Origin of the sequence: Methylophaga sp. UBA3613 (assembly GCF_002375415.1) — a bacterium.
GTDB lineage: Bacteria > Pseudomonadota > Gammaproteobacteria > Nitrosococcales > Methylophagaceae > Methylophaga.
The window spans coordinates 57,672-170,762 of sequence record NZ_DFLS01000004.1; the positions used below are offsets into that span (position 1 = coordinate 57,672).

General features: G+C 45.0%; 114 protein-coding genes (1 of these 114 cut by a window edge). 78 read left to right on the top strand and 36 right to left on the bottom strand.

Annotation, left to right across the window (positions count from 1 at the left end):
- Positions 1-264 carry the 3' end of a lytic transglycosylase domain-containing protein gene (locus B3S93_RS02405; protein WP_292400388.1) on the top strand. 1,584 nt of this gene lie to the left of the window's left edge, so only the last 264 of its 1,848 coding nucleotides appear in the window; the start codon falls outside the window, past its left edge; the stop codon is at positions 262-264.
- Positions 265-408: 144 nt separating this feature from the next.
- On the opposite strand, the gene B3S93_RS02410 is transcribed toward B3S93_RS02405, so the two are convergent.
- Positions 409-696 carry a DUF3144 domain-containing protein gene (locus tag B3S93_RS02410; protein WP_292400385.1) on the bottom strand — a complete coding sequence of 96 codons (288 nt, stop codon included), beginning with the start codon at positions 694-696 and terminating at the stop codon, positions 409-411.
- Between the two features lie 236 nt (positions 697-932).
- On the opposite strand from B3S93_RS02410, the gene B3S93_RS02415 reads away from it, so the two are divergent.
- Both B3S93_RS02415 and B3S93_RS02420 read left to right on the top strand, forming a co-directional pair.
- Positions 933-1,274 carry a Fis family transcriptional regulator gene (locus B3S93_RS02415; RefSeq protein WP_292400382.1) on the top strand — a complete coding sequence of 114 codons (342 nt, stop codon included), beginning with the start codon at positions 933-935 and terminating at the stop codon, positions 1,272-1,274.
- Positions 1,275-1,411: 137 nt separating this feature from the next.
- Positions 1,412-2,263: a PA4780 family RIO1-like protein kinase gene (locus tag B3S93_RS02420; protein WP_292400379.1), complete on the top strand. Its 852-nt coding sequence runs from the start codon at positions 1,412-1,414 to the stop codon at positions 2,261-2,263.
- Between the two features lie 28 nt (positions 2,264-2,291).
- On the opposite strand, the gene B3S93_RS02425 is transcribed toward B3S93_RS02420, so the two are convergent.
- The gene (locus tag B3S93_RS02425) at positions 2,292-3,671 is read right to left on the bottom strand and encodes an alanine/glycine:cation symporter family protein (RefSeq protein WP_292400376.1); all 1,380 of its coding nucleotides are present in this window, start codon (positions 3,669-3,671) and stop codon (positions 2,292-2,294) included.
- A 421-nt stretch (positions 3,672-4,092) separates the two neighbouring features.
- Between B3S93_RS02425 and B3S93_RS02430 the strand changes: the two genes are divergently transcribed.
- The 4 genes from B3S93_RS02430 (at position 4,093) to B3S93_RS02445 (ending at position 8,060) form a co-directional block, all read left to right on the top strand.
- Positions 4,093-4,668, top strand: a complete 576-nt coding sequence (locus B3S93_RS02430; protein ID WP_292353505.1) for a CatB-related O-acetyltransferase — start codon at positions 4,093-4,095, stop codon at positions 4,666-4,668.
- A 289-nt stretch (positions 4,669-4,957) separates the two neighbouring features.
- The gene (locus B3S93_RS02435) at positions 4,958-5,635 is read left to right on the top strand and encodes a methyl-accepting chemotaxis protein (protein ID WP_292400374.1); all 678 of its coding nucleotides are present in this window, start codon (positions 4,958-4,960) and stop codon (positions 5,633-5,635) included.
- A 39-nt stretch (positions 5,636-5,674) separates the two neighbouring features.
- Positions 5,675-6,373: a class I SAM-dependent methyltransferase gene (locus tag B3S93_RS02440; RefSeq protein WP_292400372.1), complete on the top strand. Its 699-nt coding sequence runs from the start codon at positions 5,675-5,677 to the stop codon at positions 6,371-6,373.
- Between the two features lie 214 nt (positions 6,374-6,587).
- Positions 6,588-8,060 (top strand): hypothetical protein, encoded by a 1,473-nt coding sequence (locus tag B3S93_RS02445; protein WP_292400369.1) that lies wholly within the window; start codon positions 6,588-6,590, stop codon positions 8,058-8,060.
- A gap of 139 nt (positions 8,061-8,199) precedes the next feature.
- Here B3S93_RS02445 and B3S93_RS02450 read toward each other — a convergent pair whose 3' ends face one another.
- Positions 8,200-8,946 carry a glutaredoxin family protein gene (locus tag B3S93_RS02450; protein ID WP_292400367.1) on the bottom strand — a complete coding sequence of 249 codons (747 nt, stop codon included), beginning with the start codon at positions 8,944-8,946 and terminating at the stop codon, positions 8,200-8,202.
- A 285-nt stretch (positions 8,947-9,231) separates the two neighbouring features.
- On the opposite strand from B3S93_RS02450, the gene B3S93_RS02455 reads away from it, so the two are divergent.
- From B3S93_RS02455 to B3S93_RS02465, 3 genes are all read left to right on the top strand, one after another.
- On the top strand, positions 9,232-10,197 hold the full coding sequence (locus B3S93_RS02455; protein ID WP_292353510.1) for a zinc-binding metallopeptidase family protein: 966 nt from the start codon (positions 9,232-9,234) through the stop codon (positions 10,195-10,197).
- Between the two features lie 310 nt (positions 10,198-10,507).
- The gene (locus B3S93_RS02460) at positions 10,508-11,755 is read left to right on the top strand and encodes a carboxylate--amine ligase (RefSeq protein WP_349677822.1); all 1,248 of its coding nucleotides are present in this window, start codon (positions 10,508-10,510) and stop codon (positions 11,753-11,755) included.
- Between the two features lie 407 nt (positions 11,756-12,162).
- Entirely contained in the window at positions 12,163-12,519 is a 357-nt protein-coding gene (locus tag B3S93_RS02465) for a DUF2141 domain-containing protein (protein ID WP_292400361.1), read from the top strand.
- A gap of 185 nt (positions 12,520-12,704) precedes the next feature.
- Here the strand turns inward: B3S93_RS02465 and B3S93_RS02470 are convergent, their stop codons facing one another.
- Entirely contained in the window at positions 12,705-13,007 is a 303-nt protein-coding gene (locus tag B3S93_RS02470; RefSeq protein ID WP_292400359.1) for a hypothetical protein, read from the bottom strand.
- Between the two features lie 377 nt (positions 13,008-13,384).
- Here B3S93_RS02470 and B3S93_RS02475 point away from each other — a divergent pair, with 377 nt between their 5' ends.
- From B3S93_RS02475 to B3S93_RS02525, 11 genes are all read left to right on the top strand, one after another.
- Entirely contained in the window at positions 13,385-14,371 is a 987-nt protein-coding gene (locus B3S93_RS02475) for a GGDEF domain-containing protein (protein WP_292400356.1), read from the top strand.
- Between the two features lie 146 nt (positions 14,372-14,517).
- Complete coding sequence (locus tag B3S93_RS02480; RefSeq protein ID WP_292353515.1) at positions 14,518-15,660, top strand: endonuclease/exonuclease/phosphatase family protein; 1,143 nt, start codon at positions 14,518-14,520, stop codon at positions 15,658-15,660.
- A gap of 89 nt (positions 15,661-15,749) precedes the next feature.
- Positions 15,750-16,445, top strand: coding sequence for an NAD(P)H-binding protein (locus B3S93_RS02485; protein WP_292400353.1), 696 nt, complete (start codon positions 15,750-15,752; stop codon positions 16,443-16,445).
- 129 nt (positions 16,446-16,574) lie between these two features.
- Positions 16,575-16,781: a ParD-like family protein gene (locus tag B3S93_RS02490; RefSeq protein ID WP_292353517.1), complete on the top strand. Its 207-nt coding sequence runs from the start codon at positions 16,575-16,577 to the stop codon at positions 16,779-16,781.
- Positions 16,774-17,547 carry a type I methionyl aminopeptidase gene (gene map / locus B3S93_RS02495; RefSeq protein ID WP_292400350.1) on the top strand — a complete coding sequence of 258 codons (774 nt, stop codon included), beginning with the start codon at positions 16,774-16,776 and terminating at the stop codon, positions 17,545-17,547. Before B3S93_RS02490 ends, map begins: the two co-directional genes overlap by 8 nt.
- A 40-nt stretch (positions 17,548-17,587) precedes the next feature.
- Positions 17,588-18,517, top strand: a complete 930-nt coding sequence (locus B3S93_RS02500) for a DMT family transporter (RefSeq protein WP_292400348.1) — start codon at positions 17,588-17,590, stop codon at positions 18,515-18,517.
- 309 nt (positions 18,518-18,826) lie between these two features.
- Positions 18,827-19,402, top strand: coding sequence for a phosphatidylglycerophosphatase A family protein (locus B3S93_RS02505; protein WP_292400345.1), 576 nt, complete (start codon positions 18,827-18,829; stop codon positions 19,400-19,402).
- 118 nt (positions 19,403-19,520) lie between these two features.
- Positions 19,521-20,312, top strand: coding sequence for an outer membrane protein (locus B3S93_RS02510; RefSeq protein ID WP_292400340.1), 792 nt, complete (start codon positions 19,521-19,523; stop codon positions 20,310-20,312).
- A 230-nt stretch (positions 20,313-20,542) separates the two neighbouring features.
- Entirely contained in the window at positions 20,543-21,856 is a 1,314-nt protein-coding gene (locus B3S93_RS02515; RefSeq protein ID WP_292353523.1) for a diguanylate cyclase domain-containing protein, read from the top strand.
- Between the two features lie 68 nt (positions 21,857-21,924).
- A complete protein-coding gene (locus B3S93_RS02520) occupies positions 21,925-22,869 on the top strand; it encodes a CHAD domain-containing protein (protein WP_292353524.1) in 945 nt (314 codons plus the stop codon).
- 129 nt (positions 22,870-22,998) lie between these two features.
- Positions 22,999-23,421, top strand: a complete 423-nt coding sequence (locus tag B3S93_RS02525; RefSeq protein WP_292400338.1) for a GFA family protein — start codon at positions 22,999-23,001, stop codon at positions 23,419-23,421.
- 103 nt (positions 23,422-23,524) lie between these two features.
- Here B3S93_RS02525 and fabG read toward each other — a convergent pair whose 3' ends face one another.
- The gene (gene fabG / locus B3S93_RS02530) at positions 23,525-24,304 is read right to left on the bottom strand and encodes a 3-oxoacyl-ACP reductase FabG (protein WP_292353526.1); all 780 of its coding nucleotides are present in this window, start codon (positions 24,302-24,304) and stop codon (positions 23,525-23,527) included.
- A gap of 135 nt (positions 24,305-24,439) precedes the next feature.
- On the opposite strand from fabG, the gene B3S93_RS02535 reads away from it, so the two are divergent.
- Positions 24,440-26,755 (top strand): aminotransferase class III-fold pyridoxal phosphate-dependent enzyme, encoded by a 2,316-nt coding sequence (locus B3S93_RS02535; RefSeq protein WP_292400335.1) that lies wholly within the window; start codon positions 24,440-24,442, stop codon positions 26,753-26,755.
- Positions 26,756-26,774: 19 nt separating this feature from the next.
- On the opposite strand, the gene B3S93_RS02540 is transcribed toward B3S93_RS02535, so the two are convergent.
- Both B3S93_RS02540 and B3S93_RS02545 read right to left on the bottom strand, forming a co-directional pair.
- Complete coding sequence (locus B3S93_RS02540; RefSeq protein ID WP_292400332.1) at positions 26,775-27,545, bottom strand: DeoR/GlpR family DNA-binding transcription regulator; 771 nt, start codon at positions 27,543-27,545, stop codon at positions 26,775-26,777.
- 117 nt (positions 27,546-27,662) lie between these two features.
- Positions 27,663-28,892 carry an APC family permease gene (locus B3S93_RS02545; protein ID WP_292400330.1) on the bottom strand — a complete coding sequence of 410 codons (1,230 nt, stop codon included), beginning with the start codon at positions 28,890-28,892 and terminating at the stop codon, positions 27,663-27,665.
- Between the two features lie 246 nt (positions 28,893-29,138).
- Here B3S93_RS02545 and B3S93_RS02550 point away from each other — a divergent pair, with 246 nt between their 5' ends.
- The 5 genes from B3S93_RS02550 to B3S93_RS02570 all read left to right on the top strand — a co-directional run bounded on the left by B3S93_RS02550 (position 29,139) and on the right by B3S93_RS02570 (position 32,913).
- Positions 29,139-29,447: a DUF3144 domain-containing protein gene (locus tag B3S93_RS02550; protein ID WP_292353530.1), complete on the top strand. Its 309-nt coding sequence runs from the start codon at positions 29,139-29,141 to the stop codon at positions 29,445-29,447.
- Positions 29,448-29,755: 308 nt separating this feature from the next.
- Entirely contained in the window at positions 29,756-30,118 is a 363-nt protein-coding gene (locus B3S93_RS02555; protein ID WP_292400327.1) for a hypothetical protein, read from the top strand.
- 53 nt (positions 30,119-30,171) lie between these two features.
- A complete protein-coding gene (locus tag B3S93_RS02560; protein WP_292400324.1) occupies positions 30,172-31,035 on the top strand; it encodes a hypothetical protein in 864 nt (287 codons plus the stop codon).
- Positions 31,036-31,225: 190 nt separating this feature from the next.
- Positions 31,226-32,155 (top strand): ABC transporter ATP-binding protein, encoded by a 930-nt coding sequence (locus tag B3S93_RS02565; protein ID WP_292400321.1) that lies wholly within the window; start codon positions 31,226-31,228, stop codon positions 32,153-32,155.
- Entirely contained in the window at positions 32,152-32,913 is a 762-nt protein-coding gene (locus B3S93_RS02570; protein WP_292400318.1) for an ABC transporter permease, read from the top strand. Before B3S93_RS02565 ends, B3S93_RS02570 begins: the two co-directional genes overlap by 4 nt.
- A 59-nt stretch (positions 32,914-32,972) precedes the next feature.
- Here the strand turns inward: B3S93_RS02570 and B3S93_RS02575 are convergent, their stop codons facing one another.
- Positions 32,973-34,184 carry an HD-GYP domain-containing protein gene (locus B3S93_RS02575; RefSeq protein WP_292400315.1) on the bottom strand — a complete coding sequence of 404 codons (1,212 nt, stop codon included), beginning with the start codon at positions 34,182-34,184 and terminating at the stop codon, positions 32,973-32,975.
- A 422-nt stretch (positions 34,185-34,606) separates the two neighbouring features.
- Here B3S93_RS02575 and B3S93_RS02580 point away from each other — a divergent pair, with 422 nt between their 5' ends.
- Positions 34,607-35,452 (top strand): HDOD domain-containing protein, encoded by an 846-nt coding sequence (locus tag B3S93_RS02580; protein WP_292400313.1) that lies wholly within the window; start codon positions 34,607-34,609, stop codon positions 35,450-35,452.
- On the opposite strand, the gene B3S93_RS02585 is transcribed toward B3S93_RS02580, so the two are convergent.
- From B3S93_RS02585 to B3S93_RS02595, 3 genes are read right to left on the bottom strand one after another with little or no spacing between them, the layout of a single operon-like run.
- Entirely contained in the window at positions 35,449-35,985 is a 537-nt protein-coding gene (locus B3S93_RS02585; RefSeq protein ID WP_292400310.1) for a gamma carbonic anhydrase family protein, read from the bottom strand. The two genes, B3S93_RS02580 and B3S93_RS02585, sit on opposite strands and share 4 nt — an antisense overlap.
- A 4-nt stretch (positions 35,986-35,989) precedes the next feature.
- Positions 35,990-36,415 (bottom strand): MAPEG family protein, encoded by a 426-nt coding sequence (locus B3S93_RS02590; protein WP_292353538.1) that lies wholly within the window; start codon positions 36,413-36,415, stop codon positions 35,990-35,992.
- A gap of 47 nt (positions 36,416-36,462) precedes the next feature.
- Entirely contained in the window at positions 36,463-36,939 is a 477-nt protein-coding gene (locus B3S93_RS02595) for a DUF3617 domain-containing protein (RefSeq protein WP_292400306.1), read from the bottom strand.
- A 341-nt stretch (positions 36,940-37,280) separates the two neighbouring features.
- Between B3S93_RS02595 and B3S93_RS02600 the strand changes: the two genes are divergently transcribed.
- Positions 37,281-39,344 (top strand): protein-L-isoaspartate(D-aspartate) O-methyltransferase, encoded by a 2,064-nt coding sequence (locus tag B3S93_RS02600; RefSeq protein WP_292400303.1) that lies wholly within the window; start codon positions 37,281-37,283, stop codon positions 39,342-39,344.
- A gap of 154 nt (positions 39,345-39,498) precedes the next feature.
- Positions 39,499-39,858, top strand: coding sequence for a DUF1622 domain-containing protein (locus tag B3S93_RS02605; protein ID WP_292353541.1), 360 nt, complete (start codon positions 39,499-39,501; stop codon positions 39,856-39,858).
- Between the two features lie 10 nt (positions 39,859-39,868).
- Here the strand turns inward: B3S93_RS02605 and B3S93_RS02610 are convergent, their stop codons facing one another.
- A complete protein-coding gene (locus tag B3S93_RS02610) occupies positions 39,869-40,222 on the bottom strand; it encodes an NlpC/P60 family protein (protein WP_292353542.1) in 354 nt (117 codons plus the stop codon).
- 517 nt (positions 40,223-40,739) lie between these two features.
- Between B3S93_RS02610 and B3S93_RS02615 the strand changes: the two genes are divergently transcribed.
- From B3S93_RS02615 to B3S93_RS02640, 6 genes are all read left to right on the top strand, one after another.
- Positions 40,740-41,309 (top strand): methyltransferase, encoded by a 570-nt coding sequence (locus B3S93_RS02615; RefSeq protein WP_292400300.1) that lies wholly within the window; start codon positions 40,740-40,742, stop codon positions 41,307-41,309.
- A 75-nt stretch (positions 41,310-41,384) separates the two neighbouring features.
- Positions 41,385-42,047, top strand: coding sequence for a toluene tolerance protein (locus B3S93_RS02620; RefSeq protein WP_292400297.1), 663 nt, complete (start codon positions 41,385-41,387; stop codon positions 42,045-42,047).
- Between the two features lie 59 nt (positions 42,048-42,106).
- The gene (locus tag B3S93_RS02625; RefSeq protein ID WP_292400294.1) at positions 42,107-43,303 is read left to right on the top strand and encodes an NAD(P)/FAD-dependent oxidoreductase; all 1,197 of its coding nucleotides are present in this window, start codon (positions 42,107-42,109) and stop codon (positions 43,301-43,303) included.
- A 125-nt stretch (positions 43,304-43,428) separates the two neighbouring features.
- A complete protein-coding gene (locus B3S93_RS02630) occupies positions 43,429-43,899 on the top strand; it encodes an ion channel (RefSeq protein WP_292353546.1) in 471 nt (156 codons plus the stop codon).
- 475 nt (positions 43,900-44,374) lie between these two features.
- On the top strand, positions 44,375-45,121 hold the full coding sequence (locus tag B3S93_RS02635; protein WP_292400291.1) for a hypothetical protein: 747 nt from the start codon (positions 44,375-44,377) through the stop codon (positions 45,119-45,121).
- A gap of 39 nt (positions 45,122-45,160) precedes the next feature.
- Positions 45,161-45,481: a hypothetical protein gene (locus B3S93_RS02640; RefSeq protein ID WP_292400288.1), complete on the top strand. Its 321-nt coding sequence runs from the start codon at positions 45,161-45,163 to the stop codon at positions 45,479-45,481.
- 36 nt (positions 45,482-45,517) lie between these two features.
- Here the strand turns inward: B3S93_RS02640 and B3S93_RS02645 are convergent, their stop codons facing one another.
- The gene (locus B3S93_RS02645) at positions 45,518-46,708 is read right to left on the bottom strand and encodes a YbfB/YjiJ family MFS transporter (RefSeq protein ID WP_292400285.1); all 1,191 of its coding nucleotides are present in this window, start codon (positions 46,706-46,708) and stop codon (positions 45,518-45,520) included.
- 201 nt (positions 46,709-46,909) lie between these two features.
- On the opposite strand from B3S93_RS02645, the gene dsbG reads away from it, so the two are divergent.
- From dsbG to B3S93_RS02695, 10 genes are all read left to right on the top strand, one after another.
- Positions 46,910-47,671 (top strand): thiol:disulfide interchange protein DsbG, encoded by a 762-nt coding sequence (gene dsbG / locus B3S93_RS02650; RefSeq protein ID WP_292353550.1) that lies wholly within the window; start codon positions 46,910-46,912, stop codon positions 47,669-47,671.
- Positions 47,671-48,471 carry a TlpA family protein disulfide reductase gene (locus tag B3S93_RS02655; RefSeq protein WP_292400282.1) on the top strand — a complete coding sequence of 267 codons (801 nt, stop codon included), beginning with the start codon at positions 47,671-47,673 and terminating at the stop codon, positions 48,469-48,471. The genes dsbG and B3S93_RS02655 overlap by 1 nt, the downstream gene beginning before the upstream one ends.
- Before the next feature lie 50 nt (positions 48,472-48,521).
- Positions 48,522-49,313, top strand: a complete 792-nt coding sequence (locus B3S93_RS02660) for an SDR family NAD(P)-dependent oxidoreductase (RefSeq protein ID WP_292400279.1) — start codon at positions 48,522-48,524, stop codon at positions 49,311-49,313.
- 79 nt (positions 49,314-49,392) lie between these two features.
- A complete protein-coding gene (locus tag B3S93_RS02665) occupies positions 49,393-50,496 on the top strand; it encodes an NADH:flavin oxidoreductase/NADH oxidase (protein ID WP_292400276.1) in 1,104 nt (367 codons plus the stop codon).
- A gap of 25 nt (positions 50,497-50,521) precedes the next feature.
- On the top strand, positions 50,522-50,929 hold the full coding sequence (locus tag B3S93_RS02670) for a GFA family protein (protein ID WP_292400273.1): 408 nt from the start codon (positions 50,522-50,524) through the stop codon (positions 50,927-50,929).
- Positions 50,930-51,064: 135 nt separating this feature from the next.
- Positions 51,065-51,901 (top strand): 23S rRNA (adenine(2030)-N(6))-methyltransferase RlmJ, encoded by an 837-nt coding sequence (locus tag B3S93_RS02675; RefSeq protein WP_292400270.1) that lies wholly within the window; start codon positions 51,065-51,067, stop codon positions 51,899-51,901.
- Positions 51,902-52,003: 102 nt separating this feature from the next.
- Positions 52,004-52,990, top strand: a complete 987-nt coding sequence (locus tag B3S93_RS02680; RefSeq protein ID WP_292400267.1) for a DNA topoisomerase IB — start codon at positions 52,004-52,006, stop codon at positions 52,988-52,990.
- 164 nt (positions 52,991-53,154) lie between these two features.
- Positions 53,155-53,550 carry a DoxX family protein gene (locus tag B3S93_RS02685; protein ID WP_292400264.1) on the top strand — a complete coding sequence of 132 codons (396 nt, stop codon included), beginning with the start codon at positions 53,155-53,157 and terminating at the stop codon, positions 53,548-53,550.
- 85 nt (positions 53,551-53,635) lie between these two features.
- The gene (locus B3S93_RS02690; protein WP_292400261.1) at positions 53,636-53,938 is read left to right on the top strand and encodes an MGMT family protein; all 303 of its coding nucleotides are present in this window, start codon (positions 53,636-53,638) and stop codon (positions 53,936-53,938) included.
- Between the two features lie 23 nt (positions 53,939-53,961).
- On the top strand, positions 53,962-54,375 hold the full coding sequence (locus B3S93_RS02695; RefSeq protein WP_292353559.1) for a VOC family protein: 414 nt from the start codon (positions 53,962-53,964) through the stop codon (positions 54,373-54,375).
- A 50-nt stretch (positions 54,376-54,425) separates the two neighbouring features.
- On the opposite strand, the gene B3S93_RS02700 is transcribed toward B3S93_RS02695, so the two are convergent.
- Positions 54,426-55,268, bottom strand: a complete 843-nt coding sequence (locus B3S93_RS02700; protein WP_292353560.1) for an HDOD domain-containing protein — start codon at positions 55,266-55,268, stop codon at positions 54,426-54,428.
- A gap of 94 nt (positions 55,269-55,362) precedes the next feature.
- Here B3S93_RS02700 and alaC point away from each other — a divergent pair, with 94 nt between their 5' ends.
- The 4 genes from alaC to B3S93_RS02720 are packed head-to-tail and all read left to right on the top strand — an operon-like array spanning position 55,363 to position 59,543.
- Positions 55,363-56,541: an alanine transaminase gene (gene alaC / locus B3S93_RS02705; RefSeq protein ID WP_292353561.1), complete on the top strand. Its 1,179-nt coding sequence runs from the start codon at positions 55,363-55,365 to the stop codon at positions 56,539-56,541.
- A 9-nt stretch (positions 56,542-56,550) separates the two neighbouring features.
- Positions 56,551-57,861 (top strand): homoserine dehydrogenase, encoded by a 1,311-nt coding sequence (locus tag B3S93_RS02710; protein ID WP_292400258.1) that lies wholly within the window; start codon positions 56,551-56,553, stop codon positions 57,859-57,861.
- Between the two features lie 36 nt (positions 57,862-57,897).
- Positions 57,898-59,043, top strand: coding sequence for a threonine synthase (gene thrC, locus B3S93_RS02715; protein ID WP_292353563.1), 1,146 nt, complete (start codon positions 57,898-57,900; stop codon positions 59,041-59,043).
- A 2-nt stretch (positions 59,044-59,045) separates the two neighbouring features.
- Entirely contained in the window at positions 59,046-59,543 is a 498-nt protein-coding gene (locus B3S93_RS02720) for a hypothetical protein (protein WP_292353564.1), read from the top strand.
- A 12-nt stretch (positions 59,544-59,555) separates the two neighbouring features.
- Here B3S93_RS02720 and B3S93_RS02725 read toward each other — a convergent pair whose 3' ends face one another.
- From B3S93_RS02725 to rph, 4 genes are read right to left on the bottom strand one after another with little or no spacing between them, the layout of a single operon-like run.
- The gene (locus B3S93_RS02725; RefSeq protein ID WP_292400254.1) at positions 59,556-59,852 is read right to left on the bottom strand and encodes a hypothetical protein; all 297 of its coding nucleotides are present in this window, start codon (positions 59,850-59,852) and stop codon (positions 59,556-59,558) included.
- Positions 59,853-59,886: 34 nt separating this feature from the next.
- The gene (hemW, locus tag B3S93_RS02730; RefSeq protein ID WP_292400252.1) at positions 59,887-61,047 is read right to left on the bottom strand and encodes a radical SAM family heme chaperone HemW; all 1,161 of its coding nucleotides are present in this window, start codon (positions 61,045-61,047) and stop codon (positions 59,887-59,889) included.
- 39 nt (positions 61,048-61,086) lie between these two features.
- The gene (gene rdgB / locus B3S93_RS02735; protein ID WP_292400249.1) at positions 61,087-61,692 is read right to left on the bottom strand and encodes an RdgB/HAM1 family non-canonical purine NTP pyrophosphatase; all 606 of its coding nucleotides are present in this window, start codon (positions 61,690-61,692) and stop codon (positions 61,087-61,089) included.
- Complete coding sequence (rph, locus tag B3S93_RS02740) at positions 61,692-62,408, bottom strand: ribonuclease PH (protein WP_292353568.1); 717 nt, start codon at positions 62,406-62,408, stop codon at positions 61,692-61,694. The genes rdgB and rph overlap by 1 nt, the downstream gene beginning before the upstream one ends.
- 115 nt (positions 62,409-62,523) lie before the next feature.
- On the opposite strand from rph, the gene B3S93_RS02745 reads away from it, so the two are divergent.
- Positions 62,524-63,387 (top strand): YicC/YloC family endoribonuclease, encoded by an 864-nt coding sequence (locus B3S93_RS02745; RefSeq protein ID WP_339640137.1) that lies wholly within the window; start codon positions 62,524-62,526, stop codon positions 63,385-63,387.
- Positions 63,388-63,592: 205 nt separating this feature from the next.
- Positions 63,593-64,843: an OmpP1/FadL family transporter gene (locus tag B3S93_RS02750; RefSeq protein ID WP_292353569.1), complete on the top strand. Its 1,251-nt coding sequence runs from the start codon at positions 63,593-63,595 to the stop codon at positions 64,841-64,843.
- 76 nt (positions 64,844-64,919) lie between these two features.
- On the opposite strand, the gene B3S93_RS02755 is transcribed toward B3S93_RS02750, so the two are convergent.
- The 6 genes from B3S93_RS02755 to B3S93_RS02780 all read right to left on the bottom strand — a co-directional run bounded on the left by B3S93_RS02755 (position 64,920) and on the right by B3S93_RS02780 (position 76,180).
- Positions 64,920-66,539, bottom strand: a complete 1,620-nt coding sequence (locus B3S93_RS02755) for a GGDEF domain-containing protein (RefSeq protein ID WP_292400245.1) — start codon at positions 66,537-66,539, stop codon at positions 64,920-64,922.
- A gap of 307 nt (positions 66,540-66,846) precedes the next feature.
- Entirely contained in the window at positions 66,847-71,412 is a 4,566-nt protein-coding gene (locus tag B3S93_RS02760; protein WP_292400242.1) for an EAL domain-containing protein, read from the bottom strand.
- A gap of 286 nt (positions 71,413-71,698) precedes the next feature.
- Positions 71,699-72,244, bottom strand: a complete 546-nt coding sequence (locus B3S93_RS02765) for a VPLPA-CTERM sorting domain-containing protein (protein ID WP_292400239.1) — start codon at positions 72,242-72,244, stop codon at positions 71,699-71,701.
- Between the two features lie 118 nt (positions 72,245-72,362).
- Positions 72,363-73,433 carry an ABC transporter ATP-binding protein gene (locus tag B3S93_RS02770; protein ID WP_292400236.1) on the bottom strand — a complete coding sequence of 357 codons (1,071 nt, stop codon included), beginning with the start codon at positions 73,431-73,433 and terminating at the stop codon, positions 72,363-72,365.
- Positions 73,423-75,081, bottom strand: coding sequence for an ABC transporter permease (locus B3S93_RS02775; protein WP_414673321.1), 1,659 nt, complete (start codon positions 75,079-75,081; stop codon positions 73,423-73,425). The genes B3S93_RS02770 and B3S93_RS02775 overlap by 11 nt, the downstream gene beginning before the upstream one ends.
- Positions 75,082-75,139: 58 nt before the next feature.
- On the bottom strand, positions 75,140-76,180 hold the full coding sequence (locus B3S93_RS02780; RefSeq protein WP_292400233.1) for a Fe(3+) ABC transporter substrate-binding protein: 1,041 nt from the start codon (positions 76,178-76,180) through the stop codon (positions 75,140-75,142).
- A 242-nt stretch (positions 76,181-76,422) separates the two neighbouring features.
- Here B3S93_RS02780 and gmk point away from each other — a divergent pair, with 242 nt between their 5' ends.
- The 9 genes from gmk to B3S93_RS02825 are packed head-to-tail and all read left to right on the top strand — an operon-like array spanning position 76,423 to position 84,316.
- The gene (gene gmk / locus B3S93_RS02785; protein WP_292353576.1) at positions 76,423-77,034 is read left to right on the top strand and encodes a guanylate kinase; all 612 of its coding nucleotides are present in this window, start codon (positions 76,423-76,425) and stop codon (positions 77,032-77,034) included.
- Positions 77,035-77,084: 50 nt separating this feature from the next.
- Positions 77,085-77,345, top strand: coding sequence for a DNA-directed RNA polymerase subunit omega (gene rpoZ, locus B3S93_RS02790; protein ID WP_292353577.1), 261 nt, complete (start codon positions 77,085-77,087; stop codon positions 77,343-77,345).
- Positions 77,346-77,390: 45 nt separating this feature from the next.
- Positions 77,391-79,511, top strand: coding sequence for a RelA/SpoT family protein (locus B3S93_RS02795; RefSeq protein ID WP_339640310.1), 2,121 nt, complete (start codon positions 77,391-77,393; stop codon positions 79,509-79,511).
- A 44-nt stretch (positions 79,512-79,555) separates the two neighbouring features.
- Positions 79,556-79,942, top strand: a complete 387-nt coding sequence (locus tag B3S93_RS02800) for a RidA family protein (protein ID WP_292353579.1) — start codon at positions 79,556-79,558, stop codon at positions 79,940-79,942.
- 27 nt (positions 79,943-79,969) lie between these two features.
- Positions 79,970-82,051, top strand: a complete 2,082-nt coding sequence (recG, locus tag B3S93_RS02805; protein ID WP_292400230.1) for an ATP-dependent DNA helicase RecG — start codon at positions 79,970-79,972, stop codon at positions 82,049-82,051.
- Positions 82,052-82,064: 13 nt separating this feature from the next.
- Positions 82,065-82,616 (top strand): chorismate--pyruvate lyase family protein, encoded by a 552-nt coding sequence (locus B3S93_RS02810; protein WP_292400227.1) that lies wholly within the window; start codon positions 82,065-82,067, stop codon positions 82,614-82,616.
- A complete protein-coding gene (gene ubiA, locus B3S93_RS02815) occupies positions 82,616-83,482 on the top strand; it encodes a 4-hydroxybenzoate octaprenyltransferase (RefSeq protein ID WP_292400225.1) in 867 nt (288 codons plus the stop codon). Before B3S93_RS02810 ends, ubiA begins: the two co-directional genes overlap by 1 nt.
- A gap of 1 nt (position 83,483) precedes the next feature.
- Positions 83,484-83,798 (top strand): DUF4124 domain-containing protein, encoded by a 315-nt coding sequence (locus tag B3S93_RS02820; protein ID WP_292400222.1) that lies wholly within the window; start codon positions 83,484-83,486, stop codon positions 83,796-83,798.
- A 29-nt stretch (positions 83,799-83,827) separates the two neighbouring features.
- Complete coding sequence (locus B3S93_RS02825) at positions 83,828-84,316, top strand: thermonuclease family protein (protein ID WP_292400597.1); 489 nt, start codon at positions 83,828-83,830, stop codon at positions 84,314-84,316.
- 4 nt (positions 84,317-84,320) lie between these two features.
- On the opposite strand, the gene B3S93_RS02830 is transcribed toward B3S93_RS02825, so the two are convergent.
- From B3S93_RS02830 to B3S93_RS02850, 5 genes are read right to left on the bottom strand one after another with little or no spacing between them, the layout of a single operon-like run.
- The gene (locus B3S93_RS02830) at positions 84,321-84,710 is read right to left on the bottom strand and encodes a CBS domain-containing protein (RefSeq protein WP_292353584.1); all 390 of its coding nucleotides are present in this window, start codon (positions 84,708-84,710) and stop codon (positions 84,321-84,323) included.
- Between the two features lie 18 nt (positions 84,711-84,728).
- The gene (locus B3S93_RS02835) at positions 84,729-85,079 is read right to left on the bottom strand and encodes a P-II family nitrogen regulator (protein ID WP_292353585.1); all 351 of its coding nucleotides are present in this window, start codon (positions 85,077-85,079) and stop codon (positions 84,729-84,731) included.
- Positions 85,076-86,566 carry a DUF1538 domain-containing protein gene (locus tag B3S93_RS02840; RefSeq protein WP_292400219.1) on the bottom strand — a complete coding sequence of 497 codons (1,491 nt, stop codon included), beginning with the start codon at positions 86,564-86,566 and terminating at the stop codon, positions 85,076-85,078. Before B3S93_RS02840 ends, B3S93_RS02835 begins: the two co-directional genes overlap by 4 nt.
- A gap of 45 nt (positions 86,567-86,611) precedes the next feature.
- A complete protein-coding gene (locus tag B3S93_RS02845; protein WP_292400216.1) occupies positions 86,612-87,685 on the bottom strand; it encodes a DUF484 family protein in 1,074 nt (357 codons plus the stop codon).
- A 37-nt stretch (positions 87,686-87,722) separates the two neighbouring features.
- Positions 87,723-88,448 carry a ComF family protein gene (locus B3S93_RS02850; protein ID WP_292400213.1) on the bottom strand — a complete coding sequence of 242 codons (726 nt, stop codon included), beginning with the start codon at positions 88,446-88,448 and terminating at the stop codon, positions 87,723-87,725.
- Positions 88,449-88,481: 33 nt separating this feature from the next.
- Between B3S93_RS02850 and bioB the strand changes: the two genes are divergently transcribed.
- The 5 genes from bioB to bioD all read left to right on the top strand — a co-directional run bounded on the left by bioB (position 88,482) and on the right by bioD (position 93,073).
- Positions 88,482-89,495 carry a biotin synthase BioB gene (bioB, locus tag B3S93_RS02855; protein ID WP_292353589.1) on the top strand — a complete coding sequence of 338 codons (1,014 nt, stop codon included), beginning with the start codon at positions 88,482-88,484 and terminating at the stop codon, positions 89,493-89,495.
- A 109-nt stretch (positions 89,496-89,604) separates the two neighbouring features.
- Positions 89,605-90,777: an 8-amino-7-oxononanoate synthase gene (gene bioF / locus B3S93_RS02860; protein ID WP_292400210.1), complete on the top strand. Its 1,173-nt coding sequence runs from the start codon at positions 89,605-89,607 to the stop codon at positions 90,775-90,777.
- Entirely contained in the window at positions 90,767-91,525 is a 759-nt protein-coding gene (gene bioH / locus B3S93_RS02865) for a pimeloyl-ACP methyl ester esterase BioH (protein ID WP_292353591.1), read from the top strand. The genes bioF and bioH overlap by 11 nt, the downstream gene beginning before the upstream one ends.
- Entirely contained in the window at positions 91,518-92,417 is a 900-nt protein-coding gene (bioC, locus tag B3S93_RS02870; protein WP_292353592.1) for a malonyl-ACP O-methyltransferase BioC, read from the top strand. Before bioH ends, bioC begins: the two co-directional genes overlap by 8 nt.
- Positions 92,417-93,073 (top strand): dethiobiotin synthase, encoded by a 657-nt coding sequence (gene bioD, locus B3S93_RS02875; protein ID WP_292400206.1) that lies wholly within the window; start codon positions 92,417-92,419, stop codon positions 93,071-93,073. Before bioC ends, bioD begins: the two co-directional genes overlap by 1 nt.
- A 3-nt stretch (positions 93,074-93,076) precedes the next feature.
- Here the strand turns inward: bioD and B3S93_RS02880 are convergent, their stop codons facing one another.
- The 3 genes from B3S93_RS02880 to B3S93_RS02890 form a co-directional block, all read right to left on the bottom strand.
- Complete coding sequence (locus tag B3S93_RS02880) at positions 93,077-93,736, bottom strand: glutathione S-transferase (protein WP_292400203.1); 660 nt, start codon at positions 93,734-93,736, stop codon at positions 93,077-93,079.
- An 86-nt stretch (positions 93,737-93,822) separates the two neighbouring features.
- Positions 93,823-94,422 (bottom strand): PilZ domain-containing protein, encoded by a 600-nt coding sequence (locus B3S93_RS02885; protein ID WP_292400200.1) that lies wholly within the window; start codon positions 94,420-94,422, stop codon positions 93,823-93,825.
- Between the two features lie 127 nt (positions 94,423-94,549).
- Positions 94,550-95,959: a PhoH family protein gene (locus tag B3S93_RS02890; protein WP_292353596.1), complete on the bottom strand. Its 1,410-nt coding sequence runs from the start codon at positions 95,957-95,959 to the stop codon at positions 94,550-94,552.
- Positions 95,960-96,284: 325 nt separating this feature from the next.
- On the opposite strand from B3S93_RS02890, the gene B3S93_RS02895 reads away from it, so the two are divergent.
- A complete protein-coding gene (locus tag B3S93_RS02895) occupies positions 96,285-97,172 on the top strand; it encodes a mechanosensitive ion channel domain-containing protein (RefSeq protein WP_292748394.1) in 888 nt (295 codons plus the stop codon).
- A 34-nt stretch (positions 97,173-97,206) separates the two neighbouring features.
- Here the strand turns inward: B3S93_RS02895 and B3S93_RS02900 are convergent, their stop codons facing one another.
- The gene (locus B3S93_RS02900) at positions 97,207-97,464 is read right to left on the bottom strand and encodes a hypothetical protein (RefSeq protein WP_292400194.1); all 258 of its coding nucleotides are present in this window, start codon (positions 97,462-97,464) and stop codon (positions 97,207-97,209) included.
- Between the two features lie 131 nt (positions 97,465-97,595).
- Between B3S93_RS02900 and B3S93_RS02905 the strand changes: the two genes are divergently transcribed.
- The 3 genes from B3S93_RS02905 to B3S93_RS02915 all read left to right on the top strand — a co-directional run bounded on the left by B3S93_RS02905 (position 97,596) and on the right by B3S93_RS02915 (position 101,476).
- Positions 97,596-98,549: an arsenic resistance protein gene (locus B3S93_RS02905; protein WP_292400191.1), complete on the top strand. Its 954-nt coding sequence runs from the start codon at positions 97,596-97,598 to the stop codon at positions 98,547-98,549.
- Between the two features lie 14 nt (positions 98,550-98,563).
- Entirely contained in the window at positions 98,564-99,163 is a 600-nt protein-coding gene (locus tag B3S93_RS02910; protein WP_292353600.1) for an exopolysaccharide biosynthesis protein, read from the top strand.
- A 90-nt stretch (positions 99,164-99,253) separates the two neighbouring features.
- Positions 99,254-101,476 carry a glycosyltransferase gene (locus tag B3S93_RS02915; RefSeq protein ID WP_292400188.1) on the top strand — a complete coding sequence of 741 codons (2,223 nt, stop codon included), beginning with the start codon at positions 99,254-99,256 and terminating at the stop codon, positions 101,474-101,476.
- On the opposite strand, the gene B3S93_RS02920 is transcribed toward B3S93_RS02915, so the two are convergent.
- Entirely contained in the window at positions 101,473-102,156 is a 684-nt protein-coding gene (locus B3S93_RS02920) for a TVP38/TMEM64 family protein (RefSeq protein WP_292353602.1), read from the bottom strand. The genes B3S93_RS02915 and B3S93_RS02920 overlap by 4 nt on opposite strands.
- Before the next feature lie 85 nt (positions 102,157-102,241).
- Positions 102,242-103,306, bottom strand: coding sequence for a virginiamycin B lyase family protein (locus tag B3S93_RS02925; RefSeq protein ID WP_292400185.1), 1,065 nt, complete (start codon positions 103,304-103,306; stop codon positions 102,242-102,244).
- A 108-nt stretch (positions 103,307-103,414) separates the two neighbouring features.
- On the opposite strand from B3S93_RS02925, the gene B3S93_RS02930 reads away from it, so the two are divergent.
- The 5 genes from B3S93_RS02930 to B3S93_RS02950 all read left to right on the top strand — a co-directional run bounded on the left by B3S93_RS02930 (position 103,415) and on the right by B3S93_RS02950 (position 108,938).
- The gene (locus B3S93_RS02930) at positions 103,415-104,137 is read left to right on the top strand and encodes a ZIP family metal transporter (protein WP_292400184.1); all 723 of its coding nucleotides are present in this window, start codon (positions 103,415-103,417) and stop codon (positions 104,135-104,137) included.
- Between the two features lie 370 nt (positions 104,138-104,507).
- The gene (locus B3S93_RS02935; RefSeq protein WP_292353605.1) at positions 104,508-105,362 is read left to right on the top strand and encodes a hypothetical protein; all 855 of its coding nucleotides are present in this window, start codon (positions 104,508-104,510) and stop codon (positions 105,360-105,362) included.
- 298 nt (positions 105,363-105,660) lie between these two features.
- Positions 105,661-106,971 carry an ergothioneine biosynthesis protein EgtB gene (gene egtB, locus B3S93_RS02940; RefSeq protein ID WP_292400181.1) on the top strand — a complete coding sequence of 437 codons (1,311 nt, stop codon included), beginning with the start codon at positions 105,661-105,663 and terminating at the stop codon, positions 106,969-106,971.
- A complete protein-coding gene (gene egtD / locus B3S93_RS02945) occupies positions 106,971-107,984 on the top strand; it encodes an L-histidine N(alpha)-methyltransferase (RefSeq protein WP_292400178.1) in 1,014 nt (337 codons plus the stop codon). The genes egtB and egtD overlap by 1 nt, the downstream gene beginning before the upstream one ends.
- Positions 107,985-108,062: 78 nt before the next feature.
- Positions 108,063-108,938, top strand: coding sequence for an ADP-polyphosphate phosphotransferase (locus tag B3S93_RS02950; protein WP_292400176.1), 876 nt, complete (start codon positions 108,063-108,065; stop codon positions 108,936-108,938).
- 24 nt (positions 108,939-108,962) lie between these two features.
- Here B3S93_RS02950 and B3S93_RS02955 read toward each other — a convergent pair whose 3' ends face one another.
- Positions 108,963-109,433: an Lrp/AsnC family transcriptional regulator gene (locus B3S93_RS02955; RefSeq protein WP_292353609.1), complete on the bottom strand. Its 471-nt coding sequence runs from the start codon at positions 109,431-109,433 to the stop codon at positions 108,963-108,965.
- A gap of 332 nt (positions 109,434-109,765) precedes the next feature.
- Between B3S93_RS02955 and leuA the strand changes: the two genes are divergently transcribed.
- The 3 genes from leuA (at position 109,766) to B3S93_RS02970 (ending at position 112,655) form a co-directional block, all read left to right on the top strand.
- Positions 109,766-111,442, top strand: a complete 1,677-nt coding sequence (gene leuA, locus B3S93_RS02960) for a 2-isopropylmalate synthase (RefSeq protein WP_292400174.1) — start codon at positions 109,766-109,768, stop codon at positions 111,440-111,442.
- Positions 111,443-111,681: 239 nt separating this feature from the next.
- The gene (locus B3S93_RS02965; RefSeq protein ID WP_292353611.1) at positions 111,682-112,053 is read left to right on the top strand and encodes a hypothetical protein; all 372 of its coding nucleotides are present in this window, start codon (positions 111,682-111,684) and stop codon (positions 112,051-112,053) included.
- Between the two features lie 131 nt (positions 112,054-112,184).
- The gene (locus B3S93_RS02970; RefSeq protein WP_292353612.1) at positions 112,185-112,655 is read left to right on the top strand and encodes an LEA type 2 family protein; all 471 of its coding nucleotides are present in this window, start codon (positions 112,185-112,187) and stop codon (positions 112,653-112,655) included.
- Positions 112,656-113,091 lie beyond the last annotated feature (436 nt).

The following is a 113,091-nucleotide window of genomic DNA, read 5'->3' on the forward strand; positions in this document are numbered from 1 at the left end:
AACGCCGGTATCGATATTTTGACCCATTACATGCTTGATTATGCGATCCGTAAAGGCGAGCACGAACAGCCCGGCGGTGCTGACAATTTGGTAAAGGCAACCTACGCCGCTTATAACGGCGGTCCTGGGCAGTTGGCACGATACCGTCGCGAAGACACCTCCGCCCAATTGAAGGCCATCGACAATGCATTCTGGCAACATTACACAACCATCAAGGCCCATAAATGGCCGGACATCTCAAGCTGCTACTCGGTCGGTGGTTGACACCAGAGTTCAAGGTTTCAGTCAGATTGATTTTGCTTTTCTCAGAGCGGTGCCTTTACTGCAGTAAACTCTGAGCACCTTCAATCAATATAAAGCCCTGTTTACAGAGAACAGGGCTTTATGTCCTAGCATTTTATTGATTGATTATTTCTGTCTAAAGCTATCAAAACGTGCAATATGTTCTTCCAGATTTTGGTTGAGCATTTCTGCGTAGCGTTGAGTGAAGTATTCAATGGCGGCTTGTTTTTCGGCTTGTAGATTTTCTGCACTTTCAACCGAACGGGCGACGCTGAAGGCATTAAAGCGAGCGGCTGAAAACAGAATAGATGTATTGGCGTCGTCTACACTGCTGTCTGCTGCTTGTTGATTAGCAAGGGCAATGAATTCATCGACACGTTGTTGAAATGTTTTTGTTGGTGAATTTTCACTCATTCTTTCTCTCTCATTAATGTTATGGGTTTGAAATTTGATAGCAGTCCTGATGAGGTTGTTATTGGCTATGTAAGCCAATTGAACGCAACACATAATATCAGATAGAAAAACCTGAGCAGTTTTAGGTTCACTAAAGACAGTAAAACGCGAAAGAGTTTTTGGACTAGCACTCATCAATTAACTCGATCTTTACTCCTTAAGAGTCCTATATTAAATCATTAGACCGAATACGAACTATGCGTAAAACTGATAAAAAAATTGATAACGAACTTCGGCTAAAATTGACCGATGTATGTGAACAAGGATTAAAAGATATCGCTGGTTTCCAGTGGCTAACGCACTTGGTGAACTATGATGATTATCCAAATAGCTTAATGGTTGTTTGTGTATTTGATACCAACGAGAATTTGAAAAATTACCTCCAATCAGATGACAGCCAAGCATTGATATCTCTAATTGAAGCTGAATTTAAAACGATGGATATCAAGCTCAAACGCCTTGGTGATCATATCGCATACGATTCTGAAGAGAACTGTAATCAATACCACAATGGTAATTGGGCACTTAGGTTGGGTTAACCAATATCAATCAACTCTTACCTCTATTTATTAGACAAACAAGCAAGCATCAGTCACCAACTAATTTAAACAAGCGGCTGTAGTTTATACTGCACGGTATCTTTTACTGGATACGTTTGAGCGATAAAAACCGAATAATGAAAATACCAAAACAAATTCAGCCGCTTGTTGATGATGGCCTTGTGGATGAAGTGATTAGTCGCTTAATGAGCGGCAAAGAAGCCGATGTCTATGTCGTGAGATGTGGTGATGAAATACGCTGTGCCAAAGTCTATAAAGATGCGGTCAAGCGTAGCTTTAAAAAAGCCGTTCAATACCAGGAAGGACGAAAAGTACGCAATAGTCGCCGGGGCCGGGCGATGGAAAAAGGCTCTAAATTTGGTCGTCAGCAGCAGGAAGAAACCTGGCAGAATGCCGAAGTCGATGCCCTGTATTTGCTTGCCAGTGCCGGAGTGAGGGTACCTGAACCCTATGACTGCCTGAATGGCGTGTTATTGATGGAATTGATTACGGATGAGGAGGGTAATGTCGCGCCGCGCCTCAACGATGTCTCCATGTCTGCCGAGCAAGCCATCGAAGACCACATGATGGTCATGCATTCGGTGAAAAAAATGCTTTGTGCTGGCTTAGTCCATGGCGATTTGTCAGAGTTTAATGTTCTGGTCGATGCACATGGCCCGGTTATTATCGATCTGCCACAAGCGGTGAATGCGGTGGCCAATAATAATGCCCAAGCTATGTTAAGTCGTGATGTGCAAAATATGACCCGTTACTATGCTCAATTCGCACCCGAACTTCGTAAAACGCATTTCGACAAAGAAATATGGTCGCTCTTCGAAAATGGGGAATTACTACCTGATACAGAACTCACTGGTCTGTTTGAAGAAGATACTCAAGCCGCTGATGTGGATGGGGTGATGCTTGAAATCAAAGCGATCCTGGAAGAAGAACAAGAAAGGCAATTGTGGTTACGTGATAAGGATGATTAAGGTTTAACCGTATTATTTTTAGAAAAAATCAAGTTGGCTGATCCTCTGATTGCTTCCCATGCCGCTGAAAATAGTCCCGCGCAGCGCGGTTGACCTTAGGGGCGAGCAGCAGTGCGGAAATCATGGTCGGTATCGCCATGGTCGCATAGAGTCCGTCAATGAGGCCGATGATGGCCGGCAGACTGGTCACGCTGCCAAAAACCACCAGTGCGGCGTAAATCCAGACGTAATGGTGCTGATGTCGCGCCCCAATCAGAAAGCCCAGACACTTGCTGCCGTAATACCAGAAGGTAAAAATGGTGCTCAGCGACAGCAGCGCCACGACAACGGTAAGCAGATAGGCACCGATACCGGGGAAGGCGGTTTCAAATGCTTGTGATGTCAGGGTCACACCATCGATGTCGCCATCAACTTGCCAGCTACCGGTCACCAGAATGGCCAGAGCAGTACAGGTACATACCAACAGGGTATCGATAACTGGCCCCATCATAGCAACCAGACCCTCACGAATGGGTTCATTGGTACGTGCCGCACCATGGGCCATTGCCTCGGTACCAATTCCAGCTTCGTTGGAAAAAGCCCCGCGGCGCACGCCCATCAGAATGACGGTGCCAATAGCGCCCCCCGCGACGGCGTCACCGGAAAAGGCATCGCTAATAATCAGCTGAAAAGCGGCCGGAATTTCGCTGGCGAAACGCATCAACAGCAGGGCGGTCATCCCCAGATAAAGCAATACCATAACCGGTAGCATGCGTAACGTAACGCGGCCAACGCGTTGGATATGGCCTGTCGTCACCAACAATACCAGGGCGGCAATGAGTACCCCCATCACCAGATCAAATGTGAAATGGCTTTGTGACGTGGCCCAGCCGGCAGGTTCAGCCACCACTTCACGGACAATTTGCACCAACTGGTTAACCTGAAAGGCGGGCATGGTGCCCATCAGCCCGGCGACTGCAAACAGCACGGCCAGTGGCCACCAGCGTTTGCCCAGACCTTCGCGTACGACATACATGGGACCACCCTGAAGGTTGCCCTCACTGTCTTTGCCGCGAAACATTACACTCAGGGAGCAGGTATAAAACTTGGTGGCGACACCGATGATGGCTGTCACCCACATCCAGAAGATGGCGCCCGGGCCGCCCATGGTAATTGCCAGCGCTACACCGGCAATATTGCCCAGTCCCAGCGTCCCGGACAGGGCGGTGCTCAGCGCCTGAGTATGGGGTATATCACCTTCATCGCCTTCACGATCAAAACGTCCTGTCAGGATTTGTAAGGCATGTCTGAAATGGCGATAAGGCAGGCCACCCGAATACACCACAAAAAACAGCCCACCACCTACCAGCAATATAACCAGCGGCAGGCCCCACATAAAATTGGCGAAGGCGGTAAAAAGCGCTTCCATGTTGTTATCCTGATTGTGTTCAGGCTTTTACCCTAGCGCTTTGCCGGTACAGATTCAAAAGACATTCGACAAGAGTGGGGACGCTTCCCTTTAATTGGTTAATATTCTAGTCTATTGCTATGCTCGAAATAGCCGACATATATTTCAAAATTCCATACCTCATTACCCAGTTAGATAATTGACGTGATGATGTATTTTTTCTTGATGATGACAAGCAACGCTATTTAGAGTGCAACACTTACTCTTGTTAAAACATCAGGTAACGTTTTTTGGCATATTCCTTGATGGATAATAAAAGGGAATCTTCCCTTTTTCGACTGAGAATGAATATAAACAATGCTCTTAGATTATTCATTATGTATGCCTTAATTTCAGCGCATGTTATTTGAATGGCCAGAATATCTACAGGATAAAAATTATTATGGCGAGTTTGGATACTCAGCAGGGGATTATTGAAAACAGCAAGGTCACAATTGGACCATGTACCTATGGTTATGAGTACTTGCAAGTATTCGGCTCGGAAGGCGTTTCGTTGACAATAGGCAGTTTCTGTTCAATTGCAATGAAAACCACTATATTTCTTGGCTCAAACCATCGAACTGATTGGATCACTACCTTTCCATTTGGTCATCAAATGGCTGATGAGTTAGGAGGCCGGGAAATAAAAGGCCATCCGGCTAGTAATGGTGACGTCGTCATCGGCCATGATGTTTGGATTGGCTATGGCTCAACTATTGTATCTGGCGTAACAATTGGAAGCGGAGCTGTTATTGCTGCCAACGCTCACGTTGTTAAGGATGTTGCTCCCTATGAAATTGTCGGTGGAAACCCTGCAAAACACATTCGATATAGGTTCGATGAGGAAATAAGAGCGTTACTTTTGGAGTTAAGATGGTGGGATTTGCCTATCAGCGTAATTAAAGAGCTGAGCCAAACCTTATCTTCAGAGCCGACGGTTGATTTACTGAAGTCACTCGTTGCTTCGTTTAGAGCCTGATTATGTTTGATGTGCATTGCAATTTAAAACCTACTGTTCTGATATAAGGATGCTTTGGTTTGGCGAGAAATTAAGTGGCAGACATCTAACTTACTGGTTATGCGGGAGAAGTTTCTTTCTTTATCAACTTCATCTATTGTTTACTTTGCTTTATAAACGGGGTGAGGTCACTGGACGTCTAGTGGATTCCTTCATCCGAATAAATGCAACATAACGCATCAAAGGCGACGCTCATAACTCGCACGCTTTAATGCGAGTGTTATCAACCTCTATTAATGGAAGAGAGACCATGAGCATCATTGAAGCCTTTCCCAACGGAACGCCAATAGATAATCAAAACATCTTTGAAAGTATTTCCAGCCGCATGTCTGGTTTTTTGTATCGTTGCCGCATGGACAATGACTACACCATGCTGAACATGTTCGGCAATGTCCAGGAGCTGACCGGTTATAAACATCAGGAGTTAATTGGCAACAAACTTACTTCCTACGTGAATCTGATCCACGAGGAGGATGCACAGGCTGTCGATGATGCAGTGGCGGCAGCTATTGAAGAGCGTAAGAACTGGGATGTGGATTACCGCTTAAAATGCAAAACGGGTGACCCCATTTGGGTGAATGAAAAGGGCGGCCCGGTATTTGACGACAATAATCAAGTGGCGTTTCTTGAGGGGGTGGTGACCACGATACAAGCCAGGAAATTGCAGGAACTGGAGCGTCAATCCAGAATGGATGAAGTGGAAAGCCATAGCGCGGACATCATCAAGCAAACCCATACCATTTTGGATATGTTGAAAACCCTCCGCCTGCTTAGCTTGAATGCCAGTATTGAGGCCGCACGTGCTGGAGACGCGGGCCGAGGTTTTGCTGTAGTTGCATCCGAGGTAAAAAAACTGGCCGAGAACACGGGGCATGCCACTACCGAAATCACCCGATTAACCAAAGAGCTCGACGCACTGCTTAAGTAATTATTTATCCAGGCGACCAGATAAAGGCAAAGCCATAACATGCAACCCGAAGAAATTAAGGAAATTTTCGATCAGCAAGCTTCAGGCTACGATCAGCAATGGGCCAGAATGGCGTCCATCAATAATGGTTTATATTTTTTGCTGGAATCTGTTTTTGCGGGGTTAGCTGAAGATGCTCACATTCTTTGTGTGGGAGCTGGCACAGGCAAAGAGTTGATTCATCTTGCCAGGAAATTTCCCAGTTGGCAGTTTACGGCGGTAGAGCCTTCAGGTGCCATGCTTGCTGTCTGTCGTCAAAAGGTTGAAGAGGAAGGGATGACGAGTCGCTGTCATTTTCATGAAGGCTATCTTGACTCTTTACCTGACAAACAGCTTTATGACGCAGCAACCTGCTTTCTGGTTTCCCAGTTTATTCTGGATCAACAGCTGCGCACAAAGCTGTTTGGTGAAATTGCTCAAAGACTGAAACAGGGTGGAATATTGGCAAGTGCCGATTTAGCTTCACAATTAGGATCGGATGAGTATGAAGCCTTATTGCATACATGGATGACAATGATGGCGGGGGCTGGCATTACAGCTGAAAAACAAAACCAGATAAGAGATGCCTATGCCAAAGATGTAGCGGTTCTGCATCCCACCAAGGTCGCTGACATCATTAAATCAGCAGGTTTTTGTGTACCTGTGCAATTCTTTCAAGCAGGATTGATTCATGCATGGTTTGCCAAATTGCAAACGTAAAAACAACTAAAATAGCAGCGTCCTCTTATACAAAAGTCTGAGTAGAAACAGCTTCAGTCTGTAAGTAAATAAAATCAAGTTGCTAAACCATTCGGCTATCACATCTTCAGTTTTCATTTAGCGTCCTGGTTCACATTAATTGCAACATTCATAGAGTTGTCACAATAAATCACTATCTTCAGTCCCGATGTTCATTATCTGACTTGGAGGTAACGTGAAAAATACGCAAAAATTAGTACTCGCTTCAATACTGGCAGCTCTGTATAACGTGCCAGCAATGGCGGCAACCTGTATTCCTGGTGGCACGAGTGATTCACCGACGCTGATCTGCACCCCAACAGACAGCGGCAATATCAATGACAACAGAGACAACCTGTCAGTGACCGTTGAAAGCGGTGCACAGATTGTCCGTGCAACTGGACGTCCGGTGCAATTGGAAGGATCCAACCAGACGCTGAATAATCAGGGCCTGATTGAAAGTGGCGATGATGATGCGATTCGTGGCAAGGGTGTAAACCTGACAATCGACAATTCCGGCACTATACGTGGCGGTGACCGGGGTATCCGTCTTCAGGATGACGCCGATAATTTCACACTGATCAACCGTGAAACTGGAAAAATCTTCGCGGAAAACCAGGCCGTCAGATTGGACAATGATGCCGAACTGGAAAACGCACATATTACCAATTATGGCCTGATTCAAAGTACTGATGGTCGCGCCATTCAGAGCCGTGGACCAGGTGGCACTGTGATTAACTACGGTACGCTGCTTGGCGGTGAGGAAGTGATTGAAGCGAGAGAGAATTTCACGCTTGAAAATCACGGCACTATCGCGTTGAACGGGTTGTCATGGGATGCTGGCACGCAGACCTGGATGAATACAGGTGCCACTGACGATGAAGACGGTGTGCAATTTGCCAGCGGGGAAGCCAATAACTACGGCGTGATCCTCGGTAGCGATGATGGAATCGACATCGACGAGGGTAAGGTGCACAACCACGCCTCGGGCGTCATTGTCTCCACCGGATCGGCGAGTAATCCATTGGAAGGCGGTAATGGCATCGACGTAGATTCATTGTACGAGCCTACGCAAGGTGAGGTTCGCACTGCAGGTCCACTGACCATCGTAAACGAAGGCTATATCGAAGGCGTCCACGCGATTGGTACAGATGTGGCCAGCACCTCTGAGATCACCATTGAGAACAGCGGTACCTTGGTTGGCCGGTCAGGTACTGCAATCCAGTTTGCACCCAATCAGGGTAATAGTAGCTTGCAACTGAGTGGCAACAGCGAGATTATCGGTGATGTTATCTTTGGCGCTGGCGATGACATGCTGATTGTGGATGGGCTTACTTCAACTTCAGGTATGCTGAGTACCGGCATTTTTGATGGCGGCTTGGGAGAGAATAGTGTTTTCTTTAATGATTTTTCACTGTCTAATATTTTGTCATTTGATATCACCGACACGTTGATATACATGTCCTTCGGTATCGCGAGTGATGAACTGTTCTCAGGAAAATTCACTAACTTCTCATCATGGACATTTGGTGCTGATGGCTCTTTCTCGACAGAAGCGCTTGCAAGACAGTTTATGAATCCAAGTGCGGTGCCACTACCTGCGGCATTACCGCTTTTCGCTTTCGGCCTTTTCGGACTTTGGGCTGGCCGAGCACGTCTTTTGAAATAATCATCGACGTAGGGGCAACCCTCATTGCGTCGAGCCAATGTCTTTTGGATCAAAAGGGTCAGAGTCTGACACTGACCCTTTTGATTCAGCTGTTTTTACACCCGATTTAAGCTACGTTTTGCATTAGGATTTTATTGTCCTAGAAGTATCTGAACATCCACAGCCCCATCGCGATCATCATCAGGTTTTCGGTGAGCGATACAAATCCCAGTGGTACATTGCTGCCACCACCTACGCAGGCGCATTTGAGTTCGCGTTTGTCTATATACACTGCCTTGAGCACTGATACCGCGCCGACCGTGCCGATAAATAATGCGACAGGGATAGCCAACCACAGCATTGCTCCTGCCACCATGAGAACGCCTGCCAGCAATTCACCAAAAGGATACACATAGGAGTAGGGCACCACCCGACGTGCCAACAGGTCATAGTTGAGAAACATGGTTGAGAAGCTTTCAACATCCTGTAATTTGAGCAGCGCCAGAATGCTCATGCTAATGGCGATAAACAGCTCGGCAGTACGGATGCTCAGCAGACCTTCGCCCAACATCCAGCTTATCGCCAGAGCCAACAGGGCGGCAACGCCGAATACTGCCAATACAGGCTGATAACTGGTTTCGTCCTTGGCTTTTACCTTCTTGCCGAAGTGCTGCCGCAACGCGTCATATCCACCAATACGGGTTTCGTTGATAAATGTCTGGGGTGTCGTTTCCACATCATGCTGCTCTTTGAACGCATCGGTTTGTTCGCGTGAAGTCAGCCATTTATCTTCCACTTCATAACCTTCACGTTTAAGCAGATCCAGGGATTTCAGGCCAAACGGACAAACATGCTTGTCCATGACCATACGATAGAGCGTTGCTTGTTTTGTTGGATCAGATGACATCGAATTCTTCTCCTTGTTTTTATAAATGGCTTTATCTTTTGGGGGGCTTGCAGAGCGAAGAAGTTCCTTTCGCTACTTGCCCTTTACTATACGGTAAGACTTCTTTGATTGTTTTTTCAAATTAATACCATCCTGTCGGCTCTGATTTTATTAGCGATATTCACTGGAGGGATTAACGGATATCTGTTTCAGGATAGTTGGTTATTGTTTCAAAAGGGTATAGGTTAACTTTTACACAAGAATACTATTTGCGTATTTGGTCGTTAGCCAGGAGCTTTATTTTATATGTTGGCATTCTCAAATCCGGTTGGCTCAGGAACCCTTTGGTTCCACAATCTGACCACTGCCGAAGGTACACCCGTAGCCTATGATCCCCAGGCGCGGGCATTCCTGCCCATGCCGCCATTCTGTGCAAACCGTGAGATTATTGGTTGCAACTGGATAGCACCCGAAGAAGGTGCTTTTTGCCGGTCATGTGCGATGACTGCGTTGGCGCCGGATCCGGAAATTCCCAACGCTATCTCAAATTGGGCAGAAACCGAAGCAGCAAAACGCTGGGTACTCGATAACCTTGGCCGCTGGCACTGGTTCCGGCCGGAAGATCCCGGAACGCGGCCGGTTTTTCATATGCTTGCTGATGGACATACGCTTGCTGCTATGGGGCATGGCAATGGCGTCGTAACCATTAGCGTATCCGAGGCCGATCCAGTAGTGCGGGTTACCCGCAGAGAAGCCCTGGACGAGCCTTACCGAACGATGATCGGCCACATGCGCCATGAAATTGCACACATGCTTTGGTGGCGACTGAGCCTGCGTGAAGACTTTCTGCAGGCGTTTCGGGTGATGTTTGGTGATGAGCGAGAGGACTACACAGCGGCACTTCAGCGACATTACCAGCAAGGTGCACCACAAGACTGGGAGCTGTTTTACCTGACCAGCTACGCCTCGGCGCATCCTCACGAAGACTGGGCTGAAACGACGGCACATTTGTTACATCTGACAGATATTACCGACAGTTTTGTGGCAACTGGCCTAAGTTCTCCAGAACTGCCTCACCATAGCTGGGATCCCTATTCAGAGCCTGACTCTGTTTTGCTAATCAACGTTGCTACCGCCCTCGCGACACGCGTCAATCACATTAACCGCTCAATGGGGTTATCAGACGTCTATCCCTTTGTTCTATCGGAAACTGGCCGGCGCAAGCTTGCATTCGTACACGACTGGTTGCGACGCGGGGCTCAGGGGCGCTGATCTGCTGCTTTTTTGTCACGAATAGCAGGGATACCACCAAACCCTTTTGTCTTTTTGTGTTATGTTTGAACTGACAGTTAGTGGTCAGTTGTAATGAAGCCGACTAGCTCATTCTGAAATTAGGAAGCTGATAAAGCCTCCCTATCAATGATTTATTCAATCTCCTCTAAACAATACTGACAAGCTCAGTTCATTTTGTGTGCTTTTTCCAGTAAGGCTTCTCTGAGGAGGCTCAACAGGAGAATGTTCTATGTCGATTACCAGTGAAACTGAATTATCTGAAGAAGTATTATCCTGGCGCGATCCCAATATGGACTCCGTTCGCGGAACAGAAACCCCCAAAGATCCGAACAAAGGCTACATCGCACTGCTTGGCTGGAGTGTCAATGCAATAAAAGCTGCGCAGCAGTTTGACCGTCGCTATATCGTTGTTGCGCCTGAATGGGCTGCAGATTTTTGTACCGCTAACAACATACCTTTCATCTCATGGGATTTTATCCGTCTCAATGATAGGTCCCTGGAAATTGCCGAAAAACTGAAGGCGGAAGGAGTCGATGTAGCTATACCGTTATTCGAGGAAACCGTTGAATGGTCCGGTGCCATCAATTCTGTTCTGCTGAATAATCCGCGCATGTACGGTCAGTCTATTCTGTTCCGTGACAAGGCGTTGATGAAGCGTCGTGCTCAGCTTGGTGGTATTCGCGTGGGGATTTTCGAAGAAGCGCATGAGAAAGAAGATATTGTTCGCTTTATGAAACGCGTTAATCAGACGCTGCTCAAACTTGATGGTGATCCGGATGATCCGATTCACGTTAAGGCATTCGACAAGGCCGGTTGCCTCGGTCACCGAATGATCCGCACGATAGATGAAATCGATAACATTCCGGCCGAAGAGTACCCGTTGCTGATGGAAAGTCACCTGGATGGCTGGGAGTTTGCGGTTGAGGCCTGGATCCACGATGGCAAAATCCAATTCCTCAATATTTCTGAATATGTCACCTTGGGTTACTCTGTATTTGTACCGGCTACCGCGGAACTTGAAAGCTGGCGGAATGCGATCACCAAACAGATCGAATTGCTGATCAAAACCTTCGACATCCAGTTTGGCCTGATTCACCCTGAGTACTTCGTTACGGCTGATGGCGAAATGTACTTTGGCGAAGTTGCCTATCGTCCGCCCGGCTTTAAAGCTTTTGAGCTGATCGAGAGAGCCTACGGATTCAATGCTTATCAGGCTTCGATGCTGGTATTCGATCCGAAAAGCACCAAAGAGGAAGTGGCTGCATTCTTCCCCAAAGAAGTGGTCGATGCCAAGGGGTACGCTGGCTGCTTCGGCGTCTACCCACGCCGTCGTGTGGTCAGCAAGCTGGAAATGCCCAAAGAAACCATTGAGCATCCTTATTTTGAGTCACATGAACTGGTGGCACCGGCAGAAGAAACCGTTCCTGACCGGGCGGCTTTTGGTACGCATTGGGGCCTGATCTTCTTCTTTGGTGATGATCCCATCAAAATGCGCGATTTGCTAAAAGCGCAGGAGGAGTTGGACTTCTACGTCTAATTTCATATGCATAGCGACCTGCCTGCGAGGGTAGGTCGCTATGACTTTTTAGGGTTTGACGGTAAGTTGGGCTCTCCATTACAAAATAGCTGCTTTTCTAAGCAGAGGATAATTGTTTAAACTCAGGATTAACCTATAACAAACTTCACGGACGATATACGGTGCCTGCCCCTCAGTAAGCCGTTAGGCCTTTGATGGCAGTCAGATTCGATTAATCTACGCAGATCAAAACTGTGAGGAAGATTATGAATGAATCAACTAATCGTAAGACCGTTTCTCTTTCATCGATCAAATATTTGTTGACGCAGATCCTTATGGACCTCCGAGGTTTAATTTGGTGTGCGCTGCTGATATTTTCGTACCTTCCCACCGTTGCTTTTGCTTAAACTCCATGTCCTGGAATTCATGTGAAGATTCTCGATATCAGAAATAGCAAAGGAGCTGTCGCGTGCGCGCTTTTCGAGGCGCCAAATGGTTTCCCTACTGAGTTTCTGCGCTATGCAACCAATATTATGATGATAAAAATTCGGGATACAAAGGCACGTTGTGACTTTTTAGATATTCCGCCTGGAACGTATGCCTTGGCTGTTATTCATGATGAAAATATGGACGGCGAGCTTCGTACTAACTGGCTGGGGGTGCCCAAAGAAGGCTACGGTTTTTCAAACGATGCAAAAGCCTCAATGAGTGCGCCTTCATTTGAGGCTGCCAGTTTTACTTACGATGGCCAAAAACTGGATTTGACGATCAAGTTGAATTATTGAGCGATCGTTGAATAAATTCGACCAGAAAATGGATTGAGTTTAATCCTGTGAAAAACCAAGCTTCAGTAGCTGGTATCTTGATGCAGCCTTTGGCCGAAAACCTCAGGAAAGCAGTCGTTCGTTTCAGCAAACGACTGCTTTTGTTTTAAAACTGCAATGTAGGAGTTACCGGGTAGGTGTCGAATCTATTCGTCATTTCCCCAGAATTTCCACCACCTTCTCCGATGCTCTTCTTGTGATTTCTGGCCCTGCTCCGAACCTTTGCCTTGCTGCTTCCGTTCTTGTTCCATTGTACGTTGCCGATCCATGTCTTCCGGATCGTGTTCCCGCTTGCGTTCACGTGTTTGTTCACCTTCGCCGCCATATTGCTGCATCTGTTCTTGCTGCTTTTTGCCTTTACCGTCACCTTGCCCTTGCCCACCGGCAAAGTTAGTTGTCGAGAAAGCTGTTAAGGTCATCAGGGATAGAATTAAAATTAACTTTTTCATGACTTCATACCTCATAAAGATGGAATATGTATGACAGTTAACTTCCTGTTTACTGGATATTTAGTATATGGCTTGGAAATAAACTTACATTGAGCCAGATCAAAGATACGGTTTACAAAATTCTGTCCTAGGGCTAAAAAAAGTAAAAGGGGCGGAGTCAATTGAAAATTTAAGCAAAAAGCACAGATTATTTATGGATTAAAAGGTTTGTCTCCAGTTGCCACGTGCTTTATTCCATTTTGAGAGCTAGTATGCTCTGGTGTCATAAATTTTTATTTAATACTAGTTCGTTATGAAATTCATTCTGTTCTGTTGATTAACTGTTGTTCCTCATTTTGCTATTAATAGCTCAAAGTGCTTTGTAATCGGAGATTTGGATGGATACAGTCGATAAATTGTTTAATGGCAGCTTTATGCCCCATGGCCATTGTTTGCAATGGCTACCGGATCTCCTGTTCCTTCACGTCAGTGGTGATCTATTAACCTCTATTGCTTATTTTGTTATTCCTATTGCCCTTGTCTATTTAGTTAAAAAAAGAACTGATCTCGCTTTTAACTGGATATTTATTATGTTTGCCGCCTTTATTTTTCTGTGTGGTGTTACCCATCTCACTGGTTTAATAAATATCTGGCAGGGTTTTTATTACATTGAGGGGCTTGCTAAGTTTGCAACAGGTTTAGTCTCTATCCTGACCGCAGTTATGATTTGGCGATTAATACCAAAAGCCTTGGCTATTCCAAGCAATGATGAATTTCGAAATAAAAATGCAGCCTTACAGCAAGCTCAACGAGAGTTATTGGAATCCAACCAGTTACTCGAACGACGAGTGTTAGAACGTACCAAAGAGCTTGAACGCTTAACGACAACGGATCCGCTCACGGGTGTGATGAATCGTCGTGGGCTTATAGACAATTTGACAGCAGAAACTGATCGGGCAGAGCGTTACCATCACCACTTAAGTTTATTAATGGTCGACATGGATCACTTTAAAGACGTGAATGATAAATTTGGTCACCTTTCTGGCGATGCCGTTTTAATAGAAGTGGCCAATATTTTGTCTGATACCTGCAGAACCAGTGACTTTCTGGGCCGCTATGGTGGGGAAGAGTTTCTTTTGTTACTTCCCGAAACCGGTACTGAAGAAGCCAGTCAGCTTGCAGAACGTATCAGGGCCGCCATTGAACAGCATCGTTTTTGCCAGGATGATGGCGTCGATATCTCTCTGACATGCAGTATTGGCGTTACAGAGTTTCGAGTTAACCAAACCCAAACCAGCTTGCTTCAAAGCGTTGATCGCATGTTGTATAGCGCCAAAGAGTCCGGTAGAAACAGAGTAGTGGTAAATGATAACTCAGAAAGTTAACCGATAAATGAGCAGCTCTCTCAATCTGCCCAGACGTTCAATATTATTTCCGTCGGAAATAATATTGAGACGAAAACTGAATATAAATATTAAAAGTTTATTTACTTGATACCACTTATCTTATTGCCACATACTCAGTTCTTATCATGACAATAAAACCTTCAGAAAGAGTACTGAATCGCATTTGCCGCATTGCGCTAGCCTTGTTTTCGTTAGCCTTGGTTTGTAGTACCGCAATTCCTTTAATACATACCGATCAATGGTGGATACGAATATTCGATTTTCCTCGCGTACAAATTTCCGTATTGATGGGTTTGGCTTTAGCCGCCTATGTGGCTCTGAGTTTTTGGCGTCGGATGCGGATATGGGAATATGCGCTTGCTGCGATGGTCGTCCTGTCATTGATCTGGCAGCTTATAGCCATTGCTCCATACACCGCGTTTTATCCCAAGGAAATGTCTGAAAGCCGACAGGATAATGATTCCAATCGGATATCGTTACTGATTTATAACGTGCGTTACGATAATCGTGAAGTGAAAGCGCTGCTGAAACTGATACGTGATAACGATCCCGATATAATTTTATTAAGCGAAACGACCAAATGGTGGTTAGAACAACTGGAGGGTCTGGAAGACGACTATCCTTTTACATTATTCCAGCCGCAAGATAATCATTACGGTATGTTGCTTTTCTCCCGACAAGAGCTGGTGAATCCAGAGATCCGCTTTTTAATTGAGTCAGAAATTCCATCAATTCGCACCCAGGTTCGGCTTCCATCGGGAAAACTTGTAACCCTTTATGGTGTGCATCCACGACCTCCGGGTCTTGATCTTTCTGAAGAAGAGGAGGCTGAAGCGGATGGAGATGAACGCGCAGACTCCGATATGCGGGATGCCGAATTGATGTTGGTTGCCAAAGAGGTTAAAGAGTTAGGAGAGGTTCCGGTCATCGTGGCTGGCGATTTTAATGATGTGGCTTGGTCACATACCACACATCTTTTTCAGCGAACGGGTGGTTTACTCGATCCGCGTGTAGGGCGTGGCTTAATGAATACTTTTGATACCAGAAGTCGCCTGTTACGCTATCCACTGGATCATGCTTTCGCCTCAGAACATTTCCTTCTCGTTGAGCTACGACGTCTTCCCGATATCGGATCTGATCACTTTCCCCTATTTGTTGTGCTCGATTACGATCCTGATGCGTCCATTGAAAACGAAGAGCCCCAGTCTGATGCGGATGATGAACAAGAAGCTGAGGAGGCCATCGATAAAGGCAAGAATAGTGAATGAAAGAGTAGCCTTAAGACGTTCTTGAAAAGTTCAGTAACAGCAGATTTGATAGCTATCGTAGTCAGTCATACCAAAATCTGTGGGGATAGATGATGAAGCATGCAACTGCAATTGTTTTAGGGGCGACAGGCGCTGTGGGTAAGCAGTTAGTCAATCAATTAAGCCGACGAGAAGATGTCGTTAATATCATTTTGATTTCGCGTCGCGAATTAGACATATTGAGAGATTTTCCCGATGCGATTGCTTCAAAAATAAACAATCAGGTTGTGGACTTTGAACAGTTGGAACAACAGGTAACTCCCCTGATTCCGCCAAAATCTGTTGCTTTTATTGCATTGGGAACAACGCAAAAACAGGCGGGTAGTAAGGCGGCCTTTCGTCATATTGATCATGATTTGGTGATCGCGTTTGCACGAGCATGTAAATCTGCTGATGTTTGCAGACTCGGTGTTGTCACTGCACATGGGGCCAATGTGGATTCTGCTAGTTTTTATAATCATGTCAAAGGTGAGGTTGAGCGGGATATTAAATTACTGGGTTTACCTAGTGTGTTTTTTGCCCGTCCTTCACTACTGTTAGGCCGACCGGATGATGGTCGTTTTGCCGAGAAACTGGGTGAAAGTTTGCTCGCCCCCATATCCTCATTTATTCCCAAAGCTGTGCGTCCAATTTCAACAAAATGCGTGGCAGCGGCGATGATTAAAGCAGCCTACGATGCTGAAAATAAAAGCTCGTCTTTTGTGCTGTCGAATGCTGATATGCATCAGCTTCAGATTATTGAGTAATGGTTCGATCCTGCCAAAGATTGACCATTCAAAGGCGATCCTAATTTTAGAAACCCCTTCAATTTCGTGGTTGCTACATTAATAGTCAGAATATATGATCTGTATACGTTTCGTATATTAGGATCTGTTATGGGTATTGTGAAAATAAATGATGATTTGCATGAGGAAATTCGAAAGTCCAGCTCGGTTATGGTTCGTTCGATCAATGCTCAGGCTGAGTATTGGATAAAAATAGGTATGCTGGCCGAGGCCAACCCGAGTATGTCTTTTTCGGAAATTATCAGTGCCCAGATGAAACATGCCGACGTTGAAATAAAGAAAATTGTCGGTGGCTAGGGTAACACTCAAAACCACGGACGAATTGCAGGTGATGCGTGAAGCCGGAAGACTGCTCGCATCCGTTTTCAGCTATCTTGATAAGTATGTAACAGTTGGCATATCCACGATGGATATCAACAATCTGGTTGAACGATATATTGTTGATCAACTGGGTGCCCACCCTGCAAGTAAAGGGCAATATGGTTACCAGTATGTGCTCAATACCTCAGTCAATCATGTGGTTTGTCATGGTGTTCCTGCAGACAATCAGAAACTGAAGTCGGGTGATATCATCAATGTAGATATCACGCTGGAGAAAGGTGGCTATATCGCTGATTCCAGCAAAATGTATCTGATCGGTGAAGTCACACCACTGGCAATACGTTTAGTCGATAAAACCTACGAAGCGATGTGGCAGGGGATTCGGGCCGTGAAGCCAGGAGCGACCCTGGGCGATATTGGTTACGCGATTCAACATTATGCTGAGAAACATGGATATTCTGTGGTTCGTGAATACTGTGGTCACGGCATTGGTCGAGAAATGCACGAAGAACCTGCAGTTTTACATTTTGGTCAACCAGGAAATGGACTGGTATTACAGGAAGGAATGACCTTCACCATCGAGCCGATGATCAATCAGGGAAAGGCCAAGGTGAAACAAAAGAAAGATGGCTGGACCGTGGTAACCAGTGATAAAAAGTTATCTGCACAATGGGAACACACCATTGCGGTTACTTCGAATGGTTACGAAGTGCTTACGCTCAGGGAAGAGGAACGTAACTGACCTGCGGATCACCTGAACAACTCTCTAAAGGCTATTTAGAATGTTGCACAAATCGCTAATGTCATCCAACAAACATGTAAGTCCGGGCACGTTATTTGTGGTGCTGGCGGCAATGTGTTGGGGACTTGCAGGTGGGATTGGTGGCATCCTCACGGCAGAAGGCTGGAGCTCATTAGTGGTGTCTTTCTATCGAGGCATTATAGGACTTCTGTTCGTTTTCTTATGGCTGATATTACGTCCGAACAACAGCGGATTGGCAAATTGGCGATTATGGTTTTGGTCGGTTATTGCTGGGGCGGGCGTCGCTGGTAACTTCGCTTTTTATTTCAGGAGTATTGCCGAGGGAAGCGTTGCAGTTGCTGTAACGCTGATGTATTGCGCACCTGTGTTCGTTTTTCTAATTTCTTTTGCACTCAAACTTGAAAGAGCTTCTTTATTTAAATGGTGCGCCATGGCAATGGTCATTATGGGGGTGATGTTACTAACGGGGCTATATGATATTGATACCGATGATGTCACACCTGTCGCCGCTGGAGCCGGCCTGCTCTCCGGCCTTTCCTATGCGATATTCATTTTTGGTTTCAAATATGCAGTTCCACACGGTAGTCCGCAGGCAATTCTGTTTATAGCCTTTGGGGTTCTGGTCAGTATACTCATCGGGTTTGTAGATATTGAACAGACAGTGTCAGTATTGAGCTCACCAAATTGGTTTCTGTTTGTGCTGTTGGGAGTGCTTGGCGCAGGGATCTCATTCATTCTCTATATCGTCGGACTGAAATACACCGCGCCAACGTTGGTCGCTATTGTGGCAATGGTCGAACCGGTAACAGCATCTCTATTCGGGATAGTGGTGTTAGATGAAAACTTATCGGCACTGCAGTTTTTCGGTATGGGACTGATAATTGTGACTGTTACAGTGCTGAGCAGATATACAAGCTCGCAGAATGAGCCTTCTGAAACAGACGAGTAGCCAACTTAATTTAAACTCACATTTACGTTAAAACAGAAAAGAGATGGTGGGTTTATTAAGGACTTTGAATTTGCCTGGGCCTTTGAAATTAGCGGTGATAACACCAGGCCGTTACCAGCAATCGCCGTCAGAACATCTCTACTTTCCATGCTTCACCTTCGGTTGGGGAATGGTTTGCTCTCTGGAATTTAATAGGGATATTAGTTTTGCATTGGGGCGTTCTGAATGAGAGATACTAGCTATCCCAAAACGTTAAAGGGATAGATTGTTGTAATCTGATACTAACACTACACGTCTTTTGGGTGAAAAATGAATCGACAGCTTGGCAAAAAAGCGATTATTTCGCTGGTCCTATTGTGTATTGCTGTAGCAAGTATTGGTTGGTATTTAGCTTTATCCAATCAAAGCTTGTGCGGTGCCAGCACTGAAGACGCTATGGTGATGCTTTCCATTGGTTTGGGGCTGGGGTGTGTGCCGTTTATTCCCGGTACAGCAGGTGCTCTTGGGGGCGTTATACTCAGTTTATTGATTAGTCGACTTAGCACTATAAAACAGTTGGTGGTCATCGCTTTGCTGATTCTTGTCGCTATTCCAATAAGTGAACATGGTGAAAGATTTTTTGCTAGCAAAGATGCTTCAGTTATCGTAGCGGATGAACTGCTTACCTTTCCACTGGCAACTATTGGTCTTCCCGTTCATCAACATCCAGTAATGCTGGCCGGTATTTTTATGACTAACCGCATTGTTGACTGGACCAAGCCCCCACCGGCTCGGGCGGCTGAATCCATACCTGGAGGCGTGGGGATAGTGCTTGATGATGTGGTGGCAAGCTTGTGGACATTGCTTATATTCACTATTGGTTGGCGGTGGTATCGTCGACAATAAAAGACGGTTTTAGTATGGTTGAAAATAAAAACAGCCTATTTATTAAATTGTTTTTATATAATCAGAAAACAACATAAACATTAAAACGTTTAGCTTTACGCTATAAGGAAATTCAAAAGTGTTGAAGAATCGCTCTAATTATTCGCTTGCCGCTGTTGGCCTTATGGTGGCCTTAGGTACAATGACTGCTGCACATGCTCAGCCACAGGACTATGATTGGTCTGGAACATATATAGGTGGAAGTCTTGGGGCGGCTCATAGTCGTGCCTCATTTGATGCTTCAACTTCTGATGGTTTTCCGGGGTCTTATTTTACGACGCCCGATCCTGAGCAAATTGCCGAAGCGGCTGATAAAAGTGCTTCGCAATCCGAGCTAAGTGCGGGTTTGTTCGGGGGCTATGGTCAGCAATTTGATCGTTTATATCTCGGGGTGGAGGCTGGCGTGAACAGTTTAAGCTTTGATGACTCCTCTTCATCAGGCGGCATTTATGAGTCAGCTCCAATAGCGACCTATAACAATAAAATCTCCGTGAAGGCTGACTGGCAAGCATCACTTCGTGCTCGTGTAGGTTGGGCCGAGAAACGCTGGCTTGCCTACCTTACCGGTGGTGTAGCAGCGACTAAAATCAGAATGGATGCAACATTTTCTGATGACTTGTCCGGGACAGGCGCTTTTGGTCGTGATTCAGATAATGAAACCAAACTAGGATGGGTTATCGGTCTGGGTGGGGAATATGCTCTTAGCGAAAGTTGGACAATTCGAGGAGAGTATCTCTACGCGGATTATGGAAAAGCTGATACAACAGCATTGGTAACCAATCCAGCTTTTCCGACGCTTGCGAATGACTTGAAAAGCTCTGTCGAACTTAAAACCCAGATTCTTTCAGTGGGTGTTTCTTATCGTTTCTGATGGTTTGGTAGCTCAGCCTTTGACAGCATAGAATGCCTTGAGGACTCTTTAACAAGCGCTAAGCCCATTATTTCGGTTAGTTATTTACAGGAATGCGTCGGATTCAAACTGTAAATATCGGATGCTATGGCACAAAATGTGAGAAACTCCTTTTATTGCCCGAAGTAAATTGTTGGCATCTTCCTCCCTTTTTTCCTACCCGAACGTGAGCCCAAATATGCAGATGAATAATGCGATTAGCTGATTTTATCCGAGCAGAAATAGAGCCGATTCTGCAGGATTGGGAAGCGTTTGCCAAAACACTGCTGAGTGGCAAACATATGAGCAAATCTGGGCTGCGTGATCATGCCAGAGATATGCTGTTGGCGATTGCAGACGATCTTGATACCCCACAGAGCGAAACAGAACAGACTGCCAAATCGAAAGGGCATGAACCTGAAGATGAAGGAGAATCTTGGGCAGAAGTGCATGGTGGTGACCGCCATATCAGCGGTTTCAGCGTGATGGAGACGGTTTCAGAGTTCAGGGCGCTTCGGGCCAGTGTGGTTTCACAGTGGACTAAAGCATATAAAACTACTCAAAACCATGATCTCGAAGATCTCACCCGGTTTCATGAAGCGATTGACCAGGCCGTTGCTGAGTCCCTCGAACATTATGCTACTGCAAAAGAGATGGAAACCCGATTATTTGGTGCCATTCTGTTAGCATCGCCTGATCCGATTTATGTGCTCGATCTCGGAGGCAAATTTATCTATGCAAACAAAGCCACCGCGGATCTTTTCGCGTTGGCACCAAAGGAGATCATTGGCAAATCTACTTTTGATCTTGGGTTTCCGTTTGCATCTGATTTTCAGCACAATTTGGAAAAGGTGATAGCGGATCAGTCAACCTATCGTGGAAAGTTTGTGCATAGGTTTAGCTCTGGTCATGGTGAAAGATTTGAGTATCTTCTGGCACCCGTACTGGATGAACAACAAAATACTGAAGCCACTGTATGCATTGCCCGGGATATCACCGAACAAGCGCTGGCTGAAGAAAAAATATGGCACAACGCTCATCATGACTTACTAACCGGGTTGCCCAATCGACGTCTTTTTCTGGATCGTCTGGAACAAGAGGTCAAACATGCAAAGCGTAGCAAAATTCCCTTAGCTGTACTGTTTATGGATCTTGATGGCTTTAAAGAGGTAAACGACACACTTGGTCACGAAGCGGGAGACCGCGTATTAGAGCTTGTTGCAGAGCGGCTGATTAAATGTGTCCGAGAGGAAGATACCGTGGCCCGGCTGGGTGGAGATGAATTTACCGTCATTCTCACCGGTGCTCAGCAGCAAAAAGATATTGAGCTGGTGGCGCAATCGATAATTGACGCGATTGCTGTGCCGTTTAGTCTTGTGCAAATGCCCGTTCAGATTTCTGCCAGCATAGGGATCTCAACATTTACTGATACGACGATTTCTTCGATTGCTATGCTGGAAGCCGCCGACCATGCCATGTATAAAGCCAAAAAATCCGGTTCAAACCGTATTTATTTTCACGAATAATTAGATTAAACAGACATATAATTGGACTAGATTTGTTGAGCTTATATGGCGACCACTGCTGATTTTGTATGAGTAAAAAACGCAAGAAAATAAAAAATGAATCGATAGTCGATAGCGATAATGTCTTGCTAAAACCAGCGGGAAAGGTGCTGGCAGAGCTGATTCTGGAAAAAGAAGCGGCGTTTCTTGCTTCCTGGATGCATTTTAAAACGGCAGAAAATGATCTGGATGCATTACATAATATGCGTGTTGATCTGCGACGATTACGGGTGTGGGTAAAACTGACACGCGATGAAGTTAAAACCAATCAAAAAGCTAATAAACAGCTCAAGGCCCTGGCAAAGGCGAGTAACCCCTTACGAGATCATGAAGTGATGCTTAGTTGGTTAGCTTTGGCAAAAAATCAGATTGGAGGGGTGTCCGCCCTCGATAACCTGATTGAATATGGCAAACAGGCTTATAAACAACAGTCAACGCAACTGATTTTTTCTACTAAGCAGTCACTTGCACCACAACCCAAACAAAAAATCAGTGTCGGTTTAGAGCAATGGCTTGAAAAAACCGTGGAGCAGCGTATTAAGTTGATTGATCAACTTTTACATACGGGGATGGGGGACGCTCACCTCGCGCGAATTGAAATCAAATATTTACGCTATCTGCTCGAACCCTTCAGTAGTAGCGTTAAAAACTCAAAAGAGCTGGTAAGCTGGTGCAAAGAGGTACAAGAAATATTGGGTGATTTTCACGATTTGCAGGTTTTTCGAAGCCACCTGCCGGATTTTGCTCGATGGGTCATCGACCATGAGTTGGTAGAAGTTACTTTATCATCTGGAAAACAGAGCAGAGCTATTACAAAGGTTTTTGCGAATGCTCGCGAATCAATAATTGCTCTATCCGGCTGGCAGGATCAGGAACTCTCTCGTCAATGGTTTAAATGGCTGGACCGGCGGGATAATTATCTACTTCTGCTACAAACGCTTCGAAAAAATCAAAATTCAACCCACTTGGTTTGAGCTTTAAAAATGTGTCCAATAAAGTTTTTACTGTAACCCATCAAGTGTAGCCTGGATCTGAGTTCAGGCAATTTCCGATAAAAATAGTAATTCAATTGATTATCAAAATAGATTTGCTAGGAGAAAACCATGGATCCCTTACCTGAAAATAGCGGCAGTTGTCTTTGCGGTTCTGTAAAAGTCAGTGCAAAACCAAAAAGTAATCATGTGGGGGCCTGTCATTGTGATATGTGCCGGAAGTGGGGCGGCGGACCATTTTTAGTGGTTGAATGTGAAGACGATGTGCATTTTGAAAGTGACAGGGATATCGGTGTTTACAGTTCATCCGATTGGGCCGAGCGGGGCTTTTGTCAGCAATGTGGCACACACTTGTTTTACCGCTTCAAGCAAGGTGGTTTTTATGCCATTCCAGTAGGATTGTTTGATGAAAAGGAAAAATGGCAATTGGCTGAACAAGTTTTTATTGATAATAAACCCGGTTATTACTCGTTTGCCGAAAAGACCAGAAACTTCACCGAAGCAGAGATTATTGCTCAATTCAGTGGCAAGTGACTGAGCAATAAATCCTCTGCTTTTATTAAACAACCGGTTGTTCTGACGTTTGTAAAATACTCATCCAGCTTTTCCACTGATATTGCATTTTGTTTTAGTCATACTATATTTCGTCTACAGCTTCGACACACTCCGGTAAGGTTTGTCCACCATCCACTACCATTTGCTGGCCAGTGATATAGGCCGCTTCATCGGAAGCAAAAAACAATGCCGCATTGGCGATATCTTCTACGGCACCAAGTCGTTTTAATGGAATCGCTGCGGCCATGCTGTTGAGATAATCTTCTCCCAGACTGGCTAAACCTTCAGTAACAATATTGCCGGGCATAACTGCATTAATGGTGGTGTTGTAACGGGCCAGTTCCATCGCTGCAGTTTTCATAAAGCCTAGTTGACCCGCTTTGGTCGCGCCATAATGTGCCCAACCCGGGTAACCGGTAATGGGGCCTGTTATCGATGAGGTGACCACAACGCGACCTTTACCCAGTTTTTCAAAGTGTGAGATACAGGCTTTGACACACAGAAAGGTGCTTTTCAGATTGGTCGACATGATGTCATCCCACTCTTCGGGGGAGAGGTCGACAATTTTCTTTTGCGGGAAGGTGCCGGCATTGGCGCAGAGAATATCGACAAGTCCAAACGTGTTTGCTGTGTGTTCAACCAGTGCCTGAACCTGATCCCAGTTTGAGACATCACATAAATAATATTCAGCGCTGCCACCCGCTGCTTTGATTTCTTCGACGGCCTCTTTTGCTGCGCTCTCGCCACGGGCAGCAATCATCACGTTGGCTCCTTGCTTAGCAAATACACTGGCAATCCCTTTACCAATCCCTTTTGAGCCACCAGTAACAATAACCGTCTTGTCTTGAATGGATGTGAGCATGTAATACCTCCAGAAGTTGATTGAATCAATTAAAGGTATTTTTAGCATAAATCTTTTTCTTTGCAACAAAAATATTGCAAGTCGGACATTTTGGCGTTATAAATAATTTCACCACTGTTTATCTGGGTTTGAGTTATGACCGGTTTATATAACAACGATTATCTGCAGCAATTGACTGGGGAGGTCGAAAAATTACTGGGGCATTGGAATATCAATGAAACTGCTAATATCTCGCTGCTGACGGTTTCTGAAAATGCCACCTTTATGGTGACCGATGAGAAAAACGATCAACGTTTTATTATTCGTGTACATCGCCCTGAATATCATTCCAAAAATGAAATTCTTTCCGAATTACGCTGGATTCAATCGCTACGCGAGCAAGCATTGCTCAACACCCCAGAACCGTTAACCCGTCGTGATGGTTCAATGGTGGCTTCATTCAGTGATGATGGAGTGGAACGTTACGTGGTGGCTTTCGAGTTTATGCCCGGTAAACAGCCGAATGAGGATGAATCACTGATCGAGGGTTTCGAGATATTGGGGGCGACCTCGGCCAGATTGCATCAACAGGCAAGACAATGGTCTTTACCGGAAGGTTTTACCCGTAAAAAATGGAATTTTGACAGCGCTTTCGGAGCAAATCCTTTATGGGGAGACTGGCGCAATGCACCGGGGCTAAACAAAGAAGGGCAAGCGATATTAGAACAGTTATGCGAAGTGCTGGAAGCAAAATTACAGCACTATGGTGAAAGCCCGGATCGCTTTGGTCTGGTGCACGCCGATCTACGATTAGCGAATTTGCTGGTCGATGATAAACAGCTAAGTGTGATTGATTTTGATGATTGCGGGTTTAGCTGGTTTATTTATGATTATGCTTCAGCCGTTTCTTTTCTGGAAACCTCACCTTTATTGCCTGAGTTGGAACGTGCCTGGGTACGTGGTTATAAATCGATAGCGCCTTTATCTGCCGAAGATGAAGCGATGATTTCAACCTTTGTGATGTTTCGGAGATTGTTGCTGACCGCCTGGGTGGCAAGTCACCCTGAAACAGAAACTGCTGCTGAAGCCGGTTTTGAACAATTCACCTTCGGCACCATTGAACTGGCAAAAAATTATCTGCAGCAACAGACTGAAGATCGTAATGGATTAACTGAAAAACGTATTCTGGATATGAATGCCTTTGAAGCCAATCAGGGAAAACATCAGCAAAATGTGACGCGGCGTTTGAATAATCTGGGTGCTGCTTCAGTGTTGTTTTACCAGGAGCCTATTGAAATGGTTTCGGCTCAGGGAGCCTGGATGCAGGCTTCTGATGGCAAAAATTACCTCGATTTTTACAATAATGTGCCATGTCTGGGCCATTGTCATCCCAGGGTGGTTGAGGCGGTCTCAAAGCAAATTGCTACGCTAAATGTGCATACCCGCTACCTGATTTCGGTAGTGGATGATTATCTTGAATCGTTAAAGGCCACTTTGCCTGACTCTATTACCAATATTGTAATGACCTGCTCGGGCAGTGAGGCCAATGATCTGGCTATGCGTCTGGCAAAACAGGCTTCAGGTGGTGAAGGTTTTATTGTCACTGAAGATGCCTATCACGGTAATACCAGTTTGGTCACCGAGGTGTCACCGTCAATTATCAAACAGGGTAAGTTGCCGGATCATGTTGTGGTAATACCGGCCCCATCTGTTGAGCTATATGGTGACGATATTGAAGCCGGCTTTGCTGCAAAAGTCACTGAAGCCATTGAGCTTTTATGGGAACGAGGATATAGAGTCGCGGCTTTATTAGTCGATACCATTTTTTCATCAGACGGTATCTATACCGAGCCCAGAGGTTTTTTAAAAAAAGCTGTGGATGTGGTGCATAACGCTGGTGGCGTATTTATCGCCGATGAAGTGCAGCCTGGCTTTGCCAGATTAGGTGAGACCTTCTGGGGCTTTGAATTCCACGGGGTAACACCGGATATTGTGACGATGGGAAAGCCGATGGGTAATGGTTTTCCAATGGCGGCGGTTGCCAGTAGATCAGAATATCTTGATAGTTTTTGTGCTGATGTCGGTTACTTTAATACCTTTGGGGGGAATCCGGTTGCCGCTGCTGCCGGACAGGCTGTTCTCGATACAATCAAACAAGAGAACCTGCAGGAAAATGCCCGGAAAATGGGGCTTTATTTAAAAACGCAGTTGAGCTCTATCATTAAACAATCCGCTTACGTTAATGAAGTGAGAGGGCAGGGACTGTTTCTGGGAATCGATATCGGCAAACGAGATAATAAACACGTTCCCGATCCTGTTAAAACCAAACAGGTAATTAATGATTTAAAAGCGGCAGGTGTTTTGATTGGAGCGGCAGGACGATTTGGTGCAACCTTGAAATTAAGACCATTGTTAACCCTGAGGCAATCAGAAGCCGATTTCTTTTTGGAGGCGTTTTCCCAGCAGGTTTAATATGCATCGGCAACAAGCATTATTGGAGCGGCGCCTCAATAATTTTAACCTGTTCGCTGGATAATGCTTTTTTCAATGGCCCACTGGGTTTTTGATCAGTGATTAAATGGTCAATTTCATTCCACTTTGCATACCTTGCCGTTGCCATGCGATCGAATTTGCTGTGATCAGCGACAACCATGTTGTGACTGCTTTGCCGAATCATCTGTTGATAGACATCTGCCGCATCAACTATCGCATCTGTTGGGCCGGTAGGTGCTAGACCACTAGCCCCCAAAATCGCCCAGTCAGCAGTGTAATTTGCCAGAAACTGACAAGTCACCGAACCATGGGTAGCGCCTTCTTCTGCATGATAAACACCTGGCGCCATGATCACCTTAATGGTCGGATTAAATGACAACACCGTGGCGACGCCAAAAGAATGGGTAATAACCGTAATATTGCTCATTTCATAAGCGATACGTTTGGCAACTTCAACCGTGGTTACCCCTGAACCTATCATGAGTACTTTGGCATCTTTTAAGAGTGGAGCCGCTTTTTTTCCAATCGCTGCCCGTTCAGCCAGGTTGGTTTTATGCCGTTCATTGAGTACCGGCTCAACCGCCTGACGCAATAAGGCTCCACCATAAGTGCGGCTGATCAGATTTTGTTCGGCCAATTCTTCGAGGTCACGCCGAATGGTTTCTGTGGTCACGTGTAATGCCGAAGCTAATTCACTAACGCGCATTGATGGATGAATTGTCAGTTCATCAATAATTGATTTATGGCGGGCAGCTTTTTTTCGTGACATGACTGGTACTCATTGTTGATGGCTGAAAGGTACCATATTCGTCAGTGATTTCGTACATTCACCGCTGCGGCAATAGCTGTTATTTACGAAGATCACTCGCACAATAAATGCCCTTATCTAATGCGAGGCATTAGCAACAAAAAACTGACCTGTGATCATTAGAATACAAAGCGTGGCACCAACATAAGGTACCCATAATGGAACACTGAAACCGTTATGGGTTGGTCGCTGCTTTTTAAGGCGAATCAGCGCGAAATTTGATAAGGCAAATACTATCAGGATAATGAATGATGTGGCTTGTGCTAATTTTTCGGTTGGCAGAAACGTTACTAGTAAAATGATAATAAAAACAATGAGTAATGTGGCCATTAATGGTGTATGGGTATGATGGTTGATGCGTGACAGCCACTTTGGAACCCCATTGAGATGCCTGCCCATATCATGAAACACTCTTGAAGCCATCACAATCTGAGCCAGTGCACCATTAACAATAATAAATAACGAAAGTGCGCCCAAAATATTTCCTGAATAACCTTCTGCTTTCATGACATCAACCAATGGTGCTTTAGAGTCAGCAAGTGCTTCAGCAGATAAGGTCAGTACTGCGCCCATCGAGACAGTAATATAAAAGAATAAAGAGACAATCAAAGCAAACAAAATGGCCAAAGGCATGGCTTTACTGACATTTTTAGCTTCTTCGGAGACGTGAACAATATCTTCAAAACCAATATAGGCATAAAAAGCGAGAAAAGCCCCCAGAACAATACCACTCAAAGCAGTGGTGCTGGATAAAGGTTGTGCTTCAGAAAGTCGACCCGGCAATTCCGAAAAATTACCAGCGGTTACCACGAGTATGATGATTAACCCCGACAGGCCTGCAACAGTGGTGATCCCCATAAACCATGCCGTCCCCTTCATGCCAACAGCGGCAATAGCACCGAGTAACAGAACCAGGCCAATCATCAATGGAAGCTCCGGCCATGATAGAAAAATCTGGAAATATCCCGCAAAACCTGTAGTGATAGTGGCCGCTGAAACAATGCCGGTAGCGGCAATCATCCAACCCGTGGTTATTGAAAGCCATCTAGAGCCAAAAGCGGTACTTACATAGGCAACCGGACCACCACTTCTGGGCACTCGAACAGCCAGTTCAGCAAAAGAAAAGGCAGTAAACGCCGCCACTATGGATGCAACTAAAAAAGTGAGCGGGGCATAGATTCCGGCTTTACCAGCAATCTCGCCTATCAATACATAAATTCCAGCGCCCAATATGGTTCCCAGACCATATAAAGCAAGAAGCGGTGCGGGGACGTTTCGCTTTAATTCTGCATCAGTAGTTTTGTTCATCTAATAGTTTTCCAACAAGAAATGAGTTGAGTCTGGGGGGGATAGGCAGATCTCAGCTAAGCGTTTATGGATGTTCAAGAACCTATCATGAGTAAAACCGGTTAGCAAAATGGCTAAAAAGCAATAAATGATATTTTCCTGGTATTTATTATGTTTTATTCCGTATTCATATGTAGTGATGGAGGTTTATTCTGCAAGACCTTTACTGGCTGATTGCCCAACTTGAAATAAAAAAGCGAAACCTTTATGAGTGAGAGAGATAAGGCCTTTTTTGATAGAGCGGATGCTTTTATTAAACTGGCTAATGAACAAATGGAGAAAAGCGTAGAGGCCGGTGAAGTAAGTGCATCGTTTATGTATGGATTGGCCCGGTACAGTGCGTGGTTTAGCGCATCTGGCTGGACCAATGCCAGGGATATGGCCGATGCACGAGATGAAACCGTCGATTTTTTTGTGAATGAATATCGGCGGATGTTGGAATTGAATATGGATGATTATATTCAGAATTTCAACAATTACGTTCAGGCCTCTGAACAATTGCAAAACAAAGGGTAAGTGTTCGCTTACCCTTTTTATTATGACCCAGCTGAGGTCAGTTTTCACCATGGCTTTGACCGCCCTTTACGGTCTGCACTCATAACTGAGTTTTACTCCAGCTCGTTATTTTTATGCGTTAATCAGCGATATACCGTGTTCGGGAAAACCGGGCAGAGTTCGGTTAATTTAAAACCTTGAGTTCATCGCCTCATACTTTTCAGATGAATTCTCATCATCGACCAAATCGTTGTAGTATTCAGTTTCATCCACGCGATCATTTCATAGATGATTTACCTTGTTTTGGGCGAATAACGTAAGGTCTGACCATGAGAATATATTTATCTTTTTGCACTGCATTGGTTTTACTTAGTGGTTGTGATGCTGCTGAGCCGGTAATGGTTTATGAGAGTCGCAATGCGCTGCAATGTGAAACCACAGGAATCTCACCCGCCGACAGTGTCGCGAAATTAGCAGCCGAAAACATTGAGGTGACTGAAACATATTGTGGACGGAGAACCGGTGTTGTCTATCCAGCAGCTTGTGGGATGGGAACAGGCACTATCCTGATTCATCAGATAGCTGAGGCAGAACTGGTTACGGCGAGAAATATTGGCTTTCAGGAAGTATCTGAACTGGTAGATCTCGACGCAGGTACTGGCTATGAATTCGTGGATTGTGAAGATGAATAAAGGCCCACTGCAAATTCGTTAACAGTTTTTGTCAGCAACTAAAAAGTAAATCGATGCCAAACCGAATTACACCTATATTTTATCTTTTATTGATACTGCTGTTACTGGTGGCAGGTATCGTAATGCTGACGAAGATCGAAGATGTGCCGGATTCAGCACCATCTGTTGCTGATACCAGCACCACAGAGGTAATTGAGCATTCAAGATCGATGCCGAATATTTACATCGATCAGATTATTGCGCCTGCTAACGCTGAAAACCGCAAGGAATTGTATGTCGATTTACTGACTATCTGCCAGGAAGAGGGCGTTTCAATCAAGGCACTGACGGATACTGAAATGTCACAACTGGGTACGATTCGTTTGCAACGCTGGATAGATGAAAACAGAACAGCCTATCGTCTGGAATCATGGGATTATCAGCTGGAAGAACCACAACAGCAACCGCATTGCCACTTTCAGCTGATCAGTAGTGGTCGTCATGTCATGATAGATGCGGAGGGACTGACAGGGATCAATCTGAATGATAATCAGCCTTATGAGATTGCGCCACTAACCAATATGGATGCCAGTTTGTTGTTACGTTCTCCAGCGCGACAAGACAAAATATCGACTGGTCAACTGAGAGAAGTCGCTGGTCAGCCATGTGTTGAATCCACTATTGCCGATTATGAAGAAGCGATAACATGTACATGGACTGGAGGTGTTGCATGGGGCTTTGAACCGGAATCAGATGGTATCGAGTCGGTTTCAGATACGCATCACTATGCCTTATTCAGATCGATTGTTCTGCAGCAGGATCCGGCTGGAAATGTGTTGGATAAAATCAGTACGGTGACTTTCAATATTGGTAACAAACTTGATGAGGCAGCGATGCAACCTGCCCCTGCAACAGCGTCTCCTGCTGAGCAGCCGTAACCCTGAATCTTCCTGCTGTTAACACTTTTTTAACGTGGCACTGTCAAGATGAGACTATTTTGACATATTGGGCGATTCAGTTATTTCGCTGTCGTTTTATGTTTAAATGCATTCGGTTTCAAACCTTGTCGAAAAATGACACTCTATAACGACTATGTCTTTACAAAACGTAGTGAAGGAAACGCAAGTGATGGAAAATCACATCATTGATGTGCGCAATCTGAGTAAAAAATATCCTTCCGGATTTCACGCTTTAAAGCAGGTCAATCTGCAAATCAAACGTGGTGAAATATTTGCCCTGTTAGGTCCTAATGGCGCAGGTAAAACCACGCTGATTAGTATTATCTGTGGCCTGGTCAATGTGGACGAAGGACAGGTAGTGGTAGGTGGCTTTGATGTGGTTAAACAATATCGGCAGGCGCGTAAACAAATTGGTCTGGTGCCACAGGAATTAGCGATTGATGTGTTTGCCTTTGTCTGGAATACCATGGTGTTCAGCCGTGGTGTGTTTGGTAAGCCGCGTGATGACGCCTATCTGGAAGAAATTTTAAAGGCATTGTCGTTATGGGATAAACGCCATGCCAAAATTCAATTTCTGTCCGGTGGAATGAAACGTCGTGTGTTAATTGCCAAGGCCTTGGCACATGAGCCGGAAGTTTTATTTCTCGATGAACCGACCGCTGGTGTCGATGTGGAGTTACGCCGTGATATGTGGCGTTTGGTGGAAAAGCTACGCCAGCGAGGCACCACTATTATCCTTACTACCCATTACATTGAAGAAGCCGAAGAAATTGCTGATCGGATTGGCATTATTAATCATGGTGAAATTCTGCTGGTGGAAAACAAGCAGGATTTAATGAAAAAACTGGGACGCAAGCAACTTATCCTGCAATTACAGCACCCGATTACACAGCTCCCAGATGAGCTTAACGGGTTTGTTCTGCAACTCGGTGAGAATGGAAAAACGCTCACTTATGACTATGTCGATAATCAACCGACCAATCATGTGACGGAGGTGCTGGCGGCGATCCATCGCTCAGGCATCGAGCTAAGTGATGTGCAAACCAAACAAAGTACACTGGAACAGATTTTTGTCAGCTTGGTGGAGGATTCAAAATGAACTGGTATGCCATTAAAGCCATTTATTTATCCGAGCTTCATCGCAGCTGGCGTACCCCTTTACAAAGTATTGCCTCACCGGTTTTATCTACCTCGCTTTATTTTATTGTGTTTGGTTCAGCAATAGGTTCGGCGATGACTGAAATTGGTGGCGTCAGTTATGGCGCCTTTATTATTCCGGGTTTAATCATGCTGATGATATTAACTGAATCCACTTCCAATGCTTCATTTGGTATTTATATGCCCAAGTGGTCTGGTGCTATCTATGAAGTTTTGTCCGCCCCGGTGTCAGCTTTTGAGATTGTAGTGGGATATGTCGGTGCGGCAGCCACCAAATCGATTATTCTGGCAATGTTGATTTTGCTCACCGCCAAATTATTTGTGGATTACTCGATTCTGCATCCGTTATGGATGCTGCTGTTTCTGGTATTGACCTGCATTACCTTCAGTATGCTGGGCTTTATCCTGGGTGTGGTGGCGGATGGTTTTGAAAAATTACAGGTCATTCCATTGATGGTCGTTACCCCGCTGGCATTTTTGGGCGGTACATTTTATTCAATCAGTATGTTGCCGGAGTTCTGGCAGAAAGTGACCCTGTTTAATCCTGTGGTTTATCTGGTAAGCGGATTTCGCTGGAGTTTTTATGGCACGGCAGATGTCAGCATGACATTGAGCCTGGTGATGATTTCCACTTTTCTGATTATGTTTATGGTGTTTATCTGGTGGATATTTAAAACCGGTTATAAGGTAAAAGTCTGATAAATGGTTTAAATTCATTTCTTTATAGCTAGTTGAATTAGTTTATAGCGCCTTAACCTTCACTGCCATAGCTGGTCCAGATGTTTGAAATGCCATTTTGAGGGATCTTCTGGACCCTCAATGGTTTCCTTACAACTGGGCAAAGCGAGATCGATGACCTGTATTTGAATGGGCGCTTTTGAACGTAATGAAAAAAAGACTTTCACTTTGGGTTTTACCAGTGATGTCACGCCAGGTTCAATCACCACGGCCAACCTCTGGGAGGCGAGACGTACTAATGATCCAACAGGATAAATGCCCACCATCTTTACAAAAATATTGAAAATTTGTTTATCAAAATGACCTTCCCATTTTGCCATTTCCCGAATGGTTCCAGCAGGATCCCAGGCTTGTTTATAAGCGCGTTCAGACGTAACCGCATCATAGACATCACAAATGGCTGCCATTCGGGAAAACAATGAAATTTCCTCACCTAACAGTCTATTCGGGTAGCCCATACCGTTGATTTTCTCGTGATGATGTAAAGCGATATCGATGACCTCTGGTGCGGCACCTGAGTTTTCTAATAGCTTGGCTCCGGCAGCTGGATGCTTTTTCATGATGTTGTATTCTGCGTCAGAAAGCTTTCCAGGTTTGTTCAGTATTTCCAATGGCATCAGGGATTTACCCAGATCGTGCATTAAGCCGCCTACACCAGCCAGCTTAACCTGATTTTCCTCCAAGTTGAGTTGGCGAGACAACGATATCATCAATGCACAAACAGCTAATGAATGCATGTAGGTATAGTCATCGTGGGTTTTCAGGCGAGCGACACTGAGTATGGCCGCTGAATTTTTTTGTACCATCAAATCAATTTCATTCACTAGCGGTAAAGTTGTCTGCGGATCAATTGCTTTGCCTAGCCGGGCATCTTTATACATTGCCATAACCTGTGGTTTAGCATCATTAAAGAGTCGACGTGCGCGATTGATATCGTCTTCCATTGATGATTCAACAACGCTTTTATTTTCAGTGGCTTGGGATGTTTCTAAAGCATTCTCTGAGGATTCTTGCGGAGGTGATGGCGTTAAGGTGCCTGTATTTTGTAAAGCGTCACCTTTTTCCTCATCGATCCAGACATCTGTAATGCCTGCTTCAAGAATGCTTTTAATATCTTCGGGATTGGTTAATAAAAAACTGCCGCGAAAAAACGGATGCTTTAACCATGAACCACCCAGTTTTTGTATATACATGCCCAGTCGGAGATCAGTTGAGGCAATGCGTCTAATCAAAGTTTAATACCTTTCTTGTGTTCATTTTTGAGCGCATTATATATAGCTTATATGTGAAAAAAATGTGTTTTATCACCAATATTTTTGTTTTAGCGGTAATTTCAGGAAAATCCCTGGCACCATGATTCGGTATCCTGGATCAAGGATGATCATCAGTGGGGGAGTGGTATCTCTCTGAACGTTTTGTGAGAGCATTCTGAATGACTATTTGAGATGCTGTCGTTGTAAGACTGAATTCAGCAGTTTACAACGTTAGAATAGACGCAGAGAAATGATGGTGCTACTTTGGGAATGCAATACAAGGCAGGTTTTATCTATGTTGCCAGGACTCTGGCAAATATTTATTGCTAAGCAGTCTGAATGATGAAAAGTTGTATTAATAAAAACATAACAATAGATATTAATTACCGATGGATAGAGAGATGCAAAAAGATAGTCAACACAGCGAAACGGAATTGGAAAATCTCTTAAAGCAGTCAATCGCGGAAGGATTTGTAGAGGTTCCTATCCTGCCGGAAATTGCGAATAAAGCTTTTATGCTGGCCAATAATAAAGAGTCAGATGCTAGTCAGATGGCCCAGTTAATTCAAAGTGATCCCTCACTGGCCGGTCATGTGATGCGTATTGCCAATTCCGCAGCTTATACGCCGATGGCCAATCTGACTTCGCTGCAACAGGCCATTGCCCGACTGGGCATGACAACTATCAGTGAAATCGCCATTAGCGCCGTCATCAATGCAAAATTATTTAATACTCCGGGGTATGAGGACTATGCAGACCTCATTTGGCAACAGTCACTGGCGACATCACTGTGGGCTAAGGAGGTTGCCAGCCATTGCAACGTGAATGTTGAAGTGGCTTTTCTTGCGGGATTGATTCATTCAATTGGTCGCCCAGCCGTACTCCAAACGCTGATTGATCTTGCCGAGCAACGCAATTTGCCTTTGAACGATGAAATTGTTCATCAGCTGGAAGATAACTATTGGCTGATAGTTTCGCAGATGATCGTTATTCGCTGGCGTATGCCGGCTTTGGTCATTGAGACAATTCAGCATATTGAAACACCATCGACTGACAAAGAGGCAGGTCAATTGGCAGCAGTTGTAAACATGGCAAGATATGCTGCTGATGCTATGCTGAATGATGAGTTGGCGGATAATTTTCCTCAGGCAGCCATCGATATTGTTGAATTTGAGTCAGCAGATATTCAGAAATTATTAACCAAGAAGGAACAGATCAGCGAACGACTCACACAGCTGATGGCTTAATCATGGTGATTTCGGTATTCGTTTTTTAACGCCACATAATTCTGGCAAGCATAGTGAAAATAGTTCAGTTCGTCTTCAGTTAGCGGTCGAATTTGTTTAACTGGCGAGCCCAGATAAAGATATCCGGATTCAAGTTTTTTCCCCGGTGGCACTAAGGAGCCGGCACCGATAACCACTTTGTCTTCCACGACAACACCATCCAAAATGGTCGACGACATACCCACCAATACCTGATCACCGATTGTGCAGCCATGCAGCATCACCAGATGACCGATGGTGACATCATTGCCAATAATAAGCGGATGGCCTTCGGGATTAAACTCACTGGCATGCGTAATATGCAGACAGGAATTATCCTGAATACTGGTGCGAGCACCTATTCTGATACGATGCATATCGCCACGAATCGACACAAGCGGCCAGACTGAGCTGTCATCGCCGATTTCAATATCGCCAATCAGTGAGGCCGTATCATCAATCCAGACTCGTTGACCCAGTTTGGGACTGTTGCCTCGAAACGCTTTGATGACCATCAGACTAACTCAGCAGGGTTATACCGCATAACACCAGTAACGCGACATTCGCCAACAGGCCAATCATGAAAAACCAGGTTCTGGGGCTGGGGTTTTGTTCTGTGGCAATTGCGTAATAAAGGACCATGTGAAGAATACGGGCGATGGCAAATACCCAGACGAAAATACCCGTCCAAAAGCTATTGGCTCCGATAAGAACCGCCATAAAAGTCGTACCGAGCATCAGTGGAAGATTTTCCAGTGAGTTCATAAACGTGCGATGTGCTCTGAACACAAAGGATTCATGGCTGAGGTTTTCCGGAATTTTGCCTGGAATAGCACCAGCTTGGGAAGCTTTGGTTTTACTGGCGACAAACCATTGAATCAGCAACGTGAGCAAAATGATAAACAAGCCAAGAAAAGTCAGATAATAAATAACCCCCATAGTCATTCTTTGCCTCGTAAGTTAGTTTTGAGATTATCGGCTTCAGTTGGAATTTATTTTCCCTGACAATCGCCGACCCGTTCCGCTTTATAATCTGTTTTCATGATCATCGGACCTATCGGCGTATTCATTTCACTGGTCATCTTGCCTTCCAGGTGGGTGCCATGAAACGTAGCGTAACCTTTAAATACTGTCGTCATGCCTTCAACATTACAATTTGCGGCGAAATCCACTCTCTCCCGGGTGATATCTGTTTGCGTCACATCACAGCTCTTCGGAATATTCAGTACACTAATACCTTTATCTAACTGTGATTGGGTTAAACACTCCTGATTGTTACTGGTTTGAGGCGGGACATTCATTGGTCCTTCCATTGTCGAAATACTTTTGTATGACCATAAACCGGGTTTTAAATTTGGGGTTTCAGCCAAAGCGGGCAAAGCCAGGGCTGCAGTGATACATAAGGTTGAAAAATAAATGAAATAACGCACAGTGGTGTTCCCCTGATGTTTTGCTATGGTGGTCGTCATAAACTATGCCGATATTAAAGAATCTTGCCTGTGAGTGAGGGAGAGCGCAATAGCCTTAACAGGATCCAGATACTTATCCGTCTATTGGAATCAGTAGAATAATGCTGCTAGAGTGAAAATTATGCGTTTTACTGAAAGTAGTGTTGGTGTATTTTTTAATTATGTGTATACGCTTTTTTATACTTTCGAATATGCTGACGTCATTGAAAATAAGTCTTCCAGCTTGATAATGACTAAAGCTAAAAACAAGCGTCGCTAATATCGATTCGATTTTACATTGCTCAGGATTTGTTCTCGTATGATTGCATGATGATCTAAAACACAGAAGGGAGATAATTATTATGTCTTCGAAATATGTTTTAACTGATTTTCAACATTTACGTGATGAAATGGTTCGCAAGCAATTAATTAATCGAGATATAAGTTCTTCAAAAGTTCTTGAGGCCATGAGCGCTGTACCCCGCGAGCAATTTTTACCACTTGAAATGCGGGGATTTGCCTACGAGGATTCCCCTTTACCTATCGCTGAAGGTCAGACTATTTCCCAACCGTATATCGTGGCGCTAATGATAGACGCACTCAATTTGCAAGGTGGTGAACGGGTGCTGGAGATAGGTGTCGGCAGTGGCTATGCTTCGGCCGTCCTCGCTGAAATTGCCGATCAGGTTATCGGCATTGAGCGAATACCAACCTTGTCTGACCAGGCCAAAACAGTGCTTAAGCAGTTGGGTTATAACAATATTAAGATTATCAATGCGAACGGCACTATCGGCTATGTTGAAGCAGCTCCTTATGATGCGATTCTGGTCTCTGCTGGCGGGCCGGAAATCCCCACAACATTAAAAAAACAATTAAAAATAGGTGGTCGACTGGTCATTCCGATAGGAAACCGTCTGTATCAGCGGTTATTGCGAGTGACACGTATTGATGAAAACCAGTTTGATGAAGAGGTGATTAGTCAGGTTCACTTTGTGCCGCTGATCGGCCGTGAAGGCTGGAGTGATGATCTGAACACTTCCTCAACAAAGCGCAGCTCCAGCGCTAGTCTGTCTGCGGGCAAGGATCAGTCGGAAAATGCTGTTCGTCATAAAACGCAAACAATTGAAGCCTTAATTGCTGAGGCAGCACAACCAATCGATACAATCGAAACGGTGGATCTCAGTCCACTACTCGATCGAATTGGTGAGTCTCGTCTGGTGTTATTAGGGGAAGCCACCCATGGGACATCTGAATTCTATCGGTTCCGTGCCCGCCTTACCCAACAATTGATAGAGCAAAAAGGCTTTAATATGGTGGCAGTTGAGGCCGATTGGCCAGATGCTGCCCGTATCGATCATTATGTTCGTGAACATTCGACACCTCCTTCAGAATGGCGGGCATTTGCGCGTTTTCCGACGTGGATGTGGCGCAATACGGATATGCAGGAATTTGTCGAATGGCTGCGTCGACATAATGCCATGCAAGCTAAACCAAATTTAAAAGTGGGTTTTTACGGACTCGATCTGTACAGCATGTTTTCATCCATTGATGAGGTGATTAACTATCTTGAAGCAGTGGATCCCGAGGCTGCAGAAATTGCTCGTGAACGTTATGGTTGTTTAACACCATGGCAATCGGATCCAGCCACTTATGGCCGAGCAGCTGCTTCGGGAGAATATAACAAGTGTGAAGATTTCGTGGTGGATATGCTGGTGAGCATAATGGAAAAACAGGCCGAATATGTGGCAAACGATGGGGAGAGCTTTCTGGATGCGATGCAGAATGCCCGATTGGTGGCCAATGCCGAAGCTTATTATCGCAGCATGTATAAAGGTTATACCTCTTCCTGGAATATGCGCGACAGCCACATGTTTGACACCATCTGCTCCCTGTTGGATTTCAAACAGCAACATGATGAGAAGCCGGCGAAAATAGTGATCTGGGAACATAATTCTCATATTGGCGATGCCCGTGCTACCTCAATGTCAGCGAGAGGCGAGCATAATGTGGGGCAGTTATGCCGCAGTAAATTTGGCGACGACGCTTACCTGATCGGTTTTGGTACGCACGGGGGAACTGTGGCGGCTGCTGATAACTGGGGTGAATCAATGCAAGTAAAAACCATTCGTCCATCAATGGAAGGCAGTTGGGAACGTGTTTGCCATGACACCGACATTCCAGCCTTTATGCTCGGTCTGCGTAAACCTGAATCCAAGGAATTGAAAAAACACCTGCTTGAAGAGCGACCAGAGCGGGCTATTGGAGTGATTTACCGCCCACAAACCGAATTAACCAGCCATTATTTTCAAGCACGTCTCAGAAAACAGTTTGACGAATATATTTGGTTTGATCAGACTGAGGCCGTTACTCCACTGGATTATGAAGCGATGCAGGGTATGCCTGATACCTATCCTTTCGGTTTATAAAACATCTGCTCATACTGACAGACCGGGGTGGAGCCAAGGTGCCAGTGCATTGCTTCATGTAGACGACGACTTACAGACAGGCCACCTTTACAGGAGTACCCGTTTGCAATTGTAGGGATTCAGGTTCTAAAAAAACCAATTAATGGAGGGGGCAATGAGTGAGTTTGTTAAACCCGCAGCTGAATGGATAGCAGCGATTATCGAATTGTTGGGCGTGAGCATAATACTCGTTCTCGCTGTTTATGCTCTGACATCAGCCATTTATCAGCTGACACGGAAAAAAAATGAAATTGAATTCATCTACCGTCAAACACGACAGCGTCTTGGACGAGGTATTCTGCTGGGACTCGAGTTTCTAGTAGCTGCCGATATTATTCATACCGTGGCGGTTGAGCTAACCTTTAAAACAGTAGGAGTTTTAGCCATTATCGTCGTTATTCGGACATTTTTAAGCTTTACGTTAGAAGTTGAGCTTACGGGAAAATGGCCGTGGCAGGAAAACGGTAACAAATAACTTTACGGTATTAATGTCGAATGCTTAAAGCTTGCCAATAATGCCGTGACCAATAGGTATTTTTAAGGCTGGAAATCATTACGCCCCGGGTGGTCGATGCATGTAAGAATTTATGGTCTTCCAGATAAATACCGACATGACGACCATTACGGAAAAATACCAGATCACCAGAACGTAGTTCAGCCCTGGGTATCTTTCGCCCGCTACGAATTTGCTGGTCGGTACTTCTGGGTAAATCGATACCAAACAGATCACGAAAAGTGATTTGTACAAAGGCAGAACAATCGATCCCTGAGCGACTTATGCCTCCCATGCGATATGGTGTGCCATGCCATTCGTTATGCTGTTGATATAGCAGCAACATCGCCTGAATTTCATCATAATATTGAGCATCAGTCTCAGTTTGAAAAATGTAAGCTCTGTCTGGTGATTTGCTCGAAAATTTGGGGGCCGTTCCACAGCCCGAAAGCATGACAAACATTGGCAAAAAAACTATGCAAAATCGCCAATGTAACGTCATAAAAAATTTGTAATGTATTCTGATCATTAAGTGTATGGCTTCAAATTCTTAACTATTCACATAGATTAAAAACCATATAGTTCTATATTTACAGGATATTTTCATGTTTTTTGGCTAAATAACGGAAAAAGGGGGAGGATGTCTATTGAAAATATGATTAATTCTCTTCTAACACAATGTTAATCTCTCAAAATGAATGGCTGTTGTGTCGGCTTCACAAGACAAATTTGACTATGTTTAGGCAGAAATTTTAGCGCTGTCATAATTTTGCCATGAACTATCAGTAGGTTTTAACTACCAACACTCTATTTGCTGCACAGACAAATCTGTTTATATTTAGTGACTTGAAAAAGGTAATTGAATGACGGATAAATTTGCTGAATTAACGCTGCTAATCCTCATAGTTGGAGCAGCTCTTGCCTTATTTTCCAACATGAGTAAGCGATCTTTTTTAAATGATAATCATTGGAATGGTGAAATTGTTGCACTGACAATTATTACGCTGATCAGTATGGTGAGTTTTCCACTGATTGATGCCACGTTGCCCTGGCTGGAATTTGCAGATCTGCGATATTATAATGAAATAGCATGGCTAGGCCTTATAAAGGGCATTTTAGGATTATGGCTTCTACATAGAGCTGTTCGTGATTACAGTGATATAGGCGAACCGCAGAAAAAATTTGTGGCTAAAGGAATTTATCGATTTATACGCTATCCGTTTTATTCTGCGCTTTTAGCCTTGGTTCTTGCCCAGCTTCTGTTAACACAGAATTGGCTGGCCGGTGTGGCCGGTTTAATCACATTCGCTTTGGTTTATTGCTTAAGAGTGCCACGTCAAGAAGAAGATGGGCTTGAGAAATATGGACATCATTATCTTGAATATATGTCGCAAACGGGAGATATCTGGCCACGGCTCCCTTTTAAACACTAAAGTTGGGATAATATTTTCTTCAGCCTGGATGGCTATAGAAACGAATGAATTTAAAAACTGTTATGGAAAACAGTAATGCTTAATATTCGTCCGCTCTCTAGGGAGCGTTTAGCTTCGCTGATGGAAAATGCGGCTGTCATTGAAGCGGACAAAAAAGGTATTAAAGTGGCAGTTTTGCCTGATGGGCAATACTTAAAATTTTTTTACCGCAAACGCTTTCTAAGTAGAGAGCTACTTGCACCAGCAGCAGTTAAGTTTGCCCGCAATGCTTATCATCTGACACAACTCGACATTCCTACATTGCAAGTAAAGGCTTTGCATCGCATTATCGGCGAAGCCCACACTGTAGCTATATACTCTCCCTTACCCGGACGTACCTTACGAGACATTGTTAACTCCAATGAAGCGGATGCAAATTTGATGTATCGCCTGGGAGTGTTTTTGGCGAGGGTACAGCGTCAAGGGATATATTTTCGTTCAATTCATCCGGGAAATATTATTGTAAACGGGATGGATTTTGGGCTTATCGATATTCTTGATATGCGTGTCCATTGGTGGTCTTTAAGTCGCTGGGCGAGACGTCGAAACTGGCGACATTTTTTCCGCTATCCCCATGAGTGGGAAAATCATGGAGACTTGATCCAAGCGCTTATCAAGGGCTATCGGCATTCTGCCGATCTGCCTTTGCGCGAGCTGAATTGGTTAGAACGAATTATTGGTAAACTTATTTCTATCTGATTTTTAGTCCTAACCAACTTATCGGTCAGATAGGGCATTTTTGCGTAAAATGCCCACACATGACGATCCTAAATAAAGCTTCCAATGAATATGATGTAATCATCATCGGTGCCGGTGCGGCTGGATTGATGTGCGCTATTGCTGCTGGTCAGCGTGGCCGGCGTGTGCTGGTAATTGATCATGCCAATAAAGTCGGCAAGAAGATCCTGATGTCTGGTGGCGGACGCTGTAACTTCACCAATATGTACTCCGCTCCGGAAAACTTTATTTGCCGCAACCCTCACTTCGTTAAATCGGCATTGAGTCGGTATACACCCTGGCATTTTATTGAATTGGTCGAGAAACATCAGATTGCCTATCACGAGAAAAAACTGGGGCAGTTATTTTGTGATGAGTCATCGAAAGAAATCGTACAGATGTTGCTGGCAGAGTGTGCATCGGCTGGGGTGAAAATTATGACTGATACGCCGGTTAAGGTGGTTGAAACCGGTGGTCAAAAATTGCTAGAAACCCCTCAGGGTAAATTACAGTGTGTATCGCTGGTGATTGCAACCGGAGGATTGTCGATTCCCAAAATGGGAGCAACCGGTTTCGGTTTTGAATTAGCCAGAAAACTTGATATCCCGGTGTTGCCCACACGAGCAGGGCTGGTACCAGTGGTGTTGGATGATCATAAACTCAAACCGCTTGCGGAGCTTAGTGGTATTTCATTGGATACCATCACAGAGGCTAATCAAAATTCATTTCACGAGAATATTCTGTTTACTCATCGTGGTTTGAGCGGTCCTGCCATATTACAGGCATCAAGCTATTGGCAGCCTGGCGAGACACTGAAAATCGATATGTTTCCTGGAATTGAATTGGCCGGTTATTTAGCTGAAATGCGTGTTGAAAAATCCAAAACAGCCCTGAAAACCATTCTTGCCGAAAAACTGACCCGCCGGGTAGCCCAGCTTTGGTGTGATCAGTGGCTTGAAGATAAACCGGTCGGTCAGCTTTCCGATGCAGATATCGAACATGTTGTATCACAGTGCCAGCCCTGGACATTGAAGCCATCCGGTACAGAAGGTTATCGAACGGCTGAAGTGACATTGGGCGGTATTGATACTGATGCATTATCTTCCAAAACGATGGAGTGCCGTAATCATCCGGGACTATATTTTATTGGGGAAGTGGTCGATGTTACCGGTCATTTGGGAGGGCACAATTTTCAATGGGCCTGGGCTTCAGGCTATGCCGCTGGACAGTTTGTCTGAAGAATATTGTCAGAAGTTTGAGACCCTATCTAAAAAAAGTTAATGTTCTATAACGAAAAGTTGCTTTCAACAGTGATTGAAATCGTTTATCACTATCACACTTATTCAATTGCAGGAGAGCACCATTGCTGGAATTTCTGACAGACGCTCAGGTTGTTACCGTGTTAGTGACCGCACTGGTGGTGGGACTGGTTGTGGTTTTTCATTATGAAGTGATTCAGCAATTGAATCGTTGGTGTCCGAATCATCCTTCCAGGACTGCAAAGCACCGTCACCGGCCGATTATATTGGCTACTATGTTTGTTTTGTTATTTGCACATATCATTGAAATCTGGTTATTTGGCGTGGCCTTTTGGGGTTTACTGAGTCAAACGGGGTATGGGTACATCAGTGGCTATGAGCATATTAGCCTGTTAGATAGCGTGTATTTCTCTGCCGCCACCTATACCACGGTTGGTTGGGGCGATTTGGCCGCTACCGGTCATATTCGATTTCTCGCCGGTACAGAAGCCTTAGTGGGCTTTATGATGATTACCTGGTCAGCATCTTTCAGCTATCTTATTATGGCGCGGGCCTGGGGGAGTGAAAACGATTAAAATTAGCTAGAAAAATTAAGCATGTTATTTCAACTGTTCTGAATAATATTAATTTTTAATGTGGTCGCTCTCTTTTTCTGCATAATTCTATTTGCTTACGCAGAAAGCTTCAGGAAGCTGATTTATTTTCACCTAAAACAAGCAAGGCTGTTTTGTCTGGATAATGATGGGTGGCCTTAGATAAGATTCTGTTCCGATTGATAATTTAGAGTACGACAAAGATAAATTAAGGCTTGCGATACGCTTAAAACTGTGAAATATTTCACAAAAAAAGTTTTAAGGATGCGACTGATGCGTATCGAACTTTTCCTTTCAGATGTTGCTGGACCCTGATGGTTCATAACACATCATTTTGGCTGAACAGCCTGCTTTCAACGCATTGGCTATGCCTTTACATACCCATTTCCCCCGATTGTCTGTCAGGACAATTCATCTCTTGCGGTTTTTCCCTGTTCTTTGAAAAGGAGTTCTATAAATGAATCCTAGAAAGCTCTGCGTGATTCTGATGCTGGCGGGTATGGCATTGCTGTTGTTATCGCTGGTGTGGTTTTTTGTAGCCTATGCTTCCACTTTGGATACCATGAGCCGTTATGGTGATAGGGATGTCACTTTACAGTTGATGGCTTGCATCTATTCCACACCGCCGATTTGTCAGGGAGCAGCATCTTTAGGTGATGGTCCATCTTATAGTCCTATGTTGTTTTGGTTGGGTCTGCTTTTGTTTATTGCTGGTGTGATTGTATTTTTTGCGTTGAATAAACAGATAAACCAAACGTCTTTTGATCCTAAAACTGGGCAAAACATTACCAGTGACAAACTCTTGGGATTTATCGCGAGAGAAAAATACACCTACTACACTTATATTCTTTTTCTGGTTGGGGCCGGTGGTGGATTGTTATTACCGCCTCTGGCCATAGCGGCACTGCTGGGCTTTGTATTGGCAGTGTTAGGTTATTTTCTCTATCCACAACAGTTAACCAGTTTGGATAAAAATCATCTAGCCGCGCTAAGTGTGGTGTATCTCGCATCGACCCTGTTGCTTTTGCTGACTATTGGCAGTGCTTTATTTATTCTGATCGCACTCGCTCAACTTATTTTGTATTACATCGGTTTTAACAGTTATCGGCTTGGCCACATTATCAATGCTAATAACATTAAAGATGAAGCCATCCTTGCATTTAAACCGATACGCGAGCGTTTTTCCTCTAGGGAGAAAGGCTAATTTTGTCGTTTTTAATGATCGAGTATTCGAGGTAGCTTTATGAAAACTTTAAAAAGCGTATTGCAACCATTCAATTCCACACGTCTAATCCCTTTGCTATTGGCGATAACACTCACGGCCTGTGGTTCTGATTTTCAAGAAGGCGCCTATGTTGATCCACAATATGGCACAGGCTATGAATTTAATGCGGAAGGTCAGGGCCAGTTGATTGGTGGCGTTCCGGGCTCATATAGCTTTACTTATAAAGTGGATAGCGATGAAGTAGTAACGTCTGGTGATATCAATCTCACCTTTAAACGCATTGATGATAAAACCCTGGAACGACCTGATGGCACCCGGCTAATCCTAAAAGAAGATTAGGTCTCATGGAGGTCAGTATGGAAGCTGTTATTCAAATCACAGGTTTGCTGATTTGAGCTGGGTTTTTTCTTCAAATCGTTGGATCCGCCAGACGAAGAAAATACCAGTGACCATGACCGCTGCTGCCATCCATAATGCTGAAAGATAATTACCGGTCAGCGTAGATAAATACCCCGCCAAAGCGGGGGCGATAAGTTGAGCGATGCCATAACTTATCGTCAGTTTGGCCATGGCTTTAGCGGGGTTATGTGGAAATTTATGCCCGACATAGACCAGCATCAGGCTGACAATTCCAGCAAAGGTGGCACCAAATAACAACGCGCCAATCACATTGAATAGCAGCGATTCACTGAATAAGGGAATCAGGATAGAAAGCAATATAATCGAATAAGCGGCGATGATGGCACTTGTCTCACCAATGCGCTCAGCCACTTTGTCCCAGATTATGCAGGATGGAATGGCGGCTACCCCCAGCATTACCCAGATAAGATTGCCGTGTCCCGACAAACTGGGCATCTCTTCCAGAATCGCAACAATAAATGTCGCACTTATAACATACCCCACGCCAGCACAGGCATAAGCTGCGATCATTAATCGCATCCATTTATTGTTGGGCGCTGCAAAATCAGCAGTGGGAGCCTGTTGCGTTGCAGGTGACGGCATCAGAAACCAGGCGGGCAGGAAAAATAAAATACCGAAAAGCCCCATGATCAGCCATTGCTCAGCCCAATTGAAATAGGGCGTTATCAGAACAATAACGATCCCAGGTATCGCAATACCGAACCCTAAACCGGAAAAATGAATACCTAATGCTGATTTGTAACCATTTTGTTTGAGCCAGCCCATCACAAATCCTGCTGCCAGAATTATTCCCGCAGTACTGGTCAGGCCACCAATAAAGCGCAAAATACTCCATAAAACAATATCCGTGGTAACAGCCATTAAGACCGTGCTTAACACCGCCAGAATCAGGTTGATTCGGTAGAACAGGAACTTGATTTTGAGGCTGGTTAAAAATGAGATCAACACCACGCCTGACAGGTAACCAATGTAATTAAATGTGGCCAGCCAACCTCCGCTTAATGTGTCCAGTGAGGTTTCATTTAACATGATAGGCAAAAAAGGCGTGTAGGCAAAACGGGCAATGCCGACGGTTAAAATCAAAGCACAGATCCCAGCCAGAATGACCTGATGTCGGGGGGAGAGTGGAAATCGATTTGTGCTCATAACCAGAATATTACCTGCGGTAAGTTAATGCCCTACCTTTTACCATAAGTCTTTATTGGATGTGTTGTCGTGATAATTTCAAATAGCGATGTATAAATAAATACAGAGCATTTTTAATTGAAAGATTGTCATCTGCACTATTAATCCCCACTTAATCCTTCTGAGTTACAGTTTCAACGCAAATGCCTTCCGGAGTTATGAATGAAGAAAATTATCGTCCCTGTAGTCTTATTGGTTATCGGATTTGGCAGTTATTTTGCCCTGGCAGAACAACAGGAACCCGAGGTCATCAGCTACATCAAACAGCAGGGAGTGACCATCATTGACAGTTTTGAAACCCCTGCAGGATTGACTGGGTATGCCGCCAGTGTAGAAGGGCAGCCGCTGAGTATTTATCTGACAGAAGATAAAAAATATGCGGTGATTGGAAACCTGATTAACGCTCAAGGAGACGATTTGGGTCAGGAAGCACTTTATGAACTAGTCAGTGCTCCTCAGAATGAAAAGATTTGGCAGCAACTCGACACGGCTAAGTGGGTATTGGATGGTGATAAAGATGCAAAACGAATTATTTATACCTTTACCGATCCCTATTGCCCGTATTGCCAGAAATTACGTGAAATCGCTGATCCTTACATTGCCAAGGGTGAGGTGCAGTTGCGCCACATTATGGTGGGAATTCTGCAGGAGGACAGTATCAAAAAAGCGGCTGCTATTTTAGGGGCTGATTCACCTGAAAAGGCTTTGCAACAACATATCCAACCTGCCGATAACCCTACAGAAAATATAAATGAAGAGGCGTTAGCAAACGGATCATTGCTGGTAGAGGAAAATAACCTGCTGATGGAACAGCTTGGGTTTATGGCAACACCGACCAGCATTTACAAGGATGAAAAAGGTCATGTGCGGCTGATTGAAGGTATGCCGATGCGTGATGATATCGACAAGCTGTTTGAACAGTGATGTCGATTAATCTCGGACCCTTCGCTTTACCTCTCGAGCCGTTATTGTTATTTGGCTGTGCTCTTTTGGGGATATTGGTGGCATCTGTTCTGGCCAGAAAAAAAGCAGGCTCGGTCACCGATCCATTATTGATGATGCTGTTATTCGGTCTGGTTATCGGACGCATCGTGTTTGTCATTAAATTTGCCGATCAATACGACTCTTTCTGGCAGATGCTCGATTTTCGCGATCGTGGGGTGGACTGGGTGTCCGGCACGATAGCAATGGCACTGTTTCTGTTATGGCAAATCAAACGCCTGCCACAGCAACGTGTTGCCTTGTTCGGTGGAGCCTTATCGATTTTGCTGTTTTTTTCGCTAACGTCCTTATTAATGAATGCAGGTCGGGAACAGGTTTCAATACCCGATATTGCCTTAGAGCAATTGGACGGCGAGCAGATTTCACTGGTTCAATTGGCTGAGAATAACATTACCGTGGTGAATTTATGGGCAAGTTGGTGCCCACCTTGTCAACGTGAAATGCCTGCCTTTGAAAAGTCAGCACAACAGTATCCTGATATTCGTTTTGTCATGCTCAATCAACAAGAGTCAGCTGTAAAAGTGAATGACTTTCTGGCTGAGAATAAGCTGACATTTGAACACGTGCTGCTTGATAAAACCGGCAAAGTTGCCGATAAATTTGATGCCTATGGGTTGCCGGTGACGCTGTATTTTGATCAACAGGGCTCCTTGGTTGAGAGCCATATGGGAGAAGTCTCCGCGGCATCGTTAAGCGCTACATTAGAACGGCTTTCACAGTAATCAGCAAGCAATGAATATCTTGTTTAATTAACGGTCTTAGGGGAGTTTTTATGGATCTGCAACTGAAAAATAAAACGGCTTTTATAAGTGGCAGCACGGCGGGCATTGGTTTTTCCATTGCCAAATCACTGGCCGATGAAGGAGCGAATGTTATCGTCAATGGGCGTTCTGAAGCTTCAGTTAAACAGGCTATTGAATCCCTTAAATCGACAGGTAAAGGCAACGTAGATGGATTTGCAGGGGATCTTTCGATAGCGGCTGAAGCCGAGAAACTGACAAAGCAGTTCCCCGAAGTCGATATTCTGATTAATAATCTGGGTATCTTCGAGCCAGTGCCGTTTGAAGAGATAGCGGATGAAGACTGGCGACGTTTTTTTGATGTAAATGTGCTCAGTGGCGTGCGTTTGACGCGAGCCTATCTGCCAGCGATGAAACAACAAAACTGGGGTCGGGTGATTTTCATCTCCAGTGAAAGCGGGGTGCAGATCCCCCATGAGATGATTCATTACGGCATGACCAAGGCGGCTCAGATTGCTATTGCTCGTGGTTTGGCTGAACAGGTTGCCGGTACCAATATTACGGTCAATTCAGTCTTGCCAGGCCCAACCAGCTCAAGAGGTGTTGAAACTTTCGTCAGTGATCTGGCAGAAAAAGAAGGCCAAAGCATCGAAGCGTTTGAAAAAGACTTTTTTGAACACGTCAGACCAACTTCTTTGATTAAACGTTTTGCGACCACTGAAGAAGTGGCCTCAATGGTCTGTTATCTCTCCAGCCCATTGGCTTCAGCCACAACCGGTGCGGCAGTTAGAGTGGATGGCGGGGTTATCAAAAGCGCTTTTTAAAAATTTATCCGATTTCTCACAGTTTCAAAATCCAGCCCTAGAAATATTTTTGAATTTTATTCTTTAACAAGAGATTTTTATGACAGCATTGTTTACTGAGTTTTCACTGAAAGATATAACGTTACGCAATCGTATTGCGGTTCCACCGATGTGCCAATACAGTGCCGATGACGGCCATACCAATGATTGGCATCTGGCGCATTACACTCAATTAGCACGCGGTGGTGCGGGTCTGGTGATTGTTGAAGCCACCGCAGTCAGCCCCGAAGGAAGAATTACTCCAGGATGCACTGGCATATGGAATGATGCCCAAGCGGAAGGCATGGCAAAAATTGCTTCGGCTATTAAAAAAGCCGGTGCTTGTGCTGGTATTCAGATTGCACATGCTGGTCGTAAAGCTAGCGCCAATCGTCCTTGGGAAGGCGATGATCATCTTGCTGACAGTGATCCACAAAGTTGGCAAACCATAGCGCCTTCTGCTGTGGCATTTGGTGCTAATTTGCCGAAAGTACCTCAGGCAATGACGCTGGAAGATATAGAACGGGTTAAAGCTGACTTTGTCGCTGCTGCCAAACGTGCCAAAAAAGCCGGATTTGAATGGCTGGAACTGCATTTTGCTCATGGCTATCTGGCACAAAGCTTTTTTTCAATCCACTCTAATAAACGCGATGATCAATACGGTGGCGATTTGGCTGGTCGTAGCCGATTTTTACTGGAAACTTTACAAGCCGTGCGTGAAGTCTGGCCGGAAAATCTGCCCTTAACTGCCCGCTTTGGCGTGATTGAATATGATGGTCGTGATGAAGAAACATTAAGTGAGTCAATTCATCTAACCCGGCAATTCAAACAATCCGGTCTGGATATGCTTAGCGTTAGTATAGGGTTTTCAACTCCTGATGCGGATATTCCGTGGGGACCAGCTTTGTTAGCACCGATTGCTGAACGTGTGCGTCGTGAAGCTGACATTCCAGTTGCTTCTGCCTGGGGAATTGATGAACCTAACACGGTGAACCAGGTAATTACGGATAAACAAATGGATTTGGTCATGGTGGGACGTGCGCATTTAGCTAATCCTCACTGGCCGTACCATGCAGCTAAAACCTTAAAAATTGAAGATCCAGCCTGGGTGTTACCTGCACCTTATGCACATTGGTTATCGCGTTATCATGCTCCAGATAGTTAAACATTAAACAAGCGCCAGCAATGCAATGATCACTAAAATAGGAAACACCCAAATTCAGCCTCACCATAAAGGCAGTTGCCATTGTGGGGAGGTTGAGTTTGTTGTGCATTTGCCAAACGGAATAAATGATCCTCGTCGCTGTGATTGTTCCATGTGCTGGAGAAAGGGCGCCATTGCGGCTTATGTTCCGCTTGCTAACCTGAAAATCACCAAAGGCGCCGATAAGCTTACTCTCTATCAGTTCAATACCATCACTGCTAAGCATTATTTTTGTTCAGTTTGTGGGATTTATACGCATCATCAAACCAGAGCGAATCCTGAACTCTATGGCTTTAATCTGGCCTGTTTGGATGGTGTGAATCCTTTCGAGTTGGGAGAGGTAAGGGTGAATGATGGTATTAATCATCCATCGGATCGAGCCGCTTTAGAGTAAACCAATCCCGTTCTGTAAATTGAGTTAACAACGACTCTACACGTCACTCAAAGTTTGTTTTGCTAAATCAGCTAAGTAGGCGTAATTTGCTGCTACTTATTTATCAAATCCCTCCATATGTAATCAGGATTTATCTTGTTAAGCTACCGCCACTCATTTCATGCCGGCAATTTTGCCGATGTGCTTAAACATATCGTGCTGATTGAAATTTTGCAGCACCTTGGAAAAAAAGATAAAGCCTTTGATTACATAGATACCCATGCTGGTGCGGGACTTTATCATCTGGCTTCGGCTCATGCAGAAAAACTGCAGGAATATCAAAATGGTATTGCTAAATTAACCCGTTCTGACTGGCCGGAACTGGCTGCATATTTTGCTGTAATTGACGCAGTTAATACTGGAAAACCGCTGGAATATTATCCGGGTTCCCCATTTATCGCCATGCACTGTATGCGGCGTCAGGATCGAGCCTGGTTATATGAGTTACATCCGGATGATGCGGGTCTGTTACTGCAAAATACCCAGAAGGTTAAGCGGGTTCGGGTTATGCGTGAGGATGGTTTAAAAGGCCTATTGTCTTTATTACCGCCTGTATCAAGACGTGGACTGGTGTTGATTGATCCATCTTACGAAATCAAATCGGATTACGATTTAGTATTTCAGACCATTGAAAAAGCTTATGCAAAATTCCCTACCGGTACTTATGCAATCTGGTATCCGGTAGTGGAACGTAGCCGAATTAGCCGATTGGAAAAACACTTTATCAAGAGTGGCATCAAAAATATTCAACGTTTCGAGCTGGCCATTACCGCGGATTCAGCTGAACGCGGTATGACTTCATCGGGCATGATAGTCATTAATCCGCCCTGGCAACTAATCGATACCATGAGCCAGTTACTGCCTAAATTGGTTAATGCATTAGCGGTTGATAGTGGGGCTTTTTATAAAAGTGAAGTATTGGTAGCCCAATAAGTTATAGCCGCTGACCAGACTGACATAATCTGCATTAAAGTCATAAGTCATCATCTCATGCCATGATAGCGCCGAATTTCGTCTTACGGATGTGGAGTTATTATGAGCAATCCGGTCATTTACAGAAAACCCCATGGCAAAACGTTCAGTTATTGTTATGCCAATGGCAAAACTGTTAAAAATGCTGCTTTAAAACGCTGGATAAAAAGTCTGGCCATTCCGCCGGCATGGCGGGAAGTGGAAATCCAGCAGGATCGTGATGCCAAGGTACTGGTGACCGGCCGGGATAAAGAAGGTCGCAAACAATATATCTACAACCCGGACTGGGTTGAAACTGCCAGTGAGCAAAAATTCAAACGCATTTTACGTTTTGCTGAACAGCTGGAAACCATGCGGCGGGTAACCGGCCAACATATTCAACGAAGACCAATTGATCAGACCTCTGTTTTAGCCTGCATGACACGTATGTTGGATGACGCTTTTTTTCGTCCCGGCAGTGCCAGCTATACCCGACAGAATCAGACATACGGTTTGACGACGTTACGGGCCAAGCATATGACCATTAAGGATGATCGTGTGGAGTTCGACTATGAAGGTAAAAGTCATCAGCAGCAGTTTCGCACAGTGACTGATGAACAGGTACGTGAGGTGCTGATAGCGCTGGAGAATATGTCCGGTTATGAATTATTTGATATTACCCTACCCGATAAAAGCCGTAAAAAAATAACGGCACAGGATTTGAACCAGTACATCTCCGATGTGATGGGGGAGGATTTTAGTGCTAAGGATTTTCGTACCTGGGCAGGAACAGTTTTGATGGCGGTAGCTCTGGATAAATTGGGGCCAGCTGAAAATGAAAAGCTCAGCAAAAGTAATATTGTCGAAGCAGTGAAAAACGTTGCTGACAGGCTTGGCAATACACCCGCCGTATGTCGCAGTAATTACATCCATCCGCAAGTGATTTTGCAGTATGAAAGTGGTCGTACACTGGATTATTTTCGCCGTCAGTTCAAACGCTATCGAGGCAAATATCTCAGCCTGGATGAAAAAGCCACGATGAAGCTATTAACAGTGTTGATTAAACATTAAAACCGCTAAGCCAGTCGATTAAAAGGATGTTTATAGACTTCGGCTCGCTGTGTATTTTGTCAGAATTACTGCTAACATCCTCTGAGTTCTGTCGAAGAACTATTAAACGTTTTATACCTATAATCAATAATTTAACTATTAATTCAGTCTAAGGAGAGAGAGCAATGGAAAACTTTTTTATAGCGTGGCAACCACGTGTGTTGAGCATCTTACGCATCGTCACAGCTTTTATGTTTATGCAGCATGGTGGTCAAAAGTTATTTGGTTACCCAGCCCCCCAGCGGAATGAGTTTGATTTATTTACCCTGTCTGGTGTGGCCGGCGTGCTTGAACTTGTCGGTGGTTTTTTAATCCTTATTGGCTTGTTCACCAGACCGGTAGCCTTTATTTTGTCAGGCCAGATGGCGGTAGCGTATTTTATCGCTCATTCCCCTCAGGGATTTTGGCCTTTATTAAATAATGGTGAATTAGCCGCTTTGTTCAGCTTTATCTTTTTATATCTGTTTGTTGCGGGTGGCGGTGCATGGAGTGTTGATAATCTCGTCAAGCGTAACCCTTAACATCCATTATTATCGCGATAACAACATTTTCACATTCATCGGCTTGAAAAGCCGATGGTTGTGAAGATGGCTATGTAGAAAATGCATGTCTGAACTGGATGAAATAATTTGGCAAGTGGTTGCTGCCATCCCCATAGGCAAAGTGATGACCTATGGACAGATAGCCAAACAATGTGGTTATCCTGGTTATGCGCGCTATGTGGGCAGTAGCTTAAAAAAATTACCAGAAGATTCCTCTTTACCATGGCACCGGGTAATCAATGCGCAAGGGGAAATTTCTTTTCCGCCGAACAGCGAAGCTTATCAGCAGCAGAAAGCTTTACTGCAATATGAAGGTGTTCAGTTTCAGGGAAAACGAATCAGATTATCGGTTTATGGTTGGAAATGATTAAGCGCCAAAGGAGCAGATAGATGAAGCCCTATATTTCAATGATTACACTGGGAGTTGATGATTTACACCGATCCATCAGGTTTTACCAGGACGGCATGGGGCTGCATACCGAAGGCATTATTGGGGAAGAGTTTGCCCAGGGTACGGTGGCATTTTTTGATTTGCAGCCAGGTTTGAAACTTGCTTTATGGCCGCGACAAAGTCTGGCGGCAGATGCCGGATTACCGTTAACTGCAACAGCGACAGCGATGAGTCTTGCTCACAATGTTCTTAATGAAACTGATGTGGATGCCATCATGCAGCAGGCATCTATGGCAGGTGCCACGATAGTAAAGTCCCCACAAAAAACATTTTGGGGTGGTTATGCCGGTTATTTTCAGGATCCGGATAGCCATTTATGGGAAATTGTATGGAATCCAGATTTTTTGCCTTAAAAAAAGCTATCCGAAGATAGCCTTTTTAATAATCTGCTGCAGATTTGTTTTTACATATTCTGGAAAAGTGCCAGAGCAGCGGCATATTCTTCACTGTTTTCATCCAGTTCAACCACACTGATACCCGTATCAATATTCAGTTTACGGAAAGCGAGAACCTTGTCGCGCGTGTTGGGATCCAAAGCTTTGCTGGTATTAAAGTAGCTTTGTAAATTGGCTACCTGAACTACGTCAGTCAGATCGGGGCCGTTTTGACTATTACGATTAAGGTTTGCATGTTCAGCGGCGACGGTTATCAGATTTTCCGGAAAATCCCAGCTGCGCAAAATAGCTTCGCCGATTTTTGGATAAAGGTTGTCAATGAGTGTGTCCAGACGACGGGTATCTTCCAACAACTCAGGAGTGTCGGCGGCTTTCATCAGAATAGGCAGCGCACCTATCTCATGTATTAACCCCGCCAGCATTGCTTCATCATTCGCAATATTAGGCTGCTTGGAAGCAATGACCTGACTTGCGGCAGCGACCTCGATACTATGCTGCCAGAGGTCTCGCATACGTTTTTCCAACTTTTTATTGGTCGGACGGAACATCTGTTCCATCACCAGACTGGTCACCAGGTTACGAACCATCGGAATACCCAGTCGAGAGACCGCCGTCTGCACCGATTCGACCTCAACCCTGCCTCTATATAGAGGACTGTTGGCGACTTTTATCAAACGTGTTGATAAGGCCGCATCGGTCGTAATGACCTCAGCAAGCTGCGCTGCAGAGACATCCGGATTGTTGGCAACTTCACGAACCTTGAGGGCAACCTCAGGCAATGTGGGCAGTACCAGTTTTCCTTTTTGGAGATCATTAATGATCGTCGTGTACAATTGGTCTTGTTGACTCATATTAATCCACTATATTAAATCAATTTGAAGTGTGAATGATTTTCAGTTATTTTGCTTGGTTTGCCAACCGTTTTAGCTAATAGCAGGTGCTCAGTTGAACGACGAATTTCCCAGAATCAAGCGTCTTCCGCCATACGTTTTCAACATTGTAAATGATTTGAAGGCAAAAGCGCGTGCGCGCGGCGAAGATATTATCGACTTTGGCATGGGGAATCCGGATAAACCGGCACCAGCGCACATTGTGGAAAAACTCGTCGAAGCGGCACAGCGTCCTGATACCCACCGATATTCTGTTTCCAGAGGTATTCCACGTCTGCGAAAAGCGATTTGTGACTGGTATCAGCGTAAATATGATGTGACATTGGATCCTGACTCAGAAACGATAGTCACTATTGGTTCAAAAGAGGGCCTGGCGCATTTGGCGCTGGCAACGGTGGGCCCGGGCGATGCGGTTTTAGTGCCAAACCCGGCTTATCCGATTCATCCTTATGGTTTTGTGATTGCCGGTGCGGATATTCGTCATGTACCGCTAACCCCGGATGTTGATTTTTTTGCCGAGCTGGAAAAGTCGGTTAAAGATTCATGGCCAAAACCCAAAATGCTGGTGTTGAATTTCCCAGGCAATCCAACCACCCAGTGCGTTGATCTGGATTTCTTCCAGCGGGTTGTTGATTTTGCCAAAGAGCATCAGATTTGGGTTATTCATGATTTGGCGTATGGTGAGATCACCTTTGATGGTTATAAAGCACCGTCAATTTTGCAAATCCCTGGCGCAAAAGATGTTGCGGTTGAGTTTTATACCTTATCCAAAACCTACAATATGCCAGGCTGGCGCGTAGGCTTTATGTCAGGCAATCCAACATTAGTTGCGGCATTGGCCCGTATGAAATCCTATCTGGATTACGGCATGTTTACCCCGATTCAGGTAGCCGCCATTACGGCTCTGGATGGTCCACAGGAATGTGTGGCAGAAATTGTCGAAACCTATAAACAACGTCGTGACGTGTTGTGTGACGGGCTAAATGCGATTGGCTGGCCAGTGGAAAAACCCAAAGCGACCATGTTCGTCTGGGCCAGAATTCCTGAGCAATTCCGTGAAATGGGTTCGCTGGAGTTCAGTAAGAAATTGCTTAAAGAAGCTAAAGTAGCTGTATCGCCAGGCATTGGTTTTGGTGAATATGGCGATGACTATGTGCGTTTCGGACTGATTGAGAATCAGCACCGTACCCGGCAGGCAATCCGTGGTATCCGTGACATGATGAAAAAAGGGTAGGGGGCAAAAGTGCAATCAGTCAAAATTGGTATTCTTGGCTTAGGCACTGTTGGTAGTGGTACTGTCAGTGTTTTAAAGCGAAACTCAAAAGAAATAAGCCGCCGTGCAGGCCGTGGAATTGAAATTTTGCGCGCCGCGGATAAAAATCTGGATTCAGCTAAAAGCTGTGATTTGAACGGCATTGATTTAACGGATGATGCGTTTTCAGTGGTCAATGACCCGGAAATTCAAATCATTGTTGAGTTAATTGGTGGTACCGGTATCGCCCGAGATTTAGTGATGCAGGCAATTGAAAACGGTAAACACGTCGTCACTGCCAACAAAGCCTTAATCGCAATGCATGGCAACGAGTTATTTGCCAAGGCGCAGGAAAAAGGCGTCACGATTGCTTTTGAAGCCGCCGTTGCTGGTGGCATCCCGATTATCAAGGCTATCCGTGAAGGTCTGGCCGCTAACCGTATTGAGTGGCTGGCAGGCATTATTAACGGAACCGGTAACTTTATCCTGACGGAAATGCGTGATAAAGGCCGTAACTTTGCCGATGTTCTGGCTGAAGCTCAGGCTTTGGGCTATGCCGAAGCCGATCCGACATTTGATGTGGAAGGCATTGATGCAGCACACAAGCTGACCATCATGGCGTCGATTGCATTTGGTATTCCTTTACAGTTTTATAAAGCCTATACCGAAGGCATCAGCAAAATTTCCCAGGAAGATGTGCAGTACGCAGAAGAATTGGGATACCACATCAAACATCTGGGGATTGCCCGGAAAACACCTCAAGGTGTTGAACTACGAGTTCATCCGACATTAATTCCAAAACGTCGTCTGATTGCCAACGTCAATGGGGTAATGAATGCCATCGTCGTGAAAGGCGATGCAGTTGGGCCAACCTTGTATTATGGTGCTGGAGCAGGAGCTGAACCGACTGCTTCTGCGGTAGTAGCCGATATTGTTGATATTGTTCGTGCGCTGACTACTGACCCGGAAAATCGGGTGCCACATCTGGCCTTCCAGCCTGATTCATTGAAAGATACACCGATTTTACCGATGTCTGAGGTCATTACCTCTTATTATTTGCGGATTAACACAGAAGATAAGCCGGGTGTGTTAGCCGACATTACTCGTATTTTCAGTGAGCAGGACATCAATATTGAAGCGATCCTGCAAAAACAACCGGAAGAAGAAGAGGGCACAGTGCCCATCATTATGCTGACCCAGCCGGTGGTTGAAAAAAATATGGATGAAGCGATTGCCCAAATCGAAGCATTGGATACTGTCAAACACGCGATCATGCGTATCCGCATGGAATCGCTGGGCTGAAAAAACGCCCGTTAAAGAATTAAAGAGGAACTACTTATGCCATTTCGTCCACGTTATACCGGCCTGATTGACCGTTATCGTGACCGTTTGCCGGTCAATGATGACACCAGACTGATCAGCCTTGGTGAAGGTAATACACCATTATTGAAATTGAACAATATCCCTAAGTTAATTGGCAAAGATGTTGATATCTACGTCAAATATGAGGGATTGAATCCGACGGGGTCTTTCAAAGATCGCGGTATGACCATGGCCGTGACCAAAGCTGTTGAAGAGGGTAGTAAAGCCATTATTTGTGCTTCTACCGGTAATACGTCAGCAGCAGCGGCTGCTTATGCTGCACGTGCTGGTATCACTGCTTTTGTTATTATTCCTGATGGCAAAATTGCCCAGGGTAAACTCGCTCAGGCTATGATGCATAACGCAGTGGTTATCCAAATCAAAGGTAACTTTGATGAGGGGATGCAACTGGTTAAAGACGTTGCAGAGCATGCTCCGGTCACCATTGTAAATTCAATTAATCCTTATCGTTTGCAAGGTCAGAAAACTGCTGCGTTTGAGATCATTGAAGAGTTAGGTCGTGCTCCGGATTATCACTGCCTGCCAGTCGGTAACGCCGGTAATATCACCGCCCATTGGATTGGCTACTGTGAGTATTCATCAGCCAGTGGCGATCATGTCACTGAAGCCTGCGCTTACTGTCATGGCAATTGTAAATATGCAGGTGGCGCGATTGTTGGTAACCGTCCGAAAATGGTGGGTTATCAGGCGAATGGCAGTGCACCGTTTATGCGTGGTGCGATGGTAGATGATCCTGAAACAGTCGCTACCGCGATCCGTATTGGTCATCCGCAAAGCTGGGATATGGCCTGGAAAGTGAAAGAAGAGTCACAGGGCTGGTTTGATGAGTGCTCTGATGACGAAATATTGGCTGCCCAGAAATTATTGGCCGAAAAGGAAGGGATTTTCTGCGAACCCGCTTCCGCAACTTCAGTCGCCGGCGCGTTGCGTGATATTCAATCTGGCAAGATTCCAGAAGGCAGTACCGTTGTTTGTACGTTGACAGGTCACGGTCTGAAAGACCCTGACATTGCTATCAAACAAAGTAGTTCACCAGTCATTACTGTAAATGCTACATTAGACTCAGTACGCGAGGCGATTATCAACAACTTGGCCAGATAAATATGACTGAAATGATGGCACCACAGGATCATGAAAGAGCGGCAGCCAGAATGCCGCACGATATCTTTTTAACGAACCTGATTGCGAATCATATTCTGTTGTTCACGGCGATTGCTGCAACAGGGAAGAGTTATTTTGAGTTTATCGTATTGGTGCCGTTGTTATCATTTTCGTTTGTTGGGTATACCTTTATTCGCTCCAGCAGAATCAAACGTGAAGACAGTGAGTTTGTCTATATTCACTGGCAAATCGCCCGCCGCTGGAGTTTCTTCTTTGCCATAGTGTTATCCGTCGTGGTGACTGTGGCAATATTAGGCTGGTTAAGTTACACCTACTTAGGACTGATGAAAGAAGCCGCTTTTGCCTTGGTAGGTGGACTAAGCTTTTTACCGACCCTGGTCAGTGTTTTGATATTGATCGTGATTGAAATGGAATCACTGCATCATGCCAGAGTGGGCACCTTACCAGAGTGGGCAAAACGGCGATTTCAAGGAGTTTAAGCTATCCTTGTGTTACTCGGATTTCCGCTGAACCACCGAGTGGATCACCAGCTGATTTTCAAAATACACATCAAACTGTGGATATTGCCAGCGAGTAATTGCCGGTGTGCCTTTTGGCGCGTATTTCTGCTCTGCTATCCCATATTTCTGTTCAACCTGTTGCATTGTCATGCCCTGAGTAGGACGCAAGATACCTGATTCACTGTTAGGCGTTTTATAAGTCGGTTCGGCAATTGATAAAGTATCCGCCTGTATTGGCAAGACCATAAATAAAGACAATCCAGTTGCCAGGAGATGGCGTTTCAACATGATGGTAGCTCCCTTAACGACCTGCGCCAGCATATTATTGCGGCAAAAATAATTCAATTAAACTGTTTAAATACCGTTGACCCAACTCGGTAGGTCTAATCCACTTAACCGAATAATCAATCAATCCGCGTTCCTCGGCTTCAGCTAATGGTTTTTTAATGGTCGCCAGCGGCACACCACACTGCTGCATAAATAACGATGTTGCAAAACCGTCCGTTAAACGTAAGGCATTAAGCATAAACTCAAAACCGATTTCATTAATGCCAACCGGTTCCTGTTTCATAACACGTTGTGGATTATTGACCTTGTCCAGGTAAGCTTGAGGCTGTTTTTGTTTAACCAGCCGCTCAATCGACTGCGTGGCTGCACTGGTTAATTTACTATGAGCCCCGGCCCCAATACCCAGATAATCACCAAACTGCCAGTAATTGAGATTATGGCGGCTCTGACGACCATTTTTTGCATAGGCAGAGACTTCATACTGCAGATAACCGGCTTCAGCCAGACGATGCTGGTTAGCAATCTGCCAGTTATCAATAGGTTCGTCATCAGGTAATTGTGGCGGGGACTGATGAAAAAACGTATTAGGCTCAATGGTGAGCTGGTAATACGAAATATGAGTGGGTTCGAGAGCGATGGCTGTTTCTACATCTTTTCTGGCGAGTTCTGCCGTTTGCCCGGGCAAACCAAACATCAGATCCAGGTTGAAATTATCAAACCCCGCCTGATGGGCAATTTCGGCTGCTCGTATGGCTTGTCTTCCGTCATGAATCCGGCCTAAAGCGGTTAATGAATCACCATCAAAACTTTGTATGCCAATCGATAAACGATTAATGCCAATAGCACGATAGTCTGTAAAACGTGCCGCTTCAAAAGTACCTGGATTGGCTTCCAGAGTGATTTCTGCATCCGTCCGGATAGGCAGTAACGCACGTAAAGCGGAAAATAAACGGTCATATGCTTCTGCACTGAACAGACTTGGAGTGCCACCACCGATAAAGATAGTCTGGATAGTGCGTCCCCAGACCAACGGCAGATCCTGCTCAAGATCCCGGATAAGCGCATCGATATAGGCCTGCTCAGGAATCTCGTCTCCGGCCTGATGTGAATTAAAGTCACAATAGGGGCATTTGCGTACGCACCATGGCACATGGATATACAGGCTTAATGGTGGCAGAGCAGTAAAATTAAACATGGTTGTACCAGTTTGGAAGGGGTTAAATATCAACAACCGTCAGGGTTGATGGCGGGTATATTTAAATTCTTCCATAAATTGACGCATGGCTTTGCCGCGATGGCTGATTGCATGCTTTTGTTCAGGCGAGAGCTCGGCCGCTGTACAGTCTGTTTCAGACACCCAAAACACTGGATCATAACCAAATCCTTCATCGCCGAGCGGTGATTGCAGGATTTGTCCCTGCCAGCTGCCCTGACAAATCAGTGGGGTCGGATCTTCTGCATGACGCATAAATACCACTACACATTGAAATCGGGCTGTACGTTCTGTTTCCGGAACGTCTTTCATCGCTTCCAGCAGGGCCTCAATATTGTCAGTATCGGAGGCATCCGGTCCGGCATAACGTGAAGAATAAATTCCCGGTGCACCATGCAAAGCATCGACTTCAATCCCTGAATCATCTGCTATTGCCGGTAAACCAGTGAATAAAGCGGCATTGCGGGCTTTGATAATGGCATTTTCCACGAAGCTGAGACCGGTTTCCTCAGCCTCAGCAACATTCAGATCAGATTGCGCAATAAGCTCCAGACCAAGTGGACTGAGGATCTGCGATAATTCACGCAGTTTTCCGATATTACCGCTGGCCAGAACGATTTTAGACATCAGTCTGCCAATGCCTCGCGTTGTTTGATCATCAATTGTTCAATCCCAATAGCAGCCAAATCCAACATGGATTGTAATTCATCTGCTCTGAAGGCATGGCCTTCCGCAGTCCCCTGTAGTTCAATATATGCGCCTGCATCATTCATGACAACATTCATATCGGTTTCAGCCGTTGAATCTTCAGCATAATCCAGATCCAGTACGGCTGTACCATTGTGAATCCCAACGGAAACAGAAGCGACCTGACCATGTAACGGGCTTTTTTTGATTTTACGTTTTTTAATCAGATAATCGATCGCATCCTGCAGCGCTACAAAGGCGCCGGTGATGGAGGCCGTGCGAGTGCCGCCATCGGCCTGAATAACATCACAATCAATGGTAATCGTGCGTTCACCCAGCGCCTTTAGATCAATTGCTGCCCGTAAAGAACGACCTATCAAACGCTGGATTTCCATGGTACGGCCACCTTGTTTACCGCGGCTGGATTCACGTTGCATACGTGAGCCGGTAGAGCGTGGCAGCATGCCATATTCGGCCGTGATCCAGCCTTCGCCCATCCCCCGTAAAAAGGGTGGAATACGCTCTTCAACAGAAGCAGTACATAGCACTTTTGTGTCACCAAACTCGACCAGTACGGAGCCTTCCGCATGTTTTGTGTAATTGCGGGTGATGGTGATCTCACGAAGTTGATCAGGTTGTCGGCCACTTGGACGCATCTGTTCTATCCTTTACTAAAAATACGATGATTATACTGATGCATCTCAATTCCCGCGTGCTTTTTACCTGTGGTTTTCGTTAATATGGGGGCTTAATAGCTATAGGAAAACCATTGTGATACGAAGCATGACCGCCTTTGCCCGCCATGAGCAAGTAACTGAACTCGGCACTCTGATCTGGGAAGTCAGATCGGTTAATCATCGTTATTTAGAACTCGCTTTGCGACTGGAAGAATCATTTCGACCTCTGGAAATGGACATCCGCAAAATTTTTGCCGAGCGTATGGCACGTGGCAAGATCGAAGCTAGCCTGCGATATCATCCTTCCCAACAGCAAAACGCATTACATATCGATGAGAACCTGGCGCAATCAGTGATAGATGCCTGTGAGCAATTAACCCAAATGGCCAAACAAGCTTTGCCGATTGATCCTTTGCGACTGTTGCAATGGCCTGGTGTGGCAGATAGTGAACAGGTCGATTTAACCGCACTGAAGCAACAGGCCATGGATGCTCTTGATATGACGCTTGCAGACTTTATCAGTGGCAGAGAAAGAGAAGGGCAGGCCTTGGCTGATATGATCCTGCAGCGTTGTGAAGAAATATTGCAAATTGCTGAAGCGGTGAAACTTCGTATGCCCGAGATTCTCGAACAACAACGGCAACGTCTGTTACAAAAAGCTGCTGAACTGGAAGTGACTCTGGAACCGGAACGACTGGAACAGGAAATTGTGTTGATCGCCCAGAAAAGCGATGTGGCTGAAGAGCTGGATCGCTTACAAAGTCATGTAGATGAGGTCAAACGTGTCCTGCAACGTGATGAGCCAGTCGGCCGTCGACTCGACTTTCTGATGCAGGAGCTTAATCGAGAAGCCAATACCCTCGGTTCGAAATCCATTGATACCGACACCACACGTTATTCAGTTGATCTGAAAGTACTAATAGAACAGATGCGAGAACAAATCCAGAATATTGAATGATTCACAATGTGAACGAACTCTCCTGGCAGTGTTAACTGGCCGCCAGGGTTTTTGTCATTGTTGGATTAATAGCATTATCCCCCCCTAAAGAAACCATGCTTTCGGCCGTTACGGACGTGTATCTTCAGAACGCTCATGATGAGGTTTTGCCTGCAAAAGGGCTCAAAGGGATGAATGAAACGAGCACCTGTTCTATGAGCATCGAATGAAAAAAATAACTGTTTGCTTCCTGGGTCTTTTTGCTGGCACCAGCCATGCTACGAATGGTATCAATCTGATTGGATTTGGCGCCGAATCTACATTAATGGCTGGGGCAGATATTGCTGTGGCACGTGATACCACTGCGCTCAATACCAATCCGGCCGGACTGACTCAAATTAAAACCAAACGTTTTGATGCGTATGGTTCATTACTGCGGATTACTGATTTGTCGCATGAAGATCAGTTTGGTAATGATAGACATGCAAGTAACCTCTATACCGGATTAGGCGGCATGGGGTATGCACAAAAACTGGAAAATGTGGCATGTACGGTGGGGGGCGGACTGTTTGCACAAGGCGGTTCTGGTGGCGTATTTGAAAATATGCAAACCGCTTTTGCAACAGAGGATGAATACTCGGGTTTGTTTGCTGTGGGCAAACTTACCGGTGGCGTAGGGTGTGAAGTCAATGATAAATGGTCAGTCGGCGGCAGTTTTGGCCTGGTCTATGCGCAGGCTGAACAGAAGATCTTCCCTGATACCTCAGCACCGCCTGCATTTGCGGGAATTGAGATAGACGACGCGACCAGTTTACGCACCAGCTTTAAATTGGGTATTCAGTATCGGGCAACTCCCAAGCTTACGCTGGCAGCCAGTTATACCGGTAAAACAGAGCTGCCGTTAACCGATGGTGAACTTAAACTTAATATGACAGGTGCTGGTCTGGGGGTAGTCAAGTACGATGATGTTTCGTTGAAAGGTCTGGCCTTGCCTGAAGAAATCGGGGTGGGCGCTGCCTATCAGATGAATGAAAAACTGTTACTTTCGTTAAAAGTTAACTGGTTGAACTGGTCTGACGCGATGAAAAAAACCGAGTTACGAGCGACCGATCCCTCTGTTGCCGGTTTACCGGATATTAACAGTACCTCAACTATGAACTGGAATAACCAACTGGTGTTTGCCACGGGCATGGCCTATCGCTATAACGACAAACTGACGTTATATAGCGGCTATAACTATGGGAAAAACCCGATCCCAAAAGAACATACCAATCCTGTTGTGGCGGGGATCTTTGATCATCACCTCACTTTTGGCGGCAGTTATCAATACAATTCAGAATGGATTATTTATGGTGGTATTGAATACGATTTCCGTAAAAAAGTGGATTACACCAATAGCGAGCTGCCGTTTGGTAACGATTCACAATTGCGTAATGAAGCCGTATGGCTGCATATGATGGTCAGCCGACAATGGTAATTTTTCGCTGGTTATTCACCATTCTGCAGCGTTAATTCTGCTCAGGGTGATAGCAGCCAAAATGCTTATGATGTCTTTAAGCCCATTGACGGTTATCGTTGGTGCGTTTTTGGTGATACATACGTTCGTCAGCCAAAATTCTCAATTCATTTATATTGATGGTTTCGACCATATTAGCTGAACCATGACTGACACCGGCTTTTTCAAATCCGTTCTGTCGCATGTATTGTATGGTTTGTGAGATGACTTCTCTGATATTTTCTGCGTAGGTAATACTGTCGCTGGTGATGGCAAATTCATCACCTCCCATCCGGTGAAGTACGCCGAGATCCCCAAGTTTCGCTGACAGGACTCTGGCAAACATCTGCAGCATTTCATCACCTTTTTGGTGCCCATAGGTGTCGTTATAAAGCTTGAGGTTATCCATATCCAACAGCGTTAACATACCGTCAGCCGGTAACTCTTCCATGGAAATATCCAGGGCATAACGATTGGGCAGGCCTGTAAGTGCATCATGATGGGCAATTTGCAAACTCTGCTGGACCAGCACCAGATTATGTTCTTTTTCCCGGTAAACCTCGGCAAACTGATATCCCAGAACCAGACCGATAAGTAATACTTCAACCGTGACGGCTAACAAGCCGATATGCTCGATATAGATGGTGTATACACCATCCAGATCCTTGCTGGAAATTGCTATCGAGCCAATCACAAAAAAAGCAGCGATTGCCACCAGATAAAAATAGGCAATTTTATAGCTTTCAAATGCTCTTACCAGAGCCGCAATCAATGCATAGAGCATCATCAGACCAACACCATAACGGGCGCATTCTATGATCAGATTTTTATTGAAAATGGCCACAACGAATAATACTGCCAGCATCATTAAAAATAGTTTTGCCAGCTTATCCAGCCTGGGATGCGTTTCGGGGTGGATCTGTAATAAATGCTTGGCAAACAGAATGTAGGCAAAGTTACTCAGCAGAATGGGACCGCCGACAAAGTAAAACCAGTGGATATTGAACAGATCCGGGGTAATTAACAGCGCCGTACCGTTGTAGAGCACATTCATCATGATAAAAAAGGTGTACATGATTTCGGTGGTACGCCGTCTGACCAAAGCCAGAATGGTGTAATACACGCCAAGACTTATCAGAATGCCCATACTGACCAGGGTAATAACAGTGCCCCATTTTATGGCTTCACGATAATGCGGCAAGCTGTCCCAATAAGGCTGAGGCTGGGCAATAAAATAGGGTGAAACCAGTTGGGTGGTGAGCTGATACTGACCCGGAGGCAATCTGAACTCGCGTCCATGACGCATAAAAAAAGTGTTTTTGACCTCTGATTCGATTCCACCCCGGGCTTCTGCAATGAAATTACCGGAAATGTCAGTTATATAGTGATGAAAATGTCCTAATACGCTGCCATTTTTAAAATCAATAACGATTGTTTCATCAGCATCAGTGATATCAAATACGGATTGAAAGACGTAATGCCCGCCAGTTAAAGACGGAGCATTGACAGTGGTTTCAGGCGGATCTGGAAAGATCCAGTTGGCACTGACTTCATACCACTGACCAACAAATGATTTTTGTGCAAAACTGGTAATGGGAAGAAGAAAAAGAACAAAACATAATGCATATCTGAGCAGATACAACGATCGATCCGCCCCAAATTGTTGAAGCCGCAGCATGTTCAGTTAATTTCCATACTGAAAAGCTCCATTATTTTCATATGATTACGTATCTTTATTATTATTGGCAATTAGCAGGGAATTTAGCATATTTACCTTGTGATTGTAACAATAAGATAGCGCAAGTATCAGGTGTGGGGTGGGGGGTAACAACACCTTCCAGGTAGACTTTCTGTAAAAGGACGCAGGGAATTAAGTTGACTGCCTAACAATATTTTGAAGTAATTATTGGGATCGAAATAGCTTCCTGACCAATCAATGAAATGCTTTTATGCTCTTTTTTTCATTGTCTGTTTTAGTAAGAAAACTAGTTTTTTTGAATATCCATTGCTTTATCAGCCAGCTGAGAAACGGAAAGTGGTTTGCTGAGGTAAAAGCCCTGGACGCCCTGGCAGCCAATATCACTCACCGTTTGCATAGCATGCTGATTTTCAATCCCTTCAATGACGGTTTCATAACCCATTTCGTGCAACATGGTCAGTAAGGCTTTTACTTTTCGACGTTTTTGCGGGTCATTCTCGAATTGATAAATAACCGAGCGATCCAGTTTTACTACTTTGACTTCACTGAGTTCCGTAATATAACCAAAGTTTGAATAACCTGAACCAAAGTCATCAATGGCGATGGAGACACCCAGATCGGTGAGGTTTTTCAATGCCAGTTTGGCATTTTCAAAATGGGATAATAGCGCCACTTCTGTGACCTCAATGGTCAGCCAGTCAAGTGGAGAAAGTGTTTGCAGCTTTTGCAAAAGTTCACTTTTTTCAGCGTCATGCAAACGATTTAAATGTGTCGGGTGCATATTGATGGAAATGCTGAGTTTTTCAGCTTTTTCCGGATGCTCCTGTAACCATTTTTTGCGTTGCTGAACGACCTGCTCGATGACCCACTCATCCAGTTCTGCGGTGAGTTGTGATATCTGCACAATTGGGATAAGTTCATGAGGCATAATGTGCCCCAATTCGGGGTGATGCCAACGAATCAGTGCTTCCAACGATGCATTAATATCTGGCTCGCTGCAATGGAATATCGGCTGATAAACTAAATGTAAACCGATATCTTCCCCCTCAACCAAACCTCTTTGTAACTCGGCTTCAATCTGTAATTGCTTTCTAAGTTCATCTGAACGATCCGGGTCAACGAAGCCAAAATAGCCTTTGCCATTTTCTTTGGCACGGTACATCGCAATATCCGCATTTCGCAGCAGAATATCGGGTAAATCGCCATCTTCAGGGTAGATGGCAATACCGATACTGGAGGAAATAAATAGATTCTGATTATGGGTATGAAAGGGTTGTTTCAGACTTTCGATGATTCGTTGTGCAAATAGTTGTGCATCAACTTCAGATTCAATCTCCTCAAGTAGAATGACAAATTCATCACCACTTATTCGAGCAAAAGTATCACTCTCACGGACCAGTCTCGAAACAATATGAGTGAAATACTGCAATACATCATCACCAACAGCATGCCCTAACGAATCATTAATGCGTTTGAAATTATCCAGATCCAGAAATAACACGGCGAACTTACTTTCTTTGCGATGACTTCTGGCAACGGTGTCTTTCAGGATCTGATTAAGATGCATTCGGTTTGGCAAGCCAGTCAGTTCATCAAATAAGGCCAGTTGATGTAATTGCTGTTCACGTCTTTTTAATTCAGCAATATCGCTGGCCAATAGCACGTAGCAGGCATCACCGTCATGCTGATCTTCTACACGACTGATGGAGACAATCTGGGGTTTTAATTTGTCATGGATATAAAAGCTGAGTTCGCCACGCCAAGAGCCTTGGTCTGCTAACGTCTTCCATAGCTGTTTTAAAGATAATTCACTTTCTTCATCACATCGCAGAAAGTCATTCACATTGGTCGCCAGGATTTCATCATTTTCAATATTGAGCGTAGTCAGCATTGCCTGATTGGCATACAGAATATTTTGCCGGTCATTAATGACCAGAATATTGTCCTGCGTGTTATCAAATACCGATTGTGCCAGTGACATTTGTCGATTATTTTTTATTGTCTGAGTAATGTCAGATTGCAGGCCAATAAAGTGAGTCACTGTATTATTGTCATAAACCGGTGCGATGTTGAGCTGATTCCAAAAAGTTGTTCCATCCTTACGATAATTCAACATCGTAGTTTCATAAGGCCTGCCTTCTTTGAGCGCCTTCTTTATGGATTGAATTGCTACTTTAGGCGTGGCTTCACCCTGTAATATCAGACAGCTCTGCCCGATTACTTCCTCACTTTGATAACCTGTCATTTCAGTAAAAGCACGGTTGGTATATAGAATCGGCATATTCTCAGCCAATGCATCCACAATAACGATGCTTTGCTGAGCGGCTTCCATTGCCCGCGCTTGCAGATTATTATCAATTAAGGATTGTTTCAGACGATCATAGGTATGAATTAATTCGGTGTTATCCCAGAATAATAAAACGGCACCATTAATGTTTCCCTGATTATCCAGATACGAATTAACCGATAACAAATACTGCCGTTCGCCAGCAATTTGAAAATTTACGGTTTTTCCTGTTTCTTGTGCTTTTTCAATCAGTTTGACCAGATCCGGCAGGTTATGGTCGCTGCGTAATTGAGTGACTCGTAAACCCACATTGTCTGTGGTCAAACTGAACAGTTGCTCTGCAGCGGGATTAAAGTGCGTTAGTAATAAATTGTCATCTATCACAATCAACGGGTGGGACAGACTATTTTGCATGTTCTGCAAGTCGGCATTAAGCGTAATAATTTCACTGCTTTTTACCTGTAATTCTTCATTGACGGTTGTCAGTTCTTCATTAGTTGATTGCAATTCTTCATTAGCCGTTTCCAGTTCTTCGTTAGTCGATTGCAACTCCTCATTGGCCGACTGCATTTCTTCATTAACTGATTGCAGCTCTTCGTTTGAGGTTTCCAATTCTTCAATCACTGTCTGCAAGTGTTCCTTGGTGGAGGACAACTCCTGTTGCAATTGCACGATACGTTCATAATTTGCCGAATCGGTTTCTTCTTCAAAATTGTCATCGAGCGTCGTCTGTTCGAACCTGACTAGATATAACGCATCATTGATATCTTTGATCTGCAACGGGATGACTTCAAACATATACGCAATATCGCCCAGGCGAATATTATGACTGCGGTAAGCTTGCGTTTCATTTCTGGCCTTATAGACCAGACCTTTGATTTCCAGCTGAAATTCGCTGCGAATCATGCTCTGGATATTCAGGCTGGCACGGCCACGACCTATTTGAGTGATGGGTGAGATATCACCATAAATAAACCGTATTTCCATACTGCTATCGACGACAAACGCATTGCTAATGATGTGTTGGGTAACTGCTTTAAACACCCGTTCGTCCATGGTTTCCACATCCTTCATAACGGGCGGTTTTATCGGGGCGGATGGCTTGCTTAAAGATTGCTGTTTCACCTTGTTTCTTCGGTAAAACTCCAAACTGTTTACATTTCGACGGGAAAAGGTTCGACCGGCATTAGAATCAATATCAAACAACTCATTATTGGTTAATGATTCTGATTGTCCTAAAAACAGGAAGCCATCCTGATTCAAAGCATAATGGAAAGTGGCCTGAATCTGTTTTTGCAATTGGGCTTTCATATAGATCAGGACATTGCGACATGTCACCAGATCAAGCCGCAGAAAAGCCGGATCCTCGACCAGATTATGTTTAGCAAATAACACCATATCGCGTATTGATTTGTTGACTTCATAACCATCGCTCATGTGCGAAAAATGCCTATCCAGCCGTTGTTGGGATAATCCTTTTATGGCTGCAAGTTCATATTTCCCTTTACGGGCAATGGTTAACGCTTTGGTATCAATATCCGTGGCAAAGATCTGTGCACGATAATCGACAAGGTCATTTCCCAGAATTTCACAGAGTAAAATGGCGATGCTGTAGGCTTCTTCACCTGTTGCACAGCCAGCGACCCAAATACGGATTTCATCACCTTTACTTTTTCCTCGCAGGATTTTTCTGAGTAGTCGTTCGAGTTCATCAAAAGCGTCTGCATCACGAAAAAATGCAGTTACCGAAATTAGTAAATCCTGATACAGATAATCCAGTTCTTGTGGATACTCCTGTACATATTGTTCATATTCAATCCAGCTGGCCGTATCGGTCGCCACTAATCGCCGATGAATGCGTCGGCGCAGGGTATTATCTTTGTAATTAAAAAAGCTGACGCCAGTATGCCTGGCTAACGCTTGCAAAATAGTATCGAAAGAATCTAATTGATTATCGGTATTTTTGGGTAGCTTGCTAATGGCTTCATAATTCGCTAAACGAATCAATTCCTCAGCGATTTTGGCCACATTCAATACACGGTCAATGCATCCTGTTTCAATCGCGGTTTTGGGCATACCCTCATATTTGGCTTCATTGGGCTGTTGAGCAAACACAAAACCCTCGCGCGCTTTGATTTCCCGACATCCTCGAGCGCCATCACTTCCAGTACCCGACAAAACGACACCAACAGCTCGGTCCTGATAGGCCTCAGCCAGGGAAATAAAAAGATCATTAGCCGAGGGTTTAGGCACACCCGGTTTGCGAGTGGATTGCAGAAATATTTTATCGTCACTGACGGTGCCGTTATAACCCGGCGGAATGACAATGGCAGTGCCTAACGTTAACGCCATACCATGTTTGGCGTTAATGACGGGTAAGTTACTTTCGCGCGAGAGCAAATTGGCCAACAGGCTTTCATGATCAGGGGAAAGGTGTTGCGCAATGACAATACAGATACTGTCATGTTTAGGCAGGTTTTTTAATAAACTGGTTAGTGCTTCCAATCCGCCCGCTGAAGCCGCTAAACCCACATAAAGTGGTTTCCGACTAACACTTTTAAGCATGAATGACTCCGATAGAACTGCCGATATTGTTTCCGTAATTTGGCGCTGCTGATCATCGGATAGCAGGAAAACAGGTTATCTTTGAAAGGCAGTTTTGTTGATTTTCCAGCACATTAACATTTGGCAAAACGGATAAGCCTTAACTTGAATTAACCGGGTTTTATCGCGTTAACAATCAGCAGGCTCGGATAATGTGTTTGTAATTAACCGGAAGACTTGTTTTAATAAATTGCAGGCAAAAAAAAAGCCGTGCATGGCACGGCTTTAAAGAATATTGAACTTAGTATTATTTGTTAATACGGCGTCTAAAAGCCATTAATCCCATCAGTGCTGGAGCAAATAACCACAATGCTGCTGGTAACGGCACTTCTGACACCGAGGTAGTGAAATAGGCAAAATGTGAAACGTCTTTACCATTATGTGTCAGAAAATCCAGACTTGATATGGGGGTATCGAATAGACCAATCAAAGTGGTTGTTCCGTATTTCATTAAAAATCCGGAAAATGCCAAACCCAGAGATGAGGTATTTACCGTATTAGTAGCAGGATCATTAGTTTTGAAAAAATCCGTTACTATAAAGCTTGACCCCGCTGCTGCTAAAGCGGTTTGTACATGAGCAGCACTCATGGCTGTTGGATTGGGTTTTTCAACATGAAAGCCTTCTGATGCGCCTGGCAGAAAATCATTGATGTTTAGTACCTGAGATATTTCGCCTTTAAAGCCATTAGCGTTATACGACGTTGTACCTGTCAGAGATAAAGTGGCTGCATTAATCGTTAATGAAAAAGTTGTTAGAGCTGCGACTAAAATCGTTTTAATATAATTATTCATAAATGCCCCCCAGAGATTTTTAGAATTATTTTTGTGGTAGCTCACAATATAGGCGGCTGTATAAAACATTCCTATTGTACCTTGGTACTACTTCCCGGCTTTTTATGTGAAAAATTCCTTAGCTCTGATCTGCAAATACGGCTAAATGGTCAGCTTCCAGTCGGATTCCCAGAAATTCGCCAACATCGTGCTGGTGGTGACTCTGTACCAAACACAATATCTGCTGACCGCTTTGCAATTTCAACGTGTAGAGATACACCGCGCCGCGAAACGCTCTGCCCACAATTTCGGCTTTCAGCGGGCTATTATCGTCATGAATAATATCATCCGGGCGCAGTAATAAATTTACCTGTTGGCCAGTACTCGCATCTGAAGTCATCTTGCCACTGACAATGCCCAGTTCTGTACTGATTTTATTATCCGCAATAATTTCTCCAGGTATCAGCACACCTTGTCCGATGAAATCAGCAACAAATCGACTGCTTGGTCGGTGATATAAATCATAACCATTACCCCACTGCAGCAATTTTCCTTGACCTAACACACCAATTTGATCGGCCATGGCAAAGGCTTCATGTTGATCATGGGTCACCATAATCGCTGTTACCCCATCGCGACGCAGTAAATGACGTACTTCTCGGGCAAGTTGTTCGCGCAAGTCGGAATCCATACTGGAAAATGGCTCGTCCAACAACAGAATATCGGGACGTGGTGCCATCGCTCGTGCCAGGGCAACACGCTGCTGTTGTCCCCCGGAAAGTTGATGAGGATACTGGTTTTGGGCCCCCGTTAATTCAACTAATTCAAGTAATTCCTCTATTCGTTGCTGCTGTTGTTTCCGCGGCAGTTTTTGTAAACCAAAACCAATATTTTTGGCAACTGTCAGATGTGGGAACAAGGCAAAGTCCTGAAATACCATACCGATATGGCGTTTTTCCGGGGGCAGGGAAAACTCAGCAGCGCTGACAGTTTTACCGTGCAACACGATGCTGCCCTGCATTAATGGTTCAAATCCGGCAATAGCACGCAAGACCGAGGTTTTCCCGCATCCTGACGGGCCAAGTAAGCAGGCAATTTCACCCTCTTTTAAGTGAAAGGAAATACCTTCAACGACCGGCCTGCCAGCATAACCAATGCTGATATTGTCGACGAGTAATTGTGGAAGTTGCATAGTGCTATCAGTTTTCATCAATCGCCAATTTTAACTTGCGGGATCGGGTAATGGTTTTACTTAACAGAATAACCGGAATAATGCCGGCAATCACAATAGCCAATGCTGCCGGAGCGGCTTCGGCCAAACGTTCATCAGATGCCAGTTCGTAGGCTTTTACGGCTAAGGTATTAAAATTAAAAGGACGTAAAATAAGTGTCGCGGGGAGCTCTTTTAATACATCGACAAATACCAGTAACAATGCCGTCATCAATGATGCACTTAACATCGGTATATGGATCTGTCTCAGTATCTGTAATGGTCGAAATCCAAACGAACGACCTGCTTCATCCATCGAATGGGTGATGCGTGTTAAGCCACTGTCTACGGTTTGTAATGACACAGCAAGAAAACGGGTCAGATAGGCAAATGTGACTGCGACCAATGTGCCACTCAATAATAGTCCAGTGGAATAATTAAACTGACTCCGCGCCAAATCATCAATGGTGTTATCAATCCAGGCAAAAGGGATCATCACACCAACGGCAATAACAGCGCCAGGTACGGCATACCCCATTCCTGCCACTTGAACAGCTCCGCTCACCAGTTTGCCTGGATAAAGTCGCTGGGCATAAGCCATAACAAGCGCCAGTAACAAAGCGAGTACGGCAGCAAACGCGGCAAGCGACAGGCTGTTGACCAATAATCTTAGAAACTCTGCATCAATCACGGTATCGGCTACATGGATGGTCCAGCTAAGCAGTTGCAATGCCGGTAATAAAAAACCCAGTCCAAGGATAAACAGGCAAAACAGGAATGCCAGAAATGCCCGGCCGCCGGTCAGTGGAAAACGACGCAGATCCTGATGACGACGACTGGTGTGGTGATAGCGGGCTTTACGACGGGAATAACGTTCGATCAGAACCAAGGCAAAGACAAATACCATCAGTCCAGCGGCGAGTTGAGCTGCTGCCGCAGCACTGCCCATACCGAACCAGGTTCGGAAAATGCCGGTGGTAAAAGTGCTGACGCCAAAGAATTGAACGGTACCGTAATCGGCTAAGGTTTCCATCAATGCTAATGATAAACCGGCAATGATTGCTGGACGAGCCAGCGGAAGCGCTACCTTCCAGAACGTTTTCCATGGCCCATTACCTAATGTACGACTGACATCCAGCACGCAGATTGATTGATTCAGAAACGCCGCGCGGCTAAGCAAATAGACATAGGGATAAAGCACCAGAGTCAGCATAGCAACTGCGCCGTTTAGCGAGCGGATCTGGGGGAACCAGTAATCTCCGTATTGCCAGCCAAACCATTCACGCAGGCTGGTTTGTAATGGACCGGCAAAATCCAGCATTCCGGTATAGGTATAGGCAATGATATAGGCAGGCATTGCCATCGGCAGCAACAAGGCCCACTCGAACACACTGCGACCTGGAAATTGACACATTGTGGTGAGCCAGGCCGTTGTGACACCGATTAACAGCGTACCCATAGCGACGCCAAGCATTAACAGCAGAGAATTACGAATATAGTCGGGAAGCACAGTACTGCTTAAGTGCTGCCAGATATCACCACTGGGAACAAAAACATGCGCCAAAACCACTGCCACAGGCATTGACAGGGCCACTGCCAGTACAAAAATGAATGCCGGGTAGGGGCGAAATTGGTTTATGAAGGACATGTAATTGTAAAGTTGGCAGTTGATAGGGCAAAACTGCCAACTTTACGCATGCAATTGCTTATTGCCAACCCGCACGGTCCATCAGCCGCAACGCATCGGCGTTAAATTCACCTAATTTATCCATGTCCAGTGAATCGGCACGGAAGTCTCCCCACTGTTCAAGTACTTTGCCTCTTTCAATATCGTCTCGAACTGGATATTCACCATTGGTTTCTGCATACCATTGCTGAGCAGTATCGCTGGTCAGAAACTCCAGCAGTTCAATAGCATTGTCACGATGTTTGGCATCTTTAATAATGCCCGCTCCGGATACATTAATATGCACACCACGGTCATCCTGATTTGGCCAGAAAACCGCTAACTTTTCTGCTGCTGCTTTTTCATCAGCATCGTTGCTGGTCAACATACCTGCCAGATAATACGTATTGGCAATAACAATATCGCACTGGCCCGCCGCTGCAGCACTGATCTGATCGCGATCTCCGCCTTGTGGCGAACGGGCGAAATTGGCGACCAGTCCTTTTGCCCATTCTTCCGTTGCAGCTTCACCATTGGCCACAATCATTGAAGCAACCATTGACTGGTTATAAATGTTACTTGATGAACGAACACAGATTCGGTTGTTCCATCGTGGTTCAACCAGCGCTTCATAGGTTGAAAGTTCTGCAGGATCGACACGATCTTTCACATACATAATAGGACGAGCACGCAGCGACAAACCAAACCAGTAACCTTCCGGATGACGATAGGAAGAGGGGATGCGTTGCTGCAGAATTTCAGAGTCAACGGGTTGTAACAAGTCTTCTTCCATAGCACGGTGTAAACGACCCGCGTCTGTGGTTAACAGCATATCGGCGGGAGTATTGCGACCTTCATTCTGCAGACGTTGCAATAGCTCATCTGCGTTACCAGTGACCAGATTGACTTTAATTCCGGTTTCTTCAGTGAATTCATCCAGTAAAGGTTTGATCAGCGATTCAATTCGGGCGGAATACAGATTGACTTCTTTTATCTCGTTTTCAGATTCATTGCTACATCCCGAGATAAACAACAGACTTAAACCCAAACAAACACTCAGAAAAATACCTGCTTTGCGCATAGAACACTCCATGGTTGATGACATTAACAATGATAATGAGATTTATTTTTGTTTGGAATAGGAAGAATTAAAGTTTTCTTGGGTTATTAACAGGAAGAATCATAATATGACGGTAGTTAGCTCGCACAGAGCCTGCTTTTAGCTTTGCAAAAAACTGGCACAAAAAAGCGTAAACCAGTATTGTTTTCACAAACGAAATTCAGGTTTCAAAACTGAAACTGCGCAATCTGCAAGGTATCAAAATGTCTGGAAGTTTATTTATTGTGGCGGCACCCTCCGGTGCAGGGAAAACCAGTCTGGTTCGAGCATTGGTCAAACAGGACCCGCATGTTCGCTTATCGGTATCCCATACAACCCGTGCTGCCAGAGCGGGAGAGGCTGACGGCGAAGATTACTTTTTTGTCAGTCAGGATATCTTCAGCAAGATGCGTGATGCAGGAGATTTTCTTGAATCCGCAACAGTATTTGATAACAGTTATGGTACTTCAGCTGCAGCGGTGCATCACCAGTTACATGCCGGAAATGATGTGATTCTGGAAATTGACTGGCAGGGGGCTCAGCAGGTCAGAAAAAACTTTCCCGACAGCAGCAGTATTTTTATTTTGCCGCCATCCAAACAGGCACTTGAACAGCGTTTGAGAGGCCGCGGACAGGATGATGAAGCAACGATTTCGCGCAGAATGCGAGACGCAGAGAGTGAAATGTCACATTACGTTGAATTTGATTATCTGATTGTGAATGATGACTTTGATCATGCGCTCGCCAGCCTGACTGCGATTGTGGTCGCGAGTCGGCACAAACTGGCTGTTCAACAGTCAAATTACAGTACCTTGTTAGCGGACTTACTGGCTTAAGCTGCGTATCTCTCGTAAAATTACATCTTTTAACCACAGGACAAATTAACATGGCACGTACTACCGTTGAAGATTGCCTCGAAAATGTAGATAACCGTTTTCAATTAGTGCTGGTTGCGGCAAAACGCGCTCGTCAGATTGCCATGGGTGATGATGCAATGGTGCCGGTCGATAACGACAAACCTACTGTTCTGGCACTGCGTGAAATTGCCGCAGGTCTGGTTGATCGCACTATTCTTACTAAAACCTCAGCTCGTCAACATGCCGAAGAAAGCATGGTCAGCGATGAAGAGCTGCAAAGCGAAATCTAATTTACCGTGAGTGCAAAACCATCTGTTGCGTCTGAACTTGACTTCATCCAGGAGTCCGAGCCCAAACTCACGATAGATGATCTGTGTTTTGCCACTTCAAATTATTTAGAAAACAATCAGGTCGAGTCGATTCGGCGAGCTTATCACTTTGCCGAGCAATGCCATGAAGGGCAGACCCGACGCAGTGGTGAGCGCTATATCACGCATCCGCTAGCGGTAGCGCATGTACTGGCGATGATGCATATGGATTATGAATGCATCATGGCCGGTTTGCTGCATGACGTTATCGAAGACACGGAAATGTCCAAACGTGACGTAATCGCCGAATTTGGTGAACCCGTTGCCGAGCTGGTAGAAGGTGTCACCAAGCTGGCGCAGGCGGCATTTGAAACCAGACAACACGCCCAGGCTGAAAATCTACGAAAAATGTTGCTGGCGATGTCCCGTGATATACGGGTTATTATCGTCAAGCTTGCTGATCGTTTGCACAATATGCGTACTCTGGGTCACCTGCGACCGGAAAAACGCCGCCGCATTGCCCATGAAACCCTCGAAATCTATGCTCCTATTGCCCAGCGTCTGGGAATGAATCTGATGCGCTGTGAACTGGAAGATCTTGGCTTTCACGTTCTTTACCCTATTCGTTATCGTGTGTTGGGTGACGCCGTGCGTAAAGCGCGGGGCAATCGCAAGGAAATCGTCAGTCAAATCACCGCTTCCATCCTCAATAGAATGGAGCAGGAAGGCCTTAGCGCCGATATTCAGGGCCGTGAGAAAAATCTCTATAGCATTTACAAAAAAATGGTTAGCAAACAGCTATCATTTTCTGAAGTCATGGATGTGTATGCCTTCAGGATTATTGTCGACGATGTGGATGCCTGTTATCGAATGCTGGGTGTAGTGCATAACTTATACAAACCAGTGCAGGGTAAATTCAAAGACTATATAGCGATTCCCAAAGCGAATGGTTATCAATCATTGCATACCGTTTTATTTGGTCCCTATGGTGTTCCGATAGAAGTCCAGATCCGTTCTCGCGATATGGATCAATTGGCTGAAGCGGGTGTGGCCGCTCATTGGCTCTATAAAACCGGTGAAGTTGCTGGCAATACGCTGGCGCACCGTAAAGCCAGGCAATGGTTGCATGGCATTCTGGAAATGCAGAAAAGCTCTGGTGACTCGATGGAGTTTCTGGAAAATCTACGTATCGATTTATTCCCGGATGAGATTTATGTTTCAACGCCTAAAGGAGAGATCCTCACCTTACCGAGAGGATCCTCAGCAGTGGATTTTGCCTATGCAGTTCATTCTGATGTCGGTAACAGTTGCGTAGCAGCCAGAGTTGGCCGCCATCTGGTGCCATTAAGTTCACCACTGGAAACCGGCCAGTCAGTTGAAATCATTACCTCGCCGACCTCGCATCCCAATCCGGCCTGGCTTAATTTTGTCGTGACGCCAAAAGCGCGGACCAATATTCGTAATTACCTCAAGCATCTGCAAGGCGAAGAGGCAATTCAGCTTGGATTGCGACTGCTGAACAAACATCTGACAGCCTTTTCAACAGCATTGGAAAATATTCCAACCAAGCGAATTACGGCACTTTTGAAAGAGTATGAGCTGGAAAACTTTGATGAATTATTGAGCGATCTGGGTCTGGGCAACATATCTGCCTTACTGGTCGCACAAAAATTGCTACAGGAAGAAACCCCTGATAAAGAGCCACAGGCACTGCTGATTGCCGGAACTGAGGGCATGGTGGTGAATTTTGCCCGCTGCTGTCATCCGATTCCGGGAGATCCAATACACGGATTTGTCAGTGCCGGACGCGGTATCATTATTCATCAGCGCAGCTGTAAAAATACCACCCATTTACGCGAGCAAAATGAAAAGTGGCTGGATGTAGCCTGGGCGAAAGAGATCAATCGTGATTTCCCTGTAGATTTGATGATGCATCTGCGTAATCAACGTGGTGCACTGGCGACAATTGCTTCGGTGATTTCTGAAGCTGAATCGAATATTGATAATGTTATCGTTGATGAGCGCGATGGTGGCTATACCAATCTGCGACTGACAATTGAAGTCACTGATCGTCAGCATCTTGCTCGCATTATCCGCCGTTTACGCCAACTGGAAATGGTCGAACGGATTAACCGTATTAATAACTGATTTGTTTAATCTGTCGTCTACTGGGCGACTTAGCCGGAGTTTTTATGTCCCGAGAAATTATCCATACCAGCAATGCTCCTGAAGCTATTGGTACCTATTCACAAGCCGTAAAAGTTGGAGATGTTGTTTATCTTTCTGGTCAAATCCCACTGGTACCGGAAACCATGACAGTGATTGAAGGCGATTTCGCTACTCAGGTTCGCCGGGTATTTGATAACTTGTCAGCGGTTGCTGCGGCATCAGGTGGCAGTTTGCAGGATGTGGTTAAACTGAATATTTATCTCACCGATTTAGCCCATTTCGGCACCGTCAATGAAATCATGGCCGATTACTTCCAGCAGCCCTATCCAGCTCGTGCAGCAATTGGCGTAGCCTCTTTACCCAAAGATGTGCCGGTAGAAATGGATGCTATTTTGCATCTAGGCGCTTAAACCCGACTATATTAGTGGCCGTAGCAGGTGACTGAACTGGCCATAACTGATCCGGTCACCTCACTGAAAGGTGTCGGTGAAAAACTGGCTGAAAAGCTGGAGAAACTGGGGATCCGCTATATTCAGGATCTCCTGTTTCATCTGCCTCTGCGTTACCAGGACCGCACGCGTTTAATGCCAATTGGCAGTTTGCGACCACAACAGGAAAAACTGATTGAAGGGGTTATTCAGCTCAGTCAGGTTAAGTTCGGTCGGCGTCGTTCATTGCTATGCCATGTCAGTGATGGCACCGGTGCACTGGTATTACGCTTCTTTCATTTTTCCAAAACCCAGCAACAGCAACTCGCTCGTGGACAACGCATTCGTTGCTTTGGCGAAGTGCGCAGTGGTCCATCAGCGCTAGAAATGGTGCATCCTGAATATCAGATAATTCAGGGTGAGGCGCCATTTGCTGTGGATGAAGTTTTAACGCCGGTGTATCCGACAACAGAAGGGCTGCATCAATTATCTTGGCGGAAACTGTTGAATCAGGCAATCAAATTGCTGGAACAGCAAGCAATGCCATCCTATTTACCAGAAGCATTGTTAGATCCCAGAGTGGCTCATTTTGATCTGACGCAAGCCTTGAAATACGTTCACTTACCTCCGCCCGATAGTGATGTCGGTCAGTTAATCGCTCGTGAACATCCGGCACAGAAACGCCTGGCATTTGAAGAATTACTGGCTCAGCAGCTCAGTATGCGTCAAATCCGCTATCGCACTCAGCAACATACAGCGCCTAAGTTTGAAGCCGATAGTTTCAGTGAAACGTTTTTACAACGGCTACCATTCCCATTAACCGGTGCTCAGCAACGGGTTATCACAGAGATCCGTAACGACCTGCAACAGAATATTCCGATGCAGCGGCTGGTGCAGGGGGATGTCGGATCAGGTAAAACAGTGGTAGCTGCTTTATCAGCATTAATGGCAGTATCAAGTGGCTATCAGGCAGTGATGATGGCGCCCACCGAATTACTCGCAGAGCAACATTATCAGACCTTTCGTAATTGGCTTGAGCCGTTAGGCATCGAGGTTGGCTGGTGTGCTGGCAAGCAAACAACAGCACAGCGTCGACAGGTTATTGCTGCGCTGGCTGCAGGAGAAATCAATATTGCCGTTGGCACCCATGCGTTATTTCAGGATGAAGTGACGTTTAATCGGTTGGGTCTGGTGATAATTGATGAGCAGCACCGGTTTGGCGTGCATCAGCGTATGGCGCTGCGCGATAAAGGTAAAGCGGTGGATATCCTGCCACATCAATTGGTGATGACCGCTACCCCTATTCCCCGAACATTAGCAATGACAGCATATGCTGATTTGAATGTATCAATAATTGATGAACTGCCGCCTGGCAGGCAACCGGTAACCACCGTGGTGGTGGCCGATAACCGTCGCCAGGAAGTAATTGAGCGCATTCATGTGGCCTGTCAGCAAAAACGTCAGGTTTACTGGGTATGCACCTTGATTGAAGAGTCTGAGCATTTACAATGTCAGGCAGCGGAAGATACTGCTGAACAATTGCAACAGGCGTTGCCTGACTTACGGATTGCACTGGTGCATGGCCGAATGAAGTCAGCTGAAAAAGAACAGGTGATGCAGGCGTTCAAACAGGGTGAAATTGATTTGCTGGTGGCGACAACAGTGATTGAAGTTGGGGTTGATGTGCCTAATGCCAGTTTAATGGTGATTGAAAATGCTGAACGTCTGGGGCTGGCACAATTACATCAATTACGTGGCCGGGTAGGGCGTGGCACGGTGCAGAGTCATTGTGTGTTGATGTACCATCCTCCGCTGTCGGAAAATGGTTTGGCACGGCTGGCCTGTTTACGCGAAAGCAATGACGGATTTGTTATTGCCCAGCGCGATTTGGAAATTCGTGGTCCTGGCGAAGTGTTGGGAACAAGGCAGACCGGTTTGCCCCAGTTTCGGGTGGCCGATTTACTGGCTGATCAGGATTTGTTGCCAGCGGTCAGCAAAGCGGCTGAGACTTTAATAAAGCACTATCCGGAAAACGTCACACCTTTAATTCAACGCTGGTTTGGTACCAAACTGAACTTCGGACAAGTATGAGTCACCAGAATCAATGTTAAAAAGCCAAACACACTGGCATCCCGCGCCAACTGCAAAACTACCAGGCGAACTGGCTGGATGGTTAACGGACAAAGGATCGTTAACGCTGCGTCTGCAACAGACCAGTCAGCAGCAATTCAAAGTGGATCTGCAGCAAACCGGTTGGCAAAAACCTCTGACAGAAGAAGCTTTGAAGCTTGAACAGCCGTTATATGAACATGCCTATTGCCGAGAGGTGATATTACGCGATGGTGATCAGCCACGCGTATTTGCCCGCACCATTGTGCCGCGCGCCAGTTATCAGGCATTGCAGGCACACCTGCATATTCATCACCTGGGTAATCGCTCTCTGGGTGAAATCTTGTTTACTGACCCGGCGATTAAACGCGGCCCACTGGAAGTGGCCAGTCTGCATTCAGGACAAAGCCTGTTTGAATTGGCAAAACACAGCAGTAATGAACTCAACGATAGTTCAATAATGTGGGCAAGACGGTCATGTTTTTATTTTGCTGAGAATAGTTTACTGGTCTGTGAGATATTTTTACCGAATCAGGACTGGTCTTGATGACAAATTTAGCCACACAACTACGCCCTTACTGGCAATTAACCAGAATGAATCGGCCTATTGGCATTTTATTGTTGCTCTGGCCCACCTTGACAGCATTATGGATTGCAGCTGGCGGCTTGCCGGATATTAAGATCCTGCTGATTTTCATCGCTGGTGTTGTGCTGATGCGTGCGGCTGGCTGTGCAATTAATGATTTTGCCGACAGGCATATTGATGGTCAGGTGTGGCGTACTGAGAATCGTCCGCTGGCAACCGGTGCATTATCGGCAAAACAGGCAGTACTGACGTTTGTGGTATTAGCCTTATTCGCGTTTATGCTGGTGTTGTTGCTTAATCCTTTCACGATAGCGCTATCGCTGGTGGCGGTATTACTGGCCGCGGTCTATCCGTTTATGAAACGTTTTACCTACCTGCCGCAGCTGGTATTAGGCATGGCATTTGGCTGGGCCATTCCGATGGCATTTGCGGCCCAGACCAACGCATTGCCGGCTATTGTCTGGTGGTTGTTTGTGGCCAATATTATCTGGACAACAATGTATGACACCTTCTATGCCATGGCTGACCGTGAGGATGATCTGCAAGCAGGTGTGAAATCCACTGCCATTCTGTTTGGACAGAAAGATTTATTAATACAAGGTATGTTACAAATCGGGTATCTGTTGATCCTGTTGTTCATTGGATTGCAGTTGCAGTTTGGAATGCTGTTTTATATTGGGTTAGCAATCGCTGCGGTGTTATTTGTTTACCAGTTATGGCTTAGTAAAGATCGTGAACGCCATGCCTGTTTAAAAGCCTTTCTGAACAATAATTGGGTGGGAGCAGTTATTTTTATCAGCATCGTTTTGCATTACAGCCTGAGCTGACATGGCAAGATATTTATCTTCTGTTTTTTTACTGTTTTGGCTAATTGGTACCGTAAGCGCCACAGAAATTTATCAGTGGACAGATGACCATGGACGACAGATATTTTCTGATCAACCTGCTGATCCAGCAGCGGAAACCGTTGAGTTAACCCCCAACTCAAATCGCTATTTATTTAATGTTAAACGGGTCTATGACGGCGATACTTTGGTTTTGGAAAATAATCAGCGGGTCAGATTACTCAGTATAAATACCCCGGAAATAAGTTCTCGTTATCGCGAAGCCGAACCAGGCGCATTGAAGCGAGGGATTGGTTAAAAAAACAGTTATCAGAAAACCAGGTCTATCTGCAGTACGATACCGAAAAACGCGATCGTTATGATCGGTTGCTCGCGTATGCATGGACACCGGACGGTGACTTTATCAATGAAAAATTGTTACAAAAGGGATTGGCTGCACTGACTCTAAAGCCCCCTAATCTGCAGTATGCAGATCAATTGATTGCCGCCCAACGACAGGCAATAAAACAACAGCAGGGTATCTGGGGAGATAAACATTATCAGCCCCGCAAAGTCTCCAGTCTCACTGAAACAGCTTACCGTGGCTGGCAACGATGGCTTCTAACTGCTAAATCACGCTCACAGACCAGGGATTATTGGATATTAAAAGTTAATGACAAAGCGAGTCTGAGGATAGCGAAGCAACAGCAGGATCTGTTCCCACCATTGGAGTCGTATTTGAATAAGTCACTGGAAGTCCGTGGCTGGATGTCCAAACGAGGAGATCAATACAGTCTGTTTGTGCAGCATCCCAGCGCCATCAGGTTATTGGATTAAGTTTTTATTCTATTTCGCTTAACAATTTTTCCATGATGTCGTTCATCGCCACCATACCAACCAAATCATTGTTATGAACTACCAGGAGTCGTTTCACCCGATGCGTTGTCATCAACGTGGCAACGTGTTGAATCGCTAATTCTTCCCCAACGGCTATAACCGGTTTGGCGCAGATGTCATACACATTCAGCAAATCAATATCGCCTTCCTCAGCAATAACCGTTTTCAGAATATCCGAGTAGGTAATTAACCCAAAAGCATCGTGTTGATTCTGCTTATCCACGACCAGCGATTTTATTTTATGGCGCTTCATCAGGCTTAATGCTTCACGCATTTTGGCAAAGGGTGAAATGGTGACCACATCAGTAATCATGACATCTTTAACTAATCGCATTGGTGGCATCCTTGAGGGTTAGAAAGAATCTCGTAAATGTTGCTGGAATTGTTCAACCTGAGAGGTATCGATACCTGCCAGATGCTCCAGTGGCAGAGTAAATACCAGACCTTTGGAGTCCTGATTATCCGGCATCAGAATTTTTTGAATGGCTTTGAGCACCTGTAATGACAGGCCTTTTTCCAATACCATCAGCAACACACTTTGACTGCCATCGTAACTCAGACCAAAAAAGGTTTTTTTGACGTTATTACTGATTCCCCGGGCTGACATGACGGTTATGCCACCGGCACCGAGATCTTTGGCGGTATCAATCGCAGCCTGTTCATTTTCTTCGGGAACAATTGCAACAAGAACAGAAAACTTCATGGGTTTACCCTTTGCAATGACGTCATGAAATGCATCGTAATAGCATAGAGCATGACGGTAATGATTGGAAAGATTGAGGCAAAGGCTATTAAGCCAAAGCCATCCATCAGAATGTTTCGACCTTCAATATGGGTTGCAAGGCCGATACCCAGTGCCGTCACCAAAGGCACTGTGACTTCTGAGGTTGTCACACCACCTAAGTCATATGCCAGCGGCACAATATATTTGGGGGCGATTAAGGTGAGTACGATAACGATTAAATATCCGCCGATAATATAATGGTGAATTGAGTCGCCGGATATAATACGGTGGACGCCGATAGTGATGCCTACTGCCACACCCACTGCCACCAGAAGCCTGATGACGTTACCATTTATCCTTCCCGAAGCGGCTTCTTCTGCCTGTTGGCCGATAGCAATCAAGGCGGGTTCCGCCATGGTGGTCGCAAAACCAATCGCAAAAGCGAACAGATAGACATAGACAATATGCTGATTTTTTATCAGTTGTTCAGCCATGCTGCTACCGATGGGGAATAACCCCATTTTTAAGCCTACAACAAATGCATACAACCCGAATAACACCATGGCAAAACCTAAAATCACTTTGCGTGGGTTCGTTAACGGTCGTTTTAACACCAGATACTGGAAAAACAGGATAGTGATAATGATAGGAAGCACATCTCCCATCATCCCCAACAAATCCATCAGCATGGCCATCGGGCCAGAGATTGCTTCTTTCTGCGCAGTGTCGATACTGAGATCTGCTGCGGGAGCAGTTTCAGACCCACTGAAGACGACAATCCCATACAGCTGAACTGTTATCATCGGTACCATCACTGCCATGGCTACAATACCAAAGCCATCAATAAGTGGGTTACGGCCACGAATGGATGAGGCTAAACCAATACCTAAGGCTGCTATCAATGGAACAGTCACAATATTGGTGGTAACACCGCCTGAATCATAAGCCAGTCCGACGATTTCAGCCGGTGTGAAAAATGTGATCACCACGACAATCAGGTAACCAATAATCATGAACCAGTGTAGCGGGTAACCAAACAGGATTCGAAATACACCGAGGGCAACCACAAAGCCAACAGAAACGGCCACCAGAAAGCGTAGGATCAATGCATCGATTCGGCCTTCACTGATCTTCTGAGCTTGTTCGGCCACGGCAATTAACGCCGGTTCGGCAATCACCGCCGAAAAGCCTAATGCAAAACCAAATGCGAGCAAAATCGATAACGAACCCCGTCGAGTAAACTGATTAGAGAGACTTTTACCGACCGGAAAGATACTTAATTCAAGGCCCCGCAGAAATAGGGCGACTCCGATGGCAACGACAAACAGACCGAGACTGATGCTCAGACTGTTTTCCGGGACGCGTTGCAATACAAAAGCTTGAAAAATAACCACAACGACAACGATTGGCAGCAGGTTTTTCAACGCGTGTAAAAATGCAGCTGAAAAAGCTTTCAGTTGATTCACTGTGGCCTCTTTATCGTCGGTTAAAGGTTACGGGCTTCAGTATTTTCAGGCCTCAGCGCTGACTTTTACCTGATTGCGTCCGGATAGTTTGGCGCCATACACTGCCTGATCGGCTGATTGTAACAGACGCTTGACGGTCATTTTACTGCCTGGCTCCAGAGTAGATACACCCACCGACAGGGTAACCTGTAATGTCTTGCCTGTTGGCGAGGTGAAATGGGTTTCAGCAACAGTTTTTCGCATACGTTCTGCAATATCCGCCGCCACAGAGCGCGTCGCATCAGCCAGTAAAACCACAAATTCTTCCCCACCATAGCGTGCTAATACATCCCCTTGTCGCAAACTGTCATTGAGCAGCTGTGCAACATGTTTGAGTACCTGATCGCCTGTCTGATGGCCATGACTGTCGTTGATGCGTTTAAAGTAGTCCAGATCGACAAACAAACAGGACAAGGGGGTAGCATTGCGATTAGCGCGGCTGAATTCTTCAATGATGCGTTGATCGAAAAAGCGGCGGTTATTTACCCCGGTAAGCGGATCTCGTAAGCCAACCAGTTTCACTTCCTCATGTAGCCGGGCATTTTCGATACAGGCTGATACTACCGCCGCCAGATGTTGCAAAAACTGTGTCCCGATGTTGGATTGAAAGCGATTAGGGTTTCGGCTGCCCAGATTGAGACTGCCTATCAATTGATTTTGACGAATCAGAGGGAGTAAAGCGACGGAGCCTAATTCATTATGGGAGGGAAACAGTTGTTGGTGTTGATGAGAAGAAAATCTGGTGAGCCGGGGTATCCGTCGTAAACTGAAAAACTGTTCCAGACGTTGTACAGACTCAGTAAACAATAAATTTTTCTGCCAATGTTCGGTTTCCGATAACGAATCCAGCAGGCGTTGGAATTCATATTCCGGATCATGCAGCATCAAAGTGACTGCCGTCAGTTGAAAACGATGTTTATGTTCTTCCAGGATCAGTTTCAGTAACGGTTCTAAACCGCTGCTGTTGAGCAAGCTTAATTCATATTGCTGAAAGTTGAGCTGTTTTCGCTCATTACTTTTGGCAATACGAATCAGATCATCCAAACGATCTTGAAGCGTCGTCACGTCTTTTTGAGGCATGCAACAGCCTTGAGCACTGAAATTATGTGTGGTGGCCCTAATAATGGCGCATTGCGCGGGCAATTGTCCATACTTCTACTGTATCGACACCATTTTGCTGCAAACAGCGAGTTGCTTCTGCTGCGGTATGTCCCGTGGTATAGACATCATCTATCAATGCCACATGGTTATATGATGTTGCCATTCTTATAGCAAAAGCTTGTTTCAAATTACGTTTGCGTTGTTTGCCACTCAAGCCTGTTTGGGGAGAAGTATTGCGCTGTCGAATAAAACTGGTTTTATCCACCGCAATATCAAGCTGATGTCCCAGAGCGTCCGCTAACTGAGCGGACTGATTATATCCACGACTGCGCATGCGGCTTGGATGTAAAGGAATGGGAATCAGCACTTCGGGTAAAGCATTATTCCGTTGTCTGGTTTTATCAGCCAGCAGCCTGGCATATAGTTTGGTAAAGACCAGTTGCTGATGATATTTGAATGCAGCAATGCAATGATTGACAGGCGTTTCATAACGAAATAATGCCAGACTCAATTGCTGAGGTGGGGGTTGCTGCAGGCATTGTCCGCAAATTCCTGCCTCATTCAGTGGCAGTGCACATCGCTGACAACAATGGCCCAACCATGGCAGGTCGTTGATACAAGCTTTGCAAAGTGCATCCTGCTGACTAAACTCGCCACAGAGGAAGCAGGGAATCGGTAACAGTTTGCTGTATAATTCCGCCAAACGATGCGTCAATACGGCACTAAAGTTTCTGGCCATCATGTTATTAATCCATTAAATCTGATGAAGAAGCCCATGACTGAAAATATAGCAGAAAAGACCGCACCGCTTCGCCATGACTGGCAGCAGGCGGAAATTGAAGCCTTGTTTGATTTGCCATTTGCGGATCTGATGTACAAAGCTCAAACCATTCACCGGCAGAATTTTGATGCCAATGCTGTGCAAATCAGTACATTGTTAAGCATCAAAACGGGTGGCTGTGCTGAGGATTGTGGTTACTGTCCCCAAAGCGCACATCATCCATCGGCAGTAAAAGCTGAACCGTTAATGCCTCTGGATAAAGTACTTGAATCCGCTGCTCAGGCTAAATCCACTGGGGCCAGCCGTTTTTGTATGGGTGCCGCCTGGCGTAACCTGAAAGATCGTGATGTAGATCGTGTCGTCGCGATGATTGAAGGCGTTAAAGATATGGGGCTGGAAACCTGTGTCACGCTGGGCATGCTGGAAAATCATCAGGCCAAACGTCTGAAAGATGCCGGTCTGGATTATTACAATCATAATCTTGATACCTCTCCGGAATTCTATGGTGAAATCATCTCTACCCGTACTTATCAGGATCGTCTGGATACCTTAAGTCACGTTCGCGAAGCGGGTATTCATGTCTGCAGTGGCGGCATTGTCGGCATGGGTGAAAGCCGTAAGGATCGGGCCGGTCTGTTAATCAGTCTGGCCAATTTGCCAAGCCATCCTGAGAGCGTACCAATTAATCTATTGGTTCAAGTCGAAGGCACACCACTTGATGGCATCAACAACCTGGATCCATTTGAATTTGTTCGTACCATCGCGGTAGCGCGAATTATGATGCCACAGTCTTTTGTCAGACTTTCAGCCGGCCGTGAAAACATGACCGATGAATTACAGGCAATGAGCTTCCTGGCTGGTGCCAATTCGATTTTCTATGGTGAAAAACTGCTGACGACAGACAATCCGGATACTGACCATGATCAGCGTCTATTCAATCGTCTGGGTATTACACCGTTACAGGTCGGACAGCAACAATCGGAAGATAAACACTGTTCAGCGGCCTGAAGGTTAAATTAAAGATAATGCTCTGTGTGATGCTATCGCACAGAGCATTTCTGTTAATAAAGTCTGTCGGTTCCATCGCTCAAGATAACTGATTTCTCGAGGCGCTTTAGTGTCACAACTTCCCTGGCATTCACAACTCCAACAAACATTAACCGATCGTAAAGCCGCCGGCTTGTATCGTCGAACACGGTTGCGTGATGGTGAACAGGGCGTTGAGGTCGTGTTGGATGGTCGTAAAATGCTGTCTTTCAGCAGCAATGATTACCTGGGACTTGCTGCACATCCAGCATTAAAAAAGGCCTTTATCGACTCGCTGGATCAGGAAGGCGTCGGCAGTGGCGCAGCGCATTTACTAACCGGTCACAGCCGTTATCATCATCAGCTTGAAGAAGCCCTGGCAGAATTTACTGGCCAGCAACGCGTTCTTTTGTTTTCCACCGGTTATATGGCCAATATGGGGGTAATTGATGGACTGTTGGGTAAAACGGATGTGGTGGTACAGGATAAATTGAATCACGCCTCCTTACTGGATGGCGGTCGCCTCAGCGAAGCGCAGCAATTACGCTATCCCCATGCTGATATGGCTTTACTGCATCAACGACTACACACAGCCGCCAACTCCCGAAACAAACTGATTGTCAGTGATGGTGTGTTTAGTATGGACGGCGATGTTGCGCCATTAACAGAAATCATGGCATTGGCCGAACAGCACAAAGCTGGCGTATTAATAGATGATGCACACGGTCTTGGTGTGCTTGGTCAAAACGGCGGCGGTGTGATTGAGCATTTTGAATTAACACAGCAAAAACCGATTTTAGTCGGTACCTTTGGCAAAGCCTTTGGCACTGCAGGGGCATTTGTTGCAGCTGATGAAGTGGTGATTGAAACTCTGGTGCAACAGGCTCGCAGTTTTATCTACACCACTGCCCAGCCCCCGGCGATTGCAGCAGCAACGCTGGCAAGTTTAAAACTGGTGCAACAGGAAACCTGGCGGCGTGACAAATTACAAAAACTTATCAAACAGTTTCGTGATGGGGCGGATCAACTGGGATTACCTCTAATGCCATCGCAAACGGCGATTCAACCGCTGTTGATCGGTGATGATAAAAAAGCCCTTAAATTAGGACAGGATCTGGAACAGCACGGCATTCTAGTCGGCATTATTCGGCCACCGACTGTGCCGAAAAATACCGCCAGATTACGTATTACGCTTTCTACAGCTCACGATGCCGAACATATAAATAAATTGCTTGGTGCTCTGGAGGCCAGTTATGGACATTAAACAAATGGGCCAGGGACCTGATTTGGTTTTACTGCATGGCTGGAGCATGCATAGTGGCGTCTGGCAGCCGCTGGCTGAATTACTGGCGGAAAAATTCACCTTACACCTTGTTGATTTACCAGGACATGGTACTTCTGAATGGCATTCCGACGCACTGCAGATCAACAATATCCTGGATGAATTAGAACGCAATGTTCCAGAAACTGCTTTTTGGCTGGGCTGGTCGTTGGGTGGTCAATTAAGTCTGGCATTTGCCGCAAGGTTTCCCCAGCGGGTCAGCAAACTTATCCTGATGGCGGCAAATCCGAAATTTGTGACGGCGGATGATTGGTCAGAGGCGATGGATGAAGCTGTGTTTTCGGTATTTTCTGGTCAACTTGATCAAAATCAACGGGAAACCCTGAAACGCTTTGTGATGTTACAGGCCCGTGGGGCGGAAGGCAGTCGGGAAACTATTCAGCTACTGGCTGAACAAACTGCGGATAATGTGGCGCATCCCGAGGCGTTAAAGGCTGGACTGGAATTACTGGAAATCCTTGATTTACGTCTGGCGCTCAGTCAATTGAGCCAGCCGGTACAGTGCATTCTTGGGGAGCGTGATCAACTGGTCCCCATTTCACTGGCTGAACGTTTGTCAGAGTTAAATTCCAATATCGTGATTGAACGTATTGCCGGTGCAGGTCATGCGCCTTTTATCTCGCAACCACAACTTTGTGCGAACCACATATACGGATTTCTGCATGACTGACCAGGCATCAGGACCGGAAAAAAATCGTGTAGCACGCAGCTTTGGCAAAGCCGCCGTCAGTTATGATGATGTGGCGATATTGCAGCGCGATACCGCAGATGAAATGCTGGAGCGTCTGGATCTGGTCAAAATCAATCCACAGCATATTCTGGACTTGGGAACCGGCACAGGACGCAATCTGCATTTGCTGCAGCAGCGGTATCCGGCTGCCCGGCAAGTGGCAGTTGATATTGCACCGGCGATGCTTAACCAGGCCAGACAGCGTTATCTTAAAGATCAAGGTTTACGTCGCTGGTTACCGGGGCAAAAATCACCTTTATTTATTGCCGGTGATGCTGAGCAATTACCCTTGGCCGATAATAGCGTGGATTTAGTGTATGCCAACCTTGCTTTGCAATGGTGTGATCTGACATCAGTATTCGCAGAGATACAACGCGTTTTGCGCCCCGGTGGTTTACTGATGTTCAGTACGCTGGGACCTGATACCTTGCAGGAGCTACGTCAAAGTTGGGCGGCAGTAGATAATTATCCGCATATCAATGTATTTCTGGATATGCATGATGTGGCGGAAGCCATGTTTACGGCCGGGCTTGCTGATCCGGTTTTGGATAGTGATCGGCATACATTGCAATATCCCGATCTGGTCAGCATGATGCGTGATCTGCAGCAATTGGGAGCGCGCAATGTCAATCATGGACGGCGCCGTGGCTTAACGGGTAAAAACACTTTGAAAAAAGTAACCCATGCCAGTGAACAATTCCGGATCAATGGGCAACTTCCAGCCACTTATGAAGTAATATACGGACATGCCTGGGCAGGGGAGAATTCACTGCAGATGACCGAAGATGGCTGTGTGGCAGTCAGTCTCGACCAATTGAGAAGCAAGCTCTGATGGCTCAGCATATATTTGTTACCGGCACCGATACCGAAGTCGGTAAAACCCGTATCAGTGTCGGACTGATCAAAGTTTTACAACAGCAGGGCCTGAGAGTCGCGGCAATGAAACCGGTCGCCAGTGGCTGTGAGTGGCGGGATGGGCAATTGCAAAATGAGGATGCACTGGCCCTCAGCCAGCAGGCAGATATCAAGTTACCGTATTCGCAGGTCAATCCTTATGCCTTTGAACCGGCGATTGCCCCACATCTTGCAGCGGAACAGGTAGGCGAAACCATTTCACTGACGGTTATTGAAAGCCAATTTGCTGCGATGCGGTTACAGGCAGATGCCGTCGTGGTCGAAGGGGCAGGTGGCTGGCTGGTGCCATTAAATGATCAGCAAACAATTGCCGATTTGGCGAAAGCATTGAAATTACCAGTAGTGCTGGTGGTGGCGATAAAGCTGGGCTGCATTAACCATGCTCTGCTGACGGTTCAGGCGATTGCCGACTCCGGTCTCAATCTGGTGGGTTGGGTCGCCAATGATTTTCTTGATGATTCACAGTCAACCGCGATTATCCAAAGTCTGAAGCAACGTATCACGGCGCCCTGTCTGGGGATTGTGCCCAGACTAGCCCAAGATGAAGATGCCAGCGCATATCTGACTTTATAACGTTTATTGTTGCTGCGTTACCGGGAAAACAGTGATTTCATCTCCTGTCTGCCATTGCGGATATTTATGCATCACTAGCTTGAACAGGTCGGACTGAAGAAAGCCATTCAGCCAGTTCTGCAGTTTTGGATAATTCGCATGGCTAAACCATTCCCAATCCACCAGAGCAAATTGTCTGATAAAAGGCAACAGAGCAAAATCTACTAACGTAAGAGAATCAGTCATTAAGCCGGTTTGCTGGTGGAGACGCTTTTCCAGTTTGGCTAAAAACTGTTCGCCTTGTTCGCGGTAGTAACGCTCACTATGTTCTGGATAACGATCGGCGTATTTGTAGCGATCCAGCATCTGTTTGAAACTGACGTCATTTTCTTCAATTAACATTAACGCTTCCTTACGTTGCTGTTCATCCAAAGATTGCCATATGGCATGATGTGCAGCAGCCCAAAGCATAATGTCGAGACTTTCCTCTATGACATTATTATTGCTGTCCAACAGTACCGGCACCGTGGCTTTTGGTGAGATTTCCAGCAATTCAGCTGGTTTATCTTTTAATACGACTTCCCGTATTTCTACTTCACAACCGGCAATGGCAATGGCCAGACGCGCACGCATTGCGTACGGGCAACGGCGAAAACTATAGAGAATTGGGCGTTTGATTGACATATCACGCTCTTGCTAAATTGGGCTGCCTGTTAGGCAGTCATCAGGCAGGCGGTGCGTTGTACAAGATATTTGCGTGAACAGTAACGCTAAGCTTGTTTGCTGTTCCGCAGTTCTTCTGCCTGACGGTTTAACGTATGTTTGACCAGAATGTTGCGATCGGTTTCACTCATATGGGTAAAGGCTACCCGCAGATAAAAACTTTTCCCGCCAGTACTTTCAATCATTTGATCACAGCCAATGACTTTGGCAATTGCCCGGATATGCAAACCACCAGGTAATAGTTGCATTCTGATTTCGAGTGGTGACCGGGCTTCAAATACGGTATCGGTCATCAAAGCCAGTCCGCCTGCACTGAGATTCACTTCATTGGCGGTTTCCGGGTTTAGCGGTGTGTGTAATAACTGGACATTCTGAGCCAGCAGATTCACCTTATCATCAAGCATCCGCAGGGCTCTGGCGATATCTCTGTCAGAATGACCGATTTGATCGGTCAGGTGATTAAAACTTTTCTGGATGGTTGAAAGTTGCTGTGTCAACTGTCCGGCCTCAGGTGTGGCATCAATAATAGACTGACCAATGTGTTCTGCTTCTGCTTCAGTTAATGGAATGAGGGACAGGACAAGTCGATCATTAATGCGGAAAAATGCGCGACGATCGGCGCCTGTAGCGGTGGTTTCGTTCATCATTTGCTTTCCTGTCTGCCCATGATTCATTTAATGAATCACTGCCATTAAAAGTCGAATCAGTTTAAAACATGTACGGCACAGAAAGCATATTTTCTCTGTGCCGTACATGTCACTTTTGTTAAACAGATTACAAGTTTTCTGAAGCAAAGTCAGCCAGACGTGATCGTTCCCCTCTCAACAGGGTGATATGCCCGCTATGTGGCCAGTTTTTAAAATGATCCACCACATAAGTCAGGCCCGAAGTGGTCTCACTCAAATATGGCGTATCAATTTGCGAAATATTACCCAGGCAGACAATCTTGGTGCCTGGACCCGCCCTGGTAATCAGGGTTTTCATTTGTTTCGAGGTCAGATTCTGCGCTTCATCAATAATGATAAAGCGATTGAGGAAAGTACGGCCACGCATAAAGTTCAATGAGCGAATTTTAATCCAGCGCTGCAGTAAATCATTTGTTGCCTGACGACCCCAGTCGCCACCATCAGTTTTGTTGAGCACTTCCAGGTTATCCATTAATGCGCCCATCCATGGTGTCATTTTTTCTTCTTCAGTACCGGGCAGAAAGCCGATATCTTCACCCACTGGCACCGTGACCCGGGTCATGATGATCTCACCATAACGTTTGTGTTCGATGCATTGGGTTAACGCAGCGGCCAGCGTCAGCAGGGTTTTACCGGTACCGGCCTGACCCAGCAGGGTGACAAAATCGATTTCCGGATCCATTAACAGATTCAAGGCGAAATTCTGTTCGCGGTTGCGAGCGGTAATGCCCCAGACCGAATGATTTTCCCGGCGATAATCATGGATTAATTCGATATCGGCGGTGGTTTCATTGTTATTACGCACTACTGCTTCAATCGCTCGTTCTTCACCGGGTGAATAAATCAATTGGTTGGGGTACCAGTCTTTGACGACTTCGCCTTCCACTTGATAGAAAGTACGGCCATCTTCCGTCCATGATTCGAGGCGGTTCAGGTCTTCCCAGAAGTCGGCTTTAAGTTCGCTGGACCCGCGATATAACAGATCCACATCATCCAGCACTTTATCGTTGTAATAATCTTCGGCGCAAATACCTAATACCGTGGCTTTGATACGCAGATTAATATCTTTGGAAACCAGAATAACGTTGGTATCAACCTGAGCCTGTTGCAGATTGATTGCAACAGCCAGAATGGCATTATCAGCGATTTGGCCGGGTAACTCTTTAGGTAACTCGCCGGACATTTGTCGGGTCTGGAAAAACAAGCGGCCACTGGCCTGAGGCACATCACTATTGGTTACACTGGGTAACGGAATGCCCAGATTTATGGCATCGTTGTCTGCGGCCTGTTCCAGTAGATCATCCAGAAAACGACTGACCTGGCGTACATTGCGTGATACCTCGGATAGACCTTTTTTACCTCTGTCGAGCTCTTCGAGCACCACCATTGGCAGAAAAATATCATGTTCATCAAAACGGAAGAGAGCAGTGGGGTCGTGCATCAGCACATTGGTATCAAGTACAAACAGACGTTTTGTCGCGTCGGGTCGTTTAATCATTCGGAAGAGATCCTCTTGTTATAGTGACGTACCTGCATTTGATTATGATCGAAGAATACGCATCTGCAAAGAGGCTCCAGAGGGTTTTCTACAGGGAAACTAAATAGGTTATTGAAACCACTGTAAATAATGCTTTGTAATGGAGGTATTGCGAATGATTTTGCTAAAAGTGATTGAGCTTCAGCAAGGGATGAACAATTTGTCTGGCGACATTAGTTGTCGACCCAATGTAAACTCATTATTGAGAGGTCTAATTTTTATCGATAATGTAAATTACAGCAAATCAAGTTATAACGCATCCCGCCAACTGAAACAGGCTATTTGAATGAACGAAAAACTTGGAATTTCACAGGAAACCTTTGCGTTTTTTTTGCCAATCATCAGTTTGTTTGGCAGCACTGTTATCCTGTTGCTGGTGGTGCTGGCTTTAAACTCCCTTGCGTCGCGCTTTATTCGCCGGACGGTTAATTCATCCGAATTACGCCGAAAATGGCTGGTGCAGACCCGCAATGGCATTATTCTCATCTTCATTCTGGGATTGATCTTAATCTGGGGAGAAGAGCTCAGAACCCTGGCGTTATCCGTTGTAGCGATTGCCGTGGCATTTGTGGTGGCGACTAAAGAACTGATCCTTTGTGTGACAGGATCACTACTGAAAACCGGTGCAGGCTCTTTTGATATTGGTGACAGGATTCAAATCAGGGATTTTCGTGGTGATGTTATCGATCAAACCTTGTTGGCCACGACTATACTGGAGGTTGGCCCCGGTAAATTGACCCATCAACGCACCGGGCGTATGGCGGTAATTCCCAATGCTTTATTTGTCTCAGAACCCGTTATCAATGAAAGCTATACCCGACAATACGTTTTGCATGTATTCACGGTGCCGTTTAAAAGAACGGATAAGTGGCAGGCTGCTCAGCAAGCTTTATTGGTAGCTGCTTCCAAGCACTGTCTGCCCTATCTTGAGAATGCCCGGTTATATATGCAGAGACTCAGTGATGAACGGGGACTGGATGCAAGTTCAGTGGATCCCCGCGTTACCATTCAAGTCCCAACCGCGGCGGAGATTCATCTGGTGGTACGTTTTCCGGTGAGAGCGTCGCAACGCAGTTATATCGAACAGTTGATTCTTTCAGAGGTATTTACGGAAGATTATTCCGGTAAAGGTAAAAGCACTGACGAAGAGGAAGCAGAGAAAGAGGAAAATTAATTTTCCTCCAGATCGCAGCTAATAGCTGACACAACTATTCTTCATACTTTGGTTTATCCGTGTTGTCGTCTTCGTCATTTCTTCTTTCATCATTGACAAGATCATCGGTGATAGCCGACCCCGCCCCTGATTGATCGCCGGTTTGAGATTCTTCAATAGTGACGGATTCTTTACCGTTTTCACTGTCGATGATGACTTGTTTGCCTTCACCATCATCCTCAGCCAACGCCATGGTCATAAAACCTGACGAAAGTACGATGGCAATAATGGGTTTAGTAAAAAAATTTTGCATAAAGTGGATCCTTGTTCGAAGGAAAAGATCTGATTAACGTGCTGGCTTGCTATTTTATTAGCACTATTAGTAAATGATAAAGCTTCATGATGCGTTAACTTCAGTTAATCGACTTTGGGGAAATCTCAGCTTTGACTCGGCTACAGTTAGAAAAAAATCAGCTGTTCATTTATCTGGTGGCGATATCACTGGGCTTGATATCAGGTGTAATGTATCCGCATCTAAGCAGCTATGTCGAGGTTTTAGTCTGGCCATTATTAGGGTTGCTGTTATTTTCAACTTTTACCCAGGTATCGTTAACGCATCTGCGTGAGACATCCTTCAATTCCCGGTTTTTGATTGCAGCCATAGTGGGTAATTTTTTGTTCATTCCAGTTGTTGTGGCTGGTTTGTTGATGTTGGCTCCAGATGATCCGGCGGTACGGCTGGGAATTTTGCTAGTGTTATTAGTGCCCTGTACCGACTGGTTTATTACCTTTACTCAGCTTGCTGGCGGAGATACCCGGCAGGCCATCACTTTCGCGCCGATTAGCTTGTTGTTGCAAGTTATATTGTTACCATTTTATCTGTATGTTTTTCTGGGCAATGAATTCACTGTCAGTCTGGCGCACAGTGAGATGCTATGGGTTTTTATCGGCTTAATTGTCGTGCCATTGATATTGGCCTGGGCAACACAGAAATTTGCCGAACAGCATCCATCAGGCGAGCAGTTCATAAACTATCTGGCATGGTTCCCCGTCACCGTCCTGGCATTGGTTATGTTTATTATCGCCAGCTCACAAGTGGCAATTGTTCTGGGTTCGTTAGCGCTGCTGCCCGGTTTGTTGCTGGTGTTTGTATTATTTCTGCTGATTGTCGCTCTGATGGCCAGAGTTTTATCGAGGTTATTACATCTGTCATCTGCACAGGGTAGAGTGTTGGCATTTAGTTTTGGAACCCGCAATTCATTTGTCATGCTGCCATTGGCTTTGGCTTTACCAGCGAATTACGAGCTAGCAGTGGTGGTAATTGTGTTTCAGTCACTGGTCGAGTTGATTGGCATGATGGTGTTTTTATGGTGGGTACCGAAGCAGCTTTTTCCTTAGACAGGTAAATATCAATGGCTAAGCATCAACAACTAACCAATCTTGAGCAATTGTTTGATTGCATTGGGGAAGCTGCTGAGCAAAAACGCAATGAAAAGGTTTCCATCGATAGCATTATGGATATGATTGGCCGCCGTTCATTTGGACCGTTATTGCTGTTGGCAGGCCTGATTATATTGGCACCAGTGATAGGGGATATTCCGGGTGTTCCTACTATTATGGGGTTGTTTATTTTATTAGTTGCTGTTCAGTTAGTTATTGGTCAGGAACATTTCTGGTTGCCCAAATGGCTATTACAACGCGCTGTACCCAGTGAAAAATTACTCAAAGCGGTTGAGTGGTTACGTAAACCTGCACACTTTATCGATAAACTGATTCGCCCAAGATTATTGATCTTCGTCAATGGAACAGCCAAATATGTCATTGCCATTGTCTGTATTTTCATCGCATTGATGTTACCGTTTATGGAGGTCGTACCTTTCAGCGCCAATGCAGGAGGTCTTGCAATAGTGGCATTTGGTCTGGCACTGATTGCCAGCGATGGGTTGCTATCGTTATTTTCGTTTATTCTGACTGGTCTGACGGCATGGCTTATCATCGCTAATCTGTTTTGAGTTGGACAGATAAGATTTTTGACTGCTCATTTTGCTTTAGCGAGACAAATTTTCCTTGATAGCTGTATTACATGAAGGTTTGAGCTAAAGATGCAGCGACGCACAAAATTACGAATTATCTATTATCTCAATGTGGCTTTGATTCTGCTGCTGGTGGGCTATCAGTTTTATTTGCATCTATCTGAAACAGACTTTAAATCGCTCCATTCCGAGCAAGTCAGCAGAATTAAAACTATTGCTCAACAGGAGCAGTTTAATTTTGCAGTGGTGGGGAACATCAATAATTCGACGCATATTTTTCAAAAACAACTCATTCCTTTGATCAATGCTTCTGATAACCGCTTTCTAATTTCTGCCGGAAATGCCGTCAGTAGTGGGGCAGAAGAAAATTATCGTTCATTGTTCAAACTGCTACATGAACTGGATATTCCCTGGCTGCTTACATACGGAGAAAATGAGGAAAGTGATTTTGGTGATGTCAGGTTTTATAAACATTTAGGGCCACATTTCTTTTCATTTATTGCTGGTGAAAATCATTTCTTATTTGTTGATAACACCGGAAATTCACCTTTGCAATGGCAGCTGGATTGGCTGGATCGGGAACTGGAATCATCTAAACAAGCTAACCGATTTGTGTTTATCGGTCTGCCACTGCATCAGGCTTTGGAGGAAACTCCAGCTTTTGAATCAGAAAATTACTTTGGTGATAGCATTGTCCGTAAAGCATTCATAGAACTTTTCGAGCGACATAAAGTTGATGTGGTGTTTTCAGCCAATTTGTCACTGTTTCATCAACAGCTGAAAAATGGCGTGCGTTATGTCACAACAGGGGGGGCAGGCGGTTTGATAGTAAATGATGAAGACAGCTTTCATCATTACGTTCAAGTGACTGTAAATGGTGATGAGATTGGCATAAGTCCAGTAAGGTTGGATATCAGTAGCTATTCAATACTTAACACGCTGGACAGCGTTTGGTCAGCGATTTATACATTTATTTATGTAAGCTTTGGTCGGTTTTTGTTTGTAGTAAGCCTGATGGTGTTGATTGGGTTGAAACTGCGCGAATTTATTTATCAAGAACGTGATTACTACACCCAATTTAATATTGATGACAGTGCCTATCGCGATAAACCAAAACGTATTGTCATGTTTACGAATAACTATTTTCCGTTTATTTCTGGAGTCACGATGTCGATCGAACGTCTGGCTCGCGGTTTGACAATGCTGCATCACACGGTCCAGGTTTTTGCCCCGGATTATGAGGCAGTTACTGAATTACAGCCTGAATGTGAACGTGTTAAAACCCTTCTAGCATTCGGTCATAAGCGTGAATTTCGTTTAACGAATCCTTTACAGTTTTCTATTCGCAAGCGTTTTAGAGAATTTAAACCAGATCTGGTGCATTTGCATCACCCATTCTGGCTGGGATCGGTGGGGCATTGGTTGGCAAAGCGACACAATTTACCTACTGTCTACACTTATCACACTCGTTTGGAAATGTACGCCCATTATGTGCCTTTGCCAGGGGTGTTTTTTCGAAATGTTATCTCCCATGCCATGATCAGACGTTTCTGCAATCGTTGTGACGGGGTAATTGTACCCACCTTTTCCACAGAAGAATATTTACGTCTGATTGGAGTGAAATCAAGGATATGTGTCCAGCCTACTGGAGTGGATTTTGACAGATTTAATCAACCACATGCTATCGGTTCTGAGAGTTTGCGAAAAAATCTGGGATTACAGCACGATGATATTGTCCTCCTCAGTGTGTCAAGGTTGGGCAGGGAAAAAAATATCAAATTTTTACTGGATGCACTGGAAACCTTACCAAGATTTATTCAGCAAGAGGTCAAATTGATCCTGGTTGGAGAAGGTGATGATCGAGAGTATCTAGAAAATCGTATTGTACACAAAGCCTTGTCAGGAAAAGTGCAACTTATAGGTGAAATTAATCCTGATAATATTCCTGCTTACTATCAGATGGCGGATATTTTTGTGTTCGCATCAAAATCTGAAACCCAGGGAATGGTTATATTGGAAGCCATGTCGGCAGGGTTACCGGTTGTGGCGATTCGTTCCAGTGGTATTGATGATGTGATTGAACATGGTAAAACCGGGTATAAAACATTGGATGATGTGGAGGTATGGACTAAGAAACTTGCAGATTTAATTAGGGATACAGCTCTGCGTGAACAGTTTTCTCACAATGCGATCATTTTCGCCAAACAACACGATATCGGCGAATATGCTGAAAAAATCGATTTGTTTTACAGCGAAATTTTAGCTACGCATGCCCAGCAAGAACGAAACTAATCATCAACATGTTCTTTTTTCTTTACCCAACGAATAATTGCCATCAACACACTAATTAAGGTCACAGCAATGACAAGTTCGCCCCAAAATTGTTGGTTATCGGTAGCCGAAACAATTTTATTTAATTGTCCCCCCAGAAGGGTGACTACTATGAGACCAGGGATGATGCCAATCGCAGAACCAATCATATAGCGAGAAAATTTTAGCTGGAATGCTCCAGCCATCATATTAGTCATGGTAAACGGCGCGATAGGTAGTAAATTAATAACCACCATGCTATGAACACTATTTTCCTGCATAAACCGACTTACAACACGCAGGTAATGGCTGCTATGTTTTTCAATGGTGCTGCGTCCTAGCACATGACCAATCCAATAACTCAATGCAGAGGAACATAAAGTCGCTACTGTTGCGTAAAAAATCGCCCACCAAGGACTGAACAAAAAACCAGTCACAACGACCAGTATGGTTAACGGGAACATGACCGTCAGTAGTAATAAATAACTTAGAAGAATGGCTGGAAATAACCAAGGGGCGTGTTTGATTTGGGCTACATGAGTTAATAGCTTTTCGATTCTTGAAGTGGTGATAAAACCGCTCTCAATTAAGTAGCGCCAGGACAAAGCTAACATTATCATTAGGCCTGCAAATAGCAAAAGCTGAATCACTGGACGAGGCACGTTGGTTCCTTACTTTTTATCGAATTAAAGTATTAAGTTTTGATATTGAAATGGTCTTAGGTCTTGGTAGTAATGCATTTCAGCTTTAGTCTGGAACTACTGCTCGGCCAATGGTATTGGCGTCAGTGCCAAACCATAAGGCGTTGGTATCATCATCGAACACCATATTTCTGACTGTTAATCCACCAGATGGTACTTTATCTATTGCAATAAATTGTTCTTTTTTGCTATCAAAACCGATAAAGCGATTTGGCTGCAAACCTGTTTCGACATACCAGATACGATCCTGACTATCGACAGCCATGGCATATAACCCAGCGGCTTCGCCACCCGGCGTCTGCCATTGCTGCATGGATTTATCCTGCGGATTATAAACACCGAGATAGCCCATACCTGCATCTACCCACCAGACCCGGTTATCTGACGTCAGTCCGATCCTGCGAATAATGCTTTCTTCGTGTGGAGTGGAGATGATTTCCAATTGCATTGAATCTGGATCAATTGTGCCAATCGCGTTGCTGCCCATAAAGGCAATCCAGGGACGATCCTGATTATCGACCACCAGTCCATAAGGACGCATGTGGTTCCCTGGTACCTCAACGATTTGCACTTCACCCGAATCAGTAGCCAATTTTCCAATAAAACCGGCTTTTCCCGAACGCTGTACGGTGAACCAGATATTTCCGTCCGATGTCCAGGCCATTGTATGAGGATCATTGACGCCCTCGGGCATCTCAAAACGAGTCACATTGCTAGTTTCAGGATCAAGGCGGCCAATATGTTGGTCTTTATTACCTGCATACCATGGATAACCCTCGTCATCGACAATGACTGTATGTGGGCCGGCTTCGGGAATAGCATAACGTTGCATATCGCCTGACTGGGGATCCAGCCTCGCAATATAATCTCCTACCTGACCTACAAACCAGACCTGACCATCCGGACTGATATAGGGATCACGAGGTCGGCTGTTTTGCCATTCGACTTTCCATTCGGTGAAATCCAGAGAGACCATTTTGTCAGGACTCGCCTTGTTTTCACTTTTAGATTTATCAGCTGTAGCGTGACTGATGAACAGCATGCAGCTGAAGACGAATTGGCAACTGGTCTGAATAAAATGTTTAGCAGAGAACGTTTTAGTACTTGTCATATTTACCCTACAGGGTTGCTTTTGGGAATCAGTAAGGTGTTGACTATAGAGAAACCCAAAAGTGCTGATGAACTAAAGATAAACAGTCCCTAGAAGAAAGAGGAAAAAATGGATAGTGAATCCGTGTTGAAAATTATTTTACTGACAACCGCTGCAGGAATTTGTATTCCGATAGGTGGCTGGGTTGCCTCATTTGAGCGGGTGCATTCTCAGTGGTTGGAAAGAGAATTAAGACATTTCATCATTGCTTTCGGTGGTGGGATTTTATTGGGCGCAGTAACGATAGTGCTGGTCCCGGAAGGTATCAATAATATGCATGACTCGCTCTGGAGTATTCCGGTTATTTTGTCAGGTGGCCTGATTTTTTTCGGTGTGGAACGGTTAATGGGAAGCCATAATAACGAATCTCCTCAACTTATGGGCATGATATTGGATTACATTCCTGAGGCTATCGCGCTGGGAGGTTTGATGGCCTTAAATCCTGCCTCCGGGCCTTTGCTGGCATTATTGATCGGGTTACAAAATTTACCTGAAGGGTTTAATGCCTACCGAGAACTAAAACACCACAATAAACACGATAACGTACTGCTCAAAATGGCAGGATTAGTAATACTTGGCCCGATTGCTGGGTTGGTAGGATATTGGTTTTTATCAGAACATCAATCGTTACTGGGGGCCATTATGTTGTTTGCCTCAGGTGGGATTTTATATCTCATTTTTCAGGATATTGCCCCCCAGTCGAAATTGGAAAAGCACTGGGCTCCACCGTTAGGGGCGGTATTGGGTTTTTGTCTAGCCTTGTTTGGACATTTACTGATGGCAACGCATTAAGTAATTACATTCAATTTGCTTCTCAATCAAAAATAGCAAGTGACTATTTGTTCAAACTTTAACCTATGTAATATCAGTTGGCAGATTAGCTTGCTACCTTAAACTCACTAGTGTCATAAACAGTCATTTCAACGTAGGCACTACGGTGTTTTTTTCCATGTTGGTACATGGCGAGAAGTATCCGTTGGGATTCTGATTTATTCATCAGTGGCTGTTGATCTTTCATAGCCGCCTCTGAAAGATCAACAGCCCCTAGGCCGGGATTAAATCCGGCCACATACTTAAACGATATTTCCCTGGTAGTCATACCAAAATACTTTACTTACAAAAAACAAATCCGGATTTGAAAGCTAATTATAAGGAACGCAATATGGAAACTCTCTCAGCAAATAATAGCAGCGTGTCATGGGCAGCCATTTTCGCTGGTGCTGTCAGTGCAGCGGCCATGACGTTAATCATGTTAATACTTGGTTTCGGTCTGGGCTTTTCAGTTATTTCACCTTGGCAGAATGAAGGCGTCACAATGGAAACCATTGGATGGTCGACCATAACCTGGTTAACCATCACACAAATTGTGGCAGCAGGTTTAGGTGGCTATATCGCTGGACGACTCCGAACCCGATGGACTGATATCAATATTGATGAAATTTATTTTCGTGATACCGCGCACGGCCTGATCAGTTGGGCTGTGGCAACGCTGTTGGTCGCACTTTTAATTCTCTCAAGTGTGGGTGCTGTTATCAGTGGTACAACCAAGGCAGGTGCTTCTCTGGTACAAGGCGCATCTTCAGTAACCCCTGCCATTAGTGAAGCGGCATCTGAATCCTCTGATTATTTTACCGATGCACTATTACGTACAGCGCCAGGGACTGAAATTGCTCAACGTGCTGATGGCAATGTTCGTGATGAATTATCCACCATATTGGTTCAAGCCTTGCGTGACGGCGAGCTAAACGAAGACGATAAACAATATGTCGTTGGATTGGTGGCGAACTATACCGAATTAGATGAATCCGAAGCAGAGCAACGTGTTGATAATGTCATCGAACGTGCAGAGCAAGCGTTAGCGGATGCTGAGCAGACTGCTCGTGAAGCAGCCGATACTGCTTTGGAAGGCGCTACCTTCGCATCATTATGGATATTTGTCGCGTTATTGATTGGCGCATATATCGCCAGCTTTATGGCGACAGTTGGTGGTCGCCAACGCGATTCCATCATTCATTAATTGTAGTGGCATGATGACAAATATTGTTAAGGAGAAATAACATGCGATCCATTCTTTTATGGTTTTTAGGTGTGCCAATTCCCATCATTATTTTATTGGCGATCCTGCTTTAAATTTAACAGCAAAAAAGTTAGCGGAGTCGCTAATACGACTCTGCTAACAGTGCTAAATGAACAAGGTTTATCGCCGATGCAAGCCGCAGGTGTTTGCTATTGAGCTCTTCGGCTCTTAAGTTAACCAGCTTATCGCGACTTCAAAAGGTCAGGTGGTTGATAAAACCCAATATGGAGTTGAATCAATGACAAGAAAAAATAGTGCAATAGACCCAACTGTATTTGGGCAAGTAAATGAAGAACTCGAAACTTCTTTACAGGAAGCGTTTATAGAAGTCCGCCAACAAACGGAAAAGATTTGTGCCAATTTGGAAATTGAAGATCTGGTCGTACAGCCAGCCGCTTATGTCAGTCCACCAAAATGGCATTTGGCCCATACATCCTGGTTTTTTGATTGTTTTGTTTTAGCACCACTTCAGCTAGCGCAAACCAGCAAATCGCCTCAATATCATTTTTTATTCAACTCGTATTATAAAAGTCAGGGTGCCCATTGGCAGCAGTCCAATCGTGGTCAACTGTCTCGGCCGACAGTGAAAGAAATCATGCTTTATCGACAGCAGATTACCGAGGCGATTGTTGAGCTTTTTGAATCGCACGCTCTGTCTGAACAACAACTGGAAATAATTGCCACCGGAATACAACACGAGCAGCAGCATCAGGAATTGTTGTTAATGGATATCAAATTTATTCTGGGTAATCAGCCTTGGTCTGCTGCCTATGAACAGACTGCTGATGCCGATGATATTTTATTACCTGCCAGAGCCCTGGGCTGGTTGGAATGGACAGAAAATATCTCTCTGTTTGGTGCGCGTTTGGATGAGTTCTCCTATGACAATGAACGTCCCCGCCATCGGCGCTGGATTAGTGGTTTTCAGTTGGCTGATCGGCTGATTAACAATGGCGAATATATGGATTTTATGACCGATGGTGGCTATCGTCGTCCAGAGCTATGGTTAAGTGATGGCTGGGACTGGGTGCAGCAAAACCAAATGACCCATCCGCTATACTGGCGTAAACAAAACCATCACTGGGATGAATATCATCTCCGTGGTCTGCAACCTTTAAACCCGAATTTACCGGTGAGTCATATCAGTTTTTATGAAGCCGATGCCTATGCGCGATGGATGGGGGCACGACTGCCTACTGAGTTTGAACTGGAGTCGTATACTTCTCGTAACAGACAGTTGTTTGAGGCTGAAAACGCTTTCTGGGATCCGGAACAATCAATTTATCCTTCTCCTGACAGGGCATGTGATGAATTTGATACTGGTCTGCTCTGGCAATGGACTAACAGTGCTTATTCACCCTATCCTGGATACAGAACATCTAATACGTCGCTCGGCGAATATAACGGTAAGTTCATGGCGAATCAGTATGTTTTGAAAGGTGGTTGTGTGGCAACACCTAAACATCACATGCGTGCCAGTTATCGAAATTTTTACCGCCCATATGATCGCTGGGCTTTTACCGGTATTCGTTTGGCAAAGGATTTGTAATGACCTATCTGGTTCTGGATTCAATTCGAAATCAAACGCAAGATGCCCTTAAAGAGCAATTTGCTTTTGATGTTTTAATGGGATTCTCAGCACCCACCAAATATCTGCCAAGTAAATATTTTTATGATGCCAAAGGCAGTAAGTTATTTGAACAGATCACCGAGTTGGAGGAATATTATCCAACACGTTGTGAATTTGAAATCCTTAGTAAGGTTGGATCTGAACTTGCTGGATTTATCCAGGATAAGCCATTTGAAATTGTCGAGTTGGGCGCCGGGGATGGCTGTAAGACTAAAGTTTTGCTGAGCAAACTATTAGAATCCACTGATGCGTTTTCTTACATACCCATCGATATTTCTGAATCGGCGATGGCAGATCTGATCAGTTCATTAAATCAATCTCATCCGACGCTAACTACTCACGGTATTGTCGGTGATTATTTTGCCAGTATCCGCCACCTTGAAAACACATCTGACAGTCGCAAACTGGTGCTGTTGCTGGGCTCCAATATCGGCAACTTTGACTTTCCAAGTGCCAAACGGTTTTTGCACAGTATCTGGAAGTGTCTGAATCATAATGATTTATTGTTAATTGGTTTTGATTTGAAAAAAGATATTGATGTACTAACCCGGGCTTATAACGACAAAAAAGGCATTACCCGCGCTTTTAATTTGAATGTATTAACCCGCATTAATAATGAGCTGGATGGTGAGTTTGATTTAAACCGATTTTCGCATCATGGAATGTATAATCCGCGGCATGGGGCGATGGAGAGTTATTTAGTCTCGCTGGAGCAACAGGAAGTACATATCGGGGCGCTGGAGAAAACCTTTGAATTTAACCCCTATGAAGCCATCCATCTTGAACTGTCACATAAATACCTGCTATCAGATATGCATAAAATGGCCAATGAAACCGGCTTTAATGTGTTGAAAAACTGGCAAGATTCCCAAGGCTATTTTTCTGATGGGCTTTGGCAGGTTAATAAGGATTTCCCTGAATCACCATTATAGGAAATTTGTCCTTTGAGATTTTCAAGCGTCTAATAAGCGAAAATACATCCCGACAGATTCATACCTTCAAAGGCAATAATGATGAAGCTCAATATCAGCGATTTTCAGGCCTTGCCAGACAGCAAGATTAATCTGAAGAAATGGCCTACTCTGATTGATCCTTTATATACCTCAAAAAAACACTACCAAAAAATACTGAAACAGAATGTTGAGGCATTAAGTGAGTTGCAGCATATGCTTTATGCCGATAATCATTATTCGATACTGCTGATTTTTCAGGGCATGGATGCCGCGGGAAAGGATGGCGCTATACGGCATGTGATGTCAGGTATTAATCCACAGGGTTTTCAGGTATTCAGCTTTAAACAGCCCAGTGCAAACGAACTGGAACATGATTTTCTTTGGCGAACGGCACGTTGCCTGCCTGAACGGGGACGGATCGGTATTTTTAATCGCTCCTATTATGAAGAGGTGCTGATTGTTAAAGTGCATCCTGAGTTTCTGGTGTCACAGCGCTTACCCGATAAACTGCCCCCCAAAAAAAGCTTCTGGCAGAACCGTTACCGTTCCATTCTGGAACATGAAGCACATTTGCATCGAAGTGGCACCCGAATCATTAAGTTCTTTTTACATCAATCCAAGGATGAGCAGGCCAGACGTTTTATGCAGAGAATCGATGACCCCGATAAAAACTGGAAACTGACTACTGCAGATATTGAACAACGTGAATTCTGGGATGACTATACCAAAGCGTACGAAGAGTGCATTAATGCTTCAACAACGAAAGAGGCACCGTGGTACATCATCCCTGCTGATGATAAAAAGAATGCCCGGTTAATTATTTCGGAAATCTTTTTAAACACATTGAGTGCGTTGCCATTGGCCTATCCTCAGGCGACTGATGCCCATCGACTTGAATTACAGTCTATTCGTGAGCATTTAGAGAAATCCTGACACTAAAGCGACCTGAACGGAGCATTAATCTAATGGTAATGCCGTCGATTTTATCGGTGATTTCATCACAAACGACGTATGCACACCGGTCACTCCTTCAATTCGAGTGAGTTTCTGCAACAGAAACTGCTGATAGGCATCCATGTCCTTGACGATCACTTTGAGCAAGTAATCTGCTGATTGACCGGTAATCAAGTGACATTCCAATACTTCCGGGTAACTGGCGAGCTTTTCTTCCAGACCACTAAAGCGTTCCGGGGTATGTTTATCCATACTAATGCCGATAAAAGCCATCAGTGTCAGCCCAAGCTTACGTGCATTTAATAACGCCACATAACCATCGATCAAACCATTCTCTTCCATCTGTTTGACACGTCGAAGCGTAGGGGAGGGAGATAGGTTAATCGCTTCGGCCAGTTCCTGATTGGAAATGCGGCCCTGCTTTTGCAGAATATCGAGAATCATATGATCATATCGATCCAGTTTTTCAGTCATGATTTACTCCAATAAAATACATTAAAAGCATTTTATGCTTAAAAATTAACTTTATCAGCAATTATATTTGTATTGGAGACGTTTTCATGAAACTTTAGCAATTTAATTCTGCAGCTGTCTCTTTATACTATTCCACATGCCTGAACCGGTAGTGTTATGAGCCACAAGCTTTGTTTAACGCAGTTCCCTCAAGTTCATCACAAGTGAATGGCGGAAACTGAAAAAGATTGGTTACCCTCCAATCCTTATTAAATAAACCTGCCGGAAGCGTCCCTAAAAAAACTACGCTCTCAGGCACTCTATTTTGCTTATCCAGACTCAGGAGTCAGAAGATGATTGCCAATCCCGCTCAAAAATATCGTCGCTTTGAGCCAATTCAATTACCGGATCGCCAATGGCCGAATCAGGTGATTGAAAAGCCGCCTATCTGGATGAGCACCGATCTGCGTGATGGCAATCAGGCATTGATTGATCCGATGTCGATCGAAACCAAAATGCGTTATTTCAAAGCCCTGGTGGAAATGGGCTTTAAGGAAATCGAGGTCGGATTTCCGTCTGCCTCGGAAACTGACTTTAATCTGGTCCGTCGTCTGATCGAAGAAAATGTGATCCCGGAGGATGTCACTATTGAAGTATTGACCCAGGCCCGTCAGGATTTAATTGAACGCACTGTAGAGTCACTTAAAGGGGCTCGTCGGGCCATTTTACATATGTACAATCCGATTGCTCCGGAGTTTCGCAAAATCGTTTACAACACCGATAAAGCCGGCGTGAAAGAGATTGCCGAACGCGGCACGCGCTGGGTTAAGGCGTTAACAGAACAACACCCGGAAACCGAATGGGTTTACCAATATTCACCTGAAGTGTTCTCCAGCACGGAGGTGGATTTTGCCAAAGAAGTTTGTGATGCCGTGTCAGCCATCTGGCAGCCAACACCAGAGAAAAAGATGATATTCAATTTGCCGGCAACGGTTGAAATGTCGACACCCAATACCTATGCCGACCAGATTGAATGGATGCATCGTAATTTAAACAATCGAGACAGCATTATTCTGAGTGTGCACCCGCATAATGATCGCGGTACTGCTGTTGCAGCTGCTGAGTTGGCAGTGATGGCTGGCGCTGATCGGGTGGAAGGCTGTTTGTTTGGTAATGGCGAGCGTACCGGCAATGTCGATTTGGTGACGCTGGCGTTGAATTTATATTCTCAAGGTATTCATCCCGGTTTGGATTTCAGCCAGATAGATCAGGTTCGTCAATTGGCCGAAGAGTGCACCCAGTTACCGGTGCATCCTCGTCATCCCTATGCCGGTGAATTGGTGTTTACCGCGTTTTCGGGATCCCATCAGGATGCCATTAAAAAAGGCTTGGCCAAACAGGATCCGGAAGGTTTCTGGGAAGTACCGTATCTGCCAATTGATCCGGCGGATTTACATCGAAGTTACGATGCGGTGGTCAGGGTGAATAGCCAATCGGGTAAAGGCGGGGTGAGCTTCCTGTTACAACAAAATGCTGGATTTGAGTTGCCGCGTCGCTTGCAGATTGAATTCAGTAAAATTGTGCAACAGCACAGTGACAGTAGTGGCAAGGAAATTAATGCTGCAACTATAGCGCAATTGTTTGATGAAGCTTATCTCGCTGTCAACACGCCTTACCGTTTCAGAAGCAGTAGCGTAGTGGATGATTCACAAGATATTGCCAGCGCTGAGGTTCAATTGGATCACGGGACAACACCCTTCACACTTCAGGCCAAAGGGACCGGACCAGTTGATGCGGTTGCAAAGGCCTTGTCTGAACATATTCAGCAGGATATTTCTGTTGTTGATTACCATGAACACGGCATCGGAAGCGGTTCAGAAGCCATAGCGGTGAGTTATGTTGAAATGAAAGTGGGTAATGCTCAACCGGTATTTGGTGTCGGACAGGATAAAAATATCAGCCGGGCCGCCATTAAAGCGCTAATCAATGGGGTAAATCGTTTTCTCACAATGCAGCGTGAAGCAGCATAACACATTGAAAGTAATGAAAAATGGTTGATAAGCAAAGGTAAGGAAGTTTTTCACCTTATCTATGGTTAGAATACTGAATTTGGCCTAAATTAACAGTTAAACTGTTGATTTAAAAGGGGTTGGTTATATTTTTCGTCAGTTTGATGTGAGTGGTGATATTCGTTAGGGTGTATGAAACAGTAAATGGTTAGCAGCCATTTTATTTAAGCTGTTTTTAACCACTATAAAAGGAGGCCGCCATGTTAAAACAATGTTTTTACACAGTCGCCCTGACAACTCTTTTTGCCAGCACCTCTGCGTTTGCTGCCAATGAAAATACTAGCAAGCATCCTGCTCATAAAATGGATAACTCCGTCTCGCCGACAGCTGCGGAAATAGATCAGCAGGCCGATTATCAATGGGAAAAAGATAAAGCCGCCAATAGTTCGGCAGATATATCGTCGGATGGTAATCATCCAGCCCATGATATGGGCGAGTCTGCTGAACGTATTAATAAAGAATCTAAAGATGCGTATCAGGAAAATCGTTTAAATGCTGTAGAAGAAGATAATGCGATGCATCCTGCTCATGAAATGGATGAGGTAGAACCTGTTCAGAAGCGCGGGCAATAACACTTTTATCAGTCCATTTTTAATCAAGCGGCAGTTCTGTTGAGTAAGCTCAATGGTATGTCGCTTTTTTCTTTGAACCAATACTATCTGTATGGTTTAGACTTACTTTTTAACGCCAGAATGGAAATGATATGTCACTGCTAAGAACGGTTTGTCTGATAACCATAGCTTTCTTATCTGGTTGTGCCAGTTGGTCGCCCAACTATGAACAGCCACAGGTCAATATCACCTCATTTTCATTTGCACCTGAATCGAATGGTCTGGCGCCGAGATTTATTATTGGATTGCAGATCATTAATCCAAACCGGAATGCCTTACCGTTAAAAGGCATGAGTTATTCGATTGAAGTGGAAAATAATCGGGTTTTAAGCGGTGCGACACCGGATTTACCGCGTGTTCCAGCCTATGGTATGGCTGATTTTACCATTGAAGCCAGTCCAGATTTACTGGGTAGCGCCCGCTTACTGAATCGATTGTTTTCCGGGCAGGCAAAAAGCCTTGATTACCGCTTCAAGGCAAAACTGGATATGGGAAGGTTCGTGCCTTATCTAAACATAGAAGAGAGCGGCCAGTTTGACTTGTCGAACACTGCGGGAAATTAGTTTTTGCTAGGGCTTGTTGAGCTCTCATCTCCACCTCTATTGTGAGCTGAAAAAGCGTCAATCAAGGCACGAGGGGTGCCTTTTGTGAGATACATCCATGTCCCCATTGGGGCTTACGCTCAAAAACGCTCCCGGCGTTTTTGTAGTCATTCTAAATAAGTGACGAGCAAAGCTTCCGCATCCTGCTCACGCCCCTGACCTACATCCATGTAGGCCACCCAGACCGGCGCACGCCTCCCTGGCGCGCCAGTATACCGCCCATCCGTGGACATAAGTGACGCTTTTTCAGTCGCAACCCGAAGGGCTCCGACTATTTTTGCGAGCGCCTGCGTTGTCAATCAATTATGTAGTAAGGCTACAAGGTGGGTTTTCCGCCTTGCCAGACACAAAAATAATCGCCAGCACTGGTGGAGATGAAAGATCAACAAGCCCTAAC

Bases quoted from the DNA above. Each gene is read 5' to 3' on its own strand.
- B3S93_RS02925 (WP_292400185.1), bottom strand. From the start codon at position 103,306: ATGACAAGTACTAAAACGTTCTCTGCTAAACATTTTATTCAGACCAGT.
- B3S93_RS02480 (WP_292353515.1), top strand. From the start codon at position 14,518: ATGACAATAAAACCTTCAGAAAGAGTACTGAATCGCATTTGCCGCATT.
- B3S93_RS02570 (WP_292400318.1), top strand. From the start codon at position 32,152: ATGAACTGGTATGCCATTAAAGCCATTTATTTATCCGAGCTTCATCGC.
- B3S93_RS02455 (WP_292353510.1), top strand. From the start codon at position 9,232: ATGTTGGCATTCTCAAATCCGGTTGGCTCAGGAACCCTTTGGTTCCAC.
- B3S93_RS02615 (WP_292400300.1), top strand. From the start codon at position 40,740: ATGACGGATAAATTTGCTGAATTAACGCTGCTAATCCTCATAGTTGGA.
- B3S93_RS02430 (WP_292353505.1), top strand. From the start codon at position 4,093: ATGGCGAGTTTGGATACTCAGCAGGGGATTATTGAAAACAGCAAGGTC.
- B3S93_RS02435 (WP_292400374.1), top strand. From the start codon at position 4,958: ATGAGCATCATTGAAGCCTTTCCCAACGGAACGCCAATAGATAATCAA.
- B3S93_RS02700 (WP_292353560.1), bottom strand. From the start codon at position 55,268: ATGAGTCAACAAGACCAATTGTACACGACGATCATTAATGATCTCCAA.
- bioD (WP_292400206.1), top strand. From the start codon at position 92,417: ATGGCTCAGCATATATTTGTTACCGGCACCGATACCGAAGTCGGTAAA.
- B3S93_RS02820 (WP_292400222.1), top strand. From the start codon at position 83,484: ATGGCAAGATATTTATCTTCTGTTTTTTTACTGTTTTGGCTAATTGGT.
- B3S93_RS02810 (WP_292400227.1), top strand. From the start codon at position 82,065: ATGTTAAAAAGCCAAACACACTGGCATCCCGCGCCAACTGCAAAACTA.
- B3S93_RS02645 (WP_292400285.1), bottom strand. From the start codon at position 46,708: ATGAGCACAAATCGATTTCCACTCTCCCCCCGACATCAGGTCATTCTG.
- B3S93_RS02600 (WP_292400303.1), top strand. From the start codon at position 37,281: ATGTCTTCGAAATATGTTTTAACTGATTTTCAACATTTACGTGATGAA.
- hemW (WP_292400252.1), bottom strand. From the start codon at position 61,047: ATGTTTAATTTTACTGCTCTGCCACCATTAAGCCTGTATATCCATGTG.
- B3S93_RS02500 (WP_292400348.1), top strand. From the start codon at position 17,588: ATGTTGCACAAATCGCTAATGTCATCCAACAAACATGTAAGTCCGGGC.
- B3S93_RS02460 (WP_349677822.1), top strand. From the start codon at position 10,508: ATGGACTCCGTTCGCGGAACAGAAACCCCCAAAGATCCGAACAAAGGC.
- B3S93_RS02610 (WP_292353542.1), bottom strand. From the start codon at position 40,222: ATGTTGCTGCTATATCAACAGCATAACGAATGGCATGGCACACCATAT.
- B3S93_RS02625 (WP_292400294.1), top strand. From the start codon at position 42,107: ATGACGATCCTAAATAAAGCTTCCAATGAATATGATGTAATCATCATC.
- B3S93_RS02935 (WP_292353605.1), top strand. From the start codon at position 104,508: ATGGAAACTCTCTCAGCAAATAATAGCAGCGTGTCATGGGCAGCCATT.
- B3S93_RS02690 (WP_292400261.1), top strand. From the start codon at position 53,636: ATGTCTGAACTGGATGAAATAATTTGGCAAGTGGTTGCTGCCATCCCC.
- B3S93_RS02525 (WP_292400338.1), top strand. From the start codon at position 22,999: ATGGATCCCTTACCTGAAAATAGCGGCAGTTGTCTTTGCGGTTCTGTA.
- B3S93_RS02835 (WP_292353585.1), bottom strand. From the start codon at position 85,079: ATGAAGTTTTCTGTTCTTGTTGCAATTGTTCCCGAAGAAAATGAACAG.
- B3S93_RS02420 (WP_292400379.1), top strand. From the start codon at position 1,412: ATGAAAATACCAAAACAAATTCAGCCGCTTGTTGATGATGGCCTTGTG.
- leuA (WP_292400174.1), top strand. From the start codon at position 109,766: ATGATTGCCAATCCCGCTCAAAAATATCGTCGCTTTGAGCCAATTCAA.
- B3S93_RS02695 (WP_292353559.1), top strand. From the start codon at position 53,962: ATGAAGCCCTATATTTCAATGATTACACTGGGAGTTGATGATTTACAC.
- B3S93_RS02590 (WP_292353538.1), bottom strand. From the start codon at position 36,415: ATGACTATGGGGGTTATTTATTATCTGACTTTTCTTGGCTTGTTTATC.
- B3S93_RS02560 (WP_292400324.1), top strand. From the start codon at position 30,172: ATGCCAAACCGAATTACACCTATATTTTATCTTTTATTGATACTGCTG.
- B3S93_RS02635 (WP_292400291.1), top strand. From the start codon at position 44,375: ATGAATCCTAGAAAGCTCTGCGTGATTCTGATGCTGGCGGGTATGGCA.
- B3S93_RS02450 (WP_292400367.1), bottom strand. From the start codon at position 8,946: ATGTCATCTGATCCAACAAAACAAGCAACGCTCTATCGTATGGTCATG.
- B3S93_RS02440 (WP_292400372.1), top strand. From the start codon at position 5,675: ATGCAACCCGAAGAAATTAAGGAAATTTTCGATCAGCAAGCTTCAGGC.
- B3S93_RS02620 (WP_292400297.1), top strand. From the start codon at position 41,385: ATGCTTAATATTCGTCCGCTCTCTAGGGAGCGTTTAGCTTCGCTGATG.
- B3S93_RS02535 (WP_292400335.1), top strand. From the start codon at position 24,440: ATGACCGGTTTATATAACAACGATTATCTGCAGCAATTGACTGGGGAG.
- B3S93_RS02425 (WP_292400376.1), bottom strand. From the start codon at position 3,671: ATGGAAGCGCTTTTTACCGCCTTCGCCAATTTTATGTGGGGCCTGCCG.
- B3S93_RS02550 (WP_292353530.1), top strand. From the start codon at position 29,139: ATGAGTGAGAGAGATAAGGCCTTTTTTGATAGAGCGGATGCTTTTATT.
- B3S93_RS02890 (WP_292353596.1), bottom strand. From the start codon at position 95,959: ATGATTAAACGACCCGACGCGACAAAACGTCTGTTTGTACTTGATACC.
- B3S93_RS02915 (WP_292400188.1), top strand. From the start codon at position 99,254: ATGCAGCGACGCACAAAATTACGAATTATCTATTATCTCAATGTGGCT.
- B3S93_RS02725 (WP_292400254.1), bottom strand. From the start codon at position 59,852: ATGTTGAAACGCCATCTCCTGGCAACTGGATTGTCTTTATTTATGGTC.
- bioH (WP_292353591.1), top strand. From the start codon at position 90,767: ATGGACATTAAACAAATGGGCCAGGGACCTGATTTGGTTTTACTGCAT.
- B3S93_RS02830 (WP_292353584.1), bottom strand. From the start codon at position 84,710: ATGCGATTAGTTAAAGATGTCATGATTACTGATGTGGTCACCATTTCA.
- B3S93_RS02520 (WP_292353524.1), top strand. From the start codon at position 21,925: ATGAGTAAAAAACGCAAGAAAATAAAAAATGAATCGATAGTCGATAGC.
- B3S93_RS02755 (WP_292400245.1), bottom strand. From the start codon at position 66,539: ATGCTGCGGCTTCAACAATTTGGGGCGGATCGATCGTTGTATCTGCTC.
- B3S93_RS02780 (WP_292400233.1), bottom strand. From the start codon at position 76,180: ATGCGCAAAGCAGGTATTTTTCTGAGTGTTTGTTTGGGTTTAAGTCTG.
- B3S93_RS02580 (WP_292400313.1), top strand. From the start codon at position 34,607: ATGCAAAAAGATAGTCAACACAGCGAAACGGAATTGGAAAATCTCTTA.
- B3S93_RS02475 (WP_292400356.1), top strand. From the start codon at position 13,385: ATGGATACAGTCGATAAATTGTTTAATGGCAGCTTTATGCCCCATGGC.
- B3S93_RS02770 (WP_292400236.1), bottom strand. From the start codon at position 73,433: ATGAAAACTGATAGCACTATGCAACTTCCACAATTACTCGTCGACAAT.
- B3S93_RS02415 (WP_292400382.1), top strand. From the start codon at position 933: ATGCGTAAAACTGATAAAAAAATTGATAACGAACTTCGGCTAAAATTG.
- B3S93_RS02895 (WP_292748394.1), top strand. From the start codon at position 96,285: ATGAACGAAAAACTTGGAATTTCACAGGAAACCTTTGCGTTTTTTTTG.
- B3S93_RS02540 (WP_292400332.1), bottom strand. From the start codon at position 27,545: ATGTCACGAAAAAAAGCTGCCCGCCATAAATCAATTATTGATGAACTG.
- B3S93_RS02775 (WP_414673321.1), bottom strand. From the start codon at position 75,081: ATGTCCTTCATAAACCAATTTCGCCCCTACCCGGCATTCATTTTTGTA.
- B3S93_RS02900 (WP_292400194.1), bottom strand. From the start codon at position 97,464: ATGCAAAATTTTTTTACTAAACCCATTATTGCCATCGTACTTTCGTCA.
- B3S93_RS02505 (WP_292400345.1), top strand. From the start codon at position 18,827: ATGAATCGACAGCTTGGCAAAAAAGCGATTATTTCGCTGGTCCTATTG.
- thrC (WP_292353563.1), top strand. From the start codon at position 57,898: ATGCCATTTCGTCCACGTTATACCGGCCTGATTGACCGTTATCGTGAC.
- B3S93_RS02665 (WP_292400276.1), top strand. From the start codon at position 49,393: ATGACAGCATTGTTTACTGAGTTTTCACTGAAAGATATAACGTTACGC.
- bioB (WP_292353589.1), top strand. From the start codon at position 88,482: ATGACTGAAAATATAGCAGAAAAGACCGCACCGCTTCGCCATGACTGG.
- B3S93_RS02765 (WP_292400239.1), bottom strand. From the start codon at position 72,244: ATGAATAATTATATTAAAACGATTTTAGTCGCAGCTCTAACAACTTTT.
- B3S93_RS02585 (WP_292400310.1), bottom strand. From the start codon at position 35,985: ATGGTCATCAAAGCGTTTCGAGGCAACAGTCCCAAACTGGGTCAACGA.
- B3S93_RS02970 (WP_292353612.1), top strand. From the start codon at position 112,185: ATGTCACTGCTAAGAACGGTTTGTCTGATAACCATAGCTTTCTTATCT.
- B3S93_RS02720 (WP_292353564.1), top strand. From the start codon at position 59,046: ATGACTGAAATGATGGCACCACAGGATCATGAAAGAGCGGCAGCCAGA.
- B3S93_RS02955 (WP_292353609.1), bottom strand. From the start codon at position 109,433: ATGACTGAAAAACTGGATCGATATGATCATATGATTCTCGATATTCTG.
- B3S93_RS02605 (WP_292353541.1), top strand. From the start codon at position 39,499: ATGAGTGAGTTTGTTAAACCCGCAGCTGAATGGATAGCAGCGATTATC.
- B3S93_RS02470 (WP_292400359.1), bottom strand. From the start codon at position 13,007: ATGAAAAAGTTAATTTTAATTCTATCCCTGATGACCTTAACAGCTTTC.
- B3S93_RS02640 (WP_292400288.1), top strand. From the start codon at position 45,161: ATGAAAACTTTAAAAAGCGTATTGCAACCATTCAATTCCACACGTCTA.
- ubiA (WP_292400225.1), top strand. From the start codon at position 82,616: ATGACAAATTTAGCCACACAACTACGCCCTTACTGGCAATTAACCAGA.
- egtD (WP_292400178.1), top strand. From the start codon at position 106,971: ATGACCTATCTGGTTCTGGATTCAATTCGAAATCAAACGCAAGATGCC.
- gmk (WP_292353576.1), top strand. From the start codon at position 76,423: ATGTCTGGAAGTTTATTTATTGTGGCGGCACCCTCCGGTGCAGGGAAA.
- egtB (WP_292400181.1), top strand. From the start codon at position 105,661: ATGACAAGAAAAAATAGTGCAATAGACCCAACTGTATTTGGGCAAGTA.
- B3S93_RS02660 (WP_292400279.1), top strand. From the start codon at position 48,522: ATGGATCTGCAACTGAAAAATAAAACGGCTTTTATAAGTGGCAGCACG.
- B3S93_RS02485 (WP_292400353.1), top strand. From the start codon at position 15,750: ATGATGAAGCATGCAACTGCAATTGTTTTAGGGGCGACAGGCGCTGTG.
- bioC (WP_292353592.1), top strand. From the start codon at position 91,518: ATGACTGACCAGGCATCAGGACCGGAAAAAAATCGTGTAGCACGCAGC.
- B3S93_RS02750 (WP_292353569.1), top strand. From the start codon at position 63,593: ATGAAAAAAATAACTGTTTGCTTCCTGGGTCTTTTTGCTGGCACCAGC.
- B3S93_RS02885 (WP_292400200.1), bottom strand. From the start codon at position 94,422: ATGATGAACGAAACCACCGCTACAGGCGCCGATCGTCGCGCATTTTTC.
- B3S93_RS02555 (WP_292400327.1), top strand. From the start codon at position 29,756: ATGAGAATATATTTATCTTTTTGCACTGCATTGGTTTTACTTAGTGGT.
- rpoZ (WP_292353577.1), top strand. From the start codon at position 77,085: ATGGCACGTACTACCGTTGAAGATTGCCTCGAAAATGTAGATAACCGT.
- B3S93_RS02910 (WP_292353600.1), top strand. From the start codon at position 98,564: ATGGCTAAGCATCAACAACTAACCAATCTTGAGCAATTGTTTGATTGC.
- B3S93_RS02965 (WP_292353611.1), top strand. From the start codon at position 111,682: ATGTTAAAACAATGTTTTTACACAGTCGCCCTGACAACTCTTTTTGCC.
- B3S93_RS02850 (WP_292400213.1), bottom strand. From the start codon at position 88,448: ATGATGGCCAGAAACTTTAGTGCCGTATTGACGCATCGTTTGGCGGAA.
- B3S93_RS02685 (WP_292400264.1), top strand. From the start codon at position 53,155: ATGGAAAACTTTTTTATAGCGTGGCAACCACGTGTGTTGAGCATCTTA.
- rdgB (WP_292400249.1), bottom strand. From the start codon at position 61,692: ATGTCTAAAATCGTTCTGGCCAGCGGTAATATCGGAAAACTGCGTGAA.
- B3S93_RS02545 (WP_292400330.1), bottom strand. From the start codon at position 28,892: ATGAACAAAACTACTGATGCAGAATTAAAGCGAAACGTCCCCGCACCG.
- B3S93_RS02845 (WP_292400216.1), bottom strand. From the start codon at position 87,685: ATGCCTCAAAAAGACGTGACGACGCTTCAAGATCGTTTGGATGATCTG.
- B3S93_RS02760 (WP_292400242.1), bottom strand. From the start codon at position 71,412: ATGCTTAAAAGTGTTAGTCGGAAACCACTTTATGTGGGTTTAGCGGCT.
- B3S93_RS02880 (WP_292400203.1), bottom strand. From the start codon at position 93,736: ATGTCAATCAAACGCCCAATTCTCTATAGTTTTCGCCGTTGCCCGTAC.
- B3S93_RS02950 (WP_292400176.1), top strand. From the start codon at position 108,063: ATGATGAAGCTCAATATCAGCGATTTTCAGGCCTTGCCAGACAGCAAG.
- B3S93_RS02680 (WP_292400267.1), top strand. From the start codon at position 52,004: ATGAGCAATCCGGTCATTTACAGAAAACCCCATGGCAAAACGTTCAGT.
- B3S93_RS02490 (WP_292353517.1), top strand. From the start codon at position 16,575: ATGGGTATTGTGAAAATAAATGATGATTTGCATGAGGAAATTCGAAAG.
- B3S93_RS02595 (WP_292400306.1), bottom strand. From the start codon at position 36,939: ATGACGACCACCATAGCAAAACATCAGGGGAACACCACTGTGCGTTAT.
- B3S93_RS02670 (WP_292400273.1), top strand. From the start codon at position 50,522: ATGATCACTAAAATAGGAAACACCCAAATTCAGCCTCACCATAAAGGC.
- dsbG (WP_292353550.1), top strand. From the start codon at position 46,910: ATGAAGAAAATTATCGTCCCTGTAGTCTTATTGGTTATCGGATTTGGC.
- B3S93_RS02515 (WP_292353523.1), top strand. From the start codon at position 20,543: ATGCGATTAGCTGATTTTATCCGAGCAGAAATAGAGCCGATTCTGCAG.
- fabG (WP_292353526.1), bottom strand. From the start codon at position 24,304: ATGCTCACATCCATTCAAGACAAGACGGTTATTGTTACTGGTGGCTCA.
- B3S93_RS02565 (WP_292400321.1), top strand. From the start codon at position 31,226: ATGGAAAATCACATCATTGATGTGCGCAATCTGAGTAAAAAATATCCT.
- B3S93_RS02930 (WP_292400184.1), top strand. From the start codon at position 103,415: ATGGATAGTGAATCCGTGTTGAAAATTATTTTACTGACAACCGCTGCA.
- B3S93_RS02410 (WP_292400385.1), bottom strand. From the start codon at position 696: ATGAGTGAAAATTCACCAACAAAAACATTTCAACAACGTGTCGATGAA.
- B3S93_RS02655 (WP_292400282.1), top strand. From the start codon at position 47,671: ATGTCGATTAATCTCGGACCCTTCGCTTTACCTCTCGAGCCGTTATTG.
- rph (WP_292353568.1), bottom strand. From the start codon at position 62,408: ATGCGTCCAAGTGGCCGACAACCTGATCAACTTCGTGAGATCACCATC.
- B3S93_RS02800 (WP_292353579.1), top strand. From the start codon at position 79,556: ATGTCCCGAGAAATTATCCATACCAGCAATGCTCCTGAAGCTATTGGT.